Source organism: Streptomyces sp. NPDC039480, from assembly GCF_055597165.1.
The window spans coordinates 109764-222619 of the sequence record NZ_JBVITX010000002.1 but is presented as its reverse complement, the minus strand read 5'-3'; the positions used below and the strand labels follow the sequence as shown (position 1 = coordinate 222619).

Here is a 112856-nt window from a genome sequence, read left to right as displayed (position 1 = left end):
GCCGTTGTGCACCGCGATCGTGTGACCCAGCATGCTGGGAATGATCATCGAGCGACGGGACCAGGTCTTGATGACGTTCTTGGTGCCGGCTTCGTTCTGGACGTCCACCTTCTTTACGAGGTGGTCGTCGACGAAGGGCCCCTTCTTGAGACTGCGCGGCATCTAAACCCGCTCCTAGCGCTTCTTGTTCGACTTGCGGCGACGGACGATGTACTTGTTGCTCGCCTTGTTGCGATCACGAGTACGACCCTCCTTCTTGCCCCACGGCGAGACCGGGTGACGACCACCGGAGGTCTTGCCTTCACCACCACCGTGCGGGTGGTCGACCGGGTTCATCACGACACCACGCACGGTCGGGCGGACGCCCTTCCAGCGCATGCGGCCGGCCTTGCCCCAGTTGATGTTCGACTGCTCGGCGTTGCCGACCTCGCCAATGGTGGCGCGGCAGCGGACGTCGACCAGACGGATCTCACCGGACGGCATGCGAAGGTGCGCCATGGCGCCTTCCTTCGCGAGCAGCTGCACGGAGGCACCCGCGGAGCGGGCGAACTTCGCGCCGCCGCCGGGCCGCAGCTCGATGGCGTGGATGGTCGTACCGACCGGGATGTTGCGCAGCGCCATGTTGTTGCCGGGCTTGATGTCGGCGCCGGCGCCACTCTCGATCCGGTCACCCTGCTGCGTGCCGCGCGGGGCGAGGATGTAGCGCTTCTCGCCGTCCGCGTAGTGCAGCAGCGCGATGCGCGCGGTGCGGTTGGGGTCGTACTCGATGTGCGCGACCTTGGCCGGCACGCCGTCCTTGTCGTGGCGACGGAAGTCGATCACGCGGTAGGCGCGCTTGTGGCCACCACCCTGGTGGCGAACGGTCACACGACCGGAATTGTTACGGCCGCCCTTGCTGTGCAGCGGGCGAACCAGCGACTTCTCCGGCGTGGACCGCGTTACCTCGACGAAGTCGGCTACGGAGGAGCCACGGCGGCCCGGCGTAGTCGGCTTGTACTTGCGGATTCCCATTTCTCAGTCCTCGTCCGATATTCGGACCAGGGCGCTCCGTTAGGAGGCCTGGCCGAAGATGTCGATACGGTCGCCCTCAGCAAGGGTCACGATGGCGCGCTTGGTGTCGGCACGCTTGCCGAAACCGGTGCGCGTACGCTTCCGCTTGCCCTGACGGTTGATCGTGTTGACGCCGGTGACCTTGACCGAGAAGACCGCCTCGACGGCCTGCTTGATCTGGGTCTTGTTGGCGCCCGGAGCCACGATGAACGTGTACTTGCCCTCGTCGAGCAGCGCGTACGACTTCTCGGAGACGACCGGCTTGACGAGGACGTCGCGCGGGTCCGAGAAGGACTTGCTCAGCGGGGTGGGCTCAACGGCGATCTTGCCCTCGGTCGCGATGCGCTTCGCCTTGGCGACGCGCGCGGCCTTGGCGGCCTTCGCAGCCTTGGACGCGATGCTCTGGTGACGGATGGCCATCAGGCTTCGCTCCCTTCGGTGTCGGTGGCCTTCGGGCCGGACACGAAGGACTCGAACGCGGCCTTGGTGAAGACCACGTCGTCCGAGACGAGCACGTCGTACGTGTTCAGCTGGCCCGGCTCCAGGATGTGGACCTGGGGCAGGTTGCGGGCGGAGAGCAGCGACAGCTCGTCCGAGCGCTCGATGACCAGGAGCACGTTCTTGCGCTCGCTGACCTTGCCGAGCAGGCTCTTCGCGGCCTTCGTCGAGATCTCGCCCTCGACCACGCCGGAGACGACGTGGATGCGGGAGTTGCGCGCCCGGTCGGTGAGGGCGTGACGCAGGGCGGCAGCCTTCATCTTCTTGGGGGTGCGCTGGGAGTAGTCACGCGGCACGGGGCCGTGGACGACGCCACCGCCGGCGAACTGCGGCGCACGGGTCGAACCCTGGCGCGCGCGGCCGGTGCCCTTCTGGCGGTAAGGCTTCTTGCCACCACCACGGACTTCACCGCGGGTCTTGGTCTTGTGCGTGCCCTGACGGGCCGCGGCCAGCTGCGCGACGACGACCTGGTGGATCAGCGGGATGCTGATCTTCTCGACGTCGAAGATCTCCGCGGGGAGCTCGACCGTCCCGGTCTTGTCGCCTGCCGGCGAAAGGATGTCAATGGTGCTCATGGGTTACCTCAGGCCCCCTTGGCCGCGGTACGGACCAGGACGAGGCCGCCGTTCGGACCGGGGACCGCGCCCTTGATGAGCAGCAGACCCTTCTCCGCGTCAACGGCGTGGACGGTCAGGTTCTGGGTGGTGACCCGCTCGTTGCCCATGCGACCCGCCATGCGCATGCCCTTGAAGACACGGCCGGGGGTGGCACAGCCACCGATGGAACCGGGCTTGCGGTGCACGCGGTGGGCACCGTGGGAGGCCTTGCCGCCGTGGAAGTTGTGACGCTTCATCACACCGGCGAAGCCCTTGCCCTTGCTCTTGCCGGTGACGTCGACCTTGATACCGGCCTCGAACGTCTCGGCAGTCAGCTCCTGGCCGAGGGTGTACTCGCTGGCACCAGCGGTACGGATCTCGACGAGGTGGCGACGGGGGGTCACGTCGGCCTTGGCGAAGTGGCCCTTGAGGGGCTTGTTCACCTTGCGCGGGTCGATCTCGCCGAAGGCGATCTGGACCGACTCGTAGCCGTCGCTGTCATTCGTACGGACCTGGGTAACGACGCAGGGCCCGGCCTTGACCACGGTCACCGGGACGACACGGTTGTTCTCGTCCCAGACCTGGGTCATGCCGAGCTTCTCGCCCAGGATGCCCTTGATCTGCTTGGTCATCTTCTTCGCGCCCTTCAGAGCTTGATCTCGATGTCAACGCCGGCCGGAAGGTCCAGGCGCATCAGCGAGTCAACGGTCTTGGGGGTCGGGTCGAGGATGTCGATCAGGCGCTTGTGCGTGCGCATCTCGAAGTGCTCGCGAGAGTCCTTGTACTTGTGCGGCGACTTGATGACGCAGTACACGTTCTTCTCAGTGGGCAGCGGCACCGGGCCCGCGACCGACGCACCAGTGCGAGTCACCGTCTCGACGATCTTCTTCGCCGAGGAGTCGATGACCTCGTGGTCGTAGGCCTTGAGCCGGATGCGGATCTTCTGTCCCGCCATGGCTACTTAGTAGTCCTTTGTCTCGAACGCTCTGGCTCCCGATAGGCCCTTTTTTCTACTTCCTCCGACCCACGCGGTCGGGCGTGTCGCAGTCCCGCTCACACAGTTCTCCCGAAGGAGAATCCCTGCTAGGGGCTGCGGCCCTGATGACCGCGGGTCCGGGGGAAGAAACCCACCGGGCGCCTGGCTGAACCACCGCGCTGCACTTCCCGAAAGATTCCCGTACGTCCGCCCCAGCGCTGCCTGCGGGCCTTTACGGGCCCTGCGACAGATAAGGCGACGAGTACTGTGGGACTCGCTTCCGGTCCTCCCGGCGGGAGGCGCGCAGCATCGGCACTCAACCGAGCAACCATGACAGTCTGCCATACGGGGCACGTCTGGTGCCAATCGAGCCGAAGAGCGTACCCCTTGAGTGACGCAGATCAAACCCGGGACGCGCCGCCACAGCACGCGTCACGCGCACAGAAGGGCCCGTACGACCGAAGTCGTACGGGCCCTTCCGCTACTGCGAGGTACTGCTGTGCGCTCAGTTCAGAGCGACCGGGCGACCCCGATCAACGCGCAAGCGGGAAGCTTACTTGTTGATCTTGGTGACCTGGCCGGCGCCGACGGTCCGGCCACCCTCACGGATGGCGAACTTCAGGCCCTCTTCCATGGCGACGGGCTGGATGAGCTCCACGGACATCTCCGTGTTGTCACCCGGCATGACCATCTCGGTGCCCTCGGGGAGGGTCACGACGCCGGTCACGTCCGTCGTACGGAAGTAGAACTGCGGGCGGTAGTTGTTGAAGAACGGGGTGTGACGGCCACCCTCGTCCTTCGACAGGATGTAGGCCTGGGCCTCGAACTCGGTGTGCGGCGTGACCGAACCGGGCTTGATGATGACCTGGCCGCGCTCGACGTCCTCGCGCTTGATGCCACGGAGGAGCAGACCGACGTTCTCACCGGCCTGGCCCTCGTCGAGCAGCTTGCGGAACATCTCGATGCCGGTGACCGTGGTGGTGGTCTTCTCGGTCTTGATGCCGATGATGTCGACGGTCTCGTTGACCTTGAGGACACCACGCTCGATGCGGCCGGTGACGACGGTGCCACGACCGGTGATCGTGAAGACGTCCTCGATCGGCATCAGGAACGGCTTGTCGACGTCGCGCTCGGGCTCCGGGATGGACTCGTCCACGGCCTTCATGAGCTCGAGGACGGTGTTGCCCCACTCCTTGTCGCCCTCGAGGGCCTTCAGAGCGGACACCTTGACGACCGGCAGGTCGTCGCCCGGGAACTCGTACTCGGAGAGGAGCTCACGGACCTCGAGCTCGACGAGCTCCAGGATCTCCTCGTCGTCCACCATGTCGGCCTTGTTCAGGGCGACAACGATGTACGGAACGCCGACCTGGCGGGCCAGGAGCACGTGCTCCTTGGTCTGCGGCATCGGGCCGTCGGTGGCGGCGACCACGAGGATGGCGCCGTCCATCTGCGCGGCACCCGTGATCATGTTCTTGATGTAGTCCGCGTGACCGGGGCAGTCGACGTGGGCGTAGTGACGCGCCTCGGTCTGGTACTCGACGTGCGCGATCGAGATCGTGATACCGCGCTGGCGCTCCTCGGGAGCCTTGTCGATCTGGTCGAAGGCCGAGGCCTCGTTCAGGTCGGGGTACGCGTCGTGCAGCACCTTGGTAATGGCGGCCGTGAGGGTCGTCTTACCGTGGTCAATGTGACCGATGGTGCCGATGTTGACGTGCGGCTTAGTCCGCTCGAACTTCGCCTTCGCCACTGGGTCCTCCTGGGAGTGGTTCTGTACGCCTTGCTTCATCGGCGCCAGGTGATCTTTGCTGGGAAGCCAGCCGCCGGGGTTCTCGCCCTGCTGGGGTCGAACCCCGGCGGATGGTGTCAAGCCTAAAGCGTTAACTCGGGTGAGTTACTCGCCCTTGGCCTTCGCGATGATCTCCTCGGCGACGTTCCGCGGAACCTCGGCGTAGGAGTCGAACTGCATTGAGTAGCTTGCGCGACCCGACGTCTTGCTGCGGAGGTCTCCGACGTAGCCGAACATCTCCGAGAGGGGCACGAGGCCCTTCACGACGCGAGCGCCGCTGCGCTCCTCCATGGCCTGGATCTGGCCACGGCGGGAGTTGATGTCACCGATGACATCGCCCATGTAGTCCTCGGGCGTGGTGACCTCGACGGCCATCATCGGCTCGAGCAGCACGGGGCTGGCCTTGCGCGCGGCCTCCTTGAAGGCCTGCGAACCGGCGATCTTGAAGGCGAGCTCGGAGGAGTCGACCTCGTGGTAGGCGCCGTCGATGAGCGTGACGCGAACGCCCGTCATCTCGTAGCCCGCCAGGATGCCGAACTGCATGGCCTCCTGAGCACCCGCGTCCACCGAAGGGATGTACTCCTTGGGGATGCGGCCACCCGTGACCTTGTTCACGAACTCGTACGACGCGTCGCCGCCCTCGATGGGCTCGATCGCGATCTGCACCTTCGCGAACTGACCGGTACCACCGGTCTGCTTCTTGTGGGTGAAGTCGACGCGCTCGACGGCCTTGCGGATCGTCTCGCGGTACGCCACCTGCGGCTTGCCGACGTTCGCCTCGACGCGGAATTCGCGCTTCATGCGGTCGACGAGCACCTCGAGGTGAAGCTCGCCCATACCACCGATGATGGTCTGGCCGGTCTCCTCGTCCGAGTGAACGCGGAAGGAGGGGTCCTCCTCCGAGAGACGCTGGATGGCGACACCCAGCTTCTCCTGGTCACCCTTGGACTTCGGCTCGATGGCGACCTCGATGACCGGCGCCGGGAAGTCCATGGACTCCAGGATCACCGGCTGCTTGTCGTCGGAGAGCGTCTCACCCGTGGTGGTCTGCTTCAGGCCCATCACGGCGACGATGTCGCCGGCGCCCACCGAGTCGATCTCCTCACGCTTGTTCGCGTGCATGCGGTAGATCTTGCCGATGCGCTCCTTCTTGCCCTTGACGGAGTTCAGCACCGCGGTGCCGGAGTCCAGGCGACCGGAGTAGATCCGGACGAAGGTGAGCTTGCCGAGGTGCGGGTCGCTCGCGATCTTGAACGCGAGGGCCGACAGCGGCTCGTCGTCGGACGGCTTGCGCTTGACGACCTGCTCCGGGTCCTTGACGTCGTGGCCCTCGATGGCCTCGACGTCCAGGGGGGAGGGCAGGTAGCGCACGACCGCGTCGAGCAGGGGCTGGACGCCCTTGTTCTTGAACGCGGTACCGCAGAAGACGGGGGTGACGGTGGTGTCGCCGCCCTTGCCGGAGGCGATGGTGATGCGACGGATCGCCGCGTACAGCTGGTCCACCGAGGGCTCCTGGCCCTCGAGGTACAGCTCCATCATCTCTTCGTCGTTCTCCGCGACGGCCTCGAGGAGCTTGCCGCGGTACTCCTCGGCAGCCTCGGTGTGCGTGTCGGGGATGTCGACGATGTCGTAGGCCTCGCCCATCTTGGTCTCGGCGGACCAGACGAAGGCCTTCATGGTGACGAGGTCGACGACGCCCTTGAAGTCAGCCTCTGCGCCGATGGGCAGCTGCATGACCAGCGGGGTCGCACCGAGGCGGTCGACGATCATGTCGACGCAGCGGTGGAACTCGGCACCCGTGCGGTCGAGCTTGTTGACGAAGCAGATACGCGGGACGCCGTAGCGGTCCGCCTGACGCCACACGGTCTCGGACTGGGGCTCAACGCCGGCGACACCGTCGAACACCGTCACGGCACCGTCGAGCACGCGGAGCGAACGCTCCACCTCGACGGTGAAGTCGACGTGGCCCGGGGTGTCGATGATGTTGATGGTGTGATCGACGTCGTTCAGCGGCCAGTGACAGGTGGTGGCAGCAGAGGTGATCGTGATGCCACGCTCCTGCTCCTGCTCCATCCAGTCCATCGTCGCGGCGCCGTCGTGGACCTCACCGATCTTGTACGAGACACCGGTGTAGAACAGGATCCGCTCGGTGGTCGTCGTCTTGCCCGCGTCGATGTGGGCCATGATGCCGATGTTGCGCACCTTGGCCAGGTCAAGTGAAGTGGTAGCCATGTCGGCTCAGTCTTCTCTCGGTCTCGATGTGGGTAGCGACTACCAGCGGTAGTGCGCGAAGGCCTTGTTGGACTCGGCCATCTTGTGGGTGTCCTCGCGCTTCTTCACAGCGGCACCGAGGCCGTTGGAGGCGTCGAGGAGCTCGTTGAGCAGACGCTCGGTCATGGTCTTCTCGCGACGGGCGCGGGAGTAACCGACCAGCCAGCGCAGGGCGAGCGTGTTCGCACGGCCCGGCTTGACCTCGATCGGGACCTGGTAGGTCGCGCCACCGACACGGCGGGACTTGACCTCGAGGGTCGGCTTGATGTTCTCGAGCGCGCGCTTCAGCGTGATGACCGGGTCGTTGCCGGTCTTCTCGCGCAGGCCCTCCATGGCGCCGTACACGATGCGCTCGGCGGTGGAGCGCTTGCCGTTCAGCAGCACCTTGTTGATGAGGGAGGTCACCAGAGGAGAACCGTAGACCGGGTCGATGATGACCGGGCGCTTCGGGGCGGGGCCCTTACGAGGCATTCTTACTTCTCCTTCTTGGCGCCGTAGCGGCTGCGGGCCTGCTTGCGGTTCTTGACACCCTGGGTGTCGAGGGAACCGCGGATGATCTTGTAACGAACACCAGGCAGGTCCTTCACACGGCCACCACGCACGAGCACGATGGAGTGCTCCTGCAGGTTGTGTCCCTCACCCGGAATGTAGGCCGTAACCTCGATCCCGGAGGTCAGACGCACACGCGCGACCTTACGGAGGGCCGAGTTCGGCTTCTTCGGGGTGGTCGTGAACACACGCGTGCAGACGCCACGGCGCTGGGGCGAACCCTCGAGTGCGGGCGTCTTGTTCTTCTCGACCTTGTCCTGCCGGCCCTTACGGACCAGCTGCTGGATCGTAGGCACTACTTCTCCGGTTTCTGTGTGCCGAATAGTAAAGCTAACCCGGAACATCGCCGACCCACGCGGTCGGGTGTGTCGAATCCTGCAGACTCCCGCCGCAAGGCGGAAAGGGGCGCAGATCACGGTGGCCTTGTTGACGGACTCGCGATGCGGTTGAAGACACGCGCACGAGCCCAGGCACACCCCAGGCACAAGGTCTGAGCGTACCTACCTCATCGAGTCTGGTCAAAACAAATGCGATGGGGGGCGACACGCCGGACATCTGGATGAATCAGGAGCACCGCAGAAAGTCCTTGATCAATTGCGCGTCCGCCTGATCCTTGGGCCGGATCGAGCGCTCTTTCCACAGAAGGATCTGGGGCAGGGGGCAGAAGGGAATGCCGGACACCCACTCGGCGCCCTCGATCAACACATCCGGCTCCGGCGTACCCGGCAGCCACCGGTCGAAGACCTCGATGTCACCCCCGAAGAGCAGCACCATACGACCGTGCCAGGACGGCGCCGGGACCGGATCGGCCAACGCCTCGGCGGTCTTCCAGGCGGCCCCGCGAGCGACGATGTCCAGGTCACCGATCCGGTCACGGATGCCGTGCGCCAGCAGGGGCCCGCTCCCCGCCACCACGTAATCGGTGGCCGGCAGATGCAGGGGCAGCAGCTTCACGACCAAGGGGTGCCTTCGCAGCTCCAAGGCGGCGCCTCCTAGAGGATGGGCAGCCCGACCGCTGTGCGAGCGGCCATGCTCATCACCAGCGAGGCGATGACACTGGCCAGCGTACCGATGAGGAAGTACTCGGACGCGTGCTTGCCGTGTTCGCTCGTCGGCACCCGGGCCAGCGATTTGGCGGCGAGCACCAGCGCCGCCGCCTCCGGCTGGCCCGCGGCGAGGAACGCGAAGAGCAAACCCCGCTCCAGTAGGCCGATCGTCCGCCCCGCACTCATGAACTCGACCGCGGCCCGTCGCTCCGGGCTGTCCGGCAGAGCCAGAATCTCCCGGCGTACGGGGCCGGTCGCGGTCTTGGCGAGAGCCCCACCCCCGAACACGGAGATGAGCACCGCCGAAAGGAACACCGCCACCTCGTCGCTCAGCAACAGCTGCCGCCCGAGCGGTACCACCGTGGAGCCGGCGGACCATGCGGCGAGGACGACGGCGCCCAGAAGGGCCACGGCGCTCACCCAGCGGTTGCGAGCCACTCGCCCCACCATCAGGGGCAGCGTGACCGAGACGCCGGGCTCCGGCATGCCCGCGGGGTGCTTCCACAGGACGAAGCCCGGGGACAGCAGGGCAGCCACACAGAGCACGATCCAGGGCTTGCCCTCATCGCCGTACGGGGCGACCGCGTAAGCCCCGTAAACGGCAGTGAAGGCAACCATCCGCCAGGGGCGCGGACCGTGCCACGCCAGGCCCAGCGGGACCAGGACCGCGGCCGCCAGACCGAACGCGAGCCGGGCCGTCTCCACTCCCCCGCCCCTCCAACTCCCTTACGTTCCAAGGCACTTCGACCCTTGGCCACCCGCATCCTAGACGGCGGCCGACAACGCCGAAGGGCGGCCACCCCAAAAGGTGACCGCCCTTCAACAGACCTGGGTCCTACTGGTTGTACGGCCCGTAGTCGTAGTCCTCCAGCGGCACAGCCTGGCCCGAACCCGTCCCGAAGGGCGAGTAGTCGATGTCGTCGTAGCCGACGGCCGAGTACATCGCGGCCTTGGCCTCCTCGGTCGGCTCGACCCGGATGTTGCGGTAGCGGGAAAGACCCGTACCGGCCGGGATGAGCTTACCGATGATGACGTTCTCCTTGAGGCCGATGAGGCTGTCGGACTTGGCGTTGATCGCCGCGTCCGTCAGAACTCGGGTCGTCTCCTGGAAGGAGGCGGCCGACAGCCAGGATTCCGTCGCCAGCGAGGCCTTGGTGATACCCATCAGCTGCGGACGGCCGGAGGCCGGGTGGCCACCCTCCGTCACGACCCGACGGTTCTCGGTCTCGAACTTCGAGCGCTCGACGAGCTCGCCCGGCAGCAGCTCCGCGTCGCCGGACTCGATGATCGTCACGCGGCGCAGCATCTGCCGGATGATGATCTCGATGTGCTTGTCGTGGATCGACACGCCCTGGCTGTTGTAGACCTTCTGGACTTCGCCGACCAGGTGGACCTGGACCGCGCGCTGACCGAGGATCCGCAGCACGTCGTGCGGGTTGGTGGCACCGAAGGTGAGCTTCTGGCCCACCTCGACGTGGTCACCCTCACGCACGAGGACCTTGGCGCGCTTCGAGATCGGGAAGGGAGTCTCGTCGCTGCCGTCGTCCGGCGTGACGACGATCTTCTTGGTCTTCTCGGTCTCCTCGATGCGGACACGGCCCGCGGCCTCGGAGATCGGGGCGACACCCTTCGGCGTACGAGCCTCGAAGAGCTCGACGACACGGGGCAGACCCTGGGTGATGTCGTCACCGGCCACACCACCGGTGTGGAAGGTACGCATGGTGAGCTGCGTACCCGGCTCACCGATGGACTGGGCGGCGATGATGCCGACCGCCTCACCGATGTCGACCAGCTTGCCGGTGGCGAGCGAACGGCCGTAGCAGAAGGCACAGGTGCCGACCGCGGACTCACAGGTCAGGACCGAGCGGGTCTTGACCTCCTCGACGCCGTTGGCGACCAGGGCGTCGATGAGGACGTCACCGAGGTCGACGTTGGCCGGCGCGATGACCTTGCCGTCGATGACGACGTCCTCGGCCAGCATGCGGGCGTACACCGAGGTCTCGACGTTCTCCGTCTTGCGGAGGACACCGTCCTCGCCCTTGACCGCGATCTTCAGCTTCAGACCGCGCTCGGTGCCACAGTCCTCCTCGCGAATGATGACGTCCTGGGAGACGTCGACCAGACGACGGGTGAGGTAACCGGAGTCGGCGGTACGGAGAGCCGTGTCCGCCAGACCCTTACGGGCACCGTGAGTCGAGATGAAGTACTCGAGGACGGAGAGGCCCTCACGGAACGAGGCCTTGATCGGACGCGGGATGGTCTCGTTCTTCGCGTTCGACACCAGACCACGCATACCGGCGATCTGCCGCATCTGCATCATGTTTCCTCGGGCACCCGAGTCAACCATCATGAAGATGGGGTTGGTCTTGGGGAAGTTCGCGTTCATCGCCTCGGCAACCTCGTTGGTCGCCTTGGTCCAGATCGCGATGAGCTCCTGCGTGCGCTCGTCCTTGGTGATCAGACCGCGCTCGTACTGCTTCTGGACCTTCTCGTCCTGCTCCTCGTAGCCCTTGACGATGGCCTTCTTGGCCTCGGGCACGACGACGTCGGAGATGGCCACGGTGACACCGGAACGGGTCGCCCAGTAGAAGCCCGCCGCCTTCAGGTTGTCGAGCGTCGCCGCCACGATGACCTTGGGGTAGCGCTCGGCGAGGTCGTTGACGATCTCGGAGAGCTGCTTCTTGCCGACGGAGTAGTCGACGAAGGGGTAGTCCTCGGGCAGCAGCTCGTTGAAGAGCGCGCGGCCCAGGGTCGTACGCAGCCGGAAGCTGTCGCCCTGCTGGTACGCCCGCTCGCCCTCGAAGTCGTCGCCCTCGGCGCTGACCGGCGGGGTCCAGCCGCGCGGCGGGATGGTGCCCACCGGGAAGCGGATGTCGACCTTCGCCTGCAGCGAGAGCTCACGCGCGTCGAACGCCATGATCGCCTCGGCCGTGGAGCCGAAGGACCGGCCCTCGCCGATGACCTTGCGCTCTTCCTCGTCCGTGGTGAGGAAGAAGAGACCGAGCACCATGTCCTGGGTCGGCATGGTGACGGGACGACCGTCGGCCGGCTTCAGGATGTTGTTCGAGGACAGCATCAGGATGCGGGCCTCGGCCTGCGCCTCCGCGGAGAGCGGCAGGTGGACGGCCATCTGGTCACCGTCGAAGTCCGCGTTGAACGCGGTGCAGACGAGCGGGTGGATCTGGATGGCCTTGCCCTCGACCAGCTGCGGCTCGAAGGCCTGGATGCCGAGGCGGTGCAGCGTGGGCGCACGGTTCAGCAGAACCGGGTGCTCGGCGATGACCTCTTCGAGGACGTCGTACACGACCGTGCGGCCGCGCTCGACCATCCGCTTGGCGCTCTTGATGTTCTGCGCGTGGTTCAGGTCGACCAGGCGCTTCATCACGAACGGCTTGAAGAGCTCCAGCGCCATGGCCTTCGGCAGACCACACTGGTGCAGCTTCAGCTGCGGACCGACGACGATCACGGAACGCGCGGAGTAGTCCACACGCTTACCGAGCAGGTTCTGACGGAAACGACCCTGCTTACCCTTCAGCATGTCGCTGAGGGACTTCAGCGGACGGTTGCCTGGGCCCGTCACCGGGCGACCACGACGGCCGTTGTCGAAGAGGGCGTCGACCGCCTCCTGGAGCATGCGCTTCTCGTTGTTCACGATGATCTCGGGCGCACCGAGGTCGAGAAGGCGCTTCAGGCGGTTGTTGCGGTTGATCACGCGGCGGTACAGGTCGTTCAGGTCGGAGGTCGCGAAGCGGCCACCGTCCAGCTGCACCATCGGACGCAGGTCCGGCGGGATGACCGGCACGCAGTCCAGCACCATGCCCTTGGGGCTGTTGCTGGTCTGCAGGAACGCGGAGACGACCTTGAGGCGCTTGAGCGCACGGGTCTTCTTCTGGCCCTTGCCGGTACGGATGATCTCGCGGAGGCGCTCGGCCTCCTCGTCGAGGTCGAAGGACTCCAGGCGCTTCTGCAGGGCAGCGGCACCCATGGAGCCGTCGAAGTACGTGCCGAAGCGGTCACGCAGCTCGCGGTAGAGCAGCTCGTCGCCCTCGAGGTCCTGGACCTTGAGGTTCTTGAAGCGGTTCCACACCTCATCGAGACGGTCGATCTCGCGCTGGGCGCGGTCGCGCAGCTGCTTCATCTCACGCTCGGCACCCTCGCGCACCTTGCGGCGCACGTCGGCCTTGGCACCCTCGGCCTCGAGCTCGGCCAGGTCGGTCTCGAGCTTCTTGGCGCGGGCCTCCAGGTCGGAGTCGCGACGGTTCTCGATCTGCTGACGCTCTACGGAGACGTGCGCCTCCAGGGACGGCAGGTCGCGGGTACGACGCTCCTCGTCCACGAACGTGATCATGTACGCCGCGAAGTAGATGACCTTCTCGAGGTCCTTCGGGGCGAGGTCGAGGAGGTAACCCAGGCGCGACGGGACGCCCTTGAAGTACCAGATGTGCGTGACGGGCGCGGCCAGCTCAATGTGGCCCATCCGCTCACGGCGCACCTTGGCGCGAGTGACCTCGACGCCGCAGCGCTCGCAGATGATGCCCTTGAAGCGGACACGCTTGTACTTACCGCAGTAGCACTCCCAGTCCCGGGTCGGACCGAAGATCTTCTCGCAGAAGAGTCCGTCCTTCTCGGGCTTGAGGGTGCGGTAGTTGATGGTCTCCGGCTTCTTGACCTCGCCGTGGGACCACTGTCGGATGTCGTCCGCGGTGGCAAGGCCGATCCGCAGCTCGTCGAAGAAGTTGACGTCGAGCACTTTGTCGTCAATCCCTCTTTCGGGGTCGAGTCTCAATCATGGTCTGTACGGGTCCGGGGCAGGGCCGGGGCCTCACGAGGAGGCCCCGGCCAGACCCGTCAGACCTCTTCGACGCTGCTCGGCTCGCGCCGGGACAGGTCGATGCCGAGCTCCTCCGCCGCGCGGAAGACGTCCTCGTCGGTGTCGCGCATCTCGATGGACATGCCGTCCGAGGACAGCACCTCCACGTTGAGGCAGAGCGACTGCATTTCCTTGATGAGCACCTTGAAGGACTCGGGAATGCCGGGCTCGGGGATGTTCTCGCCCTTGACGATGGCCTCGTAGACCTTCACGCGGCCGGTCACGTCGTCGGACTTGATCGTCAGCAGCTCCTGGAGGGCGTACGCGGCGCCGTATGCCTCCAGCGCCCACACCTCCATCTCACCGAAGCGCTGGCCACCGAACTGAGCCTTACCACCCAGCGGCTGCTGGGTGATCATCGAGTACGGGCCGGTCGAACGCGCGTGCAGCTTGTCGTCGACCAGGTGGTGCAGCTTGAGGATGTACATGTACCCGACCGAGATCGGGTCCGGGAACGGCTCACCGGAGCGGCCGTCGAACAGCTGCGCCTTGCCGGACGGGAGCACCATGCGCTCGCCGTCGCGGTTCGGGATCGTGTGCTGGAGCAGACCGGCGAGCTCGTCCTCACGCGCACCGTCGAAGACGGGGGTGGCGACGTTCGTACCGGGCTCGACCTGGTCGGCGCCGATGGCCTGCAGGCGCTGCGCCCACTCGTCCGCGAGACCGGAGACGTCCCAGCCGCGGCTGGCGAGCCAGCCGAGGTGGATCTCCAGGACCTGTCCCGGGTTCATTCGGGACGGCACACCCAGCGGGTTCAGGATGATGTCGACCGGAGTTCCGTCCTCGAGGAACGGCATGTCCTCGATCGGAAGGATCTTCGAGATGACACCCTTGTTGCCGTGGCGGCCGGCGAGCTTGTCACCGTCCGTGATCTTGCGCTTCTGCGCCACGTAGACACGAACCAGCTGGTTCACGCCCGGCGGCAGCTCGTCGCCCTCTTCACGGTCGAAGACGCGGACGCCGATGACCTTGCCGATCTCACCGTGCGGCACCTTCAGCGAGGTGTCGCGCACCTCGCGCGCCTTCTCACCGAAGATCGCGCGGAGCAGGCGCTCCTCGGGCGTCAGCTCGGTCTCACCCTTGGGCGTGACCTTGCCGACGAGGATGTCACCGGCGACGACCTCGGCACCGATACGGATGATGCCGCGCTCGTCGAGGTCGGCGAGGACCTCCTCGGAGACGTTCGGGATGTCCCGGGTGATCTCCTCCGGGCCGAGCTTGGTGTCACGGGCGTCGACCTCGTGCTCCTCGATGTGGATCGAGGAGAGGACGTCGTCCTGCACGAGGCGCTGCGACAGGATGATCGCGTCCTCGTAGTTGTGACCCTCCCAGGGCATGAACGCCACGAGCAGGTTCTTGCCGAGGGCCATCTCGCCCTCTTCGGTCGCGGGACCGTCGGCCAGGACCTGGCCCTCGATCACGCGGGCGCCCTCGTCGACGACAACCTTCTGGTTGACGGAGGTGCCCTGGTTCGACCGGGAGAACTTGGCGATGCGGTACGTGGTGTACGTGCCGTCGTCGTTGGTGACGGTGACGTAGTCCGCGGAGACCTCCTGGACCACACCCGCCTTCTCGGCCTTGATCACGTCACCGGCGTCGACCGCGCAGCGGTACTCCATGCCGGTGCCGACGAGGGGAGCCTCGGCGGTGATCAGCGGCACGGCCTGACGCATCATGTTCGCGCCCATGAGGGCACGGTTGGCGTCGTCGTGCTCGAGGAACGGGATCATGGCGGTCGCGACCGACACCATCTGGCGCGGCGAGACGTCCATGTAGTCGACGTCCGTGCCGGGCACGTAGTCGATCTCTCCGCCACGGCGGCGGATCAGGACGCGGGCCTCGGCGAAGTGGAGGTCGTCCGTCAGCGGCGCGTTGGCCTGCGCGATGACGAAGCGGTCCTCCTCGTCGGCCGTCAGGTAGTCGACGTCGTCGGTGACCTGGCCCTCGACGACCTTGCGGTACGGCGTCTCGACGAAGCCGAACGCGTTGACGCGGCCGTACGAGGCGAGCGAACCGATCAGACCGATGTTCGGGCCTTCGGGCGTCTCAATGGGGCACATGCGGCCGTAGTGAGACGGGTGCACGTCACGGACCTCGAAGCCGGCCCGCTCACGGGAGAGACCACCCGGGCCAAGCGCCGACAGACGGCGCTTGTGGGTGAGACCCGACAGCGGGTTGTTCTGGTCCATGAACTGCGACAGCTGCGAGGTGCCGAAGAATTCCTTGATCGACGCCACGACCGGGCGAATGTTGATCAGGGTCTGCGGCGTGATCGCCTCGACGTCCTGGGTCGTCATGCGCTCGCGGACGACGCGCTCCATACGAGCCAGACCCGTGCGGACCTGGTTCTGGATGAGCTCGCCGACGTTGCGCAGACGACGGTTGCCGAAGTGGTCGATGTCGTCGGTCTCGACGACGATCGACGTACCGCTGTCGCCAACGGTCTCGGTCTCACCGGCGTGCAGCTTCACCAGGTACTTGATCGAGGCGATGATGTCCTCGACCGTGAGGATGCCCGCGTCGAGCGGAGCGTCCGCACCCAGCTTCTTGTTGACCTTGTAGCGGCCGACCTTCGCGAGGTCGTAGCGCTTGGGGTTGAAGTAGAGGTTCTCAAGCAGCGTCTGAGCGGCCTCACGGGTCGGCGGCTCGCCCGGACGGAGCTTGCGGTAGATGTCGAGCAGCGCGTCGTCCTGGCCCTGGGTGTGGTCCTTCTCCAGGGTGGCGCGCATGGACTCGTACTCGCCGAACTCCTCGAGGATCTGCTCGGTCGTCCAACCGAGAGCCTTGAGCAGAACGGTGACCGACTGCTTGCGCTTGCGGTCGATGCGCACACCGACCATGTCGCGCTTGTCGATTTCCATCTCCAGCCAGGCACCCCGGGACGGGATGATCTTGGCGGAGAAGATGTCCTTGTCGGACGTCTTGTCGATCGAGGAATCGAAGTAGACACCCGGCGAACGGACCAGCTGCGACACGACGACACGCTCGGTGCCGTTGATGACGAAGGTGCCCTTGTTGGTCATGAGCGGGAAGTCGCCCATGAAGACCGTCTGGGACTTGATCTCGCCGGTCTCGTTGTTGGTGAACTCGGCGGTGACGAAGAGCGGGGCGGCGAACGTGAAGTCGCGCTCCTTGCACTCGTCGATCGAGTTCTTGGGGGGCTCGAAGCGGTGGTCGCGGAACGTCAGGGACATCGACCCGGAGAAGTCCTCGATCGGGGAGATCTCCTCGAAGATCTCCTCCAGACCGGACTTGGTGGGGACGTCCTGTCCGCTTTCCAGAGCCGCCTCGACACGAGCCTTCCACGCGTCATTGCCGAGCAGCCAGTCAAAGCTCTCGGTCTGCAGCGCAAGAAGGTTCGGAACCTCGAGGGGCTCCTTGATCTTTGCAAAGGAGATGCGCAGCGGGGCGGTGCTGGCGCCGTTGTTCGTATTCGCGGTCGAGGCAGTGCGCGAGGCGGCCAAGAGGGGGTCCTTCCGAGGGCTCGGACTCACTACGCGCGTACCGGTCCCAGGCTGGACACGGAGACAGACCCTCCTGATCTGGCTGTTTGGCCAGGTCAGGGAAGATTCGGTCCACAGTGCTCAAGCATGGGCATGCCCCTGGTGACGGGCAGGAGGCAGCTAACAGGCAGCGCAAAGGGTCAGTGTAGCCAGTTGGCCCACTGATGTCCAGTGCGGGTTCTGGGAGACCCTCGTTGTTCTCAACCCCTGCTGCAAGCCACGCCCTCGATGCACATCGATACTGCCCTCTTTGCCGCCGATCCATGCCTCGGATCCGGATCGTTGTGACGACGCGTCCTGAGAATTGCGCGCTGCGTGCGGTTCGTCAAGGCCCCCCTGCCCAGACGTCGCCCTGGGACACTCACCGTCACGGGCTGTCCCGAGGCACAACGAAGATCACCATACTCGCCGGGACCGACATCGCAAGGCGCCCTCACGCGCGTGCCCGGGAACGCCGAAAGGCGACCACCCACATGGGTGATCGCCTTAGGCGTCCCGCGCGTTACAGCGTTTCCGCCGTACGTGCGGTGAAGAGAGTCAGACGACTCGTGAGGTCACTTGACCTCGACGGAGGCGCCGGCGCCCTTGAGGGCCTCGGCGGCCTTCTCAGCGGCGTCCTTGGCGACCTTCTCGAGGACCGGCTTCGGGGTGCCGTCGACGAGGTCCTTGGCCTCCTTGAGACCCAGCGAGGTCAGCTCACGCACGACCTTGATGACCTGGATCTTCTTCTCGCCGGCGCCGGTGAGGATGACGTCGAACTCGTCCTGCTCGGCCTCGGCCTCGGCCGGGGCGGCAGCGGCGCCACCAGCGGCAACGGCGACCGGGGCGGCGGCGGTGACGTCGAACTTCTCCTCGAAGGCCTTCACGAACTCGGAGAGCTCGATGAGGGTCATCTCTTCGAACTGCGCGAGCAGGTCGTCCTGGGACAGCTTCGCCATGATGGCGTCCTTCCACTAATTCGGCTGGTGCCGGGTGTACATGGAGGCGGGCGTACGTTGGGCCCGCTGTGACCGTCGCCTCAGGCGGCGGTCAATGTGCGAGCCGAATTACTCGGCACCGCCCTGCTCGGCCTGCTTGGCACGAAGCGCCTCCGCGGTGCGGACGAACTTCGAGGGAAGCGCCTGGAAGAGCGCGGCAGCCTGGGACTGCTTGCCCTTCATGGCGCCCGCCAGCTTGGCGAGCAGAACCTCGCGGGACTCGAGGTCCGCGAGCTTCTTGAACTCATCGGCGGACAGCGCCTTGCCATCAAGGACACCGCCCTTGATGACGAGGTTCGGGTTGTCCTTGGCGAAGTCACGAAGACCCTTCGCCGACTCCACCGGGTCACCGGTGACGAAGGCAACCGCCGTCGGACCCGTGAACAGGTCGTCGAGCGTGTTGATCCCGGCCTCGTTGGCCGCAATCTTGGTCAGCGTGTTCTTCACCACGGCGTACTCGGAGTTTTCACCGAGGGAACGGCGCAGCTGCTTGAGCTGGGCCACGGTGAGACCCCGGTACTCGGTCAGCACGGCGGCGTTCGAGCTGCGGAACTTGTCCGTGAGCTCGGCTACCGCGGCAGCCTTGTCGGGCGTCGGCATAGAGCGTCGGCCTCCTTCCGGGTGATGAGGACCGCTCAGAAGGGGCCGACAAAACGAAACGCCCCGGCGCAGGCGCACGGGGCGTGAGCTCAACCGAATCGCATGCGATTCAGGAGCACATCCACGGTCACCTGCGCGGGTCGTCCGCCGTTTCAGCGGATCCTTCGGCCGCCGCCCCCTCTTGCGAGAGAACGGCAACGACCAGCGGTCTTTGGCTTCTGGGGAAGACTACGCGAACGGGTCCGCGTCAGGCAAATCCGGCGGTAACCGTCAGCCCTCGAGGCCCTTCATCTCCTTGGAGAGGTCCATGACCTGCGCCTTCGGCGGGGCCTCGACGCTCACCGGCTTGTTGTAGTCGAGGAAGGTGATGGTCATGTCGAGGCGGCCCTTGTCGCCCTTGCCACGGGCGCGGAACTGCTTGGTGTGGTCCTCGCCGTCGACCCACATGTCCATCGTGAGCTTCTCGACGCCCATGTCCTCGTACTGCTTGATGCTCTTCTCGCGGCGCTTCTTGGTGGCCGCGTCCTCGTCCTCGATGAGCTTGCGCATCTGGTCGAGGGTGACCGTGCCCGTGTAGCGGGTGGTCTCGACGCCGCCGACGGACTCGCTGCCGACCTTCTTCAGGTCCTTCGAGCCGGTCAGGAGCGTGGACTGGTCGGCCGGGTTGTTGTCGGCCTGGGCCGAGGCCGAGGTGGCGGCGGACTTGCCGCCCGCCTTCTCCATGGCCTTGGCGTCGAACTTGATCCAGCTCTTGCCGTCCATCTCCTTGGCGGCCGCCTTGCCGCCGCCGAGGTAGATCCCGCCGTCGACGTAGCGCAGCTCCATCTTGTCCGGGCCCTGGTCGGGCGCGGACATCTTCATCTGCATGGCGAGCGGCTTGGTGCTCATCGCCGCGTCGGCCTGGACGCGCCCGTCACCCGGGACGGTGCCCTTCATCCGGAACGTGAACGAGGTGAGGTCCTCGGTCTTGTCCGCGGCCTTCTTCACGGCCGCCGCGGGCGCCATGTCCTCCCCCGCCTTGTCGGACTTCTCCGACCCGCAGCTGACCGCGCCGCCGGCGAGCAGCAAGGCCGCCAGCGCGGTGCTCGCGGTTCTCTTGCTGCCCATACGTACGGAAATGCTCATGACCCCACCCCTAGGAACACATGATCGACTTATTTGCTGATTGCAGAGAGTACCCGAGGGCGGGGGGCCGAGCTCACGGGTTATGCCGTGGGCTGCCTGTTCAGGAGGTCCTTGAAGCTCATGGTGTCCGAGGCCGGGGGCTTCTCGACGGAGAGCGGGGTGCCGTAGTCGCTGTAGTAGGCCGTCTGCTCGAAGGGGCCGTTCTTCGTGTCGGCCTTCTCGATCTTCTTGACCAGCAGGTCGTCCTCGTTGACCCAGATGTCGATGGTCTCCGTGCTGATGCCGGCCTGCTCGAACTGCTTCTCCAGCTCGGACAGCTGGTTCTTGTCCAGGTCCGCGCTCTTGGCGGTGAAGTCGGCGATGTCGACCTTGCCGGAGTAGTGGGTCGTCTGCGTCCCGCGGACCTTCTCCTCGCCGACGCGCTTCACGTCTCCGGAGGCGAGCAGCATCTTCACCGACTGGTTCGGCGTGCTGTTCTGCATCTGGTCCTGGAAGGCCTGGCCGGCGGCGCCGCTCATCTCGGCGAGCGCGTCGTAGTCGTACTCGAGCCAGTGCTTGCCTCCGCCCGCCTGGGCCGCGAACTTGTCGCCCATGTTCGCGTAGAAGCCGTTCTTCAAGTAGCGGTAGTCGAGCTTCGTCTGGCCCAGCTGCCGCATCTGCTGGGCCTGCGTGCCGCCCGTGAAGGTCACCGTGACATTGCCGGTGATCCCGTCGGACCAGCCCATGACGCCCTTCATGTCCATGGACGTGAGCGTGCCCATGGTGGTCGAGCCGTCGATCCGGGCGGTGTCCGCCTTGTCGGTCGACTTCTCGACCGTGCGCAGGGCGGCTATCGGGCTGAGGTTGATGCCGCCCTTGTCCTTGGCGCCGCCGTCGGCCTTGTCCGAGGAATCCCCGGAGCCGCAGGCCGAGAGGCCGGTCAGCGCGGCGACGACCGCGATCGAGAGACCCGTACGACGCATGATCGTGCTGTTCATGTTGTCCCACCCCTTGGCGTTCATGGTGTCTGCACGCTAACGCAGGCCTCTGACAGACGTATCCGAAAGGCCCGTACACAAACAGGACGGGCCCCGCACCTCGAAAGGTTGCGGGGCCCGTCCACAGAACGCGTACGCGACGCGGCTGCCGTCAGTTTCAGACGGCGGCCGGGTCCTCCTCGGTGAGGAGGTTGCGGGTGCGGTTCGAGTCGAGCGGAATGCCGGGGCCCATCGTGGTGGTGATGGCGGCCTTCTTGATGTAGCGACCCTTGGCGGCCGACGGCTTCAGACGGAGGATCTCCTCCAGGGCCGCGGCGTAGTTCTCCACCAGCTTGGTGTCGTCGAAGGACACCTTGCCGATGATGAAGTGCAGGTTCGAGTGCTTGTCGACGCGGAACTCGATCTTGCCGCCCTTGATGTCGTTGACAGCCTTCACGACATCGGGGGTCACGGTGCCGGTCTTCGGGTTCGGCATCAGACCACGCGGACCGAGCACGCGGCCGAGGCGGCCGACCTTACCCATGAGGTCCGGGGTGGCGACGACGGCGTCGAAGTCCAGGCGGCCCTTCGCGACCTCGTCGATGAGCTCGTCGGAGCCGACGATGTCGGCGCCAGCGGCTTCCGCGGCCGCAGCACGGTCACCGGTCGCGAAGACCAGGACCCGGGCGGTCTTGCCGGTGCCGTGCGGGAGGTTCACGGTGCCACGGACCATCTGGTCGGCCTTGCGCGGGTCGACGCCCAGACGCATGGCGACCTCGACGGTGCCGTCGAACTTGGTCGCGGAGGTCTCCTTGGCGAGACGGACGGCCTCGAGCGGGGCGTACAGCTTCTCCCGGTCGATCTTGGCGTCCGCAGCGCGGAGAGTCTTGCTGCGCTTCACTTCTGCTCCTGGTGTGTTCAGGTATGGAGTCGTGGTGCGGGCCAGCGCTTGGCCCTACCACTGGAGAAAGGTCAGACGGGGGGAGGAGTCTCAGCCCTCGACCGTGATGCCCATGGAACGGGCGGTGCCGGCGATGATCTTCGACGCGGCGTCCAGGTCGTTGGCGTTGAGGTCTTCCATCTTGGTCTGCGCGATCTCACGGATCTGCGCCTCGGTGACCTTGGCGACCTTGGTCTTGTGGGGCTCGCCGGAGCCCTTCTCGACACCAGCGGCCTTGAGGATCATCTTGGCGGCCGGCGGCGTCTTGGTGATGAAGGTGAAGGAACGGTCTTCGTAGACCGTGATCTCCACCGGGATCACCCAGCCACGCTGCGACTCGGTCGCGGCGTTGTAGGCCTTGCAGAACTCCATGATGTTGACGCCGTGCTGGCCCAGCGCGGGGCCGACCGGCGGGGCCGGGTTGGCGGCACCAGCCTGGATCTGGAGCTTGATAAGCCCCGTGACCTTCTTCTTCTTGGGAGGCATAGCTCTCTCCGGGTCCTAGTGAGAGTTTTCAGCCGACCACCCGGTCATCCGGATGGAGGCATACCGCACAACGATAACGGGTATAGTCGCGCGGCTAAAAACCGAGCAGGTCAGACCGGCTTTGGCAGCCCGTCTGACCTGGTCGGAGGTGTGTGTTCCAGAGGAAGCTCAGGAAGCCGCGAGGGCCGCCTGGTTAGTTCTTCTGGATCTGGTCGAAGCTGAGCTCGACCGGGGTCTCGCGGCCGAAGATCTCGACGAGGCCCTTGACCTTCTTCGAGTCGGCGTTGATCTCGTTGATCGTCGCCTGCAGCGTCGCGAACGGGCCGTCGGTGACGGTGACCGAGTCGCCCACCTCGAAGTCCAGGACCTGGACCTCGACCTTGCGGGCGGGAGCCGGCTTGCCCTCGGCCTCGGCGGCCTCGCGGGCGGCCTTCTCCTCGGCCTCCGGGGCGAGCATCTTGACGATCTCGTCCAGGGTCAGCGGGTACGGGTCGTAGGCGTTGCCCACGAAGCCGGTGACACCGGGGGTGTTGCGGACGACGCCCCACGACTCGTTCGTCAGGTCCATGCGCACCAGCACGTAGCCGGGGAGCTTGTTCTGGCGGATCGTCTTGCGCTCGCCGTTCTTGATCTGGGCGACCTCTTCCTGCGGCACCTCGGCCTGGAAGATGAAGTCCTCGACGTTGAGCGAGACGGCGCGCTGCTCGAGATTGGTCTTCACGCGGTTCTCGTAACCGGCGTAGGTGTGGATGACGTACCACTCGCCGGGGAGGGTGCGGAGCTCCTCGCGGAGGGCCACGATCGGGTCGACCGGCTCGGCCTCCTCCTCGGGCTCGTCGGCGGCGAGCTCCTCGTCGGCGGGCTCTTCGTCGGCGACCTCGGCGACGGCGGCCTCGTCCTCGTCGGACTCGGCTACGGCCTCGGCGTCGCCCTCCAGGTGGATGGCGGCCTCTTCGGCGGGCTCGCCCGCGGCGGCGTCGGCAGCGTCGGCCTGGTCCGGGTCCTCGGCGTCCGCCGCCTCGACGATGTCGAGCTGGTCCTCCACGGACTCCGCGTTCTCTCCGCGAGGCTCAACGGCATCGTTCAGGTTCGGGTCAGACACGGTGGCTGCTTCTTCCTGGATACAGAGGGGTGGAACGCGCGAAATGGGCGCCACGAACAGCGCCCTTCGCTTTCGGCTCAGCCGAAGATGTACTTGACAGCGTGGCTGAAGCCATAGTCAATCACGGTCACAAGGCCGATCATGATGACGACGAAGACAATCACCACTGTGGTGTAGGTCGTGAGCTGGCTGCGAGTCGGCCAGACGACCTTGCGGAGCTCCGCGACGATCTGGCGGTAGAAGAGCGCGAGACGGCCGAAGGGGCCCTTCTTGCCGCGCTTACCGCCCTTGCGGGACTTCTTGGACTCCGGCGCCTCGTCCTGGGCATCAGGCATGTCGATGGAGCCCACGGCGTCCGTCACTCGTCCTCACCTGATTCCGGGTCGTGGCCGTGCCGCGCCCGGTTGAGCCGCACGGCGGTGCAATGCAGTACGTACATGCGCACACATCCTGGCGAAGGAGTGTGTAGCAGGGCCGGAGGGACTTGAACCCCCAACCGCTGGTTTTGGAGACCAGTGCTCTACCAATTGAGCTACGACCCTTTGATTTCCCCAACCTACCGCATCCGCCCAAGTGCACGGAGTGCGTCGGGAGACGGCGGCCGGTGAGGGCCAACGAGCAGTGAGTGTACGTGCTCAGCGGCGCCCCGTCGAACAGAAAGGGTTCCGATGCTCTTGGAAACCCGCGCACCGGGCCCGTTCGGGGTCTGGAACGATGGGGTGATGAGCGCTGCAACTTCTCCGACCGAGCGCCGGGTGTCCGCGCGCATCGGCGCGATCTCCGAGTCCGCGACCCTCGCAGTCGACGCCAAGGCCAAGGCCCTCAAGGCCGCGGGCCGTCCGGTGATCGGCTTCGGTGCCGGCGAGCCCGACTTCCCGACGCCGGACTACATCGTCGAAGCGGCCGTCGAGGCCTGCAAGAACCCGAAGTTCCACCGCTACACGCCGGCCGGGGGCCTCCCCGAGCTCAAGGCGGCGATCGCCACGAAGACCCTGCGCGATTCGGGGTACGAGGTCGACGCGTCCCAGATCCTGGTGACCAACGGCGGCAAGCAGGCCATCTACGAGGCGTTCGCCGCGATCCTCGACCCGGGCGACGAGGTCATCGTGCCCGCGCCCTACTGGACGACGTATCCGGAGTCGATCCGTCTCGCCGGCGGTGTGCCGGTCCCGGTCGTCGCCGACGAGACCACCGGTTACCGCGTCTCCGTGGAGCAGCTGGAGGCCGCGCGCACGGAGCGCACGAAGGTCGTCCTCTTCGTGTCGCCGTCGAACCCGACGGGTGCCGTCTACAGCGAGGCCGACGCCGAGGCGATCGGCCGCTGGGCCGTCGAGCACGGCCTGTGGGTCATGACCGACGAGATCTACGAACACCTCGTCTACGGAGACGCGAAGTTCACCTCGCTCCCCGCGATCCTCCCCGAGCTGCGCGACAAGTGCATCGTGGTCAACGGCGTCGCCAAGACGTACGCGATGACCGGCTGGCGGGTGGGCTGGATCATCGGCCCGAAGGACGTCGTGAAGGCCGCGACGAACCTCCAGTCGCACGCCACGTCCAACGTCTCCAATGTCGCGCAGGCCGCCGCCCTCGCGGCCGTCTCCGGTGACCTGGTCGCCGTCGAGAAGATGCGGGAGGCCTTCGACCGGCGCCGCAGGACCATCGTCCGGATGCTCAACGACATCCAGGGCGTCGTCTGCCCCGAGCCCGAGGGTGCCTTCTACGCGTATCCCTCGGTGAAGGGCCTCATCGGCAAGGAGATCCGCGGCAAGCGCCCGCAGGACTCCGTGGAGCTGGCCGCGCTCATCCTGGAGGAGGCCGAGGTCGCGGTCGTTCCTGGCGAGGCTTTCGGGACGCCGGGTTACCTCCGCCTTTCGTACGCGCTCGGCGACGAGGACCTCGTCGAGGGTGTCTCGCGGATCCAGAAGCTGCTCGCCGAGGCCCGCGACTGACGTCTCGCTGACATCTCGGTGCGTTTTCGCGCTCCACGCGCGCGTGCGGGCCGTCTCCCCTCTTCGGGGAGGCGGCCCGTTTCTTCGTTCGGGGAGACCACGAAGGTGGAAAGCGGCTACCGGCACGCCGGCTGCGTACGGCAAGATCCTCCAATGGAGCGCGTACGAGACGTAAGAGAGCTGCCCAAGGCCCATCTGCACCTGCACTTCACCGGGTCGATGCGGCCCGCCACCCTGCTGGAGCTCGCCGACAAGTACGGCGTGCGGCTCCCGGAGGCGCTGACCGGCGCCGAGCCGCCGAAGCTGCGCGCCACGGACGAGCGGGGCTGGTTCCGCTTCCAGCGGCTCTACGACGCCGCGCGCTCCTGTCTGCGTGAGCCGGAGGACATCCGGCGCCTGGTGCGCGAGGCCGCGGAGGAGGATCTGCGGGACGGGTCGGGGTGGCTGGAGATCCAGGTCGACCCGACGTCGTACGCGCCGCGCCTCGGCGGTCTGATCCCGGCCCTGGAAATCATCCTGGACGCCGTCGACAGCGCCTCTCGGGAGACCGGCCTCGGCATGCGCGTCCTGGTCGCCGCGAACCGCATGAAGCACCCGCTGGACGCCCGCACGCTGGCGCGGCTGGCGGTGCGGTACGCGGACCGGGGCATCGTCGGCTTCGGGCTCTCCAACGACGAGCGGCGCGGCATGGCGCGGGACTTCGACAGGGCCTTCGCGATCGCGCGGGACGGCGGTCTCCTGGCGGCGCCGCACGGCGGTGAGCTGACGGGGCCCGCGTCGGTGCGGGACTGTCTGGACGACCTGGACGCGACGCGGATCGGGCACGGGGTGCGGGCCGCCGAGGACCCGCGGCTCCTGAAGCGGCTCGCGGACCGCGGAGTGACATGCGAGGTGTGCCCGGCGTCCAACGTGGCCCTGGGCGTCTACGAGAAGCCGGACGACATTCCGCTGCGCACGCTGTTCGAGGCCGGGGTGCCGATAGCGCTCGGCGCCGACGACCCGCTGCTCTTCGGGTCGCGGCTGGCCGCGCAGTACGAGATCGCGCGGCGGTACCACGCGTTCACCGACGCCGAACTGGCCGAGCTGGCACGGCAGTCGGTCCGCGGTTCGGCCGCGCCCGCCGACGTGCGGGACAAGCTGCTGGCCGGGATCGACGACTGGCTGACCGCTCCTACAGGCTGACGCCCACCGTCACCGGTTCGTTGACCAGCGTGACCCCGAAGGCCGCGTGCACCCCGGCAACGACCTCGCGGGCCAGTGCGAGGAGGTCCTCGGTGGTCGCGCCGCCGCGGTTGGTGAGCGCGAGGGTGTGCTTGGTGGAGATCCGGGCGCGGCCCTCTCCGTAGCCCTTGGTGAAGCCCGCCTTGTCGATGAGCCAGGCGGCGGAGGTCTTCACGCGGCCGTCGCCCGTCGGGAAGGCGGGCGGCGTGACGTCCGGGCCGAGGCGGTCCTCCACGCGCGCGTGGAAGGCGGCGAACTCCTCCTCGGTGAGGATCGGGTTGGTGAAGAAGGACCCGGCCGACCAGCTGTCGTGGTCCCCGGGGTCGAGCACCATGCCCTTGCCCGCGCGGAGCTTCAGGACGGTCTCCCTGGCCACCGCGGCCGGGACCCGGTCGCCCGCCTCGACACCGAGGGTGCGCGCCGTCTCCGGGTACTTGATGGGGGCGCTCATCCCCTGTGCGTCCTCGAGCTCGAAGCGGACCCGCAGCACCACGAACCGGTCGGGATCGGCCTTGAAACGACTGTGACGGTACGAGAAGTCGCACTCGGCGTTCGTCATCGTGACCGTTTCCCGCGTCTCCCGGTCGTACGCGATCACTTCGGTGATGGTCGACGAGACCTCCTGGCCGTACGCCCCCACATTCTGGATCGGCGTCGCGCCCGCGGAGCCGGGGATCCCTGCGAGGCACTCGATGCCCGCGAGACCGGCTTCGACGGTGCGCGCGACCGCGTCGGTCCAGATCTCGCCGGCGGCCAGCTCCAGCTTCGTACCGTCGAGTGCGAAGCCCTGGGTGGCGATGCGCAGGGCGGTGCCGTCGAAGCCCTTGTCGCCGATGACGAGGTTCGAGCCGCCGCCGATCAGCAGCAGCGGCGTTCCGGAGTCGTCGGCCTCCCGGACGGCGGCGATCACCTCGGCGTCGGTCGTCGCGGTGATCAGACGGGTCGCGGGACCGCCGAGCCGGAAGGTGGTCAGCGGGGCGAGCGGGGCATCGTGAAGTTCCTGCACGTGCTCAAGAGTACGAGAGCGGCCCCGCCGGTCAGGGCGGGGCCGCTCTCGCGCGCCGGGCGGGCGGGGGCTCAGGCGGCGACGAGGTCGCCGTCCGGCTCCTTCGACGTCCCCGGGGCGGGCGCGTCGGTCTTCCCGCGGGAAGGGATGACCAGCGCGGCCACCGCCGCGAGGGCCACCACCGCGGCGCCGACCCAGAGCGCAGGCGCCAGGCCGTCCACGAAGTCCTGGCCGGAGCCGTAGCCGCCCCGCGCCGAGAAGATCGAGGACATCACGGCGATGCCGAGGGCGCCGCCGACCTCGCGCAGCGCGTTGTTGGCTCCGGAGGCGATGCCCTGCTCCTGCGGGCGGACGCTGGACATGACCAGGTTGGAGGCCGGGGCGAAGTACAGGGACATGCCGATACCGCTGATGATCAGCGCCGGCAGCTGGGCGCTGTACGTGGCGTCGACCGCCACCACGGTGGCGTACCAGGCCAGCCCCGTGGCCTGCAGGAAGAGCCCTGTGGCCACGACCGGGCGGCCGCCCACCCGGTCGGACAGATAGCCGGCGAGCGGTGAGACGAGCATCGGCATGCCGGTCCAGGGCAGCATCCGCAGCCCGGCTTCGGTCGGCGAGTAGCCGAGGACGTTCTGCATGTACTGGCTGAGCAGGAAGATCGAGCCGAACATCCCGAGAAACATCAGCAGGCTCGCGGCGTTGATCCCGGAAAACGCACGACTACGGAAGAGGCGCATCGGGAGCATCGGCGCCTTGTGGTTGATCCCGTGGTGGACGAAGCCGCCGAGCAGCGCGATGCCCGCACCGAGGCTGACGAGGACGGTGGCGCTGGACCAGCCGTCGATGGGGCCGCGCACCAGGGCGTACACGATGCCGAAGAGTCCACCGCTGGCGAGCAGGGTGCCCGTGATGTCGAGACGGGCGCCGCGGGCGTACGACTCGGCGAGGCGGAGGCGCGCGAGGGGCAGCAGGATCAGGCCAAGCGGGACGTTCAGCCAGAAGATCCACTGCCAGGAGACGTGCTCCGTGAGGCTGCCGCCGATCAGCGGGCCGCCGGCGACCGCGAGGCCGTTGACAGCGCCCCAGATGCCGTACGCCATGCCGCGCTTGGCCGGGGGTACCGCCGCGGTCAGCAGGGTCAGCGTGAGCGGCATCATGATCGCGGCGCCGACGCCCTGCACCGCGCGGGCGGCGATCAGCGCGTCGAGACCCGGCGCGAGCGCCGCGGCGGCGGACGCCCCCGTGAAGATCGAGAGGCCGACCATGAAGAGCCGGCGGCGGCCGAACCGGTCGCCCAGGGCCGCGCCGAACATCAGCAGCACGGCGAAGGTGAGGGTGTAGGCGCTCACCGTCCATTCGAGGTCGTGCAGCGCTCCCCCGAGGTCCTCGCGGATGGAGGGCAGGGCGGTGGTGACGACGAGGTTGTCGAGTGCCGCCATGAATCCGGCGACGCTGGTGATGACGAGGGCCCAGACCGCTCCCCCGCGCTGCGCTGGCTGTTGTGACATTGCTTTCTCCCCCTGAGGTTAGTTATTGATGACTAACTTTCTTGGTCATGGAAAAACGCGTCCCTTCGACCCCGCACGACTCACGTCTTGGGCTGCGCCGAGTCGTAGAAGCCGGCCCACACCCGGTGATCGGGCTTGAACCCCATCGACACCAGGACGTTGATCAGCATTCCGTACGCCAGGAACTGCGTCGCCTCCGCGACGTCCGCGCCCAGCGCGAGGCGGACCGTGTCGTACATCTCCATCCAGGCGGCCCGCAGCGCGTCGCCGAACTCCCGGTCGCCCGACGCCTCCGCGGAGGCCACGGCGACGTACATCTGCATCTGCATGAGGAGCTTGTCCGGGTCGTCGGCGATGAGTGCCTGATAGGCCTCACCCATGGCGTGCAGCGCCGCCTCCCCCTCCAGCCCTTCGGACGCCTTGCGGAAGACCTCGGTGACCTCCTGGCAGCAGCGCCCGGACGCGGCGAGGAAGATGGCCTGCTTCCCCGGAAAGAGCCGGAAGAGGTACGGCTGCGACACACCCACCCGCTTGGCGATCACTTCGGTGGACGTGCCGTTGTAGCCCCCGCGGGCGAACTCGACCATCGCCGCGCGGACGACGCTTTCACGTCGCTCTTCTGCGCTCATCCTGACCATACGGCTAAGTTAGTGGCCAATCACTAAGCGGTCAAGTGCGCTGTCGATGCCTCGGCGGACATGCGTAAGGGGCACCCCTCATTGCGGGGTGCCCCTTACCTGCGTCTACGTAGACCCTCAACAGCCGTGCAGACTCTTTACGGCCGTCAGGCCAGCTGTACGACCGCTCGCGACATGCCGAGGACCTTCTGGTCGCCGCTCTTCGCGAGAAGGTCGACCCGCACGCGGTTGTCCTCCAGCTTGGCCGCGACCTTGGCGCTGACGTCGATGGTGGCGCCCTTGTCGTCGTTCGGGACGACGACCGGCTTGGTGAAGCGGACTCCGTACTCGACGACCGCCCCGGGGTCGCCCAGCCAGTCGGTCACGACGCGGATCGCCTCGGCCATGGTGAACATGCCGTGGGCGATGACGTCGGGAAGGCCGACCTCGACCGCGAACTTCTCGTTCCAGTGGATCGGGTTGAAGTCACCGGAGGCGCCCGCGTACTGCACGAGCGTGGCGCGGGTCACCGGGAAGGTCTGGGCAGGCAGCTCGGTGCCGACCTCGACGTCGTCGTAGGAAATCTTCGCCGTCATCGCTTCACGCCTCCTCTGCCGCGGGCTCCGCCGCACGCGCGACGAGCTTGATCGAGGCGGTCACGACGTGCTCGCCGGCCTCGTCGTGGACCTCGCCGCGGATGTCCAGGATGTCGTTGCCCGCGAGCGACTTGATCCCCTCGATGGTCGAGCTGACCGTGAGCCGGTCGCCCGCGCGCACCGGGCGGCTGTAGGCGAACTTCTGGTCGCCGTGCACCACGCGGCTGTAGTCGAGGCCCAGCTGCGGGTCCTCGATGACCTGACCCGCCGCCTTGAATGTGATCGCAAACACAAAAGTCGGCGGAGCGATCACATCGGGGTAACCGAGCGCTTTGGCTGTCTCCGTGTCCGTGTAGGCGGGATTGGCGTCTCCCACCGCTTCGGCGAACTCACGGATCTTCTCCCGGCCGACCTCATAAGGATCAGTGGGGGGATAGGACCGCCCCACGAAGGACTGGTCGAGCGCCATGGACTCGGCACCTCCTGCGGTTGGTTTCGTAAACGACGCGAGGCCGCCCCCGAACAACGGGGACGGCCTCGTGTACGAGCCTGTGTTTAGCGCGTTTCGCGGTGCGCAGTGTGCGCGTTGCAGCGCGGGCAGTGCTTCTTCATCTCCAGTCGGTCCGGGTCGTTACGCCGGTTCTTCTTGGTGATGTAGTTCCGCTCCTTGCACTCCACGCAGGCCAGCGTGATCTTCGGGCGGACGTCGGTGGCAGCCACGTGAGTGCTCCTTGGACGGACGATGGACGGATGAACGCATAAAAGAGTAGCCGATCGAAGGACCGACCCCACAATCGGCTACCAGGAGTAGCGGTGACCGGACTTGAACCGGTGACACAGCGATTATGAGCCGCTTGCTCTACCGACTGAGCTACACCGCTGCGATGCCGTGATCTCCCCGCCCGAAAGCGAGGATCACTCGACATCAGAGCCCCAATGCGGAATCGAACCGCAGACCTTCTCCTTACCATGGAGACGCTCTACCGACTGAGCTATTGGGGCGAGCGATGAAGACATTACACGGTTGGTCGCCGATCGCCCAAATCCGTTTCGCCGGGGCTGCCCCGGGACGTCGGCCGGCCCGCCACAGGGGTCTGTGAACGCCCCGTACGCCTACTCGAACCACACCGGTACGACTATTCCGCTCCTCCTCGAAGCGTGCCTTTCGCCGTCCTAGGCTCGACGCGCGCTGCGTGATCTTGACGCCTCGAAAACGACAGCAGCCGCCCCCGAGCCCCCAGGAGTGCGATGCCCGACAGCCAGCCGCAGCAGCCCCACTCCTCCGGCGCCCACGGACCGTCCGGTTCCGGCCCCGCGGACGATCCCGGGGCCCTGCTGCTCTGCGGTGCCCGGCTCACCGACGGCCGGACCGTCGACGTCCGGCTGGGCGGCGGGCGCATCGAGGCGGTCGGCACAGCCGGCAGCCTGACCTCGCACGCCGCGCGCGTGGATCTCGACGGCTACCTCCTGCTGCCGGCGCCCGCGGAACCGCACGCACACGGCGACACGGCGCTGTCGGCGGACACGGTGGGCCCGGTCTCGTACGACGTCCCCGACGTGCAGCGCAGGGCCACCGAGGCGGCGCTGCTGCAGCTCGGGCACGGCGCCACGGCGGTGCGTTCGCACGTGCGGATCGGTGACGTGCAGGGGCTCGGCCCGATGGAGGCGGTGCTCCAGGCGCGGCGCTCGCTCCGGGGCCTGGTCGACATGACGACCGTCGCGGTGCCGCGGCTGCTGACCGGCGTCGCGGGCGCCGACGGGCTCGCGATGCTGCGGGACGCGGTGAAAATGGGCGCCTCCGTAGTGGGCGGTTGTCCTGATCTCGATCCCGATCCGACGGGCTACACGGAGGCGGTCCTTGAGCTCGCCGCGGAGCACGGCTGCCCGGTCGACCTGCACACGGACGGTGACGATCCGGCCAGGCTCGGACGGCTCGCGGCGATGGCGGCCGGTCTGCGGGCCGGGGTGACGGTCGGGCCGTGCGGTGGTCTCGGACGGCTGCCGGCGGACGTGGCCTCGCGCACGGCCGAGCAGCTCGCGGCGGCCGGGGTGACGGTGGTGTGCCTGCCTCAGGGCGGGTGCGGGAGCGCGGAACGGCGCAGGACGGCTCCCGTGCGGCTGCTCCGTGCGGCCGGGGTGCGGGTCGCCGCGGGCAGCGGGGCGATGCGGGACGTGTCGAACCCGGTGGGGCGCGGGGATCCGCTGGAGGCCGCGTATCTGCTGGCCACGGGGTTCGGGCTGCGGCCCGAGGACGCCTACGGGGCGGTGAGCGGGGCCGCGCGGTCGGCCATGGGGCTGCCCGAGGTGCGGGTCGAGGCGGGTTTCCCCGCCGAACTGCTCGCCGTGCGCGGCGACCGGCTCGCGGGGGCGCTGTCGCTCGCGTACAGCCGGATCGTGGTGCATGGAGGGCGCGTCGTGGCGCGGACCAGTGCGGTACGCGAGTACTGCGACTCGGCTGTGGCGGTGGCGTTGGATCTGCCGCGGCAGGGGCGGTCGACGGGGGCGGCGCCGGGGCGTCCGAAGGGCGATGAGCCGTCCTCCTGAGGGAGGACCGACCTCCGCGCGTGCCGGTACCTCACTGTCGTGTTCCCGGGGGTTCCCAGGCGCGTGTTCCCGCACCCCCACGCGCGCGTTGAGCGCTCGCGTCCACCCTGCCGTACGGTCGGGAGTATGCGCATTGTCATCGCTGGGGGTCATGGTCAGATCGCGCTGCGGCTGGAGCGTCTGCTCGCCGCGCGCGGTGACGAAGTCGCCGGGGTGATCCGCAACGCCGATCAGGAAGCTGATCTGCGCGCGGCGGGTGCCGAACCGGTGTTGTGCGACCTGGAGTCGGCGTCGGTCGACGAGGTGGCCGAGCGGCTGCGCGGGGCCGACGCGGCGGTCTTCGCGGCGGGCGCGGGGCCTGGCAGCGGCGTCGACCGCAAGAACACCGTGGACCGTGGCGCGGCCGTGCTCTTCGCGGACGCGGCGGAGCGGGCCGGGGTACGGCGCTACATCGTGGTGTCGTCGATGGGCGCCGATCCCGAGCACCGGGGCGACGAGGTCTTCGACGCCTATCTGCGGGCCAAGGGCGAGGCGGACGCGAACGTACGCGCGCGTGCCGCCCTGGACTGGACGATCCTGCGTCCCGGGATGCTGACGGACGACGCGGGCACCGGTCTCGTACGCCTGGAGGCGTCGACCGGACGGGGGCCGGTCCCGCGGGACGACGTCGCCGCGGTGCTCGCGGAGCTCCTGGAGACACCGGCGACGGCCGGGCTGACGCTGGAGCTGGTCGGCGGGTCCGTGCCGGTGTCGGTGGCGGTCAAGTCGGTCGCGGGCAACTGAGGTCGGCGGGGCAGCCGTTCAGCCGGTCCGAGAACCGCTTCTGAGGCCCGCTCAGAACAGCGGGAGCTGTCCGGGGTGGTCCGGGACCACATAGCCGTCCAGAGCCGCCTGTGCGGCTCCCAGCGGGGCCTGCCTGCGGGACCCCGGACAGGAGATCAGGTCACCGGTGCCGCGCGGGCCCGGCGGATCGTGGCGGGCGAACCGGCCGCCGACGACAGCGATCTCGCGGCGGCACTCCGGGCAGTTTCTGCGACGGGACAACATGTGATCAGTGTGCCGTGGGGGCGGCATGGCTGCGCCGCGCCGTGACCCGACACTCCGAAAGTATGTACGGATACTCGCCCGTCCGGCATTCCCACAGGTCAGAGAATCCCCCCCCAACTGGGGGACGCATCACCGAAGTTGGGCATGCCTTCCCGCGTTCAGCCCTACTCTGCCGCGAGGGCGGTCGGCGGCTCAGGCCGCGCACACCGCGCGGAACGCCTCGGAGGGCTGGGCTGATGGAACCCGCGGTGATCGGAGCCCGGCTCGCCTCGAGCATCGTGGGACCGCTGATCAGGAAGCTGTTCGTGTCCGAAGGCGCCGGGGCCGAGCTGGTCGACAGACCTGTCCGGGTGTCGCGGCTCGTCTCGTTCCGCGGCGAGAAGCGGACGCTGTCCGACAAGGATCTGCACAAGATCGCGGAGGAGCTGGTCAAGCGAGCCGCCCACTCGACCGGCGTGGAGGAGCTGCTGCCCTCCTTCGAGAAACAGGCCGTGATCCATGCCGTCACCGACTCCCTGCGCACCCTCGGCACCCTCGACATGGACGACGTGCAGGCCGTACGGCTCGGCCATCTGGAGCTCTCCCGGCACCTGCGCGCCCAGAACCGGACGGCGACGCTCGGCCTGTCCCACGACGCGGTCACGCTGCACGCCGGCGTGTTGGACACCGCGTGCCTGCACATCCTGAACTTCTTCACCCAGCGGTCCACCTTCGTCCCCCGCACCCTGCTCGAACAGAGGCGCGGCATCGAGGAGTTGACGCGCAAGATCGACTCCCTGATCACCCGGTCGCCCTCCCCGGCGGACGGACCGTTCGAGGAGCGGTACGCGCACTACATCGCGACCAAGCACGGCAAGCTGAGCATCTTCGGCCTCGACCTGTCCGGAGCGCCGGAGAGCTGGCGGCTCGACGTGGCCTACCTCAGGCTGGACGCGGCCGCCGACGCGTTGAGCGCCACTCCCAGTGTGGTCTCGGCCGACCACGTCCTTGCAGGCCGTAACCGCGTACTCCTACGGGGTGTGGCCGGCTCCGGAAAGACCACTCTCATCCAGTGGCTGGCGGTGACCACGGCGAAGAAGTCGCTGGATGAACAGCTGCTCTACCTCTACGGAGTCGTGCCCTTCGTCCTCCCTCTGCGCACCCTTACCCGCAGCGGCGCTCCTCTGCCCGCTCCCGACGGCTTCCTGGCCGCGGTGGACTGCCCGATCGCCGGCAGCCAGCCGCACGGCTGGATCGACCGGGTGCTGCAGGAAGGTCGCGGGCTCATCCTCATCGACGGCATCGACGAGGTGCCCGAGGACGACCGCAACGACGCCCGTCGCTGGCTCCGGGAGCTGCTCAGCGCCTACCCCGACAACCGCTGGCTCGTCACCTCCCGGCCGTCGGCCGTACGGGAACGCTGGCTGACGGACGATGACTTCGCCGAGCTGGACCTCGCCCCCATGAACCGGGCCAACATCGCGGAGTTCATCCAGCGGTGGCACAAGGCGGCCGGCATCAGCGACCAGTACGCCACCGAACTGCTGCGCGCGGTCCGCGCGCAGGAAGACCTGAGCAGGCTCGCGATCAACCCGCTGATGTGCGGCCTGATCTGCGCACTGCACCAGGACCGCCGCGGCTTTCTGCCCGAGGGCCGCAAGGAGATCTACGACGCGGCCCTGTCCATGCTGCTCTTCCGGCGCGACCGTGAGCGCGGGGTGCACAAATCCGGGCCCATCCACATCAGCGAGGCCGAGCACATCCAGCTGATCCAGAAACTGGCCTACTGGATGATCCGCAACGGCCGCTCCGAGATGAACCGCACCGACGCGGTGGAGCTCCTGGGCCAGGTCCTGCCGGCCATGCCGAAGGTCGCCGAACAGGGCACTCCGGAGGAGGTCTACAGGCATCTGCTCGTCCGCAGCGGCCTGCTCAGGGAGCCGAGTGCGGACTCCATGGATTTCGTCCACCGGACCTTCCAGGACTACCTGGGGGCCAAGGCGGCGGTCGAAGGGCTCGACTTCGACTTCCTCATCGCCAACGCGCACCTGGACCAGTGGGAGGACGTCATCCGCATGGCCGTCGCCCATGCCCGGCCCACCGAGCGGACGTATCTCCTCACCGGCCTCATCAGGCGCAAGGACACCTCACGTCAGGGCCGGGACCGGCTCCACCTCCTCGCGGCCGCCTGCCTGGAGCACGCGACCGAGCTCGCCCCTTCGGTACGGGCGGAAGTGCAGGAGCGGGCGGCGGCCCTCATCCCACCGCGTTCGCCGGACCAGGCACGTGCCCTGGCGGCCATCGGCCCCGTGGTCATCGAACTGCTGTCCGGCCCCAGGGAGCTGCCCACGCGCCCGAACACCCCGGGCCCGTTCGCCACGGAAGAGCAGAAGGCGGCGGCCGCGGCGGCGGAGGCCGCCTACCGCGTCGTGGCCGATGAGGCGTACTTCACCGTGCTGACGGCCACGCCTATCGCCACATACGCGGCGATCGAGGTGCTAGCCCTGTATCGCAACCACCCCGACCTGCGGGTACGCAACGAGCTCGCCCAGGCGTGGGATCGGTACGACACCGAGCTGTACGGCCAGGAGGTGGTCGCGCACCTCGCCGAGGACGGGCTCTACTTCCCCGTGTCGAACCTGAACGAGCTGCGCGCGCTGCGCAGCTTCGGCGGCCGCTCCCGCATCAGGATCGCGGGCGAGTTCACCGTCGAGGAGTTCGTCGCCACGTGCCCGGGGCAGCGCCTCACCCATCTGTGGGTCGAGGCGGACATGGGACCCACGTGGGACTGGCTGGACCTCTTCCCCAAACTGTGCGAGCTCACCATCGATACGCTCCAGCCGAGCATCGACCTCAGCACCCTGGAGAGGGTGCGCTCCCTGCTCACGCTGCGTGTCCCCGAGGAGACGGCCCTCGTCGGCGCCGGACTGCTGCCGGAGTCCACGAAGGTCGTACGGGGGCGTCTCAGCACGGTCTGAACGCCCGCACCGCCGCATACGAAGAAACCCCCTCCGATCTGCGTTTCCGCAGATCGGAGGGGGTTTACCTTCATGTGGCGGCGCCAGGATTCGAACCTGGGAAGGCTGAGCCGGCAGATTTACAGTCTGCTCCCTTTGGCCGCTCGGGCACACCGCCGGGTTTGTCGCCAAGCTCCGCTTTCGCGGCGCTCCGTGGCAACGACGTAAACGATACCTGATGCACAGGGGTGCTTCGCCACCCGATTGAGCGGCACCCCGTGCGGGGGCGGTGGCTAGGCTTTGCGGATGCGGCCAGCGTCAGTCGGCCGTGTAACCGCTGAGTACGCATACCCCGATACAAGGAGCCACAGGACATGGCCGACTCCAGTTTCGACATCGTCTCGAAGGTCGAGCGGCAAGAGGTCGACAACGCCCTCAACCAGGCCGCCAAGGAGATCTCGCAGCGTTACGACTTCAAGGGCACGGGCGCCTCGATCTCGTGGTCCGGCGAGAAGATCCTGATGGAGGCGAGCGGCGAGGAGCGGGTCAAGGCGATCCTCGATGTCTTCCAGTCCAAGCTGGTCAAGCGCGGCATCTCGCTGAAGGCGCTGGAGGTGGGCGAGCCGCAGCTGTCCGGCAAGGAGTACAAGATCTTCGCGTCCATCGAGGAGGGCATCTCCCAGGAGAACGCGAAGAAGGTCGCCAAGATCATCCGCGACGAGGGCCCCAAGGGCGTCAAGGCGCAGGTCCAGGGCGACGAGCTGCGGGTCAGCTCGAAGAGCCGCGACGACCTGCAGGCCGTACAGGCGCTGCTCAAGGGGCAGGACTTCGATTTCGCGCTGCAGTTCGTGAACTACCGGTAGCACTGCCGGGCGTACGGCCGGTCGTACGGCCGGTGGTCCGCTGCCGTACGGACGACGGAGGGCGGGCACCCCGGGTGGGGTGCCCGCCCTTGCTGCTGGCCGCAGATCGGGGAACGGCGCCTCAGCGTCGTGAGTGGCCGAAGAGGATGCGGTACGCGACCAGCAGGACCAGTGAGCCGCCGATGGCCGCCGCCCAGGTGGCGCCGTCGTAGAAGTCGTCGGCGATGGGGTGGTCGAGGTAGCGGGCGGAGATCCAGCCGCCGATGAAGGCACCGGCGATGCCGATGACGGTCGTCCCGATGAAGCCGCCCGGGTCGCGGCCGGGCAGCAGCAGTTTGGCGACGGCTCCCGCCAGCAGTCCCAGAACGATCCAGCTGATGATGCCCATGCGGTGACCCGGCCTTTCTCGCGCGGTGAGCTTTTGTGCGCTGTTGTCCTGAAGGACGTCTCTACGGAGAGTCGCGGTTGCGGTGATCCGTAGGGTGCGGCGTATGACACAGCAGCCGGAGCTCCGGCGGACGCTCGGCGTCTTCGACGCGGTGGTGATCGGCCTTGGCTCGATGATGGGCGCAGGGATCTTCGCGGCGCTCGGTCCTGCCGCGGAAGCCGCCGGGTCGGGGCTGCTGATCGGCCTCGCTGTCGCCGCCGTGGTGGCGTACTGCAACGCGATGTCGTCGGCGCGGCTCGCCGCCCGCTACCCCGCGTCGGGCGGGACCTACGTCTACGGGCGGGAGCGGCTCGGAGCGTTCTGGGGCTACTTGGCGGGCTGGGCGTTCGTCGTCGGCAAGACCGCTTCGTGTGCGGCGATGGCGCTCACCGTGGGGGCGTACCTGTGGCCGGAGCAGGCGCACGCGGTGGCCGTCGGGGCCGTAGTGCTGCTGACCGCCGTCAACTATGTGGGTGTGCAGAAGTCGGCGTGGCTGACCCGCGGGATCGTCGCTGTGGTGCTCGCCGTGCTCGCAGCCGTCGTGGCCGCTTGCGCGGGCTCGGGGGCGTCCGACGCGGGGCGCTTGGACGTAGGGCTCTCGGACGGGTTCGGTGGGGTGCTGCAGGCGGCCGGGCTGCTGTTCTTCGCCTTCGCCGGGTACGCGCGGATCGCGACGCTCGGCGAGGAGGTACGGGACCCCGCGCGGACCATTCCGCGGGCGATCCCGCTGGCCCTGGGCATCACGCTGTGTGTGTACGCGGCCGTGGCGGTGGCCGCGCTGACCGTACTGGGTTCCGACGGGCTCGCCGGCGCGCCGGCGCCGCTGGTGGAGGCGGCGCGTGCGGCGGGGGCGCCGGGGCTCGTGCCGGTGGTGCGGGCGGGCGCGGCGGTGGCGGCGCTCGGCTCGCTGCTCGCGCTGGTCCTTGGCGTGTCGCGGACCACGCTGGCCATGGCGCGGGACAGGCACCTGCCGGGGGCGCTCGCGGCCGTGCATCCGCGCTTCCGGGTGCCCCACCGCGCGGAGCTCGCCGTCGGGGCCGTGGTCGCGGTGGTGGCGGCGACGGCGGATGTGCGTGGGGCGATCGGCTTCTCCTCCTTCGGGGTGCTCGTCTACTACGGGGTCGCCAACGCGTCGGCCTGGACGCTGAGTTCGGAGCCGACAGCGCGTGTCGTGCCGCTGGTGGGCGCGATCGGCTGCGCCACGCTGGCGTTCGCCCTGCCGGCGTCCTCGGTGGTGACCGGGGCGCTGGTGCTGGCGGTGGGTGTTGTCGCGTACGGAGTGCGGGGGCGTGTGCGGGGCGGTGGCGCTGACGGTTGAGGGGGGCGCCTTGACCGAGGACGTGGGACTGGCGGGGCCCGCGGGACGGGTGTCCTACGCGCGCGTGCGGGCGTCCTGCCAGGCCGGCAGGTCGAGGTCGTCGTTGTCCTCCTCGTACCATCCCGTGCCGTCGAGCCACGCGGTGAGCCACGTCGTGAGGTCCGGGGAGTCGACGAACCAGGCGTGCCACGGGTCGCCGCCGTTGGGCTCGAAGAGCAGGACCTGCGCCTCGTCGGTGTGGCAGTCCACGCACGCGTACATCGCGCAGCCCCAGTGGGATATCGGCAGGACGCCTTCGGGCCAGCCCCACTCGGAGTCGCGCATCGAGAAGTACTCCTCGACGACGGCCGGCTCGCCTCCTGACGACTTGCCTTCGAGCAGGGGCAACAAGCCGTACTCCGGGCCCCAACCGCCGTCACCTATGCGGGTGTAGAGCGCGGCGAGCAGGGGCGGCAGGGTGAAGCCCAAGGAGGCCTCCGCCCGGGCCAGGGTCGCCGCGTCCACGGGGGTGGGGAGGGTGTCCCAGCCCCAGGGACGGGTGACGCGCGCCTCGGCGGCGACACGGGCCAGCAACTGCTCGCTGTCGTTCATGAGTTCATGGTGGACCACGGCACTGACAATCGGGCCCGGGCCGAGGTCTGCTTTGCCGGACTCCAGCGCGTCTTCCAGGGCACCGCGCCTCAGTAGCGCGCGGCGAACGGCTGGTCGGTGCGGACGATGTCGCGGCCGAGGGGCAGCAGCGAAACCGGGATCAGCTTGAAGTTGGCGACGCCCAGGGGGATGCCGATGATCGTGACGCACAGGAGGAGGCCGGTGAAGATGTGGCCGAGGGCGAGCCACCAGCCCGCGAGGAGCAGCCACAGCACATTGCCCACGCAGGAGGGCGCGCCCGCGTCGCGGCGCTCGACCGTGGTGTAGCCGAACGGCCACAGGGCATAGCGGCCGATGCGGAAGCTGGCCAGGCCGAACGGGATGCCGATGATCGTGACACAGAGAATCGCACCCGCGACCAAGTAGGCCAGGAACATCCAGAAGCCGCAGAGGACGAGCCATATGACGTTCAGGATTGTCTTCACTGGTGGCGACCTGCCATCTGCTCGAGTCGGGCGATGCGCTCCGCCATCGGCGGGTGCGTGGAGAACATCTTGGACATGCCCTGTCCCGGACGGAAGGGGTTCGCGATCATCATGTGACTCGCCGTCTCGAGGCGGGGCTCGGGAGGCAGCGGCAACTGCTTCGTCCCCGCGTCGAGTTTACGCAGGGCGCTCGCGAGGGCGAGGGGGTCGCCGGTGAGCTGCGCACCGGACGCGTCGGCCTCGTACTCCCTGGAGCGGCTGATCGCGAGCTGGATGACGGAGGCCGCAAGCGGGCCGAGCAGCATGATCAGGAGCATGCCGAAGATGCCGGGGCCTTCGTTGTCGTTCGACCGGCCGACGGGGATCAGCCAGGCGAAGTTGACCAGGAACATGATCACGGAGGCGAGGGCGCCGGCGACCGACGAGATCAGGATGTCGCGGTTGTAGACGTGGCTGAGCTCGTGGCCGATGACGCCGCGCAATTCGCGCTCGTCGAGGAGGCGGAGGATGCCGTCGGTGCAGCACACCGCCGCGTTCCGGGGGTTGCGGCCCGTCGCGAACGCGTTCGGCGCCTCCGTGGGCGAGATGTACAGACGGGGCATGGGCTGGCGGGCCTGGGTGGAGAGCTCGCGGACCATGCGGTACAGCTCGGGGGCCTCGAATTCGCTGACCGGGCGGGCCCGCATGGCGCGCAGGGCTAGCTTGTCGCTGTTCCAGTACGCGTACGCGTTGGTGCCGAGCGCTACGAAGAGCGCGACGATCAGGCCTGTACGCCCGAAGAAACTGCCGATGACAAGGATGAGCGCGGACAGTCCCCCGAGGAGTACGGCGGTCTTCAACCCGTTGTGCCGGCGGTGCACGGTACGCCCTCCTGGTGGTGCGTGGGGGAACCCTCTGCTGACTGGTGCTTCCACTGTTCAGTGGACCCTCCCGTACTGGTCAACGCCAGGCGGGGAGCACTAGTTCCCTTGTGCACGCATGAGCGGTGTAGGCCGCGCGGGTGACGGGCTGTGCCCGGGGGCGCGGCCGTGGAGTGCCCTGTCGGAGCGGGCCGGTCAGAACAGGCCGGTGTCCGAGAACCTCAGGACCAGCTGGGGCGCTCCGGAGAGCGCGATGCCGAGGACCGCCGTCAGCGCGATGGCCGCGGTGAGCGGGGCGGGGACGCGGTGCTTGACCGGCTCACCCTCGGGGGCGCGGAACAGGAGCGCCGTCCACTGGAGGTAGTAGAAGAGCGCGATCACCACGTTCACGGCCATGACCACGGCGAGCCAGCCGAGGCCCGCGTCTACGGCGGCCGAGAAGACGGTGACCTTCGCGAAGAGACCGATGATGCCGGGCGGCAGCCCCGCAAGGCAGAGCAGGAAGAAGCCGAGGACGAGGGCGGCGAGGGGGCTGCGCGCGTACAGGCCGCGGTAGTCGCTGACGCGGTTCAGGCGCTGGGTACGGCCGACGAGGGCGGCCACGGCGAAGGCGCCGAGGTTCACGGCGGCGTACATCAGGGCGTACGCGACGGTGGAGCCGATGGCCTTCTCGGCGGCGGCTTCGTTGTCGGCGTATCCGGCGGCGGCGATCGGGACCAGGAGGTACCCGGCCTGGCCGACCGAGGACCAGGCGAGGAGGCGGACCGCGCTGTACGCGCGCGTGGACTGCTGGCGCAGGGCCGCCACGTTGCCCGCGGTCATGGTGAGCGCGGCGAGGACGGCGAGCGCGGGGCCCCACACATCCGCGTACGACGGGAAGGCGACGACGGTGACGAGGATGAGGCCGGTGAAGCCGACAGCCTTCCCGACGACGGAGAGGTAGGCGGCGACGGGCAGGGGCGCGCCTACGTAGGTGTCCGGTACCCAGAAGTGGAAGGGCACGGCGGCCACCTTGAAGGCGAAGCCGACGAGGGTGAGCGCGACACCGGTCTGGGCGAGCGTGTGGAGCTGCCCGTCGACTTCCTGGAGCTTGGTGGCGACCTCCGTGAGGTGCAGGGTGCCGGTCGCCGCGTACACGAAGCTCACACCCATGAGGCTCACCGCGGTCGCGGTGACCGAGGAGAGGAAGAACTTCAGGGCCGCTTCGGAGGAGCGCTTGTCGCCGCGCCTGAGGCCGACGAGGGCGAACGCCGGAAGGGACGCGACTTCGAGGGCGACGATGAGCGTCGCGAGGTCGCGCGAGGCGGGCAGCAGGGCGGCGCCCGCCGCGGAGGAGAGCAGCAGGAACCAGAACTCCCCTGCGGGGAGTTCGTCGCCCGAGTCCTTGAGGGTGCTCATGGAGAGCAGGGCGGCGAGCAGGGCGCCGCCGAGGACGAGGAGCTGGATGACGAGGGTGAAGCGGTCGGCGGTGTAGCTGCACGCGTGCGTGCCCCCGCCGGTCAGGCAGAAGGTCGAGCGGTCGTCGTCCAGGAGGGGCAGCAGGGAGAGCGCGGCCGCGGCCAGGCCCGCCACGGAGAGCCAGCCGAGGAGCGCCTTCTTGTCGTCCTTCACGAAGAGGTCGGCCACGAGCACGACGAGGCCGACGACCGCGGCGATGGTCGGCGGCGCGATCGCGAGCCAGTCGACGGACTGGACGAGGCTGGCGGCGCTTTCGGCGGCCACGGTCACGACTTGCCTCCAGTGAGGAGCTTCTGCACGGCCGGGTCGGTCAGGCCGAGGAGAGCCGCGGGCCAGAGTCCGGCGAGGACGGTGAGGGCGACGAGCGGGGTCCAGGCGGCGAATTCGTAACCGTGGACGTCGGCGAGTGCCTTGGGGGCCGGCTCGTCGGCCGTGGCGGTCTGCGGCATCGGGCCCATGCAGACACGGCGTACGACGATGAGCATGTACGCGGCGGTGAGCAGGGTGCCGAAGGCGGCGATGGCCATGAAGGTGAGGAAGGCCGGGCGGCTCAGGTCGGCGGCGGGCTCGAACGCGCCGAACAGGGCGAGCATTTCGCCCCAGAACCCGGCGAGGCCCGGCAGTCCGAGAGAGGCGACGGCACCGAAGGCCAGGAGGCCGCCGAGGCGGGGTGCCTTGCCGTAGAGCGCGGCGCCGGACTCCTGTGCGAGGGCGTCGAGGTCGGTGGTGCCGGTGCGGTCCTTCAGCGCGCCGACGAGGAAGAAGAGCAGGCCGGTGATGAGGCCGTGGGCGATGTTGGCGAAGAGTGCGCCGTTCACGCCGGTCGGGCTCATCGTCGCGATGCCGAGCAGGACGAAGCCCATGTGGCCGACGGACGAGTAGGCGATGAGGCGCTTGAGGTCGCCCTTCGCGCCCTGCTTGGCGAGCGCGAGGCAGGCCAGGGATCCGTAGATGATCCCGACGACCGCGAAGGCCGCGAGGTACGGCGCGAACTCCCGCATTCCGTCGGGGGCGATGGGCAGAATGATCCGGACGAACCCGTACGTACCCATCTTCAGCAGTACGCCGGCCAGCAGGACCGAGCCGACGGTCGGCGCGGCGGTGTGGGCGTCGGGCAGCCAGCTGTGCAACGGCCACATCGGCGTCTTCACCGCGAGCCCGATCCCGATCGCCAGAACGGCGATGACCTGCACGGATGTGGTCAGGCCCCGGCCGTTGTCAGTGGCGAGTGCCACCATGTCGAATGTGCCGGACTTGAGCCCGATGAGGAGCAGGCCCAGCAGCATCACGACGGATCCGAGCAGGGTGTACAGGATGAACTTCCAGGCGGCCTGCGTGCGTTGCTCACCGCCCCAGCGGGCGATGAGGAAGTACATCGGGATGAGCACCATCTCGAACGCCAGGAAGAACAGCAGCAGATCGAGGACGGCGAAGGTCGCGAGGGTGCCGGACTCGAGCATGAGCATCAGTGCGACGAATGCCTTGGGGGACGGGCCCGCAGGCATTTTGAAGTAGGAGTACAGCGCACAGAGGAACGTGAGCAGCGCGGTCAGGACCAGAAGGGGGAGCGAGATGCCGTCGATGCCGAGATGGATGCGCACGTCGAGTGCGGGGATCCAGCTGATATCGGTCGTGGCCTGCATCTTCGACGGCTGGTCATGGTCGAAGCCGAGCGCGAGGACGATCGCGGCGAGCAGGATCACGCCGGTCACGGTCACGCCGTGGCGCAGCACGGCCTGGTCGGGCGACTTTCCCTTCAGCCCGGGCGGGACCGGCAGAAGGGCGGCCACGGCGCCGATGAGCGGGCCGACGACGATCAACGCGAGAAGAAACTGCATCACGGACTCACTGATACCGATCACGGCTGCTCACGCTCCGGCGGTGGCGACGAGGACGGCGGCGACGGCCAGGACGACCGTGCCTGCGAGCAGCGCGCTCAGGTAGGTCTGCACGTTGCCGGTCTGTGCGCGGCGGACGGCCGCGCCGAGCCAGCGGGGTGCGGCGCCCGCACCGCGCACGTACGTCTCGACGACCTCGCGGTCGAGGAAGCGGACGAGTCCCGCGGCGGCCCGGACGGGGCGCACGAACAGGGCGGTGTAGACGGCGTCGAGGTGGAAGCCCGCGGCGGCGTGCCGGTGCAGCGGCCCGAGCAGCAGGCGGCCGGGGTCGGCCGGGTCCGGTGCCGAGGCCACATCTCCGTACGCGGGGGTGTGGGAGGCGATGGCCTCCGCCTCGACCAGGCCGCCGTCGCCGTCCGGGCTCGCGGCGACCGCGCCCATCGGGAAGCGGGCGGTGAGCGCCGTCGTGTGCCGCCACGCGCCGTACGTGACCACACCGCCGACGAGCGCCAGACCCGTGCCCAGGACGGAGGTGGTGAGCGTCGGGGCGAGCGAGTGGCCGTCGAACCAGTCCGGCAGGACGCCGACGGTCAGACCGAAGGCGAGGGAGGGGACGGCGAGCACCCAGAGCACGGCGGTCATGGCGACGGGCTGCCTCCCGTGCCGGGGGGCTTCGGCTCCCCTGCCGTTGAAGGCGAGCAGCCAGAGCCGCGTCGCGTACGCGGCGGTGAGGAGGGCGGTGAGGAGACCGGCGACGAGGACGATCCAGCCCGCCGCGGTGGGCGCGGTCGCGGCGTGGCCCGTGGCCGTGTGCTCGGCGGCGCCGAGCACGGCCTCCTTGGAGAAGAAGCCGCTGAACGGCGGGATCGCGACGAGCGCGAGGAGCGCCACGGTCATCGTCCAGTAGGCGTCGGGGACGCGGTCGCGCAGGCCCTTCATACGGGACATGGCGGCCAGCGAGTTGGTGCCGGCGGCGTGGATGATCACGCCTGCGGTGAGGAACAGCAGCGCCTTGAAGGCGCCGTGGGACAGGAGGTGGAAGACGGCGGCGCCGCGGTCGCCGACGGCGAGGGCGCCGGTCATGTAGCCGAGCTGGCCGATCGTCGAGTACGCGAGGACGCGCTTGATGTCGTCCTGGGCGAGCGCGGCGAGGGCCGAACCGGCCATGGTGACGGCGGCCATGACGGCGAGGACGACCAGGGCCGCGTCGGAGGTGGCGAAGACGGGGAGGAGCCGGGCCACGAAGTAGACGCCGGCGGCGACCATCGTCGCGGCGTGGATCAGCGCGGAGACGGGCGTGGGGCCTGCCATCGCGTCGGGCAGCCAGGTGTGCAGCGGGAACTGCGCCGACTTGCCCGCCACGCCCGCGAGGAGCAGCAGGGCGATGAGCGTGGGGTGGTCAAGGCCGCCGTCCGTGACCGTCGCGACGATCGTCGTGATGCGGAAGGAGCCCGTGTCGGCGGCGAGCGCGAACAGACCGATCAGGAAGGGGACATCACCGAGCTTGGTGACGAGGAAGGCCTTCAGGGAGGCGGCGCGCGCCTCGGGGGTCTCCCAGTAGTGGCCCACCAGGAAGTACGAGCAGATGCCCATGATCTCCCAGCCGACCAGGAGCACCATCAGGTCGCCGGAGTAGACGACGAGCAGCATCGCGGAGGTGAAGAGGGAGACGAGAGCGGCGTACGAGGGGTAGCGCCGGTCGTCGCGGAGGTAGCCCGTCGAGTAGATCTGCACGCAGGAGGCGACGACGCCGACCAGCACGGCGACGAGGGCGGCGAAGCCGTCGATGTGCAGGGCGAGCTCGATGGGGACCGAGCCGGTCGGGGTGAGCTCGGTCGCGGCGTCGACCGGGGCCTTGCCGCCGCCGGTGCCGCCGCCCTGCCGGACCGCCACGAGCACGGCGAGCACGAGGGCCGTCAGGGTGGGCAGTACCGCGAGGGGCCGGACGAGACCGGGGGCACGGCGGCCGAGGAGCAGGCCCGCGGCCGCGCCCAGGAACGGAAGGAGGGGGACGAGGACGGCGAGGGTGGTCGTGGTCACGCGGTGGCCTCAGCCTTCTTCGACGTCTGCGCCGACGGCGGCTGCTGTGCGGGGTCGGGCTCTTCGGCGGCGGCCTCGGCGGTTCCGGCGGCCTCGGCGGTGTCGCGGAGTTCGTCGACGGCGGAGCTGCCGCGGTTGCGGTAGACCGCCAGGACGATCGCGAGGCCGATGCCGATCTCGGCGGCGGCGATGGCGATGACGAAGAGGGTCAGGGCCTGGCCGGCGTGGAGGGAGTCGCGGAGCCAGACGTCGAAGGCGACGAGGTTGAGGTTGACGGCGTTGAGCATCAGCTCGACGGACATCAGGACCAGGATCGCGTTGCGCCGGGCGAGCACTCCGTACAGGCCGACGCAGAAGAGGAGGACGGCGAGGACGGCGGGATAGGCGAGGTGGAGGTGCATCAGCGGTCTCCCTCCGGGGCGGACGTGCCCTTGGCCGTCTTGCGGGACAGGACGATCGCGCCGACGAGGGCGGCGAGGAGGAGGACGGAGAGCGCCTCGAAGGGGAGCACCCAGTGCCGGAAGAGGACCGAGCCGGTCACGTCGGTGGAGCCCTGGGCGGCGCCGTCCAGGTCGATCACCGTGGTGCGGAACGCGTCCACGACGACCCAGACCAGGGCGGCGGCAGCGGTCAGGGCCACCGCGAGCGCGACCGGGCGGTTGCCCGAGTCGGCGTCCGGGGAGCGGCCGATGGGCGCCCTGGTGAGCATCAGTCCGAAGAGGAGGAGGACGACCACGGAACCGACGTAGATGAGGACCTGCACCCAGGCGATGAACTCGGCGGTCAGCAGGAGGTACTCGACGGCGAGTCCGCCGAGCGCGACCACGAGCCACAGGGCGGCGTGCACCAGCTGCTTGGTCGTGACCGTGATGACCGCCGCGCCGAGCGTGACGAGGCCGACCAGGAGGAAGGCGATCTCGACGCCCGTCGGGGAGAGGAAGCCGTGTGTTTCGGCGGCGATGTGCACGACCTCGTTCACGACTCCTCGCCCTTCGTCTCGGGACGCGTGGCCGGCGGTGCGGCTTCGGCGGCTTCGGCGGCTTCGGCGGCTTCGGCGGCGGCCAGTTTCTCCGCGGTCTTGCGGGCGGCGGCGAGCTCCTTCGGCTCCTCGGCGCCGGGGTCCAGGGCGGGCGGGGCCGGGACCGTCCACATCCACTCGCGCAGCTTGTCGCGCTCGTGGGTGAGTTCGTGGATGTCGGTCTCGGCGTACTCGAACTCCGGCGACCAGAAGAGCGCGTCGAAGGGGCAGACCTCGATGCAGATGCCGCAGTACATGCAGAGGGCGAAGTCGATGGCGAAGCGGTCGAGGACGTTGCGGCTGCGCTCACGGCCGCCGGGGGCGGCGGGCGGGACCGTCTCCTTGTGGGAGTCGATGTAGATGCACCAGTCGGGGCACTCGCGGGCGCACAGCATGCAGACCGTGCAGTTCTCCTCGAACAGGCCGATGACGCCCCGGGTGCGGGGCGGCAGTTCGGGCTGGTGCTCGGGGTACTGCTCGGTGACGGTCTTCTTCGTCATCGTGCGGAGGGTGACGGCGAGGCCCTTGGCGAGGCCTGACCCGGGGATCGGAGGCATCAGTTGATCGCCACCTTCACGATGCCGGTGAGCGCGATCTGCGCGAGGGCGAGCGGGACGAGGAGGGTCCAGGCGAGCTTCTGGAGCTGGTCCTCGCGGAGACGGGGGTAGCTGACACGCAGCCAGATGACGACGAAGGCGAGCACCGCCGTCTTCAGCAGGGTCCAGACCCAGCCGAGCCCGTCGGCACCCCACGGGCCGTGCCAGCCGCCCAGGAAGAGGACGGTGGTCAGACCGCACAGGACGACGATTCCGGCGTACTCGGCGAGGAGGAAGAGGGCGAAGCGCAGGCCGGTGTACTCGGTGTAGGCGCCGAAGATGATCTCGGAGTCGGCGACCGGCATGTCGAAGGGCGGGCGCTGGAGTTCGGCGAGGCCCGCGACGAAGAAGACGAGGGCGCCGACGATCTGCCAGGGCAGCCACCACCACTCGAACGCGTCGACGATGCCGGGCAGCGAGACCGTGCCGGCGGCCATCGCGACCGAGGCGGCGGCGAGCAGCATCGGCAGTTCGTACGCGAGGAGCTGGGCGGCGGTGCGGAGGCCGCCGAGGAGGGAGAACTTGTTGGCGCTGGCCCAGCCCGCCATGAGCGAGCCGAGTACGCCGACGCCCATGACCGCGAGCACGAAGAAGATGCCCGCGTCGACGACCTCGCCGACCGCGCCCTCGCCGGGGCCGATCGGGATCGCGACCAGGACGAGGAGGTACGGGAGGAGGGCGACGGCGGGGGCCAGTTGGAAGACGCGGCGGTCGGCCTTGGCCGGGACGACGTCTTCCTTCTGGGCGAACTTCACGCCGTCGGCGACCAGTTGGGCCCAGCCGTGGAAACCGCCCGCGTGCATGGGGCCGAGGCGGCCCTGCATGTGGGCCATCACCTTGTGTTCGGTCTGGCCGACGACGAGGGGCAGGACCAGGAACGCCGCGAAGACGATGACGAGGCGCAGGGCGACGTCGAGGGCGTCGTTCACTCGTTCCCTCCAGTGTCCTCGGTACGGGGCTTCTCTGGCTCGGGCGTGGGGTCGGACCCGGCCGTGGGGTCGGGCTGGGGCTCGGGCTCGGGCTGCTTCGTGGTGTCGAACGCCGGGCGGGCGTGGTGCCAGGGAGCGTCGGAGCTGCGCGGAGCCTGGGGTTCCGCCTCGGCCGGAGCTGCGGCCGGAGTTTCGACCGGAGCTGCGGCCGGAGTTTCGGTCGGAGCTACAGCCGGAGCTTCGGCCGGCACCGCGGCTTCGGGCGGCGTCTGCGCCCGCTGCGACGCCGATCCCTGGCTCGCGCTGCGCGCGCGCCTCGGGGGGCGGGCCGGCGTCTCCCTCTCGGCGGGCGTCGCCGAGGGGCTCGCCGCCGGAGGCGTCGGCGCGGCCTGGCTGGCGGAGCCCTCGCTCACGCTGCGGGACCGCCGCACGGGGCGTTCGCCGGCGGCGCGGCCCGCCGCCCCGGCAGCACCTGCCCCAGCAGCCCCGGCGCGCCCCGCCCCGCGCGCCGGACGCGCCGGTGCCGGAGGGAGCTGGCCCTTCAGAGGGCCCCATTCGTTCGGGTCGGGCACGCCGGGAGGCAGCATCTGGCGGCGCTTGGGGCCACCGTGCTCGGACTCCCCCGGCTCCTTGGCGCCCGGCCAGGCCTTCGCGACGCGGGCCGCGAGCACGAAGTCCTTGCGGAGGGGGTGGCCCTCGAAGCTGTCGGGCAGGAGCAGCGGGGTCAGTCCGGGGTGGCCCTCGAAGGTCACGCCGAACATCTCGTGCGTCTCGCGCTCGTGCCAGGCCGCGCCCGCGTAGACGTCGACGGCGGAGGCGAGCACGGGGGCGTCGTGCGCGACTGTCGTACGGAGCAGAAGGCGGCGTACGGGAGAGAGCGCCACGACGTGGGCGGCCACCCTGAAGCCGGTGCCCGGTTCGTCGACCGCGCTCAGCCAGTCGAAATAGGTGCAGGTGAGGGTGGTGCGGGCGGTTTCCAGGGCGGTGGTCCAGGCGGCGGGAGGTACGTCGACGGTGAGTACGTCGTACGACTCGTCGGCCGTCGCCTCCGCGCCGAACAGCTCCTCGACGGGGCTCGGCAGCCAGCCGGTCATGCCTGGTCCTCCCCCGGCGCGGGCGCCTTCACCAGGCCGCTCCGGAGCGCGGCCGCCGAGGGACGCGCACCGGACCCGTTCCCGGGACCGACCCCCGTGCCCGGACCGACCCCGGTGCCGGACCCGTTTCCATGCCCGTACCGCTCCCCCAGCGACTCCCGTGCGATCTTCTCCTGGAGTTTGAGGATGCCCTGGAGGAGCGCCTCGGGGCGGGGCGGGCAGCCGGGGACGTACACGTCGACCGGGATGATCTGGTCGACGCCCTTCGTCACGGAGTAGGAGTCCCAGTAGGGGCCGCCGCAGTTGGAGCAGGCGCCGAAGGAGATGACGTACTTCGGTTCGGGCATCTGCTCGTACAGGCGCTTCACCGCGGGTGCCATCTTGTCCGTGACCGTGCCGGAGACGACCATCAGGTCGGCCTGGCGCGGGCCGGGCGCGAAGGGGATGACGCCGAGCCGGATGAAGTCGTGGCGCGCCATGGACGCGGCGATGAACTCGATGGCGCAGCAGGCGAGGCCGAAGTTGAAGACCCAGAGGGAGTACCGGCGGCCCCAGTTGAGGACCACCTTCATCGGCTCGGGGGCGAGGCGGGCGAGCGCGCCCAGCCTCTTCGGCTCGGGGAGCAGCACGGGCCGCGGCCGCCCTTCGGTCTCCGGGGTCACGTCCACGTCAGGACGCCCTTCTTGTATGCGTACAGCAGGCCCACGGCCAGGAAGCCGAGGAAGATGAACATCTCCACGAGTGTCGTCGCGCCGTAGCCGGGCGCGGCGAAGACCGTCGCCCAGGGGAAGAGGAAGATCGAGTCGACGGCGAAGATCACGTAGAGGAACGCGTAGACGTAGTAGCGGACCTGGGTGTGGGCCCAGCCCTCGCCGACGGGGTCGACGCCGCACTCGTACGTCAGGAGTTTCTCCGGGGTCGGCACCACCGGGCGCAGCAGCCGCCCCGCGCCGAAGGCCACGGCGACGAACAGCACGCCCACGACGGCGAGCAGTCCGACGACGGAGTACGACTGGTAGTAGCTTGCCGCGACGTTCGTCACGTGCACGTCACTCCCTCACTCCTTGACCGCTTGTCACTCCCTGACCGCCTGTCACTACTGACCCTGACCCTTTTCGACGACCCTTTTCGACGATCTGTACGCACGGGAGTCTAGGGCCTGCTAAAGGTTCAGTAAGCAGAGCGTCACGCAATGATCCGGCCGGGGTGGGGTTATCCCCCGGCTGCCCCGGCGGCCGCCCTCATGGCGTCGCGGCGGCGGGCCGGGCACCCTAGCGCGTATGACCGCACGCACCACGCCTCCGCAGGACGACCGGCCGCCGCCCGCGCGCTTCGCGTACGACCGGCACACCTGGAAGGAGATCGCGCACCTCCTGGTGAACCTGCCGACGGGCATCGCCGGCTTCCTGTACGCGGTCACCGTGCTGGCCGTGGGCACCGGCCTGACGGTGACGGTGATCGGTCTGCCGCTGCTCGCGCTGGGGCTGCTCGGCGCGCGCCTCATCGGCCGGGCCGAACGGGGGCGGGCCAGGAAACTGCTCGGCGTCCGGGTCGACGAGCCGAGCCCGATGCCGGGGCACCGCGGGCAGAACTTCTTCAGCCGGCTGTGGGTGAACCTCAAGGATCCGGTGGGCTGGCGCACCATGCTGTACGCGTTCATCCGGCTGCCGTGGGGCGTGGTGACCTTCACGGTCACCCTCACCGGGCTCTTCGTGCTCTGGCCCGTGCTGCCCTTCATCGCGCGCGGCCTCACCAACGCCGACCGGGCGATGGTGCGCGGACTGCTGTCGCCGTCCGACGAGTTGGAGCGGCGCATCGCCGAACTGGAGTCCGACCGGGGCGTGGTGGTGGACACCGCCGCCGCCGACCTGCGCCGCATCGAGCGCGATCTGCACGACGGCGCACAGGCCCGCCTGGTCGCCCTCGCCATGGGGCTCGGCCTCGCCAAGGAGAAGCTCCTGGAGGACCCGGACGCCGCGGCCTCCATGGTCGACGAGGCGCACGGCGAGGTGAAGCTTGCCTTGCAGGAACTGCGCGATCTGGCCCGCGGCATCCACCCCGCCGTCCTCACCGACCGCGGCCTCAACGCCGCGCTCTCCTCGGTGGCATCGCGCTGCACGGTCCCGGTGAAGGTGACCGCCGACCTTCCGGCGCGCCCGGCTGCCGCCATCGAGGGCATCGCGTACTTCACGGTCTCCGAGCTCTTGCAGAACGTCAGCAAGCACAGCGGGGCGAGGTCCGCGAGCGTCGACGTCTGGCGTTCCGAGGAGCGGCTGCTCATCCAGGTGTGGGACGACGGGCGCGGCGGGGCGCGGCTCGACGGCGGGACGGGCATGGCGGGGCTCGCGGACCGGCTCGGCGCCGTGGACGGGCTCTTCGTGATCGATTCCCCGGAGGGCGGGCCCACGACGATCACGGCGGAGCTGCCGTGGCGGGACCGCGTGGGGTAGGGAAAACCCCCGGTGGAAGACCCCGACCCGCTCCATGGCCGCGAGCGGCCGCGCCGACGAGTCTGTAACCAGGGCACCCACAGCAGACACACCAAGCAGCACAGAGCCATAGGGCCACAGGGCCACAGAGCCATAGGGCCACAGAGCCACAGGGCTTCAGAGCCACAGACGCAGAAACGGACGGCAGCGATGGCCACGGAATACGGACAGGGGTACGCGCGGATGGACCGGCCGGATCTCCGGGGCACCGACGTCGAGGAGCGGCGCCGGCACCGCCTGCCGGCCGGGCTGCGCGCGCCCGTCGAGGCGCGCACCTGGCGGGAGTTCGGCTACACTCTGCTGAGCCTCCCCATCGGCATCACGTCCTTCGTCTTCGCCATCACGATGCTCTCGCTCGGCGCGGGCCTCCTGATCACCTTCATCGGCATCCCGGTGCTCGCGGCGGGTCTGGCCGGCTGCCGCGGCATCGGCGCCCTGGAACGGACCCGGGCGCGCGGGCTGCTCGGACTGGAGATCGCGCCGCCGGAGCCGCTGCGGCCCAAGGGCGGCGGCCTGCTCGCGCTCATGGGCGCGGTCCTGAAGAGCGGCGCGTCCTGGCGGCACGTGCTGTATTCGCTGCTGATGCTGCCGTGGTCGCTCTTCTCGTTCACGGTGGCGGTGCTGTTCTGGTCGTACGGCTGGCTGATGCTGACGTATCCGCTCTGGTTCTGGCTCTTCCCGATGTACGGAGGGCAGGACGGCATCCAGCTCTACGGGGGCGACGACGGCCACCGCATCTACCTCGACAACCCGTTCGAGCTCGGCATCACCGCCGCGACCGGTCTCCTCGTCACGCTGGCCACTCCGTGGATCCTGCGGGCCCTGACGACCGTGGACCGCGTCATGGTGTTCGGGCTGCTCGGCCCCTCGCGGCTCGCGACCCGCGTCGTCGAACTGGAGTCGGACCGCGGTGTCGTCGTGGACACCGCCGCCGCCGATCTGCGCCGCATCGAGCGCGATCTGCACGACGGCGCGCAGGCCCGCCTGGTCGCCCTCGCCATGGATCTGGGGCTCGCCAAGGAGAAGCTGGCCGAGGACCCGGAGGCCGCGGCGCGCATGGTGGACGAGGCGCACGGCGAGGTGAAGGTCGCGCTGCAGGAGCTGCGTGATCTGGCCCGGGGCATCCACCCGGCCGTCCTCACCGACCGCGGCCTGGACGCCGCGCTCTCCTCGCTGGCCGCCCGGTGCACGGTGCCGGTCCAGGTGGAGGTGGACCTGACGAGCCGCCCGGCGGCGGCCATCGAGGGCATCGCGTACTTCACGGTCTCCGAGCTGCTGCAGAACATCAGCAAGCACAGCGGGGCCGACGCCGCGAGCGTCGACGTCTGGCGGGCCGAGGACCGGCTGATGCTCCAGGTGACCGACAACGGAGCGGGCGGCGCCGACGTGTCGGCGGGCTCCGGTCTGGCGGGCCTCGCGGAGCGGCTCGACGCGGTCGACGGAATCCTGGTCGTCGACTCGCCGGCGGGCGGCCCGACGACGGTCACGGCGGAACTGCCGTGGCGCAAGGCCTGACCCGACACCAACCCTGACCCTGACCCTGACACCCACCCCCGACACCCATCCCGCCCCCGACGCCAACCCGCGCGCGGCCCCGGCTCCCCCAGAGCCGGGGCCGCCCGCTGTCCTGCGGTCCCGGCCGCACCGGCCGCACCGGTCCGGCCACCGGCCCGGTGGCCGGCGGCGGATCGCGCGATACTGAGGAGCCGAGTGTTCGGCCTACGCGACCGCTGTCGGACCGACGCCGGCCAGACAAGCGCGCCGGGGGGCCAAAAGTGCCGGGGGGCCAAAAAATGGAGGACAAAGTGCGGGTCGTCATCGCCGAGGATTCAGTGTTGCTTCGGGAGGGCCTGACCCGCCTGCTCACCGACCGGGGGCACGATGTGGTCGCCGGTGTGGGTGATGCCGAGGCGCTGATCAAGACGATCACCGACCTGGCCGGGCAGGACGCCCTGCCGGACGTGGTCGTCGCCGATGTGCGGATGCCTCCGACCCACACCGACGAGGGCGTGCGCGCGGCGGTGTATCTGCGGAGTCAGTACCCCGATCTGGGGGTCCTGGTCCTTTCGCAGTACGTGGAGGAGCAGTACGCCACCGAGTTGCTCGCCGGGTCGAGCCGCGGCGTGGGCTATCTGCTCAAGGACCGGGTCGCCGAGGTTCGGGAGTTCGTCGACGCGGTGGTGCGGGTCGCGGAGGGCGGCACGGCGCTCGACCCGGAGGTCGTGGCGCAACTGCTGGGCCGCAGCCGCAAGCAGGACGTGCTCGCGGGGCTTACACCGCGGGAACGCGAGGTACTCGGCCTGATGGCCGAAGGACGGACGAACTCGGCGGTGGCCCGGCAGCTCGTGGTGAGCGACGGTGCCGTCGAGAAGCACGTGAGCAACATCTTCCTGAAGCTCGGCCTGTCGCAGAGTGACGGGGATCACCGCCGCGTGCTCGCGGTCCTCACCTATCTCAACTCGTGAACGGCTGACAGCCTGGCGGATGGCGTCGGAAGGCACCGGGAATCGAGTGCCCCTCCGGCCCGAGCAGGTATGAACAGGTGTGAACACAGAGAGTCACGAGCGCGACGGAGTCGGTCAAGGCAAGTCCTAGAACCAAAGGATGAGCGGGGAGCGTCATCCAGAAGGACCGGGGGGCAAGGCAAACCATGGCAAACCATGGCAACACGGCGTCTCAGAAATGCATCCAGAATGCGAACAAGCCCAGGAAGGCGACCCTTACAGACGTAGGGTGGACCTTGGGAGCGCCGGTCGTCCCGGCGATTCCGCACAGTCGCCTCGAGGGAGGTCCAGTTCAGTGACCAGCCAGGTCAGTAGCCAAGCCGAGCAGGCCGACGGGGCAGTCGTCGGAGGACAACGCAAGCCCGCGGGTGACAAGGATGTGCGCCGTCTGGACCGGGTCATCATCCGCTTCGCGGGTGACTCGGGCGACGGAATGCAGCTCACGGGCGACCGGTTCACTTCGGAGACCGCTTCTTTCGGCAACGACCTGTCGACGCTGCCGAACTTCCCCGCCGAGATCCGCGCACCCGCAGGAACCCTGCCGGGTGTCTCGTCCTTCCAGCTGCACTTCGCCGACCACGACATCCTGACGCCGGGCGACGCGCCGAACGTCCTTGTGGCGATGAACCCGGCGGCACTGAAGGCGAACATCGGTGACGTGCCGCGCGGCGCCGAGGTCATCGTCAACACCGACGAGTTCTCCAAGCGCGCGATGCAGAAGGTCGGTTACGCCACGTCCCCGCTGGAGGACGGCTCCCTCGACGGCTACAGCGTGCACCCGGTGCCGCTGACCACGCTGACGGTGGAGGCCCTGAAGGACTTCGACCTGTCCCGCAAGGACGCGGGGCGCTCGAAGAACATGTTCGCGCTGGGGCTGTTGTCGTGGATGTACCACCGGCCGACCGAGGGCACCGAGAAGTTCCTGCGGACGAAGTTCGCGAAGAAGCCGGAGATCGCCGAGGCGAACATCGCGGCGTTCCACGCGGGCTGGAACTTCGGCGAGACCACCGAGGACTTCGCCGTCTCCTACGAAGTCGCCCCCGCCGCCCAGGCGTTCGCGACCGGCACCTACCGCAACATCTCGGGGAACCTGGCGCTGTCGTACGGTCTGATCGCGGCCGGCCGGCAGGCGGACTTGCCGCTTTACCTGGGCAGTTACCCGATCACTCCGGCCTCGGACATCCTGCACGAGCTGTCGAAGCACAAGAACTTCGGCGTACGCACCTTCCAGGCCGAGGACGAGATCGCGGGCATCGGCGCGGCGCTCGGCGCGGCGTTCGGCGGGTCGCTCGCGGTGACGACGACGTCCGGGCCCGGTGTGGCGCTGAAGTCGGAGACCATCGGTCTGGCCGTCTCGCTCGAACTGCCGCTGCTGATCGTCGACATCCAGCGCGGCGGCCCGAGCACGGGCCTGCCGACCAAGACCGAGCAGGCCGACCTGCTCCAGGCGATGTACGGGCGCAACGGCGAGGCGCCGGTGCCGATCGTGGCGCCGAGGACCCCGGCGGACTGCTTCGACGCGGCGCTGGAGGCGGCCCGCATCGCGGTCACCTACCGCACGCCGGTCTTCCTGCTGAGCGACGGCTATCTGGCCAACGGCAGCGAGCCGTGGCGCATCCCCGAGATCGACGAACTGCCCGACCTGCGCGTGCAGCTCGCCTCCGGGCCGAACCACGCCGAGCCCGACGGCACCGAGACCTTCTGGCCCTACAAGCGCGACCCGCAGACCCTCGCGCGCCCGTGGGCGATCCCGGGCACGCCGGGCCTGGAGCACCGCATCGGCGGCATCGAGAAGCAGGACGGCACGGGCAACATCTCGTACGACCCGGCCAACCACGACTTCATGGTCCGCACCCGGCAGGCCAAGGTCGACGGCATCGCCGTGCCCGACCTGGAGGTCGACGACACCGGCGGGGACGCCGACACGCTGGTCCTCGGCTGGGGCTCGACCTACGGACCGATCACCGCGGCCGTCCGCCGGCTGCGCGCCGCCGGTGTCCCCATCGCGCAGGCCCATCTGCGCCACCTCAATCCGCTGCCGCGGAATCTGGGCGACGTCCTCGCGCGTTACGACAAGGTGGTGATCCCCGAGATGAACCTCGGTCAGCTCGCCACCCTGATCCGCGCGAAGTACCTGGTGGACGCGGTCTCGTACAACCAGGTCAACGGAATGCCCTTCAAGGCCGAGCAGCTCGCCACGGCTCTCAAGGAGACCATCGATGGCTGACACGAAGACGGCCGGGCCGGAGGGGACCGGGAGCACGATCGAAGCGCTTTCCCTGGTGCCCAAGGCCGACGCCCAGCAGTCCATGAAGGACTTCAAGTCCGACCAGGAGGTGCGCTGGTGCCCCGGCTGCGGTGACTACGCCGTGCTGGCCGCCGTGCAGAGCTTCATGCCCGAGCTCGGTCTGGCGAAGGAGAACATCGTCTTCGTCTCGGGCATCGGCTGCTCCTCCCGCTTCCCGTACTACATGAACACCTACGGGATGCACTCCATCCACGGCCGCGCCCCGGCCATCGCCACCGGCCTGGCCTCCTCGCGCCGCGACCTGTCCGTGTGGGTGGTGACCGGCGACGGCGACGCGCTGTCCATCGGCGGCAACCACCTGATCCACGCCCTCCGGCGCAACGTGAACCTGAAGATCCTGCTGTTCAACAACCGGATCTACGGCCTCACCAAGGGCCAGTACTCCCCGACCTCCGAGGTCGGGAAGATCACCAAGTCGACGCCCATGGGGTCGCTCGACGCGCCCTTCAACCCGGTCTCCCTCGCGATCGGCGCCGAGGCGTCCTTCGTCGCCCGCACCGTGGACTCCGACCGCAAGCACCTCACGTCGGTGCTGCGCGAGGCCGCCGCGCACCCCGGCACCGCGCTGGTGGAGATCTACCAGAACTGCAACATCTTCAACGACGGCGCCTTCGAGGTCCTCAAGGACAAGCAGCAGGCCGAGGAGGCGGTGATCCGCCTGGAGCACGGGCAGCCGATCCGCTTCGGCGCCGACGGGGCGAAGGGCGTCGTGCGCGACGCGGTGACCGGCGACCTCAAGGTCGTCGCCGTCACCCCGGACAACGAAGCCGACATCCTGGTCCACGACGCGCACGCCACGTCGCCGACCACGGCCTTCGCGCTCTCCCGGCTCGCCGACCCCGACACCCTGCACCACACCCCGATCGGCGTCCTGCGCAACGTCGAACGGCCGGTCTACGACACGCTCATGGCCGACCAGCTCGACACCGCCATCGAGCGGGACGGCAAGGGCGACCTCGCCGCGCTGCTCGCGGGCGGCGACACATGGACGGTCGTCGGCTAGCCCGACCCGCTCGGTGCGAGGCCCGGTCCTGATCCGTCAGGACCGGGCCTCGTCGTATGCCGTGCGCGCCTTCTGCACGTCGGCCATGCGCCGGTCCGTCCAGGCCGCGAGGGCCCGCACCTGCTCGGCGGCCTCGCGGCCGAGCTCCGTGAGGGAGTAGTCGACGCGGGGCGGGATGACCGGCTTGGCGTCGCGGTGCACCAGGCCGTCGCGCTCCAGGGTCTGGAGGGTCTGGGCCAGCATCTTCTCGCTGACGCGGCCGATCTCGCGGCGCAGCTCGCTGAACCGGAACGACCGCTCCTCAAGGGCGAGCAGGACGAGGACGCCCCAGCGGCTCGTCACATGCTCCAGGACGAGGCGGTGGGGGCACATCTCCTCGCCCGTGACACTCCAGGTACTTACGTCCATGCCAGTACCTTACTTCAAAGTGGGTACTTACGGAAAGTTAGCGCTGCTCCTAGGGTGGGTGTCATACCGACTTCCACCGGACCTAACAGGAGCAACCAGACATGAGCATCGTCGTCACCGGAGCCACCGGACACCTCGGCCGTCTCGTCATCGAGGGGCTGCTCGCCGCCCGGGTCCCCGCCGGGGACATCGCGGCCGTCGTACGCGACAAGGACAGGGCCGCCGACCTCGCCGCACGCGGTGTCGAGCTGCGGGTCGCCGACTACAGCGCCCCCGAGACCCTGCGCGGCGCCTTCGCCGCCGGCGACCGCGTCCTGCTGATCTCCGGCAGCGAGATCGGGCGGCGCGTGCCGCAGCACCGCGCGGTGGTCGACGCCGCGCGCGAGGCGGGCGTCGCGCTCCTCGCCTACACGAGCGTCCTCGGCGGCCCCGACGCCGACTTCGACCTGGCGGCCGAGCACAAGGCGACCGAGCAGCTGATCCTCGAATCCGGCCTGCCGCACACCCTCCTGCGCAACGGCTGGTACCACGAGAACTACACCGAGCACCTCGCCCCGGTCCTGGAGCACGGCGCCGTCGTGGCCTCCGCGGGCGACGGCCGCGTCGCCTCCGCCTCCCGCGCCGACTACGCCGCGGCCGCCGTCGCCGTCCTGACCGGCGAGGGTCACGAGGGCAAGGTCTACGAGCTCAGCGGCGACGTCGCGTGGAGCTTCGCCGAGTACGCCGCCGAGATCGCGGCGCAGACCGGCAAGGACATCTCGTACGCGAACGTGCCCGCCGAGCAGCACCTCGCCGTGCTGACCGGCGCCGGGGTGCCCGAGCCGATGGCGGCGATCCTCGTCGACGTGGACGCGGCCGTCGCGCGCGGGCGCCTGGCCGGGACCAGCGGGGAGCTGGCGAAGCTGATCGGCCGGCCCACGACCCCGCTCGCGGACGCGGTGGCGGCGGCGCTGCGGGGCTGAACCCCGCCGGTTCTCAGGAGCGGCCCGGGGCGCTCACCGGCGTCACGAGCGTCACGAGCGTCACCGCGGAACAGGCATGACAGCCGAGGGTTCCCGGCGCTACCTTCAGTGGGGCAGCGCGGGCTGCCGCGCACGAAGGAGGGGCCGTGGACAGCGGAGCAGCCGGGAAGCCGGGGAACGAGCAGCGCGTCGGGCTGCTGAACGGCTTCGCCGCCTACGGGATGTGGGGCCTGGTCCCGCTCTTCTGGCCGCTCCTGAAACCCGCAGGGGCCGTCGAGATCCTCGCCCACCGGATGGCCTGGTCGCTCGTGGTCGTCGGTGTCGCGCTGCTGTTCGTACGGCGCTGGGGCTGGGCCCGCGAGCTGCTGCGCCAGCCGCGCAGGCTCGGCCTGGTGGCGATCGCCGCGGCGGTCATCACCGTCAACTGGGGCGTCTACATCTGGTCCGTGAACTCGGGCCACGTCGTCGAGGCGTCCCTCGGCTACTTCATCAACCCGCTGGTCACCATCGCCATGGGCGTCCTGCTGCTCGGCGAGCGGCTGCGGCCGGTGCAGTGGACGGCGGTCGGCATCGGGTTCGCGGCGGTCCTCGTGCTCGCGTTCGGATACGGCAGGCCGCCGTGGATCTCGCTCTGTCTCGCCTTCACCTTCGCTACGTACGGCCTGGTGAAGAAGAAGGTCAACCTCGGCGGCCTGGAGTCGCTCGCCGCGGAGACCGCCGTGCAGTTCCTGCCCGCCGTCGGCTATCTGGCGTGGCTCGCCACGCAGGGCGACATCGTGTTCGGCACGGAGGGTGCCGGGCACGCGGCGCTGCTCGCGGCCACCGGTGTGGTGACCGCCGCGCCGCTGGTCTGCTTCGGGGCTGCGGCGATCCGGGTGCCGCTCTCCACGCTGGGCCTCCTTCAGTACCTCGCGCCGGTCTTCCAGTTCGTGCTCGGCGTCCTGTACTTCCATGAGGCGATGCCGCCCGAGCGGTGGGCGGGCTTCGGCCTCGTCTGGCTGGCGCTCACCCTGCTGACCTGGGACGCGCTGCGCACGGCCCGGCGGAACGCGGTGCGGGTGGCGGCCGCGAGGGCGGCGGCCGTGGTGCCGGCCGCGACCCCCGCCCGCGAGGAGCGGGAGCCCGTCGTCTGAGACCCGCGGCGCCTAACCGGTATAACTGGTTACCATGACAACCCTGCACTGGAAGCTGGTCATCGACGCCGCCGACCCGCACGCCCAAGCGGCCTTCTGGGCCGAGACGTTGGGGTACGAGGTCGAGGACAACAGCGCCCTCATCGACCGTCTGCTCGGCCTCGGCGCGGCCCCCGAAGCCGCGACCGTCGAGTTCCGCGGGCGCCGCGCCTGGCGCGACCTCATCGCCGTCCGGCACCCCGACGACCCGTACGACGAGGCCAGCGGCACCGGCCTGGGCCGCCGGATCCTCTTCCAGCGCGTGCCCGAGCCCAAGACCGGCAAGAACCGGCTGCACCTCGACGTGCACACCGAGCCGGGCCGCCGCGACGCGGAGGTGCACCGGCTGGAGGCGCTGGGCGCCGCCGTGGCGCGGCACGTCAAGGAGCCCGGCGGCGAGTGGGTGCTCATGACGGACCCGGAGGGGAACGAGTTCTGCGTCCACTAGGCGGGCCCCGGTCGCCCGGAGTGGTCGAGGTCGTCTGGCCGGTCGCCGTCGTCTAGACGGTTCCCGTCGCCGGTTTCCGCAGCATCTCGACCAGTGCCGAGATGCTGTGGTCGCGATGCCCCTCGGCGACCGCCCGCCGCACCAGGTCGTTCATCGGGGCGAGCCAGGAGGCGTCGAGTCCGGCCTCCTCGGCCGTCTCCTGGTCGTGCCCGGCCGCGTCGTGGAAGAGCCCGACGGTCGACGCGGGCCGGGTGTAGTCGCCGGAGTCGATCTCCTGGGCCAGCGTGGGCAGGATCGAGGCGATCATCTCCAGCCACTTGACCTCGTACCGCACGAGGGAGTCCGCGGTCAGACCGCGCGACCGCACCAGCGCCGCGCCCTGGAAGAAGCCGATCAGGGCGGGGAGCAGCGTGCTGCCCACCGCCATCTCGTAGAGGGCGGCCAGGTCCGGGTCGGTGCCGAGGTGGACGGTGTCGCCGCCGAGCACCCTCAGCGTCTCCTCGTACTCGTCGAACGTCGCCCGTTCGCCCGCGTAGTAGAGCAGCGTGTCCGGCTTCCCCACGGCCCCCGGCACGTTCTTGACGGCGCCGTCGAGGAACCGCGCGCCCTGTCCGGCCGCCCAGTCGGCCATTTCCCGTGCGCCGGACGGGGTGCCGGAGTTGAGGGTGACCAGGGTGCGCCCGGCCAGCGCGGCGGCCGCCGGTTCCAGTGCGGCGCGTGTCGCCTCGTACGTCGAGAGGCAGGCGATGACGAGGGGGCTCGCGGCGACCGCGTCCTCGACCGCCGCCAGGTGCGACGCGCCCTCGGCGACGAGGGGTGCCGCCTTCTCCGGGCTGCGATTCCACACCGTCGTCGGGTGCCCGGCCCCGAGGAAGGCCTCGGCCAGCGCGGTGCCCATCAGGCCGAGCCCGATGAGCGTGACGGGTGTCGCGGGTGTCGCGGGTGTACCGGTGCCCTGGTCGTACGTCATGTTCTGCCCCCATCGCCGTAACTGCCCGCGCCGAGTGTGTTGATCGCTTCCTCATGCTGGGCGCACACTGCGCTCACCTCAAGTACCTACTGAAAAGTGCGTACTTACCTTTAGGTAAGCCACGGGGTCGCCGCGTGGCCGACCCGGGGCGGCAGGCCGGTCTTTGGCAAGCTGGGACGATGGCACAGCAGCCGCGCGCCCACCGTCTCCTCCTCGCCGTCTGCGGTGCCTTCGCCGTGCTGTCCCTCGTTCTGGTCCCGCTCACCCTGCCGCTCGGCTGGGACGAGATCGTCTACGCCAGCCGCTACTCCCCGCACGGCCCCGCCACACCGTTCAGCGCGCCCCGCACCCGCGGTGTGCCGTTCCTCATCGCGCCGGTGGCGGCCTGGAGCGACTCCGTCGTGCTGCTCAGGGTGTGGCTGACGCTGCTCGCGACCGCCGCGCTCTATCTGGGGTTCCGGCCCTGGCTGCGCGTCCTGCAGCACCGGCCGTCGGCGGTCGCCGTCGCCGCCGCGCTGTACGGCGGCCTGTGGTTCGCGCTGTTCTACGCGAGCGCCGCGATGCCCAACCACTACACCGCCATGGGTGCCGTCGGGGCGGTCGGCCTCTTCCTGTGGCCGCGGCAGTCCGCCGCCACCCGCGCCGGGATCGCGTGCGGCCTCGCCCTCGCCACGCTGATGCGCCCCAACGACGGCGTCGCCCTGGGTGTGCCCTTGCTGGTCGCCGCTCTCGTCGTCCCGGGGTGGCGGGGGTGGGGCCGCGTTCTCGCCGTGCTCAGCGGGCTCGCGGCGGGTGCGCTGCCGTGGATCGTCGAGGCGTACGTCCGTTTCGGCGGCGTCCGCGAACGGCTGACGGAGGCGAGCGAGGTGCAGGGCGACCTGCGCCCCCTGCTCTCCCTGACCCACCACCTCACCGTCATGGACGGCCCCCTGCTCTGCCGCCCCTGCGCCGGCGACGCCATCCGCCCGATCGCAACGGAGTGGTGGCTGCTGCTGCCGATCCTGGTGGGGGTGGGGTTGTGGAGTGTGTGGGGGGTGAGGGGGCTGCGGGGCCTGCGCGATGCAGAAGCCGCGCGCGGCGCACCTGCCGGAGCTGCAGAGGGTCGCACCCTCACCTCCGCCGTCCTCCCCAGCTGCCTGCTCGCCGTTGTCGCTGCGCTTGCCGTTGCCCTTCCCTATCTCCTCCTCGTCCCCTACGCCGCCCCCCGCTTCCTTCTCCCCACCCACGCCCTGCTCGCCCCGGCCGCCGCCCTCGGAGTGCTTGCCCTTGCGGGGGCCGCCCGTGCGTCCCGGCGGCCGCGGGTCTGGCTTGCCGTGCTGGGGGGCGTCCTCGCCGGGCACCTCGCCGTCCAGCTCCCCCTCGTCCACGGGAACGCCGGGATCCAGGCGGGCGCCCGCGGCGACTGGGCGCGGATCGCCGGCGTCCTGCACGACCACGGGGTCGGAACGAGGTCGGGTGGCACTCCTTGTGTCCTGCGCGGCAACGCCTCCGTGATTCCCATCGCGTATGTGGCCGGCTGCGCGCCCGCCGAGCCGGACGACCCGCGCCGCCCCGCCGCCCTCGTCCTGCGCGGGGCGGGTCCCCCGCACTGGGCCCGCTCCTGGTCCCACCACCCCGTGCCCGACACCTACGCCCCGGGGTGGGCCGTCCACGTACACCCGTAACCGAGTAACCGAGAAGCCGAGCAACCCTGGACGGGGTTGGTTGCGCGTGCATATAGTGCACGTGCAAGCAACCACCGCGTGCAAGCAACCCAGGGGGATCCCATGACCCGCAAGTTCCTCTTCGTCCTCGGCAGCGCCCGCCCCGAGGGCAACAGCGAGATCCTGGCCCGCAAGGCCGCCGAGCAGCTGCCCCCGGACGTCGAGCAGCGCTGGGTGAACCTCGCCGACGTACCGCTCCCCGACTTCGAGGACCAGCGGCACGACGACACCCGCCCGCGCGCCCGCCCCCGGCCCGTCGGCGACAACGAAGCGCTGCTCCTGGACGCCACCCTGGAGGCCACGGACATCGTCATCGTGTCGCCGCTGTACTGGTACTCCGTGTCGGCCACCGTCAAGCGCTACCTCGACTACTGGGACGCCTGGCTGGAGACCCCGGAGATCAACTTCAAGGACACCCTCGAAGGCCGCACCCTGTGGGGCGTGACGGCGCTCGCGCACCGCGAGGAGGAGGTGGCGCAGCCGCTGATCGGCACGCTGAACCACACCGCCGCCTTCTTCCCCATGCGCTTCGGCGGCGTCCTGCTGGGCAACGGCACCCGGCCCGGCCACGTCCTGGAGGACACCGAGGCCCTGGCGCGCGCCAAGACGTTCTTCGCCCAGGAGCCCCCGCTGGCCCGCTACCCGTACGACAGCTGACCACCCGGCCGGCCACCCGCCGCACGGCCTACGCCATGACGTCCTTCGCCCCGAACCGCGCCCACGCCGCCGAGCCGAACACGGCCGCGTACAAGCCCTGCATCTGCAGGTTCTTGACGATGTCGTCCCAGTAGACCGGCTCGCGCATCAGGTCGGCGAAGGACAGCCAGTAGTGCGAGAAGAAGTACGGGTGGAGGGCGTGCAGCTGCGGGATCTGGTCGAGGATCTGGACCGTGATCAACAGCCCCACGGTCGTCGCCATCGCCGCGATGCCGCTGCTGGTGAGCGTCGAGACGAACAGCCCGAGCGCCGCCACGCCGATCAGCGACACGGCGACGACCAGCGCGATCAGCAGGGCCCGCAGCAGCCCCTCGCCGAAGCCCATGCGGGTGCCTGAGATCGTCGTGACCTCGCCGAGCGGGAAGAGCAGCGCGCCGGTCGCGAGCGCGGACGCGGCGACGACCAGGGTCGCGACCAGGCAGAACGTCAGCGTGGTCGCGTACTTGACGAGGAGCAGCCGGGTCCGTCCCGCGGGCGCGACCAGCAGATAGCGCAGCGTGCCCGCGCTCGCCTCGCCCGCGATGGCGTCCCCCGCGACGACGCCGATCGCCATCGGCAGGAAGAACGGCAGGGTCGCGGCGAGCGCGGTGAAGACCAGGAACAGGCCGTTGTTGGTGATCTGCGCGATGAAGGCGGGTCCGCCCTCGTCGCCGCCCCCGCCGATCGTGGAGCCGTCGCTCGTCTCGATCTTGACCGCGATGCCCACCAGGATCGGCACGGCGGCGAGGACCGCGAGCAGCGCGATGGTCCGCCAGCGGCGGAACGTGATGCCCAGCTCGCTGCGGAAGAGACCGAGCGTCCAGATCCAGCGCTGCTCCCTCGGGACGTCCGCCCTGGACGCGTCCGTGGTCTCGGCGACCTCAGCCCGCGACATCGAAGCCCTCCCCCGTCAGCGCCACGAACGCGTCCTCCAGAGAGGCACGTTCGAGCCCGAAGCCGCGGACGCGGACGCCCGCCCCGACCAGCGCGGCGTTCAGATCGGCCAGTTCCACACCGTCCTGAACTGGTGGTTCGCCGGTAACGCGGTCCTCCGTAGAGACGAGATCCGTCACGCCCTGCTCCTTCAGGACGCGGGCCGCCTCGCCCGGGTCCGGTGTCGTCACGACCAGCCTGCCCCGCGCGCCCGCCGCCAGCTCGGCGACGGACCCCTGGGTGATCAGCCGGCCCTGGGTCATCACGGCCGCGTGCGTGCAGACCTGCTCGATCTCGTCGAGCAGGTGCGAGGAGAGGAAGACGGTCGTGCCCTCCGCGGCCAGCTCCCGCACCAGGGTGCGGATCTCGCGCATGCCCTGCGGGTCGAGGCCGTTCGTCGGCTCGTCCAGGACGAGGAGCTTGCGCGGCTGGAGCAGCGCGGCCGCGAGCCCGAGCCGCTGTTTCATGCCGAGGGAGTACGCCTTCGCCTTCTTCCCGGCGGCCGCGGTGAGCCCGACCCGGTCGAGCGCCGCCTCGGCCCGCGCCTTCCGGGTGCGCGGGTCGGCGGTCGGGTCCGCGGAGTCGTACCGCAGGAGGTTGTCGCGGCCCGACAGGAAGCCGTAGAGGGCGGGGCCCTCGATCAGCGCGCCCACGTGCGGGAGGACGGTGCGCGTGGCGCGCGGCATGGGGCGGCCGAGGACCTGGGCGCGGCCGGAGGTCGGCTCGATGAGGCCCATCAGCATGCGGATCGTCGTCGTCTTGCCCGAGCCGTTCGGCCCGAGGAAGCCGAAGACGCTGCCTTCCGGGACGGTGAGGTCGAGCCGGTCGACGGCGAGGTGTTTTCCGTAGCGCTTGGTGAGGCCGTGCGTCTCGATGACGTGCCCCACCGGGGCCGTCGGCGCTGCCGGGCCCTCCGAACTGCCGCTGTTGCCCGGCACGCTGTCCTCCCGTTCTCCGAAGAGACGGATGGAAGGTGCCCGGCCGGCACCTCCCATCCGCCGTTCCCCTATGCCGTACGCACCGCTGGTGCGCGTCGTGTCGTACGCGTGGCTAGTGCGCCTCGTTCGCCGCCTTCACCAGCGCGTCCTTCGTGACCGCGCCCACGTAGACCGTGCCGTCGTCGGTGACGAGGGCGTTGATCAGGCGGGTCGAGAAGACCGTGCCGGACCCGAACTTGCCGTTGACCTGGTCGCCCAGCGAGTCGATCAGCTTCTGCGCGTCCTGCGGGACGTCGCCGGAACCGGCCGTCGGCAGGCCCTGGCCGCCGGGCAGCTTCAGCTCGGCGATGGAGCTCCAGCCCTTCCCGATGACCTTCGGTTCGTTGAGGTCGCCCTCGTCGAACTTCTTGCCGTCCTTGTCCTTGAAGTCGCGGCTCCGCTCGCTCTGCTCGTCGGCCTCGGTGACCTTCGTGCCCTTGGGGGGCGTGAAGTCGAAGGTGGACGCGGACGGCTTGCCGAAGTCGACCTTCGTGAAGCCCGCGTCGACGACGGCCGCGCCGCCGGAGGCCGGGGTCAGGGTGAACTTGAGCGGTGTGCCGGTCTTCTCGTCCACCGCGACGGTGATCTGGCCGACCGTCGAACCGGCCTGCTTCGGCTTGATCACCAGGCGGTACGCGTCGCGGCCCGCGACCTGCGCGGTGCCGTCGACCTTGACGGACGTGGTGTCGTCGACGGCCTTCAGGGCCTGGTCGGCGAACTCCTTCGGAGTGCTGGGCAGCTCACCCTTCGGCACCGCGCCGTGGTTTTCGCCCTTCTCCGGAGAGGCGCCCTCGTCCTTCGCGTGGTAGGCCTCGTTCGACGCGCTGTCGTACGCCCACACGTCGTCGCCGTTGTGGATCAGGCTGTACTCGGAGGCGTCGCCGAGGACGGACACCTTCTGCTTGTCGGGGCCGTCGGCCGCGACGCGCAGCGTGTGCGTGCCGGACGCCAGCTCCATGAGCTTGCTCTTGGGGTCGGCCGCCGAGCCCTTCTCGTCGCCGTCGTCCTCGCCCCGGTCCGCGCCGCCCCCGCCGCCGAAGCCGCCCGCCATGCCGCCGAACGACGGCAGGCCCAGGTCGGTGCTGATCTTGACGTGGCCGGAGAGCTGCTGCGTGTCCGACGCGGCGATCTTCTCGATGAGTTCCTGTGCGGTGACCTTCGGGAGGTCCGGGTCGCCCGATGTGGCGAGCGCCGGGACGAGCCCGATCGTCGCCGCCGCCACCCCCGCCACCGCGATCGGGACCGCGTAACGGGCCGCCTTGCGGCGGCCGGCGCGCAGGTCCGCGGCCTCGCTGGTGTCCTTCGCCGATTCGTACGGTGCCATTGTCTGCCTTACCTCCGTGGTCGGCGGCGGCCTTCCCTGTACGTGCCTTCGTCCACCCTGTGCCGCCATTCTCACCCGAATAGGTCAGGAGTGGTTGTTCTCGCTGGACTCCATCCGACCAAATCGGCCACCAAGAAGCGTCAGACCCCGGAAGCAACTCCATGTACTGCTCTGGGATGACATGAAACGGCGGTGCCTCCCCCGTCCCGTAGGGGGTGGCACCGCCGATCGACAAGTCCGGGCTCCGGTGGCGGCCCGGGACAGAGAGTGGGCGCTCAGCCCGCCCGGTGCACCACGAGGTCGCAGAGCTCGATCAGCGACGCCTTCGCGTCGCCCTCGGGCAGCGGGCCGAGCGCGGCCCGCGCGCTCTCCGCGTAGCAGACCGTGTCCCTGCGCGCGTGCTCCAGGGCGGGGTGCGCGCGCAGCCTGGTGAGGGCCTCCGCGTGCCGTGCATCGTCGGTGAGGTCCGAGTCGAGGAGCTCGCACAGGGCGATGTCCTCGGCGAGGCCGAGCCGCGCGGCCCGCTCGCGCAGCCGGAGGACCGGCAGCGTGGGGATGCCCTCGCGCAGGTCCGTGCCCGGCGTCTTGCCGGACTCGTGCGAGTCGGACGCGATGTCGAGCACGTCGTCGGCGAGCTGGAAGGCGACGCCGAGCCGCTCGCCGTACTGCGTGAGGACGTCCACGACGGTCTCGTCCGCGCCGGACATCATCGCGCCGAACCGGCAGGCCACGGCGACCAGCGAGCCGGTCTTGCCCCGGAGCACGTCGAGGTAGTGGTCGACCGGGTCGCGGCCCTCGGTCGGTCCCGCGGTCTCCAGGATCTGGCCGGTGACCAGCCGCTCGAAGGCCTCCGCCTGGATGCGGACGGCCTCCGGGCCGAGGTCGGCCAGGATGTACGAGGCGCGGGCGAAGAGGAAGTCGCCGGTCAGCACGGCGACGGAGTTCCCCCAGCGCTGGTTGGCGCTCTCGACGCCGCGGCGCACGTCGGCCTCGTCCATGACGTCGTCGTGGTACAGCGTCGCGAGGTGGGTCAGCTCGACGACGACCGCGGAGGGCACGACACCCTGCGCGTAGGGGTCGCCGAACTGGGCAGCGAGCATCACGAGCAGCGGCCGGAAACGCTTGCCCCCGGCATGGACCAGGTGCTGGGCGGCCTCGGTGATGAAGGGCACCTCGCTCTTGGTGGCCTCGAGCAGTCCCTCCTCGACAGCCGCCAATCCGACCTGGACATCGGCTTCGAGAGCCTGGTCCCGCACGCTCAGCCCAAAAGGCCCGACGACGGTCACGAGAGGTTCTCCTGTCTGCTGACGATCACATGGCCAACTCGGTCGATCATTGGATCTCGTTCGATGACACGGGTTTGTCGATGTGTCGCTGCCATCACTCAAGTCAGCGTATCCGGTCGACTTTCGATCACGGCGAGCACCTGCCCGCCCGTCGCACGCCGCCGCGCTGGTCGGAGCGGACGCGGGGGCCTCCCGCACCCGCTTCGCACACCAGGCCGAGCGGTGTGCGACGCTCACCGGTATGTTCTTGATCAGCCCAAAAGGCCGAGAAGACCGTCCTGCACCGCAAGACCCGTAACGACCGGGAGAAGACTCTTTGTCCCGTACTACGGCCGAGTACGAGCCGCCAGCCGAGCCGACCGGCGATCCGCCGCCGGGCGACGACCGCGCCTTCTTCGGCCAGCCGCGCGGCCTGCTCACCCTCTCCGGTCTGGAGGTCTGGGAGCGCTTCTCGTTCCTCGGCATGCAGGCCATCCTGGTCCTCTACTTCGCCGACTCCGTCGCGAACGACGGCATGGGGATGGACGCCGGCACGGCCGCGTCGGTCTCGGCGGCGTACGGCACGCTGGTTTACCTCGTCTCCGTGGCGGGCGGCTGGCTCGCCGACCGCATCCTCGGCTCGTACCGCGCGGTGCTGTGGGGCGGCATCCTCATCGCCTGCGGCCACTACTCGATGGCCGTGCCGACGGCGACGATGACCTGGGTGGGGCTCGGCCTGATCAGCGCGGGCACCGGCCTCCTCAAGCCCAACGTCGCCTCGATGGTCGGCAAGCTCTACCGCACCGAGGACGAGCGCCGCGACGCGGGCTTCGCGCTGTACTACATGGCGATCAACGTGGGCGCCTTCGCGGGCCCGCTGATCACCGGCTGGCTCGGCGACCACAAGGGCTGGCACTGGGGCTTCTCGGCGGCCGCGATCGGCATGACCTTCGGTCTCGTCCAGTACGTCCTGGGGCGGCGCCATCTCGCGGGCCGGAAGGCGTCCGCCGAGTTCGCGCTGCCGAGGGACGCGATGCGCCGGGCCGTCCTGCTGATCGTCGCCGGCCTGCTCGTGGCCGCCGCCGTCGCCGGACTCCTTGCCGCCGTCGGCTGGCTCACCATGGACCGCTTCGTCGACCTGCTCACCCTCGTCTCGGTGATCGCGCCGGTCGTCTACTTCGCGGTGATGTTCCGCAGCCCGCGCGTGAGCGCCGAGGAGCGCGGCCGCCTCAGGCCGTACGTGGTCCTCTTCCTGGCCTCCGTGGTCTTCAACTTCATCCTCTTCCAGGCGTACTCGACGATGATCCTCCTCGCGTCGACGAACGCCGAGACGTCGATCTTCGGCTTCACCTTCCCCGCGAGCTGGTACGCCTCCGCGCTCGGCGCCTTCGAGGTCGGCCTCGCGCCCGTCGTCGCCGCCGTCTGGGCGCGGATGGGCAGGCGCCAGCCGCACGCCTCCAACAAGATCGCCTTCGGAGTGATCCTGGGCGGTCTGTCGTTCCTCCTGATGACGCTGCCCACCTCGGGGCACGCCGACGACACGTACAAGATGGCGGTCTGGTGGATCGTCGGCTCGTACCTGCTGCTCGGGCTCGGCGACATCCTCGTGGAGACCTCGGGCATGTCCGCGACGACCAAGCTCGCCCCGAAGGCCTTCGCCAGCCAGACCATGGCCCTGTGGTTCCTCTCCCTCGCGCTCGCCAACGGCATCCAGGCACAGGTCGTGAAGGTCTACGGAGAGGTCTCCAACCCGGCGTACTTCGGCGTGAACGGCGGGATCGCCGTGCTCGCGGGCATCGCCGTCATCGCGCTCGCACCGTGGCTGCGCCGCACCATGCACCCCGTCCACTAGGACACCCCGCCCACCGGCAACGCCCCGTCCACCGGAGACACCCCGTCCACTGAGGTTCCACTCATGCAGATCCGCGACTCCTTCCCGTACGAGACCACCCGCGAGGACTTCCACGTAACCCTGTCCGACGGGACCAGGCTCTACGCGCGCGTGTGGCGCCCGGTCACCGACGAGCCGGTCCCCGTGCTCCTCGAATACCTCCCCTACCGCCTCAGCGACTGGACGGCGCCCCGCGACTGGCAGCGCCACCCCTGGTACGCGGGCCACGGCTACGCCTCCGTGCGCGTCGACGTCCGCGGCCACGGCAACAGCGAGGGCCTGCCCACCGACGAGTACTCGCCGCAGGAGCTGGCCGACGGCGTCGAGGTGGTGAACTGGCTGGCCGCGCAGGCCTGGTCGACCGGCAAGGTCGGCATGTTCGGCATCTCCTGGGGCGGCTTCAACTCCCTCCAGATCGCGGCGCTCGCACCCGAGCCGCTCAAGGCGATCGTCACGGTCTGCTCGGCGGACGACCGCTACGACAACGACGTGCACTACATGGGCGGTTCCGTCCTCGCGGTGGACATGCACGCGTGGGCGTCGACGATGCTCGCCTTCGCGTCGCGCCCGCCGGACCCGTACTTCGTGGGCGACGCCTGGCGCGAGATGTGGCAGACGCGCCTCGAAGCCGTCGAACCCCTCATCCACACCTGGCTGGACCACCAGACCCGCGACGACTACTGGCGGCACGGCAGCGTCTGCGAGGACTACTCCGCGATCGGCGCCGCGGTGCTCGCGGTCGGCGGCTGGCACGACCCGTACCGCGACACGGTCCTGCGCCTGGTCGAGCACCTCCCCGACGACCAGGTGCGCGGCCTGATCGGCCCCTGGTCGCACCAGTACCCGGACCGCGGCCTGCCGCCGGGCCCCGCGATCGGCTTCCTCCAGGAGACCCTGCGCTGGTGGGACCACCACCTCAAGGGCGTCGACACCGGCGTCATGGCCGAGCCGAAGCTCCGCTCCTGGATCAGCGACTCGCACCCGCCGGCGACGGTCTACCCGGAGCTGTCCGGCGGCTGGGTCGGCGACCCGTCCTGGCCGTCCCCGAACGTCACCCCCGTCTCGTACGCGCTCCAGGGCAACCCCGTCCTCGTCGACTCCCCGCAGCACACGGGCCTGGACGCGGGCCGCTTCTTTCCCTTCGGCAATGACGCGGACCTGCCGCCCGACCAGCGGGACGAGGACGCGAAGTCGGCATGCTTCGAATTCGAGGTTCCTTCGGAGGTACGGGTCCTCGGGCGCCCCAAGGTGACGCTGCGGCTGCGGATGGACGTGCCGTTCGGCCAGGCCGTCGCCCGCCTCTGCGACATCGCGCCCGACGGCTCGTCGACCCTGGTCACCCGGGGCGTGCTCAACCTCTCGGCTCGGCACGGCAGGGACCGCGCGGACGCCTGGCCCCTCGGCGCCACCGAGGACGTGACGTTCGAGCTCAACGGCATCGGCCACACCTTCCCGCCGGGCCACCGCATCCGCCTCGCGGTCTCCTCCGCGTACTGGCCCTGGATCTGGCCGCAGGCGGACTCGGTGGGCTTCACCCTGGAGCCGGTGGGCAGCTCCCTGGAACTGCCGGTACGCGAAGGCGACTTCGACCCGGCGATCACCTTCGGGCCCCCGGAGCAGTCGGAGCCGCTCGGCGTGGCGTACCCGGCGACCCTGGACGAACAGCGGCCCGAGCGCCTGGTCGTACGCGACGTGGCCAAGGGCGAGTGGCGCCTGGAGGTCGACCCGCGCTACGGCGGCACGCGCGTGTACCCCGACGGTCTCGAATTCACCGAGGACGCGCTGGAGACGTACACGATCCAGGAGGGCGACCCGCTGAGCGCCCGCACCCGCTCGGACTGGACGATCCGCCTGCACCGCCCCGAACTCGGCTGGGACACGCGCGTCGAGACCCGCTCGGAGATCACGTGTGACGCGGCGGACTTCATCACCTCGAACGAGGTGGTGTGCAAGGCCGGCGACGAGGTCGTCTTCCACCGGACGTGGGAGAGGCGGATCCGGCGGACCGCGGGCTAGGTCCTGTCGGCCCGGGACCTGGCCCGGAGGTCACCCCGCAGCAGACGGTCGAGGACGACGGCGATGCCGTCGTCCTCGTTCGAGAGGGTCAACTCGTCGGCCACCGCCTTGAGTTCCCCATGGGCGTTGGCCATGGCCACCCCGTGTGCGGCCCACAGGAACATGGGGATGTCGTTGGGCATGTCCCCGAAGGCGATCGTGTCCTCGGCCGTGAGGCCGAGCCGCTCGGCGGCCAGCGCGAGCCCCGTCGCCTTGGTCACCCCGCACGGCTGGAGCTCCACCGTGCCCGGCCCCGACATGGTGACCGTCGCGAGGGAACCCACCGCGTCGCGCGCCACCGCCGCCAACTCGTCGTCCGGCAGCCACGGATGGCGCAGGAGCACCTTGCTGATGGGCTCCTCCCACAGCACGTCCCGCCCGGGCACCCGCATCGCGGGGAGCGTGGGATGGGGCATCTCGTACCCCGGCTCGATGAGCGTGAGGCCGTGCACCCCGTCCTGGTCCACGGCCGCGTAGACCTGTCCGACCTCCGCCTCGATCTTGCCGAGCGCGGCCTCGGCGAGCTCGCGGTCGAGCTTCACCGACCACTCCATCCGGTTCGCCCCCGCGTCGTACAGCTGCGCTCCCTGGCCGCAGACGGCCAGGCCCGCATAGCCGAGTTCGTCCAGGAGGGGCCGCACCCTCGGCGCCGGGCGGCCTGTCACCACGAGGTGCCGGGCGCCCGCCTCGCTCGCGGCGGCCAGTGCCCGCCGCGACCGGTCCGAGACCGTGTCGTCGCCGCGCAGCAGCGTCCCGTCCAGGTCAGTGGCGATGAGTGCATATGCGAGGGGAGCGGCCATGATCCAGAGAATACGGATCCTGCGCTCCACCGGAAGCTGCTTGGCAAGGTGCGCATACGGCCGGGTGAGGACGGGCAGTTCCTCCCTCACAGGAAAGCGGAAGGTGATATTCCACCTCGCGCGACGCGAGTTATCCGGACATTGCGCACTCTTCAGGCACTGCCGCAACAGGCCCTCCACACGTAACGTGTGGCACACCCCTATGGAAAGCGAGGCAGGTACGCATGTCCGAGCAGACCCCGCTCGACCCGGCCGCCGGTGACTCCGCCGACCTCTCCGGAGGCCCCACCGGCCACCCCGAGGGCGGCTCCACCGGTCTTCCCGAGGGCGATCCCTTCGGCCTCCCCGAGGGCGACCCCTTCGGACCGCACAACCTCCCCTACGGCGTGTTCTCCATGGCCGGGGAGGCGACCGGCCGGCGCAGGGTCGGCGTGCGGCTCGGCTCGTACGTCCTGGACGCGGGCGCCGCGGCCGCCGCACTCGGCTCCCCCTACGTCTCGCTCCTCGCGCGCCCCACCCTGAACGCGCTGCTCGCCGCGGGCCGCACCGCCTGGTCCGACGTGCGGCGCGCCCTGACGGCGTGGGTGACGGTGCCCGCCCACCGCGAAGCCGTACGCCCCCTGCTGCACCCTCTCTCCGAAGTGACCCTGCACCTGCCGTTCGAGGTCGCGGACTACGTCGACTTCTACGCGTCGGAGAACCACGCGACGAACCTGGGCAAGATGTTCCGCCCGGACTCGCCGACCCCGCTGACGCCCAACTGGAAGCACCTGCCCATCGGTTACCACGGCCGGTCCGGCACGGTCGTCGTCTCCGGGACGGACGTCGTCCGCCCGACGGGCCAGCGCAAGGCGCCCGCCGACACGGCTCCCGTCTTCGGCCCCTCGGTCCGGCTCGACATCGAGGCGGAGGTCGGCTTCGTGGTCGGCACCTCCTCGACGCACGGCACCCCCGTCCCCCTTGCGGACTTCCGGGAGCACGTCTTCGGGCTCACCCTCCTCAACGACTGGTCCGCGCGCGACATCCAGGCCTGGGAGTACGTCCCCCTCGGCCCGTTCCTCGGGAAGTCCTTCGCCACCTCCGTCTCCGCGTGGATCACCCCGCTGGAGGCGCTGGACTCGGCACGGGTCGCACCCCCGGAGCGCACGCACCCCCTCCTGCCCTACCTGGACGACTCCGCCGAGTCGTCGGCGGACGAGCCCGGCGGCTACGACCTGCGCATGACCGTCACCCTGAACGGCCAGGTCATCTCCGAGCCGCCGTTCTCCACCGTGTACTGGACGGCCGCGCAGCAGCTGGCCCACATGACGGTCAACGGCGCCTCACTCCGCACCGGCGACCTCTACGGCTCGGGCACGGTCAGCGGCCCCGATCCCAGCCAGTACGGCTCCCTGATCGAGCTCACCTGGAACGGCCGCGACCCCCTCGAACTCCCCGACGGCAAGCGCACCTTCCTGGAGGACGGCGACGAGGTCACCCTCTCCGCCTGGGCCCCGGGCCCCGACGGCACAAAGGTGGGCCTCGGCGAGGTGACGGGCCGGATCGTGGCGGCGCGGTGACGCGCGGCGGGACGGTGACGACGAGATAAGACGCGGCGGGGTGGAGCGACGACGGCGACCCACCCGACCACAGCCACGCGTCAGGGCGCCCGGCCCGGCACGCGTCAGGACGTCCAGTCCGGCTCCTCCTCGTCGCCCCAGCCCAGCTCCGCCTCATCGGCCGGAGCCGGGGCGCCTCCGCCGGCCGGCCCGCCGGTGGCGGCACCACCAGGTGCCTCCACCGGCCGGGTGGCTCCGTCAGGCGCCCCGCCAGCACCCGTGGTGCCGCCCGCGAACTCCGCCACGACGCCGACCACACCCTCGCCGTACGTCGTCCGCTTCTTCTCGCCCACTCCGCTGATGCCTTCGAGGTCCGCCACGGACGTGGGCCGCAGTGTGGCGATCTCCCGGAGCGTGGCGTCGTGGAAGATCACATACGCGGGGACGCCCTGCTCCTTCGCCTGGGCCGCGCGCCAGGCGCGCAGCGCCTCGAAGACCGGCACCGCCTCCTGGGGCAGCTCGGCGACCGCCGCCGCCGACTTCGCCTTGCGCTCACCCTTGGCCGCCCGCGCCGCCGGAGCCCGCTTCGGCTCCTTGCGCAGCCGCACCTCGCGCTCCCGGCCCAGGACGGAGCCGCTCGTCTCGGTGAGCACCAGCGTGCCGTACTCCCCCTCGACCGCGAGGAGGCCCTGCGCCAGCAACTGCCGCACCACGCCCCGCCATTCGGCCTCCGCCAGCTCCTCGCCGATGCCGAAGACCGACAGCTGGTCGTGGTCGAACTGGATGACCTTCGCGGTCTTCTTGCCGAGCAGGATGTCGATGATCTGGCCCGCGCCGAACTTCTGCCCGCGCTCGCGCTGCAGCCGCACCACCGTGGACAGCACCTTCTGCGCCGCCACCGTGCCGTCCCAGGTCTCGGGCGGGGTGAGGCATGTGTCGCAGTTCCCGCAGGACTCCGCCGCCGCTTCCTGGCCGAAGTAGGTGAGGAGCTGGGTGCGGCGGCACTGCGCGGTCTCGCAGAGCGCCAGCATCGAGTCGAGGTGGGAGGCCGCCCGGCGACGGAACGCCTCGTCACCCTCGCTGCCCTGGATCATCTTGCGCTGCTGGACGACGTCCTGGAGGCCGTACGCCATCCAGGCCGTGGAGGGCAGGCCGTCGCGGCCCGCGCGGCCCGTCTCCTGGTAGTACCCCTCGACCGACTTGGGCAGGTCGAGGTGGGCGACGAAGCGGACGTCCGGCTTGTCGATGCCCATGCCGAAGGCGATCGTGGCGCAGACGACGAGGCCCTCCTCCCGGAGGAAGCGGGACTGGTGGGCCGCGCGGGTGCCGCCGTCCAGGCCCGCGTGGTACGGGACGGCCTCGATGCCGTTCCTGCACAGGAACTCGGCGGTCTTCTCCACCGAATTGCGCGACAGGCAGTAGACGATCCCGGCGTCGCCCGCGTGCTCCTCCTTCAGGAAGGACAGGAGCTGCTTCTTCGGCTCGGCCTTCGGCACGATGCGGTACTGGATGTTGGGCCGGTCGAAGCTCGCCACGAAGTGCTTGGCGTCCGGCATGCCGAGCCGCTCGGTGATCTCCCGGTGCGTGGCGTGCGTGGCCGTCGCGGTCAGGGCGATCCGCGGCACGTCGGGCCAGCGCTGCCCGAGCACGGAGAGCGCGAGATAGTCGGGCCGGAAGTCGTGGCCCCACTGGGCGACGCAGTGCGCCTCGTCGATCGCGAAGACGGAGATCCGGCCCCGCGAGAGGAGGTCCAGCGTGGCGTCCAGGCGCAGCCGCTCCGGTGCGAGATACAGCACATCGAGCTCGCCCGCGAGGAACTCCGCCTCCATCACGCGCCGCTCGTCGAAGTCCTGCGTGGAGTTGATGAACCCGGCGCGCACGCCGGCCGCCCGCAGCGCGTCCACCTGGTCCTGCATGAGCGCGATGAGCGGGGAGATCACCACGCCCGTGCCCGGTCTGACCAGGGCCGGGATCTGATAGCAGAGGGACTTTCCGCCGCCGGTGGGCATGAGGACGACGGCGTCGCCGCCGGCCACCACGTGGTCGATGATCGCTTCCTGCTCGCCGCGGAACGCGTCGTACCCGAAGACGCGGTGGAGCGTCCGCAGGGCGTCGCTCTCCGTCACGGAGCCGGTCGCCGCGCCCGGCGCCGCTACCGCCGCCGTCACCTCGCTCATGCCTTTGGTCCCATCCATCGCCCTGTCCCCCGCCGTGCTTCCTGCCTCGGCCACTACCTCGACCACTGCCTCCACGATAGGGCTCCCCACCGACACCCCGGACAGTTATCCACAGGCCGCCGCCCGGCACCCCCTCTCGGGATGCCGGGCGGCGACACCTGTACGAAAGATGCGATGGGCCGGGCTACCGGACGAAGACCCCCGCCTGGTTCGCCAGATCCAGGAAGTACTGCGGAGCCACGCCGAGCACCAGCGTCACCGCGACGCCCACGCCGATCGCCGTCATCGTCAGCGGCGAGGGCACGGCGACCGTGGGGCCGTCCGCCTTCGGCTCGCTGAAGAACATCAGGACGATCACGCGGATGTAGAAGAACGCGGCGATCGCCGACGACAGGACACCGACCACGACCAGCGCGCCCGCGCCGCCCTCCGCGGCCGCCTTGAAGACCGCGAACTTCCCGGCGAACCCGGAGGTCAGCGGGATGCCGGCGAAGGCGAGCAGGAAGACCGCGAAGACCGCGGCGACCAGGGGCGACCTGCGGCCGAGCCCCGCCCACTTCGACAGGTGCGTCGCCTCGCCGCCCGCGTCCCGCACCAGCGTGACGACGGCGAAGGCGCCGATGGTCACGAAGGAGTAGGCGCCCAGATAGAAGAGGACGGAGGAGATGCCGTCCGGGGTGGTGGCGATCACACCGGCGAGGATGAAGCCGGCGTGCGCGATCGACGAGTACGCCAGGAGCCGCTTGATGTCGGTCTGCGTGATCGCGATGATCGCGCCGCCCAGCATCGTGATGATCGCGACGCCCCACATGACCGGCCGCCAGTCCCAGCGCAGGCCGGGAAGCACCACGTAGAGGAGACGGAGGAGGGCGCCGAACGCGGCCACCTTCGTCGCCGCCGCCATGAAGCCGGTGACCGGCGTCGGAGCGCCCTGGTACACATCCGGGGTCCACATGTGGAACGGCACCGCGCCCACCTTGAAGAGCAGCCCCATCACCACCATCGCGACGCCGATCAGGAGCAGTGCGTCATTGCCCATGGTGTCGGCGAGCGCCGGGTTCACGCTCTTGACGTTGCCCTCGACGACGTTCGCGATCGTCGCGTACGACACGGAGCCCGCGTAGCCGTAGAGGAGCGCGATGCCGAAGAGCGTGAACGCCGAGGCGAACGCGCCGAGCAGGAAGTACTTGACGGCGGATTCCTGCGACATCAGGCGCTTGCGCCGGGCGAGCGCGCAGAGCAGATACAGCGGCAGGGAGAAGACTTCCAGCGCGATGAAGAGCGTCAGGAGGTCGTTGGCCGCGGGGAAGACGAGCATGCCGCCGATGGCGAAGAGAGCCAGCGGGAACACCTCGGTGGTGGTGAACCCGGCCTTGGTGGCGGCCTGTTCGGCCTCGCTGCCCGGCACGGCGCCGGCCTGCGCCACGAACGAGTCGACGCGGTTGCCGTGCGCCGCCGGGTCGAGGCGCCGCTCCGCGAAGGTGAAGATCGCGACGATACCGGTGAGCAGGATGGTGCCCTGCAGGAAGAGTGCAGGACCGTCGACCGCGATCGCGCCCATCGCCGCGATCTGGGCCTTGGTGGTGCCGAAGCCGCGGGCCGCGAGTCCGACGACCGCGGCGAAGGCGGCGGCCAGGGCGACCACGGACACGAACAACTGGACGTAGTAACGGGACTTGCGCGGGACGAAGGCCTCGATGAGCACTCCGAGGACGGCCGCGCCGATGACGATCAACGTCGGCGAGAGCTGTCCGTACTCGATGTCGGGGGCGTCGATCTTGCCGATCGGTTCCGCCGCCGTTGTCCACAGGCTGTGGACGGCTGTTGCGCTCACTTGGCCGCCTCCACCTCGGGCTTGGGGTCTTTCTTCTGTACGTCGGACATCGTGTGCTCGACCGCCGGGTTGACCACCTCGGTGAGCGGCTTCGGGTAGACCCCGAGGCCGATCAGGAGCGCGATCAGCGGTGCCACGACGACCAGTTCACGCACCCGCAGGTCGGGCATGGTCGCGACCTCCGCCTTCACGGGGCCCGTCATCGTCCGTTGGTAGAGGACGAGTGTGTACAGCGCGGCGAGCACGATGCCGACGGTCGCGATGATGCCGACCACCGGATAGCGCGCGAACGCGCCGACCAGGACGAGGAACTCACTCACGAAGGGCGCGAGCCCGGGGAGCGAGAGCGTCGCGAGGCCGCCGATCAGGAAGGTGCCCGCGAGCACCGGGGCGACTTTCTGCACCCCTCCGTAGTCGGCGATCAGGCGCGAGCCGCGGCGCGAGATCAGGAAGCCGGCCACCAGCATCAGCGCGGCGGTAGAGAGGCCGTGGTTGACCATGTAGAGCGTCGCGCCGGACTGGCCCTGCGACGTCATCGCGAAGATGCCGAGCACGATGAAGCCGAAGTGCGAAATGGACGCGTACGCCACGAGGCGCTTGATGTCGCGCTGGCCGACCGCGAGCAGCGCTCCGTAGATGATGCTGATCAGGGCGAGGACGAGGATGACGGGGGTCGCCCACTCGCTCGCCTCCGGGAAGAGCCCGAGGCAGAACCGCAGCATCGCGAACGTGCCGACCTTGTCGACGACGGCCGTGATCAGTACGGCGACCGGGGCGGTGGACTCTCCCATCGCGTTCGGCAGCCAGGTGTGCAGCGGCCACAGCGGGGCCTTCACCGCGAAGGCGAAGAAGAAGCCGAGGAAGAGCCACCGCTCGGTGTTGGTCGCCATGTCGAGCGAGCCGTCCGCGCGGGCGGCGGCGATCTCCTGGAGCGAGAAGTTCCCCGCGACCACATAGAGCCCGATCACGGCGGCCAGCATGATGAGGCCGCCGACGAGGTTGTAGAGGAGGAACTTCACCGCGGCGTACGAGCGCTGGGCCGAGGCGTTCTCGTCGGTGCCCGCGTGGGCGCGGTCTCCGAAGCCGCCGATGAGGAAGTACATCGGGATGAGCATGGCTTCGAAGAAGATGTAGAAGAGGAAGACGTCGGTGGCCTCGAAGGAGATGATCACCATCGCTTCGACGGCGAGGATCAGGGCGAAGAAGCCCTGAGTCGGGCGCCAGCGCGACGACTTCGTTTCCAGAGGATCCGCGTCGTGCCAGCCCGCCAGGATGATGAAGGGGATCAGGAGGGCGGTGAGCGCGATGAGTGCGACGGCGATGCCGTCGACCCCCAGCTCGTACCGCACTCCGAAGTCCTTGATCCAGGCGTGCGATTCGGTCAGTTGATAGCGGTCGCCGTCCGGGTCGAACCGGACGAGCACGGTCACGGCGAGGCCGAGCGTGGCGAGCGAGACGAGCAGCGCGAGCCACTTGGCGGCGGTCCGCCGGGCGGCCGGGACGGCTGCCGTGACGATCGCGCCGACCGCGGGCAGGACCGCCGTCGCTGTCAGGAGGGGAAAGGACATCGGTATCAGACCGCCCTCATCAGCAGGGTCGCGGCGATGAGCACCGCAGCGCCGCCGAACATCGAGACCGCGTAGGAGCGGGCGTAGCCGTTCTGCAGTTTGCGCAGGCGGCCGGAGAGGCCGCCCATCGAGGCCGCCGTGCCGTTGACGACCCCGTCGACCAGGGTGTGGTCGACGTAGACGAGGGAGCGCGTGAGGTGCTCGCCGCCGCGGACCAGGACGACGTGGTTGAAGTCGTCCTGGAGGAGGTCGCGGCGGGCGGCGCGGGTGAGCACCGAGCCGCGCGGGGCGGTCACCGGGACGGGCCTGCGGCCGTACTGGACGTAGGCGAGGGCGACGCCGATGAGCAGGACCACCATGGTGGCGCCGGTGACCGTGGCCGCGCTCAGCGGCGAGTCGCCGTGGTCGTGGTGGGTGACCGGCTCCAGCCAGTGCATGAAGCGGTCGCCGATGCTGAAGAAGCCACCCGCGAACACCGACCCGAAGGCGAGCACGATCATCGGGATCGTCATGGACTTCGGGGACTCGTGCGGATGCGGTTCGTTGCCCTCCGCGTCGGGCTGCCAGCGCTTCTCTCCGAAGAACGTCAGGAGCATCACGCGCGTCATGTAGTACGCGGTGATCGCGGCGCCGAGCAGCGCGACCGAGCCGAGGATCCAGCCCTCCGTGCCGCCCTTGGCGAACGCCGCTTCGATGATCTTGTCCTTGGAGAAGAAGCCGGACAGACCGGGGAAGCCGATGATCGCCAGATAGCCGAGGCCGAAGGTCACGAAGGTGACCGGCATGTACTTCCTGAGGCCGCCGTACTTCCGCATGTCGACCTCGTCGTTCATGCCGTGCATGACCGAGCCGGCGCCGAGGAAGAGACCGGCCTTGAAGAAGCCGTGCGTGACCAGGTGCATGATCGCGAAGACATAGCCGATGGGGCCGAGGCCCGCGGCGAGGATCATGTAGCCGATCTGGGACATCGTCGAGCCGGCGAGGGCCTTCTTGATGTCGTCCTTCGCGCAACCGACGATCGCACCGAACAGCAGCGTGACCGCTCCGACGATGGTCACGACCAGCTGGGCGTCCGGGGCGGCGTTGAAGATCTCGCCGGAGCGGACGATCAAGTACACGCCCGCGGTCACCATCGTCGCCGCGTGGATCAGGGCCGAGACCGGGGTCGGGCCCTCCATCGCGTCGCCCAGCCAGGACTGCAGCGGCACCTGCGCGGACTTGCCGCACGCGGCGAGCAGCAGCATCAGGCCGATGGCGGTGAGCTTGCCCTCCGACGCCCCGTCCGTCGCCTCCAGGACCGGCCCGAAGGCGAAGGTCCCGAAGGTGGTGAACATCAGCATGATGGCGATCGAAAGGCCCACGTCACCGACGCGGTTGACCAGGAAGGCCTTCTTCGCGGCGGTGGCCGCGCTGGGCTTGTGCTGCCAGAAACCGATCAGGAGGTACGAGGCGAGGCCGACGCCCTCCCATCCGACGTACAGGAGCAGGTAGTTGTCGGCGAGGACCAGGAGGAGCATCGCCGCGAGGAAGAGGTTCAGGTAGCCGAAGAAGCGGCGGCGCCGCTCGTCGTGCTCCATGTACCCGATGGAGTAGATGTGGATGAGCGTGCCCACACCGGAGATCAGCAGGACGAACGTCATCGACAGCTGGTCGAGCTGGAAGGCGACGTCCGCCTGGAAGCCCTCGACGGGGATCCAGCTGAACAGGTGCTGCGACAGCGAGCGCTCCTCGGCGCCCTTGCCCAGCATGTCGGTGAACAGCACGACGGCGACGACGAAGGAGGCGGCCGCGAGCAGCGTGCCGAGCCAGTGGCCCGCGCGGTCCAGTGCCCGGCCGCCGCACAGCAGTACGGCCGCTCCGAGCAGCGGCGCCGCGACGAGCAGCGCAATCAAGTTCTCCACGATTCAGCGACCCCTCAGAGCTTCATCAGGCTGGCGTCGTCGACCGAGGCCGAGTGGCGGGAACGGAACAGCGACACGATGATCGCGAGCCCGACCACGACCTCCGCGGCGGCGACGACCATCGTGAAGAACGCGATGATCTGGCCGTCGAGGTTGCCGTGCATCCGGGAGAAGGCCACGAACGCGAGGTTGCAGGCGTTGAGCATGAGCTCGATGCACATGAACACCACGATCGCGTTCCGCCTGATGAGCACGCCGGTCGCGCCGATCGTGAACAACAGGGCGGCCAGATACAGGTAGTTGACGGGGTTCACTTCGACGCCTCCTCGGTCCGCCCGATGTCGTCGCTCCGCAGGTCGGGCCGCTCCAGGCGATCGGTGGAGCGCTGCTCGAGGGCGCGCAGGTCGTCCAGTGCCTCGCTCGACACGTCGCGGATCTGGCCGCGCTCGCGCAGCGTCTTGTTGACCGTGAGCTCCGACGGGGTGCCGTCGGGGAGCAGGCCCGCGATGTCCACGGCGTTGTGCCGGGCGTAGACACCCGGGGCGGGCAGTGGCGGCAGGTGCTTGCCCTCGCGCACGCGCTCCTCGGAGAGCTCGCGCTGGGTCTTGGCGCGCTCCGTGCGCTCGCGGTGGGTGAGCACCATCGCGCCGACCGTCGCCGTGATGAGCAGGGCGCCGGTGATCTCGAAGGCGAAGACGTACTTGGTGAAGATGAGCCCGGCGAGGCCCTCCACATTGCCTCCGGAGTTCGCCTTGGTGAGGCCGTTGAACTCCTTCACCGAGGCGTTCCCGATGCCCGCGAAGAGCAGCACCGCGAAGCCGAGCCCGCAGAGCAGGGCCAGCCAGCGCTGTCCCTTGATGGTCTCCGTCAGGGAGTCGGCGGCGGTGACGCCGACGAGCATGACCACGAAGAGGAAGAGCATCATGATCGCGCCGGTGTAGACGACGATCTGGACGATGCCCAGGAAGTACGCGCCGTTGGCCAGGTAGAACACCGCGAGGATGATCATGGTCCCGGCCAGGCAGAGCGCGCTGTGCACGGCCTTCTTCATGAGGATGGTGCACAGGGCGCCGATCACCGCGACCGTGCCGAGCACCCAGAACTGGAAGGCCTCGCCGGTGGAGGTCGAATAGGCGGCGAGCTGCGTCATCGGCCGACCACCTTCTCCGACGCCGGCTCGCCGTCCCCGAAGTCCGCGGCGGCCTCCTGCGGCGTCTCGCCCTTGGAGAGCGCGACCTGGGGCACCGTCCCCGGCGCCGCCTCGGTCACGAGGCCGCGGTAGTAGTCCTGCTCGTCCATGCCCGGGAAGATCGCGTGCGGCGAGTCGACCATGCCCTCTTCCAGACCGGCGAGCAGCTGCTCCTTGGTGTAGATGAGGTTCTCGCGGCTGCTGTCGGCCAGCTCGAACTGATTCGTCATCGTCAACGCGCGCGTGGGGCACGCCTCGATGCACAGGCCGCACAGGATGCAGCGGGCGTAGTTGATCTGGTAGACGCGGCCGTACCTCTCGCCGGGCGAATACCTTTCCTCGTCCGTGTTGTCCGCGCCCTCCACATAGATGGCGTCCGCGGGACAGGCCCAGGCGCAGAGCTCACAGCCGACGCACTTCTCCAGGCCGTCCGGATGGCGGTTCAGCTGGTGCCTGCCGTGGAAGCGGGGAGCGGTGGTCTTCTGCTGCTCCGGATACTGCTCGGTCAGCCGCTTCTTGAACATGGCCTTGAAGGTCACGCCGAAGCCCGCGACAGGGTTCTGGAACCCCTGCTTCGATTGATTCGGGTCGTGCGACTCCTGGTTCGACTCAGCCATCGGACGCCTCCTTTCCATCACTTCGGGTTCCGTCACTTTGAGTATCCGGGCCACCACTGACAATCAGCTCCCGCTCATGGCGCGGGCGGCGGCGCGGGACGGGTGGCAGGCTCTGGCCGGGCAGCGGCGGAACAGGGAATCCGCCCGCCATCGGGTCGAAGGCGGCCGGCTTGTCCTCCTCGGCGGCGGCTTCCTTCTCCCGCCTGTCGCGGAAGATGTCGACGACGACGGAGAGCAACAGCAGGGCGATGACCCCGCCGCCCACATAGAGCGCGATCGAGGTGAATTCGTAGTCCTCGTTCCGCATCGCCCTGACCGTGGCGACGAGCATCAGCCAGACGACCGAGACCGGGATCAGGACCTTCCAGCCGAGCTTCATCAGCTGGTCGTAGCGGACGCGGGGCAGCGAGCCGCGCAGCCAGATGAAGAAGAACAGCAGCAGCTGGACCTTGATCACGAACCAGAGCATCGGCCACCAGCCGTGGTTCGCGCCCTCCCAGAACGTGCTGATCGGATACGGCGCCCGCCAGCCTCCAAGGAAGAGCGTGACCGACACCGCCGAGACGGTGACCATGTTGATGTACTCGGCGAGCATGAACATCGCGAACTTGATGGAGGAGTACTCGGTGTTGAAGCCACCGACGAGGTCGCCCTCGGACTCCGGCATGTCGAACGGCGCGCGGTTGGTCTCGCCGATCATCGTCACGATGTAGATCAGGAACGACACCGGCAGGAGCAGCACGTACCAGCGGTCGGCCTGCGCCTCGACGATCGTCGACGTCGACATCGACCCCGAGTAGAGGAAGACGGAGGCGAAGGCCGCGCCCATTGCGATCTCGTAGGAGATCATCTGCGCGCAGGAGCGCAGACCACCGAGGAGCGGGTACGTCGAGCCGGAGCTCCAGCCCGCGAGCACGATGCCGTAGATGCCGACCGAGGCGACCGCGAGGATGTACAGCATCGCGATCGGCAGGTCGGTGAGCTGCATCGTGGTGCGCTGGCCGAAGATCGAGACTTCGTTGCCCGCGGGCCCGAAGGGGATCACCGCGATCGCCATGAAGGCCGGGATCGCGGCGACGACCGGGGCAAGGACGTAGACCACCTTGTCCGCGCGCTTGACGATCACGTCTTCCTTGAGCATCAGCTTGACGCCGTCCGCGAGGGACTGCAGCAGACCCCAGGGGCCGTTCCTGTTGGGGCCGATGCGCAGCTGCATCCAGGCGACGACCTTGCGCTCCCACACGATGGCGAAGAGCACGGTCACCATCAGGAACGCGAAGCAGAAGACCGCCTTGAAGGCGACCAGCCACCAGGGGTCGCGGCCGAACATGGACAGGTCTTCCGCCGCAAGCGGCACCAGAGTGTGCGTCACGACGTCACCTCCGGGGCCTCAGTGGGCTCCGGCAGGACCGCCGGGCCGATGCGGACGAGGTCGCCGGGGCGGGCGCCGGTGTCCGACAGGACGCCTCCCCCGGTCGAGTTCAGCGGCAGCCAGACCACGCGGTCGGGCATCTCCGTGATCTGCAGCGGGAGTTCGGTCCTGCCCGCGGGCCCGGAGACGGCCAGCGTGTCGCCGTCCTTCACCCCCGCCTCCGCGGCGGTGGCGGGTGACACGCGCGCGTGGGCGGCGTGCCGCGTCCCGGCCAGCGCCTCGTCGCCGTCCTGGAGGCGGCCCTGGTCGAGCAGCAGCCGGTGCCCCGCGAGGACGGCCTCGCCGGCGGCGGGCCGCGGCGGCTGGACGCCGGTCTCCAGGGGCTCCGTCGCGTGCGGCCCGTCCCAGCCGCCGAGCCGCTCCAGCTCGCGGCGCAGGGTCACCAGGTCGGGCAGGCCGAGGTGGATGTCCCCGGCGTCGGCGAGCATGTGCAGCACGCGCGCGTCGGTGGGCGCCACCCTGCGCGTCATCTGGTCCGGCTTGAGCGCGGCGTCGAACATCCGCACCCGGCCCTCCCAGTTGAGGAAGGTGCCCGGCTTCTCCGCGACGGCGGCCACGGGCAGCACCACGTCGGCCCGCTCCGTCACCTCGCTGGGCCGCAGCTCCAGCGAGACCAGGAAGCCGACCTCGTCGAGCGCCGCACGCGCGCGTGCCGGGTCGGGCAGGTCGGCGACCTCGACACCCGCCACCAGGAGGGCGCCGAGCTCGCCGGTCGCGGCGGCCTCGACGATCTGGCCGGTGTCGCGGCCGTAGCGGTGCGGGAGTTCGGCGACGCCCCAGGCGGCCGCGACCTCGTCCCGCGCGCGCGGGTCGGTGGCCGGCCGGCCGCCGGGCAGCAGCGACGGCAGCGCGCCCGCCTCGACGGCGGCGCGCTCCCCGGCCCTGCGCGGAATCCAGACGAGCCGGGCGCCGGTCGCGGTGGCGGCCCGCACGGCGGCGGTGAGCCCGCCGGGCACGGCCGCGAGCCGCTCACCGACGACGATGACGGCACCCTCGGCGCGCAGCGCCTCGGAGGCCTCGGTGCCGGGCGCCTCCAGGCCCACCCCCGCGGCGAGCGCGTCCAGCCACTCGGTCTCGGTGCCGGGCGCGGCGGGCAGCAGGGTGCCGCCCGCCTTCTCCAGGCCGCGGGTCACGAACGGCGCGAGGGAGAAGGTGCGCTGGCCGTGCTTGCGCCAGGCCTTGCGCAGCCGCAGGAAGACGCCGGGCGCCTCCTCCTCGGACTCGAACCCGGCGAGCAGGACGGCGGGCGCCTTCTCCAGGAGGGCGTACGTGACACCGCTCCCGTCGAGGTCCCGGCCCCGGCCCGCCACCCGCGCCGCGAGGAAGTCGGCCTCCTCGCTGCTGTGCACGCGCGCGCGGAAGTCGATGTCGTTCGTGTCGAGGGCCACGCGCGCGTACTTGCTGTACGCGTAGGCGTCCTCCACGGTGAGGCGGCCGCCGACGAGCACTCCGGCGCGGCCGCGCGCGGCGGCGAGACCGCGGGCGGCGATCTCCAGGGCCTCGGGCCAGCTGGCGGGTTCGAGCTCACCCGTCGAGGCGTTGCGCACCAGGGGGGTGGTCAGCCGGTCAGGACGCTGTGCGTACCGGAAGCCGAAGCGGCCCTTGTCGCACATCCACTCTTCGTTGACCTCGGGGTCGTCCGCCGCGAGCCTGCGCATGACCTTGCCGCGCCGGTGATCCGTGCGCGTGGCACAGCCGCCCGAGCAGTGCTCGCACACCGAGGGCGACGACACGAGGTCGAAGGGCCGGGAGCGGAAGCGATACGCCGCCGAGGTCAGCGCGCCGACCGGGCAGATCTGGATGGTGTTCCCGGAGAAGTACGACTCGAAGGGGTCGCCCTCGCCGGTGCCGACCTGCTGGAGGGCGCCCCGCTCGATGAGCTCGATCATCGGGTCGCCGGCGATCTGGTTGCTGAACCGGGTGCAGCGCGCGCAGAGCACGCACCGCTCGCGGTCGAGCAGCACCTGGGTGGAGATCGGCACCGGCTTCTCGTACGTCCGCTTCTTGCCCTCGAAGCGGGTGTCGGTGTCGCCGACCTGCATCGCCTGGTTCTGCAGCGGGCACTCGCCGCCCTTGTCGCAGACGGGGCAGTCCAGCGGGTGGTTGATGAGGAGCAGCTCCATCACGCCGCGCTGGGACTTCTCCGCGACGGGCGAGGTCAGCTGCGACTTCACGACCATGCCGTCGGTGCAGGTGATGGTGCAGGACGCCATCGGCTTGCGCTGGCCCTCCACCTCGACGATGCACTGGCGGCAGGCGCCCGCCGGGTCGAGCAGCGGGTGGTCGCAGAACCGCGGGATCTCGATGCCGAGCAGTTCGGCGGCGCGGATCACCAGCGTCCCCTTGGGGACGCTGATCTCGATGCCGTCGATGGTCAGCGAGACGAGATCCTCGGGCGGGACCGCCGCCTCCCCGCCCCCGGAGGGAGCGTTGTTGGTGGTCACTGTCATGCGTTCACCTGCGCGTTTTCAGCGGGCCTGTCGGCCCAGAGAGTCGACTTGGCCGGGTCGAAGGGGCATCCCCTGCCGGTGATGTGCTGCTCGTACTCCGCGCGGAAGTACTTCAGTGAGGAGAAGATCGGCGAGGCGGCGCCGTCGCCCAGGGCGCAGAAGGACTTGCCGTTGATGTTGTCGGCGATGTCGTTCAGCTTGTCGAGGTCGGCCATGACGCCCTTGCCGGCCTCGATGTCGCGGAGCAACTGCACCAGCCAGTACGTCCCTTCGCGGCAGGGCGTGCACTTGCCGCAGGACTCGTGGGCGTAGAACTCGGTCCAGCGGGTGACGGCCCGCACGACGCACGTCGTCTCGTCGAAGCACTGGAGCGCCTTGGTGCCGAGCATCGATCCGGCGGCGCCGACGCCCTCGTAGTCGAGGGGGACGTCGAGGTGCTCGTCGGTGAACATCGGGGTCGAGGAGCCGCCCGGTGTCCAGAACTTGAGCCGGTGCCCGGCGCGCATGCCGCCGCTCATGTCGAGCAGCTGGCGCAGCGTGATGCCGAGCGGGGCCTCGTACTGACCGGGGTTGGTGACGTGGCCGCTCAGCGAGTAGAGCGTGAAGCCCGGGGACTTCTCGCTGCCCATCGACTTGAACCAGTCTTTTCCGCGGTGGAGGATCGCGGGAACGGATGCGATGGACTCGACGTTGTTCACCACAGTGGGGCATGCGTAGAGGCCCGCGACCGCTGGGAAGGGGGGACGCAGTCGCGGCTGGCCACGGCGGCCTTCGAGCGAGTCGAGCAGCGCGGTCTCCTCACCACAGATGTACGCGCCCGCGCCCGCGTGCACGGTGAGTTCCAGATCGAGCCCGCTGCCCAGCACGTTCTTCCCGAGGTAGCCCGCCGCGTAGGCCTCGCGGACGGCCTCGTGCAACCGCCGGAGTACGGGGACGACTTCACCCCGCAGATAGATGAAGGCATGCGACGACCTGATCGCGTAGCACGCGATCACGATTCCCTCGATGAGGGAGTGCGGGTTGGCGAAGAGGAGCGGGATGTCCTTGCAGGTCCCGGGCTCCGACTCGTCGGCGTTGACAACCAGATAGTGCGGCTTGCCGTCGCCCTGCGGAATGAACTGCCACTTCATCCCGGTGGGGAATCCCGCGCCGCCCCTGCCGCGCAGGCCGGAGTCCTTCACATAGGCGATGAGGTCGTCCGGGTCCATGGCGAGGGCCTTGCGCAGGCCTTCGTACCCTTCGTGCCGCCGGTAGGTCTCCAGCGTCCAGGACTTGTCCTCGTCCCAGAAGGCCGAAAGGACCGGGGCGAGCAGCTTCTCAGGGCTGGTCTCGTTGTTGATCTCGGCTGCCAAGGTCATCACTCCCCCTCCTCGGCGGTCGGTCCTGCCGGGTGGGCCGGGTCGGATGCCGAGGTCTGCTGTGGTGCGTCGTGCGAGCTGAGGTGCTCGGCCGGCGCTTCGTCCTGGGGGCCTCCCGCGCGCGGGTGGACCACGCGCGGCTGCGGCACCTCGCCCTTGGCCAGGCGCAGGCCGATCAGTGAGGCAGGGCCCGCGCCGCCGGTCGCCTCGACGGCGCCGGGCCGCTCGTCGGGGAAGCCGGCCAGGATCCGGGCCGTCTCCTTGTACGTGCACAGGGGCGCCCCGCGGGTGGGCTCGACCGGTACACCCGCGCGCAGGTCGTCGACGAGCCGCTTGGCGGACTCGGGGGTCTGGTTGTCGAAGAACTCCCAGTTGACCATCACCACGGGGGCGAAGTCGCAGGCGGCGTTGCACTCGATGTGCTCGAGGGTGATCTTGCCGTCCTCGGTCGTCTCGTCGTTGCCGACGCCGAGGTGCTGCTTGAGCTCGTCGAAGATCGCGTCGCCGCCCATGACGGCGCACAGCGTGTTGGTGCAGACGCCGACCTGGTAGTCGCCGGAGGGCTTGCGCCGGTACATGGTGTAGAAGGTCGCGACGGCCGTGACCTCGGCCGTGGTCAGACCCAGCATCTCGGCGCAGAACCGCATGCCCGTGCGGGTGACGTGGCCTTCCTCGGACTGCACCAGGTGGAGCAGCGGGAGGAGCGCCGACCGGGATCCGGGGTAGCGGGCGATGACCTCCTTGGCGTCCGTCTCGAGGCGGGCGCGCACGTCGGCCGGGTAGTCGGGGGCGGGGAGTTGGGGCATGCCCAGGCTGACGCCCGCGCCCTTCTCCGAAGGAGTGGTGGTCACCGGTCGACGCCTCCCATCACGGGGTCGATGGACGCGACGGCGACGATGACGTCGGCGACCTGGCCGCCCTCGCACATCGCCGCCATGGCCTGGAGGTTGGTGAAGGACGGGTCGCGGAAGTGGACCCGGTAGGGGCGGGTGCCCCCGTCGGAGACGACGTGCACGCCGAGTTCGCCCTTGGGCGACTCCACCGCGGTGTACGTCTGTCCCGGCGGCACCCGGAAGCCCTCGGTCACCAGCTTGAAGTGGTGGATGAGGGACTCCATGGAGGTGCCCATGATCTTCTTGATGTGGTCGAGCGAGTTGCCCAGGCCGTCGGGGCCGAGGGCCAGTTGGGCGGGCCAGGCGATCTTCTTGTCCTCGACCATGACGGGGCCGGGGGCGAGCCGGTCGATGCACTGCTCGATGATGCGCAGCGACTGCCGCATCTCTTCGAGGCGGATCAGGAAGCGGCCGTAGGAGTCGCAGGTGTCGGCGGTCGGGATGTCGAACTCGTAGTTCTCGTAGCCGCAGTAGGGCTGGGTCTTGCGCAGGTCGTGCGGGAGGCCCGCCGAGCGCAGGACCGGGCCCGTGGCGCCGAGCGCCATGCAGCCGGCGAGGTCCAGATAGCCGACGTCCTGCATGCGGGCCTTGAAGATGGGGTTCCCGGTGGCGAGCTTGTCGTACTCGGGGATGTTCTTCTTCATCTTCTTCACGAACTCGCGCAGCTGGTCGACCGCGCCGGGCGGCAGGTCCTGGGCGAGTCCGCCGGGCCGGATGTACGCGTGGTTCATCCGCAGGCCGGTGATGAGCTCGAAGAGGTCGAGAACGAGTTCACGATCGCGGAATCCGTAGATCATGATCGTCGTCGCGCCGAGCTCCATGCCGCCGGTGGCGATGCACACCAGGTGGGAGGAGAGGCGGTTGAGCTCCATGAGGAGGACGCGGATGACCGAGGCGCGGTCCGGGATCCGGTCCTCGATGCCGAGCAGCTTCTCGACGCCGAGGCAGTACGCCGTCTCGTTGAAGAACGGTGTCAGGTAATCCATGCGCGTGACGAAGGTCGTGCCCTGCGTCCACGTCCGGTATTCGAGGTTCTTCTCGATGCCGGTGTGCAGATAGCCGATGCCGCAGCGGGCCTCGGTGACCGTCTCGCCCTCGATCTCCAGGATGAGACGGAGCACGCCGTGCGTGGACGGGTGCTGCGGCCCCATGTTGACGATGATGCGCTCGTCGTCGGCCTTGGCCGCGGACTGGACGACCTCGTCCCAGTCGCCGCCGGTGACTGTATATACAGTCCCCTCGGTCGTCTCCCGGGCATCGGAAAGGTGCGTCCCGGAGGGACTCGGTGAGGGGCGGTGGCCGGGAGACGGGTGGGCGTGTGAAGTGCTCATCAGGTGTACGACCTCCGCTGGTCCGGAGCCGGGATCTGGGCGCCCTTGTACTCGACGGGGATGCCGCCGAGGGGGTAGTCCTTGCGCTGCGGGAAGCCCTGCCAGTCGTCCGGCATCATGATCCGCGTGAGCGCCGGGTGGCCGTCGAAGACGAGGCCGAAGAAGTCGTACGCCTCGCGCTCGTGCCAGTCGTTGGTCGGATAGACCGGGACCAGTGAGGGCAGGTGCGGGTCGGCGTCGGGCACGGCGACTTCGAGCCGGATCAGCCGGTTGTGGGTGATCGAGCGCAGGTGGTAGACGGCGTGCAGCTCGCGGCCCTTGTCGCCGGGGAAGTGCACCCCGCTCACGCCGGTGCAGAGCTCGAAGCGCAGGGCGGGGTCGTCGCGCAGGGTCTGGGCGACGCGGACGAGGTGCTCGCGCGCGATGTGGAAGGTGATCTCGTCGCGGTCGACGACGGTCTTCTCGATCGCGTTCTCCGGGAGGAGGCCCTGTTCCTCCAGGGCTCCCTCCAGTTCGTCCGCCGTCTCGTCGAACCAGCCGCCGTAGGGACGGGCGGAGGCGCCGGGCAGCGCGATGGTCCGCACCAGCCCGCCGTAACCGGACGTGTCGCCGCCGTCTCCGGCGCCGAACATGCCTCTGCGGACGCCGATGACCTCGCCGGTCTCGTCGCGCGGCGCGGGGACGCCGCTGCCGCTCAGGTGCTCGTGGTGCGGGTCGGGTGCGTCGCTCACCGCAGCAGCCCCTTCATCTCGATGGTGGGGAGCGCCTTGAGGGCCGCCTCCTCCGCCTCACGGGCCGCTTCTTCCGCGTTCACGCCGAGCTTGGTGTTCTGGATCTTCTCGTGGAGCTTGAGAATCGCGTCCAGCAGCATCTCGGGGCGCGGCGGGCAGCCGGGCAAATAGATGTCGACCGGGACGACGTGGTCCACGCCCTGCACAATCGCGTAATTGTTGAACATTCCACCCGATGATGCGCAAACCCCCATGGAAATGACCCACTTGGGATTGGGCATCTGGTCGTAGACCTGCCGCAGCACCGGCGCCATCTTCTGGCTCACCCGGCCCGCCACGATCATCAGGTCGGCCTGGCGCGGTGAGCCGCGGAAGACCTCCATGCCGAAGCGCGCCATGTCGTACCGCCCGGCGCCGGTCGTCATCATCTCGATGGCGCAGCAGGCGAGGCCGAACGTGGCGGGGAAGACGGACGACTTCCGCATCCAGCCCGCGGCCTGCTCGACGGTGGTCAGCAGAAATCCGCTCGGCAGTTTCTCTTCGAGTCCCATGCTCTTTGACCCCTCAGACCCTTAGTCCCATTCCAGGCCGCCGCGCCGCCATACGTACGCGTAGGCGACAAAGACGGTGAGCACGAAGAGCAGCATCTCCACGAGCCCGAAAATCCCCAGCGCGTCGAAGGTGACGGCCCAGGGATAGAGGAAGACGATCTCGATGTCGAAGACGATGAAGAGCATCGCCGTCAGGTAGTACTTGATGGGGAATCGCCCGCCGCCTGCCGGCGTCGGCGTCGGCTCGATGCCGCACTCATAGGCCTCTAGCTTCGCGCGGTTGTACCGCTTTGGACCGATAAGCGTGGCCATGACCACGGAGAAGATCGCAAAGCCTGCCCCGAGGGCTCCCAGCACGAGGATGGGCGCATAGGCGTTCACGCTCCTCGCTCCTCTCAGTCGGCACTGACTGTTGGCGGTTGCGTCGGACCGGCGCCCCGATTCCCATCACCGAGCCCCGATTCCCATCGAAGATCGCTTACATGTGAAGCAGGTCACAAGCCCAACTGCCCCGCATCCTATGCCTGCCGGTCTGTGATCTGCGACACGGGGTGCGACAACGGCTTTGTGATCTCCACCACCTGACGAAGGATCATGAAGTCGGATGAGCGGTGATCTTCGTACGCGAAGCGCCTGAGTGATCACTAGAGGTGACATCTCAGCGCGTCACCCCTGGTCGAAGGGGTGTTGCCCTATCAAGAGATGGCCACTGCAAGCAAATTGGCGCTGGACGCGATCACTTGGTAGAGGAGCCGCGTTCACACTTTGGCGGCAGAGATGCGGACGGATGTGGACGCGTGCACCGATTCACGAGCGGTCGGTGCTTCGTGGAGTCGGTGCCGCGTGAAGCCGGCGGTCCGTTCCCCGGTCCGGGGGTGCCGAAAACCGCGGGAGATCTCAGGGTGGTATCAGCGAGATCTCAGGGAGATCCCCGAGAGGCCGCTGTGTGACCTGCGCCACAGAGGCGACTTCCCCGAATAAGCCGGGCTTGGCCAACGGACTCAACGGGTGGTAGACCGTGGGCAATTCGGGCGTATCGCAGAAAACCCATGATCACAGGCGTGATCACCGCTGTCCGCATTGCCCGTTACGGCGTCAATAAGAAGCGACACGCCCGGGATTCAGGGCCGAAATCCACAACTGTGGCGCAGCACACGTTTCTTGAAGGGAACCGTGTGTCCCTGATAGCGGTTGTTCTCATGTCCCACACCGCTCACATACCCAGCCACCGGAAGCCCCGTCGCAGCGCCTCCAAGATTGCGCTGCGCGCCGGAGTTGCCGGTGGCGTCCTCAGCACCCTGGCAGTGGCCGCGGCGGCCGGTACGGCGAACGCGGCCGAGCCGGTGTCCGAGACCATCGAAATGCCCACGCTCACCACCGATCTGTCCGCCCAGATCGCCCAGTCGGCGGACGCCACCCAGCAGGCCGCCGACAGCTACGAGTCGCGCGCCGAGCAGGACGCGGCCGCCTCCAAGGCCGCCAAGCAGGCCAAGGAAGACCTGGCCAAGGCCGAGAAGAAGGCCGAGGCCGAGCGCAAGGCCGCGGCCGCCGCGAAGAAGAAGGCCGACGAGGAGCGGGCCTCCCGCTCCACCGAGCGCACCACGCTCTCGACGCAGTCCTCCTCCGGTTCGGGTTCCGGTTCCGCCTCCACCGCCTCGGACTCGGTCGCCCCGGCCAGCGGCAGCGTCGGCGCTGTCATCGGCTTCCTCAAGGCGCAGCTCGGTGACGCGTACGTGATGGGTGCCTCGGGCCCGAACGCCTGGGACTGCTCCAGCCTCGTGCAGGCCGCGTTCAAGCAGGCGGGCGTGGACCTGCCGCGCGTCTCGCAGGACCAGTCGACGATGGGCACCGAGGTCGGCACCTCGAACCTCCAGGTCGGCGACATCCTGTACTGGGGCGGCAAGGGCTCCGCGTACCACGTGGGTGTGTACATCGGGAACGGCCAGTACCTGGACGCCGCCAACCCCAGCAAGGGCGTTGTCATCCAGGATCTGTCGGGCTACCCGGCCTCGGGCGCTGTGCGCGTCCTCTGACGGCCTCTTAGAGCCACGAACAAGGGCCGGAACCCCCCTGGTGGGGTTCCGGCCCTCAGTGCGCCCTGAAACGGCTCCTGGGCCGTTCTTCACACCATCGGCACGCGTTCGTCACGCGTCCTTGGGCGTCAGCTCCGCCATCGCGGACCAACCTGAGCCCTCGATCTCGGTGTTCACGATCTGCGGCACGGTGGCGATGAGTTCGCCCATCGTCTCCAGGCCGGCCTTGAAGTGGTCGGAATTGACGTGCGCGGCGCCCGCGTCCCCGTCGGCGAAGGCCTCCAGGAGCACGAACTGGTTCGGGTCCTCGACCGAGCGGGACCACTCGAAGAAGAGGTTGCCCGGCTCCGCGCGCGTGGCGGCGGTGAATGCGGCGGTCCGCTCGATCCAGCTGTCGCTGTGCTCGGGGCGGACGGTGAACTTGACGGCGATGAAAATCATGCGGCCAGCGTCCGTCCGTCCGGCGTGTCCGGCAAGCCGGGCCGCCCGCTATTCCGACGCTGCCGGAATCCCGTGCCGCGCCGCCCGGGACAGCACCCGCGTCAACTCGCCCCGCCGCCCGCGGAACCGCTCGGTCGGCAGCGACACCGACAGCGCCCGCGCGCCGTCCGCCAGCGGTACGGCCACGCAGGTGTACGCCGGGTCCGTCTCCCCCACCGACACCGCGACGCCCGCCGTGCGCACCCTGCGCAGCTCGGCCTCGAAGCGGTCCGGGTGGGTGATGGTGTGCTCGGTGAGCCGCGGCAGCCCGTGCTCGTCGAGATAGCGGCGCCGGGCCGCCCGGTCCAGCGAGGCCAGCAGCACCTTGCCGTGTGCCGTGGCGTGCGCGCCCCGGTCGACGCCGACCTCGAAGGGATCGCCGTCGCACGCGGACGCCGTGGAGTCGACGACCGCGATCCGTCCGCCCCTGCGGGCGCTCAGATACGCGTGGGCGCCCGCGAGCCGGCGTACCGCGTGCAGCATCCCGTACGTCTCCTCGTCCAGGCCCGTGTGCCGGCGGAAGGAGCGGTACAGGGCGGGGACCCGCGGGCCGAGCACATAGCCCTGCGGGGTGCGGTCGACGTGGCCGCGCGCGACGAGCGGGCCCATCAGGTGGTACACGGTCGACAGGGCACAGCCCGCCTCCCGGGCGAGGGACTTGGCGGACACGGGACGTGCCGACCGGGCGACGGCCTCCAGGAGGTCGAGCGCCCGGTCCACCGAATGGGGCGTGCTCACGCCTTCGGTGCCACCTTGCTCAGGCCGTTGATGATGCGGTCCATCGCGTCGCCGCCCATCGGGTCCGTGAGGTTCGCCAGCATCTTCAGGGTGAACCGCATCAGGATCGGGTGGGTCAGGCCGCGCTGGGTCGCGATCTTCATGACCTTCGGGTTGCCGATGAGCTTCACGAAGGCGCGGCCCAGCGTGTAGTAGCCGCCGTAGACCTCCTTGAGGGTCTTCGGGTAGTTCTGCAGTGCCAGTTCGCGCTGGGCTGGGGTGGCACGCGCGTGTGCCTGTGCGATGACGTCCGCCGCGATCTGGCCGGACTCCATGGCGTACGCGATGCCCTCGCCGTTGAAGGGGTTCACCAGGCCGCCCGCGTCGCCGACGAGCAGCAGGCCCTTCGTGTAGTGCGGCTGGCGGTTGAAGGCCATCGGCAGGGCGGCGCCGCGGATCGGCGTGGTCATGTTCTCCGGGGTGTAGCCCCAGTCCTCCGGCATCGAGGCGCACCAGGCCTTGAGGACCTCGCGCCAGTCGAGCTCGCGGAACGACTTGGAGGAGTTGAGGATGCCCAGGCCGACGTTGGACGTGCCGTCGCCCATGCCGAAGACCCAGCCGTAGCCGGGCAGGAGCCGGTCCTCGCCGGGGCCGCGGCGGTCCCACAGCTCCAGCCAGGACTCCAGGTAGTCGTCGTCGTGGCGGGGCGAGGTGAAGTACGTGCGGACGGCGACGCCCATCGGGCGGTCCTCGCGGCGGTGCAGCCCCATGGCCAGCGAGATCCGCGAGGAGTTGCCGTCGGCGGCGACGACGAGGGGGGCGTGGAAGGTGACCGGGGTCTTCTCCTCGCCCATCTTGGCGTGCACGCCGGTGATGTGGCCGGTCCGGTCGTCGATGATCGGCTCGCCCACGTTGCAGCGCTCGTACAGGCGTGCGCCCGCCTTCTGTGCCTGCCGGGCGAGCTGCTCGTCGAAGTCGTCGCGCTTCCGTACGAGGCCGTAGTCGGGGTAAGAGGCGAGTTCCGGCCAGTCCAGCTGGAGCCGCACCCCGCCGCCGATGATGCGCAGGCCCTTGTTCCGCAGCCAGCCCGCCTCTTCGGAGATGTCGATTCCCATGGACACCAGCTGCTTGGTGGCGCGGGGCGTGAGCCCGTCACCGCAGACCTTCTCCCGCGGGAACGCGGTCTTCTCCAGAAGGAGTACGTCGAGTCCGGCCTTTGCCAGGTAGTACGCCGTCGTCGAACCGGCGGGGCCGGCTCCGACGACGATCACGTCCGCGGAGTGTTCGGAGAGGGGCTCGGTCACGGCGGGTTCTCCCCAAGGCTCGAAATCTGTGTGCCGACCGGCACGGTATATGGGCAGTCTATGAGGCGGTACTGATCAGCCAGCCGAAGGGCCACACGTGACCGAGCAGACCGCTACCCAGCCCGCACCGCACCTCCCCGCCGTGCAGCTGCGCGTCCCCACCCACGAGGACGCTTTTGTCTGGCACCGGCTCTTCGACGACCCCGAGGTCATGGAGTTCTTCGGCGGTACGTCGGCGGAGCTCTCCATGTACGAGGAGCTGACCGCGCGGCAGCGCAGACACGACGCCGAACTGGGCTACTGCCTGTGGACGATGCTCGACGCGGCCGGCGAGCCGATCGGCTTCACAGGCGCCCAGCCCTGGCCCAGGGACTGGGGCCCTGCAGGTGAGATAGAGATCGGCTGGAGGCTCGGTCGAGCGGCCTGGGGCAAGGGGTACGCCACCGCGGCCGCCGTCGCGACGGTCGAGCGGCTGCGCGCGGTGGGCGTACCGAGGGTGATGGCGATGATCGTCGAGGGGAACGAACGTTCCATTGCGGTGACCCGGCGGATCGGCATGGAGCCCGCCGAGACGTACACCACTCCCCCGCTGATCCCGGGCGTCGAGGCGTCGCGCCGCACGTCCCGCTGTTACCGGCTCACCCTGTAGCCGCCGGCGTCAGCCGGTGGCCTCCCAGGTGTCCAGGGCCGTCGCGTGCGTCTTCGCGCCCTCTCCCGCGGGCCAGAAGTCCTCGCGCCACGAGAGCTGGATCGCGTACTCCGTGCCGTTCTCCGCGACGTAGCTCTGGTTGAGGGCGTGGATCGTGCGGCCCGCCTCGTCGGTGTACGTGTACTCCCAGAGGGCGCCGTCCCGGCCCTGGAAGGTGTTCTTCTCCATCCGGATGCGCTCGTAGTCTGACTTGTCCGGAGCCGACTTGGTATGCCGCTCGATGTCCGTGAAGTTCTCGTACGAGGTGTACGGCGCGTCCGTGACGACACCGACGAGGAACTCCTCACGTCCGGTCGACCCCGCATAGGTGATCTGTCCGGGGCGCTCGGGGTTGACGGACTGCCGGGTCCAGCCCTCGGGCACCGCGAAGGAGAAGCCCTCGGGGTCGGTGACGCGCTCGGTCCCCGCGGGGGCATCGGAACTCGGCGACACGAGCGGGTCCGGGGTGGCACTCGGGGTCTCGCTCGGGAGCGCGCTCGGGCTCCCGCCCGGCTCCTCCGACCGGCTGACCGAGGGCTTGTCGTCCTTGCCCGCACCGTCCGCCTTGTCGTCGCCGGTGTCCTTCCAGAGGAGGACACCGGCGGTCACCCCGCCGCCGACGACGAGGGCTCCGACCAGCGTGGCCACCCAGACCCCGGCTCCGCCGCGCGGCTTGGCCGGGGAAGGCTGCTGTCCGATGTGGACGGTGTGCGGGGCGTACGCGGGGGGTCCGGTGGGAGCCGCGGTCGGCGCCGCCGGTGCCTGCGGCGTGGCGAGCGGTGCCTGTGGCGTGGCGAGCGGTGCGTACGCCGGCGGGGTGGGCGGCTCGCCGTGGCCCGTCATCCGCAGCAGGTACGGGCCGAGCAGCGCGGCCGGGAAGATCCAGAGCAGCCCGAACAGGAGCATCTCCGGGACGCTCAGCCCGAGCTCCACGTTCCCGCTACCGCTGCTGCCACCGGTGGAGCCGCCGAACCCGGACCCGCCCTCGAAGGCCTGTCCGGACAGCTCGACGCCGACGCCGCTGAACCCGGCGAGCAGCAGGAGGAACCCGAAGAAGACGGCGGCGGCCAGGAGTTGCTCGCCGCGGCCCACGCAGCGCCGCGCGGCGAGCACGCCGAGCGTCAGCGCGCAGACCAGGCCGAGCGCCAGCGCGCCGACGATCGCCCAGTCGTTGGTGACGTCGCCCAGTTCGGCGAGGCCGAAGGACTCGCTCTCGCGCCCGCTCCCGTACATCGAGGTGCTGCCGCGCACCGAGGCCTCGGCGCCCGCGCCCCAGCCGATGCCGAGCGCCGTGACCGCGAGGTTCGGCAGGACGAGCAGCGCGACCAGGAGCGGTGAGATCCCGGCGTCCTCGAGGTCGGTGAGGTCGGCCAGGTCGTCGACCTGGGCGAGGCTGACGAAGGCGACGAGCGAGCAGAGCACGAGGACGACGGCGAGGGCGCGCAGCGCGGTGCCGGTGGCGCGGATGGCGGACTGCGCGCCGGGGCGCGCGGTCAGCCTCGCCCAGGCCGACGGCTGACCCTGTCCGGTGAACCCTCCTTCGGCCGCCGCGACCGCGTCCACGCGGTGCAACACCCCGCAGGAGACGGCCAGTCCGAGCAGCAGCGCGCCCAGCGCGGCGAGGGCAGGGGACGACGACAGCTCGACGCCCTCGATCTCGGGCTGCGCGAAGAGCGAGAGCGCGAGCACTCCCACGGTGACCGACAGCGCGACGCGGACGGCCGCTTCGAGGCCGGCGGTGCCGCCACCGCCCTGGCCGACGCCACGGGCCACCAGGCGGTTGCGCAGGACGCGTACGCCGATGACGAGGGCCACGATCCACAGCGCGGTCATGGTGAGCGGGACGAGGTGCAGGGCCGCGGTGCCCTCGACCGCGGTCTCCGACGCGTCCGATCCCATTCCCAGGCCGCCGGAGCCGTCGGAGCCGCCGAAGCCGTCGGAGCCCGGCCGCTCCTCACGGCCCGTGAACTCGAAGCCGCCGCCGACGGATTGGAGCAGCAGCGCGAGGGCGACCCGCAGCCGGTCGGTGAAGTCGAAGACGGCCTCGTCGTCCTGGCCGTACGACGGGAGTGCCAGCGAGACGGCCCCGATCAGCAGCAGCGCGACCGGCCACAGGGCGGCCTGCACGGAGCCGGCCCAGTCCCCGCGGAACGTACGCCCGAAGAAGGCGCCCACGGGTGAGGGGGCGAGGGCGGGGCCCGGTGTGTAGGCGGGTGGCGGGGGTGAGGCGGGCGGGGCGGGGGGTGGCGAGGAGGAGGGCTGTGCGGGGGGTGGTGAAGATTCGGGCTGTGCGGGAGGCGGTGAGGCGGGCTGCTTCGGCTCGGGAAGGCGTTCGCGCCCGCACTTCATGCAGAAGCGGGCCTCGTCGGGGCTGGGCGCCCCGCAGTGTGGGCAGTACGACGCCATCAAGTCGCTCCGTGACTCAGGAGTTCAGCAAGGAATGCGGACCGGCCCATAAGCGCCGCATAAGTAAACGGCAGGGTCGTATCAACGGACACATCTTGCCCGGTGACCGGTTCCCTGAGGGTCGGGGAGCCTGAGTCTCAACTGGAGCGTTACGAAGCGGGCTTGGTCAGCGGTGTGACGTCAGCCCTTTTTGAAGCCGCGGTGCAGTGCCACGACGCCGCCCGTCAGGTTCCGCCAGGCCACCTTCGACCAGCCCGCGTCCTGCAGCAGCGCGGCGAGCGCGGGCTGGTCGGGCCAGGAGCGGATCGACTCGGCGAGATAGACGTACGCGTCCGGGTTCGAGGACACCGCGCGGGCGACCGGCGGCAGCGCGCGCATCAGGTACTCCTCGTAGACCGTGCGGAACGGTCCCCACGTCGCGTGGGAGAACTCGCAGATCACGACCCGGCCGCCGGGCTTCGTCACGCGGTACAGCTCGCGGAGCGCGGCGCCCGTGTCCTGGATGTTGCGCAGCCCGAAGGAGATCGTGACGGCGTCGAAGGTGTCGTCCTTGAACGGCAGCTTCGTCCCGTCGCCCGCCGTGAACGGCATCCAGGGGTGGCGCCGCTTGCCGACGCGCAGCATGCCGAGGGAGAAGTCGCAGGGCACGACGTACGCGCCGGCCTGCGCGAAGGGCTGCGAGGAGGTGGCGGTGCCGGCCGCGAGGTCGAGGACCTTCTGCGCCGGGCGCGCGTCGACTGCCTTGGCGACCTCCTTGCGCCAGAGGCGGGCCTGGCCGAGGGAGAGCACGTCGTTCGTGACGTCGTACCGTTCGGCTACGTCGTCGAACATCGTGGCGACTTCGTGCGGCTGCTTGTCCAAGGAGGCTCGGGTCACCCGGCCATTGTGTCAGGCCGGTCTTCTCTCTTGACGCCGCCCTCGTGGGCCTGCGTCGCCTCCCCCTTCGCCTGCGGCGGGCTCCCCTCGCGGGAGCGTCTGCCATGGGCGGTCTTCTGGCGGGTGCGGGCCGTCTCGGGCTGGCCGCGCAGTTCCCCGCGCCCCTGGAAGCGCCTTCGGCGCCTCGCGCGGGAGCGTCTGCCGGGAGCGGGTTCCTGGCGGGTGCGGGTCGTCTTGTGGCTGGCCGCGCAGTTCCCCGCGCCCCTTAGAGGCGCCTCCGGCGCCGCGTCAGGGGCGCCCCTTCAGGGGCGCGGGGAACTGCGCGAGCGGGCACATCGTGCCCGCAGGCGCCGGGCGGCCGGTGTAGGCAGACGGGCTGGCGGGAGCAGACGGGCTAGCGGGCTCGGTAGAGGAGTTTGCCTGACAGCACTGTTGCCACGCAGGTTTGCGCGCCCTGGCGCACCAGCTCCCCGCGGTCCCGTACGTCGAAGGCGGCGAAGCGGGCCGGGGCGCCGGGGGTCAGGGGCGGGAGCAGGATCAGGGGGGTCGGGGAGAGGGAGGGTGGGCCGGAGAGGTGCGGGGGGCGGTGGGCCATTGCCAGGCCCGATCTGCGGAGTGCGTCGAGGGCGGGGCGAGCGCGCAGGTCGCCCGCCACCGCCACCGTCCCGTGCGCCAGCATCCGCTGCACCCCGCGCCGCGCACTCGCGCCCAGCAGCGACGGGTCGGCGCGGAAGATCGCCCGGGCCCGCTCCCCGCCGATGGGCTCCGTGCCGAGGCGGTCGGCCTCACGGGGATCCGGGTGGTAGGTGGCTTCGAGGAGTTCGGGCGCGTACGGGTTGAGCAGGCCCGGCGTGAGGATGCCGGGCCAGCGGCGGACGCGGGCGGCCGGCTGCGCGGCGGCCAGCTCCTCGTACGGGCCGACGGCGGCGATGGTCCCGCCGTCGACCAGGACCGCCGCCTCCGGTGAGTGTTCGGCGACGTGGAGGGTGAGCAACAGGGCCTCAGTTCGTGGCGAGGAGCTTCAGCTCGGGGTGCGCCGTGCCGCCCTCGATCGCCGTGGACGAGATGTGCGAGGCGACGCGGTCGTCGACCGGGTCGTTCGCCGGGTCGTCGTGCACGACCAGGTGCTCGTAGGTCGTGGCGCGCTGCGCCGGGACACGGTCCGCCGTGCGGATCATGTCGATCATCTCGCGGAGGTTCGAGCGGTGCTTGGCGCCCGCCGAGGAGACGACGTTCTCCTCCAGCATCACCGAGCCCAGATCGTCCGCTCCGTAGTGGAGGGTGAGCTGGCCGGCCTCCTTGCCCGTCGTCAGCCAGGAGCCCTGGATGTGCGCGACGTTGTCGAGGAAGATCCGGGCGATCGCGATCATGCGGATGTACTCGAAGATCGTCGCCTGCGTACGGCCCTTGAGGTGGTTGTTCTCGGGCTGGTACGTGTACGGGATGAAGGCGCGGAAGCCGCCTGTGCGGTCCTGCACGTCGCGGATCATCCGCAGGTGCTCGATGCGCTCGGCGTTGGTCTCGCCCGTGCCCATGAGCATGGTGGAGGTGGACTCCACGCCCAGGTTGTGGGAGATCTCCATGATCTCCAGCCAGCGCTCGCCGCTCTCCTTGAGGGGGGCGATCGCCTTGCGGGGGCGGGCGGGGAGCAGCTCGGCGCCGGCGCCCGCGAAGGAGTCGAGGCCCGCCGCGTTGATGCGCTGGATGGCCTCCTCCACGGAGACCTTGGAGATGCGGGCCATGTGCTCGACCTCGGACGCGCCGAGGGAGTGGATGACCAGCTGCGGGAAGTTCTGCTTGATCGCGGAGAAGTGCTTCTCGTAGTACTCGACGCCGTAGTCCGGGTGGTGGCCGCCCTGGAACATGATCTGGGTGCCACCGAGCTCGACGGTCTCCGCGCAGCGGCGCAGGATGTCGTCGAGGTCGCGGCTCCAGCCCTTCTTGGTGTCCTTCGGAGCGGCGTAGAAGGCGCAGAACTTGCACGCCGTCACGCAGACGTTCGTGTAGTTGATGTTGCGCTCGATGATGTACGTCGCGATGTGCTCCGTACCGGCGTACCGGCGGCGGCGCACGGCGTCGGCGGCGGCTCCCAGCGCGTGCAGCGGGGCGTCCCGGTAGAGGTCGAGCGCCTCTTCCGGAGTGATCCGCCCACCTGCGGCGGCGCGGTCGAGGACGGACTGAAGGTCGGCCTTCTCGGTCACCGGGGCGTCCCTTTCGTAAGCTTCGTAAGGGTTGTGGACGGACCAAGCCAGCGTACGCCAGCACCCTCCGGCGCCCGACGCGGGCTCGGAGGCCGGGGCCGTGGGACAGGCTCTCAGGCCGCGTACGACCCGAGGAGCAGTCCCACGAACGCGCCGCCGATCAGGAACGGCCCGAAGGGGATCGCCGTCTTGCGCCCGGCCCTGCGGGCGACGACGAGCGCGGTCCCGTACAGCGAGGCGAGCAGGAACCCGGCGAAGGTGCCGAGCAGCAGCACGCCCCACCCGTACCAGCCGAGCACCGCCCCCAGGGAGAGGGCCAGCTTCACGTCGCCGAAGCCCATGCCGTTGGGGTTGATGAGGAACAGTACGAAGTAGGCGCCGGCCAGCGCGAGCGCTCCGTACAGCGCGCCCGGCCAGGAGCCGCCCTGCTCGGGGAGGAGCGCCGCGGCCCCGAGCAGCGCGGGCGCGGCGCCCGCGAGCGGCAGCGTGAGCACGTCCGGCAGCCGGTGCACGGTGAAGTCGACGAGCGCGAGCAGCACGCCGAAGGGCGCGAGCAGCAGCCAGACGGCCAGCTCGGGCCGCGCGCCGGTGGTCGCGGCGAGCGCGGCGCAGACGAGGGCGGTGGTGGTCGCGACGGCCGAGGTCCGGGGCCCGTACCAGCCGCTCTGGGAACAGTGGGCAAGCCCGGCCCAGGAACCTATGGGCCGCCCCTCGGGGGTCTCGGCGCGCCAGCGCTCGTCGGGCGGTACGGACAGCCGGTAGGCGGCTCGCGGCACGAAGAGGCCCGCGAAGGCGCCCCAGAGGGCGCCGACGAGGATGAGGATCAGCAACAAGAGCGCGGCCCTCAGCCCGCCGACGCCGTCAGCCCGCTGCGCCAGGCCGGCAGGAGTTCGTCGAGCAGCGCCTCGGTGCGCGGGGGCAGCCCGCGCGCACCGCTCCGGGCGACCAGGTCGGCCGCCACCTGCTGGAGCCGGGCCGGGTCCTCCGTGGCGTGCGTGGCGCGGAGCAGCTCGTTCCAGAGCCGCTCGTCGCCGGGCGCCGAGCCCAGCGCCGCGTTGAGCGCCTCGATCGCCTTCTCGGCGCGCTGCTTCTCCAGGTGGAACTCGGAGAGCGCGAGCCCGATGTCGGCGACGAGCAGCGGCAGCTGGGCGTCGATGATCTCGTGCGTGAGCCAGCCGTACCGCCCCTGCGGGCGGTCGGCGAGCAGCGGTCCGCGGACCAGGACCAGCGCGTCGGTGAGCATCCGGCCGCGCACGGCACGGTTGCCGGCGCCGCGCCCCTGCGTGGCCTCGTGGTACAGCGACCGCAGCACGTCCAGGTCGGACACGACGGACTTGGCGAGCGTGAGCCGCCCGGTCCGGTCGGCGCGCAGCCGGGGCGCCCCGTCGGGGTCGGTGCCGAGCCAGTCGCGGAGCCGCTCGACGAGCGCGTCCCGCACGTCCTCGGTGACGCCGCGCGGCCACAGCGCGGAGGCGAGCACGCGCGGGTGCACCCCTTCGCGGTGCAGCAGCAGGAGCGCGAGCGCCTCGTGCATGAGCGCGCTGCGCTCCCCGTCGGGGGTCTCCAGGCCGATGATCTCGTACGTACCGACGAGGCGGGCGTAGACCGCGGGCCGCCCCTGCTCGGTGACGTCGACGAGGAACGGCGGAGCGGCGCCCGTGGGGCCGTCGTCCGGTCCCGTGGGGTTGCCGGAGCCCTCCGGGTCGGCGTCCGTGAAGAGCCGCACGACGGCGCGCTGCTGGGTCTCGGGCAGTGTCTGCGCGGCCAGTTCGAGCCCGAGGAGCGGCGCGAGGAGCTTGCCGTCGCGGGTGATCTCCATCTCCCAGGCGGCGCCGGGCAGGTCCCCGGACTCCGTGCCGACCAGGTAGCCGATGCCCAGGCGGGAGGCGTCCGCGGCGAGTTCGGCGAGCTTGACCGCGTCCTCGGCGCTCGGCTCCGCGGCGAGCAGCACGAGGTGCGGGGCCCAACGAGTGTGCTGGGCGGGGCCTGTGCGGCCGGTGAGCACGGAGTCGTGTCCTGCGGCGCCGAGCGCGCCGCGCCGCTGCCGCGTCTCGGCCTCCATCGTCTCGATGAGGGCCTCGACGTCCTCCAGGTGCCGCAGCCGGTTGGGCGCGAGCGGGGTGAGGTCCTGGCCGAAGCCGACGACGGTGATGGTCATGCGGTCCGACCAGCCGTTGGTGGCGAGTTCGGCGGCGACGGAGGCGAAGACGGCGGCGCGGTCGGCCCGGCTGCCGCTCAGCGAGACGATGCCGGGCACGGCCTCCAGGTTGAGGAGCAGCCGCGAGTCGTCCAGGGTGCCCAGGCAGACGAGGCCGGGGTAGGGCGCCGCGGTGTCCACGGGCTCGTACCGCTCGGCGTCGGCGCGCGACAGCACCCAGAACGTCTGGTCCTGCCCCAACTGCCAGGGGGCGGGCGGCCGTCCGGCGGGCTGGGCGAGCTGCAGGTGCAGGTCGCCGTTGGTCAGCCAGGCCGCGTACACGGTCGGCAGGGCGCGGTTCTCCTCGGCGAGCGACGCGGCGAGCCCGCGCAGCGACAGATCGAGCAGTCGTACGCCCTCGGGGTCGGCGCCCACGAGCAGCGCGTCCTGCACGTCGGCGGCGTCACCGGTCGGCGTCGGCGGCTGCATGCCGCCGCGCCCGCCGACCGCGCCCATGGCCGACTGCCACAGGGCGTGCCGGCGACGGCGGCCGAGCGCGCCGAGCAGGCCGGCGGCGAGGAGGGGCGCGCCGAGGAGTGCCTCGGGCAGCCCGAAGTCGAAGCCGTCGGACTGGCTGCCGTCGGTGGCGGCGGGCGCCTCCGGGGTGGCGGGGGCCTCCGGCATGGCGGGCTTCTCGGGGGCGGCGGGCCGCTGCTCGGGGAGGGCGATGTGCGCGGTGTCGCGGTCGACGGAGGAGCCGCCGCCCTGCTGCCCGCCGCCCTGCTCCTGTGCGCCGCCGCCCTGCTGGTCCCGGCCGCCGGTCTTGGAGTAGTCGGAGATCTGCTCCTTGACGTCCTCGGAGACCTTGGGCGCCTCGTCGGGCATCTCGACGAGCTCGCCGCCGTACGCGTCCGCGGGCATCTCCATGATCCAGCCGGGCCTGATGAGGCTGGCCTCGGAGAGCTTCGAACCGTCGGGCTGCTCACGGTCCTTGTTGAGCTGGTAGATCTCCTTGTACCGGCGGCCGTCGCCCAGGTGCCGCTCCGCGACCTCCCACAGGGAGTCGTGGTGGCGCCCCTCGGGCGGCTGGATCCGGTAGTACTTCGTGTCGCCGTCCTTGGCGGTGCTGCCGCCGTCGGCGCGCGCGGCGGCCTGGTCGGCCTGCGCGGCGAGCGCGTCGGCGGTGGACGCCGCGGCCTGCCGCTCCTGCCCGAAGAGGCCGGGGGTCTGCTGGGCGCTCGCGGCGGACGCGGGCTTCTGGTTGCCCTCGAGGGACTGCCCGAACTGCGAGAGCCCCGGCGCGAAGCTGGCGGCGGTGGCGCCCACGAGCAGCACGGTGGCGACCAGCTGCCGCGCGAGCATCTGACTGCCGCCGGCGCCCGGCACCCGGCCCGGAATGCCGACTCCGGAGAGCGCGGCCTTTATCTCGACGAGGACGCAGGCGGTGAACTGGGCCCAGGCGAACCAGACGACGACCGTCAGGACGTTGATGAACGTACTGACCGTGATCTCCTGCTGCAGCCAGCTCAGCGACGGCGCACCGCCCGGCAGCGGCCACCCCACGAAGACGGCGAGGGCCCCGGGCACACCGACGAGCAGCACGAGCAGCGCGACGAACGCGAGGAAGGCCTTGACGAAGTCCCCGAGGCTGCGCCGGCGCCGCGGCAGCGGCTGCGGCGTCCGGTTCCGCGGAGACTGCGGGTTCGGCGGGCTCGTCGAGCGTGAAGTGGTGCGCGCCATGGCAGGTGTCCTGGTGTCCTGTGGGGAGGAGTGGGTGGGCAGAGGGATCGCGGAAAGCTATGAGGTGATGGTACGGAAGGGACCGGAGGTCAGTCAGTGCCGGAGGCCTTGCCCTTTCCTTCGCCCTTGCCACCGCCCTTGCCGGCCTTCCCTTCCTTCACCGCGTCGTTGACCTTCTTGGTCAGGTCGTCGTCCAGCTTCTTGAACTCGCGGACGACCGCGTCGGACAGGTCGGCGAGCTGGTCCAGTTGCTGGCCGATGTCTTCGCGGCCGTCCTCCCAGTTGGACTCGAAGTCCTCCAGGGAGTCGTAGACGCCGCCGTCGCCGATGTCGTCCTTGTAGGACTCGAAGGTCTTCTTCGTGCGGTTCATCCGCGTCTTGATGGAGCGCAGCCGGCTGCCGTAGTCCTCCAGGTCGGTGAGTGGGATCGAGAGGTCGCTCTTGCCCTTGCCGCCCATTTCCGTTGTCCCCCTGAGTTGTTCTGCTGTCGGCCGCCGATGCGTCAGCCGACCTCGTTCTCCGCCACCGCGCGGCCCTTCACCGTGACGTCCCCGCCGTAGAACATGCCGGTGAACACCGGGCTGTACGTCATCTGGACCTCGACCTCGACCTGTTGGGTGTTGGCGGTGACGCAGTAGGTGTTGGCCACGTCGGCGCCCTTGAGGCCCGCCTCCGCCACGTAGGCCTTGACCCGGGCGCCGCAGTTCTCGAAGTTGATGGGCGCGCCCTTGGCGCCCTCGTAGATGTCCTCGAGCTGGAGGTCCTGTGCGGCGTAGCGCGCGGCCTGTTCCGCGATGTCCGCGGCGCGCTCCCGTTTGGAGATGGAGAGCCCGCCGTCGATGACGAACGCCGCGAGCGCGAGGAAGACGAGGCCGAAGATGATGACGGCGCCGGCCCCCGAGCCCCGGTCGTCGAGGCGGGCGCGCCGGGACGTGGCCCAGTCGCACACGGCGGTACGGACAAGAGCGGCGGTTGTCGCGGATCGAGGTGTCACGCCGACCTCCGGTAGGGGTCCAGCGGTGAGCTGAAGGTGGCCTCCAGCGTCGTCGGGATGTCCAGGCCCAGCATGGCGAGACCCCTGACCTCGCAGCTGACTTCCACCGTGAAGAACGGGTCGACCTTTTCGTCGAAGCCGGTGCTCTTCTGCACGACGGAGACCGGGCCCGAGCAGACGTCCGCGAGGTTCGCCCGTGCCGCCTTGCGCGCCTCGGCCAGCGCGGTGCCGTGCTCCTTCTGGATCGATCCCGCGCGTGCCGCGTCGCGGGCCGCGCTGTCGATGGCGCCGCGGCCGTCGACGAGCTGGCCGAAGGCGACCAGGACGAGGATGAAGAGAATCATCACCGGGGCGAGGATCACGACCTCGACGGTCGACAGGCCCCGGTCGTCGCGGAGGCGGCGGACCGCCGCCGCGGGGCGGAAGTTCCGCATCAGCCGTTCTCCTCCACGAACCGCTCCACGGGCCCCGCCGACCGCGCGTGCACGTCAAGGTCGAGCCCGGGGAAGACCGTGGGGACCCGGGCCGTGATCTCCACGCCGACCGTGTTCTGCTCCGGCTGGATCGTCTTCACGTCGGGGCCGAGCACCAGCTTCGGGCCGAGCTGGCGGATGTAGGCGTCGGCCGCGTCCCGCGCCTCGCCCCGCCATCCGCCGGGGTTCTCGTCGGCCATCGCGCGGGCCTTGCGGGCGCCCGCCTGCGCCGCCGCCTGGGCGACGTGGTCCGCGAAGAAGTACAGCGCGAACTGCACCGTCGCGAAGATCATGAAGAACAGCACCGGGGTGAGCAGCACGAACTCGATCGCGGTCATGCCGGACTCGCCGCGGGCGGAGGCGGCCTCCACCCTGCGGCGTATGAATCCCCGCAATCCCCGGGGCCCCTGCGACCCCCGCGATCCCCGCACCCGGACCCCGTCGCCTTTCACGATGTGATGCCGCGTACGGCCCGTCAGCAGGTGCTGCCGGCGTCGGCGCCCTCGATGCAGTCGCTCACCTTGTCGGCGCCGCCCTTGAGTGCGGCGTTGATGACCGCGGCCACCACGCCGACGATCGCCACGACGACCGCCGAGATGATGACCCACTCGACCGCGGACGCGCCCCGGTCCAGCTCCCCGGAGCGGGCGCGCTGGACGCGCCCCTGGAGGAAGGTGATCATGAAGTCGAGCCCCGGGACACCGGTGCTGAAGTTACGTCCGTTCTGGCTGTCCATGGTGAGTTGTCCTCTCAGATGTGGTGGGGGGAAGAAGCGCCGGCCCCCGTTGTCGCCGACGCCGTCTAGACCTGGAACACGCGCATCGCCGCCGGGAAGATGAGGAAGACCAGGAAACCCGCGCACAGAAGCAGCTGCGCGACCAGCATCGACTGGGATTTCTCGCCCGCGCTGCCCTCGATCTCGGCCAGTTCGCGGTGTCGCATCGTCTCCGCGCGGGAGGCCAGCGACTCGCGCACCTTCGCGCCGTCGTCCGCCACCAGCGCCAGGGACGCCGACAGGTCCTTCAGCTCCTCCACGCCCAGTTCCTCACCGAGCGAGCCGAGGGCCTGCCACTGGCTGACGCCGGTGATGCGGGCGTCGGCCAGCGCGCTTCGGATACGTTGCGTCGCCCATCCGTCGGAGACTTCCGCCGCCGCCATGAGCGCCTCGGGGAGGCCGCGGCCGCCCGCGAGGCTCATCGACACCAGGTCCAGATAGGCGCCGATGACGCGGCGCAGGTCGCGCCGCTTTTCTGCCGCGTCCCTGCGTACTTCGAGGTCCGGCAGGAAGAAGAAGAGCGCGCCGAACATCAGCGCAAGCCAGACCGGGATGATCGGGCTGCGGCCGACGCCGAGGGTGTAGACGACGGCGAAGAGGAACGGGCCGAAGAACACACCGGCCGCGGCGAGCAGCACCTTCGTCGCGAGGAACTTCTCCCAGCTGCGGTCGAGGACCGCCAGGTCGGCCCGCAGCGACCGCTGCTCCCAGCCCTGCTGGAGGTAGAACTCGGCGACCCGCGCGCCCACCCGGCCGCGCATCGTGCCGAAGCGGCCGGGGCTCTCCGTGTCGGAGGTGGCCCGGTGCGACTCGTACGCCGCGCCGCGCGCCCGCATCGCGTCGATCCGGGCGACCGTCGCGACGGCGCTGCGCTTCGACGGCATCAGGGCGCGGACGAGGGCGAAGACGCCGAGGCCGAGGACCGCGCCGATCACCACCGGCATCGTCAGGCTCATCGACGTACCCCCTCGGACGGGTTGGTGTAACCGGGCACGACCTGCGGGGCCGCGCCCGGCCGGCCGAACTGCGGGGCCTGCTCGGGGCCGCCGGGCACGGGCGTGCCGCCGGGACCCCGGGGACGTACGAACTGCACGCCCGGCTCGTCCCTGACCAGGAAGCGGTCCGGCGTCTCCACCGTCGACAGCTTCCGCAGCCACCAGAAGCCCAGCGCGAACAGCGCGCAGACCATGGCGAGCACGAGCTGGCCGACGGGCGTGCCGTACGGCTCGACGAACTCGCGGTTGAAGATGGACAGGCCGAGGACGAACGCGATCGAGACGGCGACCACGATCTGCACCGAGCGGCGGGTCGAGGCGCGCTGCGCCATGACGCGCTGGCGCATGTCGACCTCTTCGCGCGCCGACTTGGCGAGCGCGCCGAGGACCTGGCGCAGGCCGGGGCCGCGCAGCTTGGCGTTGAGGATGAGGGCCGCGACGATGATGTCCGCGGACGCGTCGTCGATCTCGTCGGCCAGTACCTGCAGCGCCTCCGGGAGCGGGGTGCGGGCGCGGAGGCGGTCCACCAGGGCGTCCAGGTGGGGGCGGAGCACCGGGGCGGCGGCCCGCGCGGAGGCGGGGATCGCCTGCTCCAGGCCGACCGCTCCCGCGATGGTGTCGCGCAGCGACTCCGTCCAGGCGGCGAGGGCCTCGACGCGCTTCATCTGGGCGCGCTCCTCGGCGGCGCCGCCGAACAGCTTGTCCCAGAAGAAGACGAGGATGCCGGACGCGATGCCCGCCACGGCCCAGCGGGTGAGGAGGAGGACGACCAGGCCCACGCCGATCGCCGCCGAGCCGCGCCGGCCCACGAACCGGACCAGTTCGCTGGCGCGTTCGCTGGCGCGGTGCTTCTCGTGCGCGGGCTTGGGCGGCAGGCCGCGGAGGGCGACGGCGAGCAGCGCGATGCCGCCGCCGGCGGCGATGCCGCAGCCGAGCGCGTACAGGACGGGCAGCGAGAACAGCCCGCCCATGGAGCCGAGGCCGCCCTGAGCGGCAAGTGTGTTCATGTCGTGCTCACCCCCACTGCCCGGCGGGGCGGTAGCCGAACGCGGCCAGGTCGTCCATGCAGGCGATCGGCGCGTGCGCGACGACCCGTCCGTCGGGGGCCTCCGCGAAGACCTCGCTGGACAGGACGCGGCCGTCGACGCCGTTGACCTCGCGGACCGAGGTCACCATGCGCTGGAGCTTGCCGCCGGACTGGTAGTTGTTGCGCCGCTGGATGAAGACGACGAAGTTGACCGCTCCCGCGACGAGCATCTGGCTCGCCTCGATGGGCAGCCGCTCGGA

At 69.8% G+C, this 112856-nt stretch carries 104 protein-coding genes and 4 tRNA genes (2 of these 108 cut by a window edge); 22 read left to right on the top strand and 86 right to left on the bottom strand.

Annotation, left to right across the window (positions count from 1 at the left end):
• From rpsS to ACZ56E_RS06865, 23 genes are all read right to left on the bottom strand, one after another.
• On the bottom strand, positions 1-162 hold the 5' portion of the coding sequence (rpsS, locus tag ACZ56E_RS06975; RefSeq protein ID WP_125514475.1) for a 30S ribosomal protein S19. Its footprint begins 120 nt before the window's first position; the window shows 162 of its 282 coding nt (coding positions 1-162); it begins with the start codon at positions 160-162; its stop codon lies off the left edge, out of view.
• Between the two features lie 12 nt (positions 163-174).
• A complete protein-coding gene (rplB, locus tag ACZ56E_RS06970; RefSeq protein WP_268772968.1) occupies positions 175-1011 on the bottom strand; it encodes a 50S ribosomal protein L2 in 837 nt (278 codons plus the stop codon).
• A 39-nt stretch (positions 1012-1050) separates the two neighbouring features.
• On the bottom strand, positions 1051-1470 hold the full coding sequence (gene rplW / locus ACZ56E_RS06965) for a 50S ribosomal protein L23 (RefSeq protein ID WP_055564827.1): 420 nt from the start codon (positions 1468-1470) through the stop codon (positions 1051-1053).
• Positions 1470-2123: a 50S ribosomal protein L4 gene (gene rplD / locus ACZ56E_RS06960; RefSeq protein ID WP_150171088.1), complete on the bottom strand. Its 654-nt coding sequence runs from the start codon at positions 2121-2123 to the stop codon at positions 1470-1472. The genes rplW and rplD overlap by 1 nt, the downstream gene beginning before the upstream one ends.
• A gap of 8 nt (positions 2124-2131) precedes the next feature.
• Positions 2132-2776 carry a 50S ribosomal protein L3 gene (rplC, locus tag ACZ56E_RS06955; protein WP_030782583.1) on the bottom strand — a complete coding sequence of 215 codons (645 nt, stop codon included), beginning with the start codon at positions 2774-2776 and terminating at the stop codon, positions 2132-2134.
• A 14-nt stretch (positions 2777-2790) separates the two neighbouring features.
• Positions 2791-3099 carry a 30S ribosomal protein S10 gene (gene rpsJ / locus ACZ56E_RS06950; protein WP_003948644.1) on the bottom strand — a complete coding sequence of 103 codons (309 nt, stop codon included), beginning with the start codon at positions 3097-3099 and terminating at the stop codon, positions 2791-2793.
• 574 nt (positions 3100-3673) lie between these two features.
• A complete protein-coding gene (gene tuf / locus ACZ56E_RS06945) occupies positions 3674-4867 on the bottom strand; it encodes an elongation factor Tu (protein ID WP_150171078.1) in 1194 nt (397 codons plus the stop codon).
• A 144-nt stretch (positions 4868-5011) separates the two neighbouring features.
• Positions 5012-7138, bottom strand: a complete 2127-nt coding sequence (gene fusA / locus ACZ56E_RS06940; protein ID WP_468604495.1) for an elongation factor G — start codon at positions 7136-7138, stop codon at positions 5012-5014.
• A 39-nt stretch (positions 7139-7177) separates the two neighbouring features.
• Positions 7178-7648, bottom strand: a complete 471-nt coding sequence (gene rpsG, locus ACZ56E_RS06935; protein WP_003974303.1) for a 30S ribosomal protein S7 — start codon at positions 7646-7648, stop codon at positions 7178-7180.
• A gap of 2 nt (positions 7649-7650) precedes the next feature.
• On the bottom strand, positions 7651-8022 hold the full coding sequence (gene rpsL, locus ACZ56E_RS06930) for a 30S ribosomal protein S12 (protein WP_003948652.1): 372 nt from the start codon (positions 8020-8022) through the stop codon (positions 7651-7653).
• A gap of 268 nt (positions 8023-8290) precedes the next feature.
• The gene (locus ACZ56E_RS06925; RefSeq protein ID WP_471211941.1) at positions 8291-8680 is read right to left on the bottom strand and encodes a hypothetical protein; all 390 of its coding nucleotides are present in this window, start codon (positions 8678-8680) and stop codon (positions 8291-8293) included.
• A 38-nt stretch (positions 8681-8718) separates the two neighbouring features.
• Positions 8719-9477, bottom strand: a complete 759-nt coding sequence (locus ACZ56E_RS06920; protein WP_471211938.1) for a hypothetical protein — start codon at positions 9475-9477, stop codon at positions 8719-8721.
• A gap of 130 nt (positions 9478-9607) precedes the next feature.
• A complete protein-coding gene (locus tag ACZ56E_RS06915) occupies positions 9608-13522 on the bottom strand; it encodes a DNA-directed RNA polymerase subunit beta' (RefSeq protein ID WP_471211935.1) in 3915 nt (1304 codons plus the stop codon).
• 98 nt (positions 13523-13620) lie between these two features.
• Positions 13621-17106, bottom strand: coding sequence for a DNA-directed RNA polymerase subunit beta (gene rpoB / locus ACZ56E_RS06910; protein ID WP_468604481.1), 3486 nt, complete (start codon positions 17104-17106; stop codon positions 13621-13623).
• A gap of 593 nt (positions 17107-17699) precedes the next feature.
• Entirely contained in the window at positions 17700-18083 is a 384-nt protein-coding gene (gene rplL / locus ACZ56E_RS06905) for a 50S ribosomal protein L7/L12 (RefSeq protein WP_030782597.1), read from the bottom strand.
• A 108-nt stretch (positions 18084-18191) separates the two neighbouring features.
• Entirely contained in the window at positions 18192-18722 is a 531-nt protein-coding gene (gene rplJ / locus ACZ56E_RS06900) for a 50S ribosomal protein L10 (protein ID WP_468604479.1), read from the bottom strand.
• 270 nt (positions 18723-18992) lie between these two features.
• Positions 18993-19847, bottom strand: a complete 855-nt coding sequence (locus ACZ56E_RS06895; RefSeq protein WP_471211929.1) for an SCO4651 family lipoprotein — start codon at positions 19845-19847, stop codon at positions 18993-18995.
• Positions 19848-19927: 80 nt separating this feature from the next.
• A complete protein-coding gene (locus ACZ56E_RS06890; protein ID WP_471211926.1) occupies positions 19928-20824 on the bottom strand; it encodes an SCO4651 family lipoprotein in 897 nt (298 codons plus the stop codon).
• A gap of 157 nt (positions 20825-20981) precedes the next feature.
• Positions 20982-21704, bottom strand: a complete 723-nt coding sequence (rplA, locus tag ACZ56E_RS06885; RefSeq protein ID WP_362994399.1) for a 50S ribosomal protein L1 — start codon at positions 21702-21704, stop codon at positions 20982-20984.
• Positions 21705-21794: 90 nt separating this feature from the next.
• Positions 21795-22229 (bottom strand): 50S ribosomal protein L11, encoded by a 435-nt coding sequence (gene rplK, locus ACZ56E_RS06880; protein ID WP_030782612.1) that lies wholly within the window; start codon positions 22227-22229, stop codon positions 21795-21797.
• 193 nt (positions 22230-22422) lie between these two features.
• Positions 22423-23331 (bottom strand): transcription termination/antitermination protein NusG, encoded by a 909-nt coding sequence (nusG, locus tag ACZ56E_RS06875; protein ID WP_468604472.1) that lies wholly within the window; start codon positions 23329-23331, stop codon positions 22423-22425.
• 77 nt (positions 23332-23408) lie between these two features.
• Positions 23409-23693, bottom strand: a complete 285-nt coding sequence (gene secE, locus ACZ56E_RS06870; protein ID WP_471211924.1) for a preprotein translocase subunit SecE — start codon at positions 23691-23693, stop codon at positions 23409-23411.
• A gap of 107 nt (positions 23694-23800) precedes the next feature.
• A tRNA-Trp gene (locus ACZ56E_RS06865) sits at positions 23801-23873 on the bottom strand.
• A gap of 180 nt (positions 23874-24053) precedes the next feature.
• On the opposite strand from ACZ56E_RS06865, the gene ACZ56E_RS06860 reads away from it, so the two are divergent.
• Together ACZ56E_RS06860 and ACZ56E_RS06855 are read left to right on the top strand one after the other, a co-directional pair.
• Positions 24054-25280: a pyridoxal phosphate-dependent aminotransferase gene (locus tag ACZ56E_RS06860; RefSeq protein ID WP_362994392.1), complete on the top strand. Its 1227-nt coding sequence runs from the start codon at positions 24054-24056 to the stop codon at positions 25278-25280.
• A gap of 153 nt (positions 25281-25433) precedes the next feature.
• The gene (locus ACZ56E_RS06855; RefSeq protein ID WP_471211921.1) at positions 25434-26462 is read left to right on the top strand and encodes an adenosine deaminase; all 1029 of its coding nucleotides are present in this window, start codon (positions 25434-25436) and stop codon (positions 26460-26462) included.
• On the opposite strand, the gene ACZ56E_RS06850 is transcribed toward ACZ56E_RS06855, so the two are convergent.
• From ACZ56E_RS06850 to ACZ56E_RS06815, 8 genes are all read right to left on the bottom strand, one after another.
• Complete coding sequence (locus ACZ56E_RS06850; RefSeq protein ID WP_471213081.1) at positions 26452-27582, bottom strand: UDP-N-acetylmuramate dehydrogenase; 1131 nt, start codon at positions 27580-27582, stop codon at positions 26452-26454. The genes ACZ56E_RS06855 and ACZ56E_RS06850 overlap by 11 nt on opposite strands.
• Complete coding sequence (locus tag ACZ56E_RS06845) at positions 27579-29015, bottom strand: MFS transporter (protein WP_471211918.1); 1437 nt, start codon at positions 29013-29015, stop codon at positions 27579-27581. The genes ACZ56E_RS06850 and ACZ56E_RS06845 overlap by 4 nt, the downstream gene beginning before the upstream one ends.
• Positions 29016-29095: 80 nt before the next feature.
• The gene (locus ACZ56E_RS06840; RefSeq protein WP_471211916.1) at positions 29096-29653 is read right to left on the bottom strand and encodes a TetR/AcrR family transcriptional regulator; all 558 of its coding nucleotides are present in this window, start codon (positions 29651-29653) and stop codon (positions 29096-29098) included.
• Positions 29654-29799: 146 nt separating this feature from the next.
• Positions 29800-30228, bottom strand: coding sequence for a MaoC family dehydratase (locus tag ACZ56E_RS06835; protein ID WP_471211913.1), 429 nt, complete (start codon positions 30226-30228; stop codon positions 29800-29802).
• Positions 30229-30232: 4 nt separating this feature from the next.
• Complete coding sequence (locus tag ACZ56E_RS06830; RefSeq protein WP_471211911.1) at positions 30233-30697, bottom strand: FAS1-like dehydratase domain-containing protein; 465 nt, start codon at positions 30695-30697, stop codon at positions 30233-30235.
• Between the two features lie 86 nt (positions 30698-30783).
• Positions 30784-30948, bottom strand: coding sequence for a 50S ribosomal protein L33 (gene rpmG, locus ACZ56E_RS06825; RefSeq protein ID WP_004571794.1), 165 nt, complete (start codon positions 30946-30948; stop codon positions 30784-30786).
• Positions 30949-31036: 88 nt separating this feature from the next.
• Positions 31037-31109 (bottom strand) — tRNA-Met (locus ACZ56E_RS06820).
• A 48-nt stretch (positions 31110-31157) separates the two neighbouring features.
• Positions 31158-31230, bottom strand: a tRNA-Thr gene (locus ACZ56E_RS06815).
• A gap of 246 nt (positions 31231-31476) precedes the next feature.
• Here ACZ56E_RS06815 and ACZ56E_RS06810 point away from each other — a divergent pair.
• Entirely contained in the window at positions 31477-32772 is a 1296-nt protein-coding gene (locus tag ACZ56E_RS06810) for an amidohydrolase family protein (RefSeq protein ID WP_471211909.1), read from the top strand.
• Between the two features lie 126 nt (positions 32773-32898).
• Positions 32899-33555 carry an SDR family oxidoreductase gene (locus tag ACZ56E_RS06805; protein WP_468604457.1) on the top strand — a complete coding sequence of 219 codons (657 nt, stop codon included), beginning with the start codon at positions 32899-32901 and terminating at the stop codon, positions 33553-33555.
• Between the two features lie 51 nt (positions 33556-33606).
• Here the strand turns inward: ACZ56E_RS06805 and ACZ56E_RS06800 are convergent, their stop codons facing one another.
• Entirely contained in the window at positions 33607-33819 is a 213-nt protein-coding gene (locus tag ACZ56E_RS06800; RefSeq protein ID WP_471211907.1) for a hypothetical protein, read from the bottom strand.
• 236 nt (positions 33820-34055) lie between these two features.
• On the opposite strand from ACZ56E_RS06800, the gene ACZ56E_RS06795 reads away from it, so the two are divergent.
• Positions 34056-36776: an NACHT domain-containing protein gene (locus ACZ56E_RS06795; protein WP_471211905.1), complete on the top strand. Its 2721-nt coding sequence runs from the start codon at positions 34056-34058 to the stop codon at positions 36774-36776.
• A gap of 75 nt (positions 36777-36851) precedes the next feature.
• Here ACZ56E_RS06795 and ACZ56E_RS06790 read toward each other — a convergent pair.
• A tRNA-Tyr gene (locus tag ACZ56E_RS06790) sits at positions 36852-36933 on the bottom strand.
• Between the two features lie 196 nt (positions 36934-37129).
• On the opposite strand from ACZ56E_RS06790, the gene ACZ56E_RS06785 reads away from it, so the two are divergent.
• Positions 37130-37618 (top strand): YajQ family cyclic di-GMP-binding protein, encoded by a 489-nt coding sequence (locus tag ACZ56E_RS06785; protein ID WP_362994368.1) that lies wholly within the window; start codon positions 37130-37132, stop codon positions 37616-37618.
• A gap of 121 nt (positions 37619-37739) precedes the next feature.
• On the opposite strand, the gene ACZ56E_RS06780 is transcribed toward ACZ56E_RS06785, so the two are convergent.
• Positions 37740-38006: a GlsB/YeaQ/YmgE family stress response membrane protein gene (locus tag ACZ56E_RS06780; protein WP_362994366.1), complete on the bottom strand. Its 267-nt coding sequence runs from the start codon at positions 38004-38006 to the stop codon at positions 37740-37742.
• Between the two features lie 103 nt (positions 38007-38109).
• Between ACZ56E_RS06780 and ACZ56E_RS06775 the strand changes: the two genes are divergently transcribed.
• The gene (locus tag ACZ56E_RS06775; RefSeq protein WP_471211902.1) at positions 38110-39363 is read left to right on the top strand and encodes an APC family permease; all 1254 of its coding nucleotides are present in this window, start codon (positions 38110-38112) and stop codon (positions 39361-39363) included.
• Between the two features lie 54 nt (positions 39364-39417).
• Here ACZ56E_RS06775 and ACZ56E_RS06770 read toward each other — a convergent pair whose 3' ends face one another.
• The 13 genes from ACZ56E_RS06770 to ACZ56E_RS06710 all read right to left on the bottom strand — a co-directional run bounded on the left by ACZ56E_RS06770 (position 39418) and on the right by ACZ56E_RS06710 (position 51320).
• Positions 39418-39954, bottom strand: coding sequence for an SMI1/KNR4 family protein (locus tag ACZ56E_RS06770; RefSeq protein WP_471211900.1), 537 nt, complete (start codon positions 39952-39954; stop codon positions 39418-39420).
• Between the two features lie 89 nt (positions 39955-40043).
• Positions 40044-40439 carry a YccF domain-containing protein gene (locus ACZ56E_RS06765; protein ID WP_468604449.1) on the bottom strand — a complete coding sequence of 132 codons (396 nt, stop codon included), beginning with the start codon at positions 40437-40439 and terminating at the stop codon, positions 40044-40046.
• Entirely contained in the window at positions 40436-41299 is an 864-nt protein-coding gene (htpX, locus tag ACZ56E_RS06760; RefSeq protein ID WP_393473013.1) for a zinc metalloprotease HtpX, read from the bottom strand. The genes ACZ56E_RS06765 and htpX overlap by 4 nt, the downstream gene beginning before the upstream one ends.
• A gap of 195 nt (positions 41300-41494) precedes the next feature.
• The gene (locus tag ACZ56E_RS06755; protein ID WP_471211897.1) at positions 41495-43027 is read right to left on the bottom strand and encodes an NADH-quinone oxidoreductase subunit N; all 1533 of its coding nucleotides are present in this window, start codon (positions 43025-43027) and stop codon (positions 41495-41497) included.
• Complete coding sequence (locus ACZ56E_RS06750) at positions 43024-44619, bottom strand: NADH-quinone oxidoreductase subunit M (protein ID WP_471211895.1); 1596 nt, start codon at positions 44617-44619, stop codon at positions 43024-43026. Before ACZ56E_RS06750 ends, ACZ56E_RS06755 begins: the two co-directional genes overlap by 4 nt.
• Before the next feature lie 6 nt (positions 44620-44625).
• Positions 44626-46635: an NADH-quinone oxidoreductase subunit 5 family protein gene (locus tag ACZ56E_RS06745; protein WP_471211893.1), complete on the bottom strand. Its 2010-nt coding sequence runs from the start codon at positions 46633-46635 to the stop codon at positions 44626-44628.
• Entirely contained in the window at positions 46632-47036 is a 405-nt protein-coding gene (nuoK, locus tag ACZ56E_RS06740) for an NADH-quinone oxidoreductase subunit NuoK (protein WP_471211892.1), read from the bottom strand. Before nuoK (ACZ56E_RS06740) ends, ACZ56E_RS06745 begins: the two co-directional genes overlap by 4 nt.
• Complete coding sequence (locus tag ACZ56E_RS06735) at positions 47036-47614, bottom strand: NADH-quinone oxidoreductase subunit J family protein (protein ID WP_468314200.1); 579 nt, start codon at positions 47612-47614, stop codon at positions 47036-47038. Before ACZ56E_RS06735 ends, nuoK (ACZ56E_RS06740) begins: the two co-directional genes overlap by 1 nt.
• Entirely contained in the window at positions 47611-48210 is a 600-nt protein-coding gene (locus ACZ56E_RS06730) for a NuoI/complex I 23 kDa subunit family protein (protein WP_471211890.1), read from the bottom strand. Before ACZ56E_RS06730 ends, ACZ56E_RS06735 begins: the two co-directional genes overlap by 4 nt.
• Positions 48210-49178: a complex I subunit 1/NuoH family protein gene (locus ACZ56E_RS06725; protein WP_471211887.1), complete on the bottom strand. Its 969-nt coding sequence runs from the start codon at positions 49176-49178 to the stop codon at positions 48210-48212. The genes ACZ56E_RS06730 and ACZ56E_RS06725 overlap by 1 nt, the downstream gene beginning before the upstream one ends.
• Complete coding sequence (locus ACZ56E_RS06720) at positions 49175-50272, bottom strand: NADH-quinone oxidoreductase subunit C (protein WP_471211886.1); 1098 nt, start codon at positions 50270-50272, stop codon at positions 49175-49177. Before ACZ56E_RS06720 ends, ACZ56E_RS06725 begins: the two co-directional genes overlap by 4 nt.
• A complete protein-coding gene (locus tag ACZ56E_RS06715; RefSeq protein ID WP_471211884.1) occupies positions 50269-50940 on the bottom strand; it encodes an NADH-quinone oxidoreductase subunit B in 672 nt (223 codons plus the stop codon). The genes ACZ56E_RS06720 and ACZ56E_RS06715 overlap by 4 nt, the downstream gene beginning before the upstream one ends.
• Positions 50931-51320, bottom strand: coding sequence for an NADH-quinone oxidoreductase subunit A (locus tag ACZ56E_RS06710; RefSeq protein ID WP_055547887.1), 390 nt, complete (start codon positions 51318-51320; stop codon positions 50931-50933). Before ACZ56E_RS06710 ends, ACZ56E_RS06715 begins: the two co-directional genes overlap by 10 nt.
• Before the next feature lie 232 nt (positions 51321-51552).
• Between ACZ56E_RS06710 and ACZ56E_RS06705 the strand changes: the two genes are divergently transcribed.
• The 5 genes from ACZ56E_RS06705 to ACZ56E_RS06685 all read left to right on the top strand — a co-directional run bounded on the left by ACZ56E_RS06705 (position 51553) and on the right by ACZ56E_RS06685 (position 58576).
• On the top strand, positions 51553-52722 hold the full coding sequence (locus tag ACZ56E_RS06705; protein WP_471211881.1) for a sensor histidine kinase: 1170 nt from the start codon (positions 51553-51555) through the stop codon (positions 52720-52722).
• 189 nt (positions 52723-52911) lie between these two features.
• Positions 52912-54276: a sensor histidine kinase gene (locus ACZ56E_RS06700; protein ID WP_471211879.1), complete on the top strand. Its 1365-nt coding sequence runs from the start codon at positions 52912-52914 to the stop codon at positions 54274-54276.
• A 278-nt stretch (positions 54277-54554) separates the two neighbouring features.
• Entirely contained in the window at positions 54555-55226 is a 672-nt protein-coding gene (locus ACZ56E_RS06695; RefSeq protein ID WP_398300122.1) for a LuxR C-terminal-related transcriptional regulator, read from the top strand.
• Between the two features lie 334 nt (positions 55227-55560).
• Positions 55561-57492: a 2-oxoacid:acceptor oxidoreductase subunit alpha gene (locus ACZ56E_RS06690; protein ID WP_471211876.1), complete on the top strand. Its 1932-nt coding sequence runs from the start codon at positions 55561-55563 to the stop codon at positions 57490-57492.
• Positions 57485-58576 (top strand): 2-oxoacid:ferredoxin oxidoreductase subunit beta, encoded by a 1092-nt coding sequence (locus ACZ56E_RS06685; RefSeq protein ID WP_468604424.1) that lies wholly within the window; start codon positions 57485-57487, stop codon positions 58574-58576. The genes ACZ56E_RS06690 and ACZ56E_RS06685 overlap by 8 nt, the downstream gene beginning before the upstream one ends.
• Positions 58577-58612: 36 nt before the next feature.
• Here ACZ56E_RS06685 and ACZ56E_RS06680 read toward each other — a convergent pair whose 3' ends face one another.
• Complete coding sequence (locus tag ACZ56E_RS06680; protein WP_468604422.1) at positions 58613-58984, bottom strand: winged helix-turn-helix transcriptional regulator; 372 nt, start codon at positions 58982-58984, stop codon at positions 58613-58615.
• A gap of 101 nt (positions 58985-59085) precedes the next feature.
• On the opposite strand from ACZ56E_RS06680, the gene ACZ56E_RS06675 reads away from it, so the two are divergent.
• From ACZ56E_RS06675 to ACZ56E_RS06665, 3 genes are all read left to right on the top strand, one after another.
• Positions 59086-59946, top strand: coding sequence for an SDR family oxidoreductase (locus tag ACZ56E_RS06675; protein WP_471211872.1), 861 nt, complete (start codon positions 59086-59088; stop codon positions 59944-59946).
• 146 nt (positions 59947-60092) lie between these two features.
• On the top strand, positions 60093-61079 hold the full coding sequence (rarD, locus tag ACZ56E_RS06670) for an EamA family transporter RarD (RefSeq protein ID WP_471211869.1): 987 nt from the start codon (positions 60093-60095) through the stop codon (positions 61077-61079).
• A gap of 34 nt (positions 61080-61113) precedes the next feature.
• The gene (locus ACZ56E_RS06665; protein WP_471211868.1) at positions 61114-61566 is read left to right on the top strand and encodes a VOC family protein; all 453 of its coding nucleotides are present in this window, start codon (positions 61114-61116) and stop codon (positions 61564-61566) included.
• A 52-nt stretch (positions 61567-61618) separates the two neighbouring features.
• Here the strand turns inward: ACZ56E_RS06665 and ACZ56E_RS06660 are convergent, their stop codons facing one another.
• Positions 61619-62536, bottom strand: coding sequence for an NAD(P)-dependent oxidoreductase (locus ACZ56E_RS06660; protein ID WP_471211865.1), 918 nt, complete (start codon positions 62534-62536; stop codon positions 61619-61621).
• A gap of 179 nt (positions 62537-62715) precedes the next feature.
• Here ACZ56E_RS06660 and ACZ56E_RS06655 point away from each other — a divergent pair, with 179 nt between their 5' ends.
• Positions 62716-64200, top strand: a complete 1485-nt coding sequence (locus ACZ56E_RS06655) for a hypothetical protein (RefSeq protein ID WP_471211863.1) — start codon at positions 62716-62718, stop codon at positions 64198-64200.
• Between the two features lie 102 nt (positions 64201-64302).
• Positions 64303-64896: a flavodoxin family protein gene (locus ACZ56E_RS06650; RefSeq protein WP_471211861.1), complete on the top strand. Its 594-nt coding sequence runs from the start codon at positions 64303-64305 to the stop codon at positions 64894-64896.
• Between the two features lie 28 nt (positions 64897-64924).
• On the opposite strand, the gene ACZ56E_RS06645 is transcribed toward ACZ56E_RS06650, so the two are convergent.
• The 4 genes from ACZ56E_RS06645 to ACZ56E_RS06630 all read right to left on the bottom strand — a co-directional run bounded on the left by ACZ56E_RS06645 (position 64925) and on the right by ACZ56E_RS06630 (position 69455).
• The gene (locus tag ACZ56E_RS06645; protein ID WP_471211859.1) at positions 64925-65830 is read right to left on the bottom strand and encodes an ABC transporter permease; all 906 of its coding nucleotides are present in this window, start codon (positions 65828-65830) and stop codon (positions 64925-64927) included.
• Entirely contained in the window at positions 65817-66863 is a 1047-nt protein-coding gene (locus ACZ56E_RS06640; RefSeq protein WP_471211857.1) for an ABC transporter ATP-binding protein, read from the bottom strand. The genes ACZ56E_RS06645 and ACZ56E_RS06640 overlap by 14 nt, the downstream gene beginning before the upstream one ends.
• Positions 66864-66918: 55 nt before the next feature.
• Positions 66919-68169 carry a LolA family protein gene (locus ACZ56E_RS06635; RefSeq protein WP_471211854.1) on the bottom strand — a complete coding sequence of 417 codons (1251 nt, stop codon included), beginning with the start codon at positions 68167-68169 and terminating at the stop codon, positions 66919-66921.
• Between the two features lie 275 nt (positions 68170-68444).
• The gene (locus ACZ56E_RS06630; protein WP_471211851.1) at positions 68445-69455 is read right to left on the bottom strand and encodes a polyprenyl synthetase family protein; all 1011 of its coding nucleotides are present in this window, start codon (positions 69453-69455) and stop codon (positions 68445-68447) included.
• Between the two features lie 316 nt (positions 69456-69771).
• On the opposite strand from ACZ56E_RS06630, the gene ACZ56E_RS06625 reads away from it, so the two are divergent.
• On the top strand, positions 69772-71286 hold the full coding sequence (locus tag ACZ56E_RS06625; protein ID WP_471211849.1) for a peptide MFS transporter: 1515 nt from the start codon (positions 69772-69774) through the stop codon (positions 71284-71286).
• Between the two features lie 63 nt (positions 71287-71349).
• Positions 71350-73341: a CocE/NonD family hydrolase gene (locus tag ACZ56E_RS06620; RefSeq protein ID WP_471211846.1), complete on the top strand. Its 1992-nt coding sequence runs from the start codon at positions 71350-71352 to the stop codon at positions 73339-73341.
• Here ACZ56E_RS06620 and ACZ56E_RS06615 read toward each other — a convergent pair.
• Positions 73338-74180 carry an HAD family hydrolase gene (locus ACZ56E_RS06615; RefSeq protein WP_471211843.1) on the bottom strand — a complete coding sequence of 281 codons (843 nt, stop codon included), beginning with the start codon at positions 74178-74180 and terminating at the stop codon, positions 73338-73340. The genes ACZ56E_RS06620 and ACZ56E_RS06615 overlap by 4 nt on opposite strands.
• Positions 74181-74404: 224 nt before the next feature.
• Here ACZ56E_RS06615 and fahA point away from each other — a divergent pair, with 224 nt between their 5' ends.
• Positions 74405-75739, top strand: a complete 1335-nt coding sequence (fahA, locus tag ACZ56E_RS06610) for a fumarylacetoacetase (RefSeq protein ID WP_471211841.1) — start codon at positions 74405-74407, stop codon at positions 75737-75739.
• Positions 75740-75843: 104 nt separating this feature from the next.
• Here fahA and recQ read toward each other — a convergent pair whose 3' ends face one another.
• The 15 genes from recQ to ACZ56E_RS06535 form a co-directional block, all read right to left on the bottom strand.
• Positions 75844-77895 carry a DNA helicase RecQ gene (gene recQ / locus ACZ56E_RS06605; RefSeq protein WP_471213079.1) on the bottom strand — a complete coding sequence of 684 codons (2052 nt, stop codon included), beginning with the start codon at positions 77893-77895 and terminating at the stop codon, positions 75844-75846.
• Between the two features lie 184 nt (positions 77896-78079).
• On the bottom strand, positions 78080-79729 hold the full coding sequence (gene nuoN, locus ACZ56E_RS06600; RefSeq protein WP_468604395.1) for an NADH-quinone oxidoreductase subunit NuoN: 1650 nt from the start codon (positions 79727-79729) through the stop codon (positions 78080-78082).
• Positions 79726-81297, bottom strand: a complete 1572-nt coding sequence (locus ACZ56E_RS06595) for an NADH-quinone oxidoreductase subunit M (protein WP_468604393.1) — start codon at positions 81295-81297, stop codon at positions 79726-79728. The genes nuoN and ACZ56E_RS06595 overlap by 4 nt, the downstream gene beginning before the upstream one ends.
• A gap of 5 nt (positions 81298-81302) precedes the next feature.
• A complete protein-coding gene (gene nuoL, locus ACZ56E_RS06590) occupies positions 81303-83198 on the bottom strand; it encodes an NADH-quinone oxidoreductase subunit L (RefSeq protein ID WP_471211837.1) in 1896 nt (631 codons plus the stop codon).
• A 14-nt stretch (positions 83199-83212) separates the two neighbouring features.
• Positions 83213-83512 (bottom strand): NADH-quinone oxidoreductase subunit NuoK, encoded by a 300-nt coding sequence (nuoK, locus tag ACZ56E_RS06585; protein WP_003974374.1) that lies wholly within the window; start codon positions 83510-83512, stop codon positions 83213-83215.
• Complete coding sequence (locus ACZ56E_RS06580; protein ID WP_471211836.1) at positions 83509-84348, bottom strand: NADH-quinone oxidoreductase subunit J; 840 nt, start codon at positions 84346-84348, stop codon at positions 83509-83511. The genes nuoK (ACZ56E_RS06585) and ACZ56E_RS06580 overlap by 4 nt, the downstream gene beginning before the upstream one ends.
• Complete coding sequence (nuoI, locus tag ACZ56E_RS06575) at positions 84345-85004, bottom strand: NADH-quinone oxidoreductase subunit NuoI (protein ID WP_468604387.1); 660 nt, start codon at positions 85002-85004, stop codon at positions 84345-84347. The genes ACZ56E_RS06580 and nuoI overlap by 4 nt, the downstream gene beginning before the upstream one ends.
• Positions 84997-86334 (bottom strand): NADH-quinone oxidoreductase subunit NuoH, encoded by a 1338-nt coding sequence (gene nuoH, locus ACZ56E_RS06570; protein ID WP_471213077.1) that lies wholly within the window; start codon positions 86332-86334, stop codon positions 84997-84999. The genes nuoI and nuoH overlap by 8 nt, the downstream gene beginning before the upstream one ends.
• 38 nt (positions 86335-86372) lie before the next feature.
• Positions 86373-88886: an NADH-quinone oxidoreductase subunit G gene (locus ACZ56E_RS06565; RefSeq protein WP_471211832.1), complete on the bottom strand. Its 2514-nt coding sequence runs from the start codon at positions 88884-88886 to the stop codon at positions 86373-86375.
• Positions 88883-90244 carry an NADH-quinone oxidoreductase subunit NuoF gene (gene nuoF, locus ACZ56E_RS06560; protein WP_398300075.1) on the bottom strand — a complete coding sequence of 454 codons (1362 nt, stop codon included), beginning with the start codon at positions 90242-90244 and terminating at the stop codon, positions 88883-88885. The genes ACZ56E_RS06565 and nuoF overlap by 4 nt, the downstream gene beginning before the upstream one ends.
• Positions 90244-91095 carry an NADH-quinone oxidoreductase subunit NuoE gene (gene nuoE / locus ACZ56E_RS06555; RefSeq protein WP_471211830.1) on the bottom strand — a complete coding sequence of 284 codons (852 nt, stop codon included), beginning with the start codon at positions 91093-91095 and terminating at the stop codon, positions 90244-90246. The genes nuoF and nuoE overlap by 1 nt, the downstream gene beginning before the upstream one ends.
• Positions 91092-92468 carry an NADH-quinone oxidoreductase subunit D gene (locus tag ACZ56E_RS06550; protein ID WP_468604383.1) on the bottom strand — a complete coding sequence of 459 codons (1377 nt, stop codon included), beginning with the start codon at positions 92466-92468 and terminating at the stop codon, positions 91092-91094. Before ACZ56E_RS06550 ends, nuoE begins: the two co-directional genes overlap by 4 nt.
• Positions 92468-93199 carry an NADH-quinone oxidoreductase subunit C gene (locus tag ACZ56E_RS06545; RefSeq protein WP_471211828.1) on the bottom strand — a complete coding sequence of 244 codons (732 nt, stop codon included), beginning with the start codon at positions 93197-93199 and terminating at the stop codon, positions 92468-92470. The genes ACZ56E_RS06550 and ACZ56E_RS06545 overlap by 1 nt, the downstream gene beginning before the upstream one ends.
• On the bottom strand, positions 93196-93750 hold the full coding sequence (locus ACZ56E_RS06540; RefSeq protein ID WP_355803993.1) for a NuoB/complex I 20 kDa subunit family protein: 555 nt from the start codon (positions 93748-93750) through the stop codon (positions 93196-93198). Before ACZ56E_RS06540 ends, ACZ56E_RS06545 begins: the two co-directional genes overlap by 4 nt.
• Before the next feature lie 21 nt (positions 93751-93771).
• Positions 93772-94131: an NADH-quinone oxidoreductase subunit A gene (locus ACZ56E_RS06535; protein ID WP_003992243.1), complete on the bottom strand. Its 360-nt coding sequence runs from the start codon at positions 94129-94131 to the stop codon at positions 93772-93774.
• A gap of 818 nt (positions 94132-94949) precedes the next feature.
• Here ACZ56E_RS06535 and ACZ56E_RS06530 point away from each other — a divergent pair.
• Complete coding sequence (locus ACZ56E_RS06530) at positions 94950-95783, top strand: C40 family peptidase (RefSeq protein WP_471211825.1); 834 nt, start codon at positions 94950-94952, stop codon at positions 95781-95783.
• Between the two features lie 111 nt (positions 95784-95894).
• Here ACZ56E_RS06530 and ACZ56E_RS06525 read toward each other — a convergent pair whose 3' ends face one another.
• From ACZ56E_RS06525 to ACZ56E_RS06515, 3 genes are read right to left on the bottom strand one after another with little or no spacing between them, the layout of a single operon-like run.
• Complete coding sequence (locus ACZ56E_RS06525) at positions 95895-96224, bottom strand: putative quinol monooxygenase (RefSeq protein WP_471211822.1); 330 nt, start codon at positions 96222-96224, stop codon at positions 95895-95897.
• Between the two features lie 48 nt (positions 96225-96272).
• Complete coding sequence (locus ACZ56E_RS06520; protein WP_471211820.1) at positions 96273-97001, bottom strand: IclR family transcriptional regulator; 729 nt, start codon at positions 96999-97001, stop codon at positions 96273-96275.
• Positions 96998-98284: a geranylgeranyl reductase family protein gene (locus ACZ56E_RS06515; RefSeq protein WP_468604373.1), complete on the bottom strand. Its 1287-nt coding sequence runs from the start codon at positions 98282-98284 to the stop codon at positions 96998-97000. Before ACZ56E_RS06515 ends, ACZ56E_RS06520 begins: the two co-directional genes overlap by 4 nt.
• Positions 98285-98381: 97 nt before the next feature.
• Between ACZ56E_RS06515 and ACZ56E_RS06510 the strand changes: the two genes are divergently transcribed.
• A complete protein-coding gene (locus ACZ56E_RS06510; RefSeq protein ID WP_471211816.1) occupies positions 98382-98933 on the top strand; it encodes a GNAT family N-acetyltransferase in 552 nt (183 codons plus the stop codon).
• Positions 98934-98942: 9 nt separating this feature from the next.
• Here ACZ56E_RS06510 and ACZ56E_RS06505 read toward each other — a convergent pair whose 3' ends face one another.
• The 14 genes from ACZ56E_RS06505 to ACZ56E_RS06440 form a co-directional block, all read right to left on the bottom strand.
• A complete protein-coding gene (locus ACZ56E_RS06505) occupies positions 98943-101378 on the bottom strand; it encodes a zinc ribbon domain-containing protein (RefSeq protein WP_471211813.1) in 2436 nt (811 codons plus the stop codon).
• A gap of 180 nt (positions 101379-101558) precedes the next feature.
• Complete coding sequence (locus tag ACZ56E_RS06500; RefSeq protein WP_468604369.1) at positions 101559-102254, bottom strand: demethylmenaquinone methyltransferase; 696 nt, start codon at positions 102252-102254, stop codon at positions 101559-101561.
• Between the two features lie 394 nt (positions 102255-102648).
• Positions 102649-103248, bottom strand: a complete 600-nt coding sequence (locus ACZ56E_RS06495; protein ID WP_471211809.1) for an imidazolonepropionase-like domain-containing protein — start codon at positions 103246-103248, stop codon at positions 102649-102651.
• A gap of 7 nt (positions 103249-103255) precedes the next feature.
• Positions 103256-104455 carry a cyclic dehypoxanthinyl futalosine synthase gene (mqnC, locus tag ACZ56E_RS06490; RefSeq protein WP_468604362.1) on the bottom strand — a complete coding sequence of 400 codons (1200 nt, stop codon included), beginning with the start codon at positions 104453-104455 and terminating at the stop codon, positions 103256-103258.
• A gap of 113 nt (positions 104456-104568) precedes the next feature.
• On the bottom strand, positions 104569-105288 hold the full coding sequence (locus tag ACZ56E_RS06485) for a prepilin peptidase (RefSeq protein ID WP_471211807.1): 720 nt from the start codon (positions 105286-105288) through the stop codon (positions 104569-104571).
• An 11-nt stretch (positions 105289-105299) separates the two neighbouring features.
• Positions 105300-108332, bottom strand: coding sequence for a BTAD domain-containing putative transcriptional regulator (locus ACZ56E_RS06480; protein WP_471211804.1), 3033 nt, complete (start codon positions 108330-108332; stop codon positions 105300-105302).
• An 89-nt stretch (positions 108333-108421) separates the two neighbouring features.
• Positions 108422-108790: a hypothetical protein gene (locus ACZ56E_RS06475; RefSeq protein ID WP_468604357.1), complete on the bottom strand. Its 369-nt coding sequence runs from the start codon at positions 108788-108790 to the stop codon at positions 108422-108424.
• A 44-nt stretch (positions 108791-108834) separates the two neighbouring features.
• Positions 108835-109326 (bottom strand): TadE/TadG family type IV pilus assembly protein, encoded by a 492-nt coding sequence (locus tag ACZ56E_RS06470; RefSeq protein ID WP_471211802.1) that lies wholly within the window; start codon positions 109324-109326, stop codon positions 108835-108837.
• Entirely contained in the window at positions 109323-109760 is a 438-nt protein-coding gene (locus ACZ56E_RS06465) for a TadE/TadG family type IV pilus assembly protein (RefSeq protein WP_468088080.1), read from the bottom strand. Before ACZ56E_RS06465 ends, ACZ56E_RS06470 begins: the two co-directional genes overlap by 4 nt.
• Positions 109760-110137, bottom strand: a complete 378-nt coding sequence (locus ACZ56E_RS06460; RefSeq protein WP_471213074.1) for a TadE family protein — start codon at positions 110135-110137, stop codon at positions 109760-109762. Before ACZ56E_RS06460 ends, ACZ56E_RS06465 begins: the two co-directional genes overlap by 1 nt.
• A gap of 137 nt (positions 110138-110274) precedes the next feature.
• Positions 110275-110535: a hypothetical protein gene (locus ACZ56E_RS06455; RefSeq protein ID WP_362996635.1), complete on the bottom strand. Its 261-nt coding sequence runs from the start codon at positions 110533-110535 to the stop codon at positions 110275-110277.
• 65 nt (positions 110536-110600) lie between these two features.
• Entirely contained in the window at positions 110601-111530 is a 930-nt protein-coding gene (locus tag ACZ56E_RS06450; protein WP_468604352.1) for a type II secretion system F family protein, read from the bottom strand.
• Entirely contained in the window at positions 111527-112576 is a 1050-nt protein-coding gene (locus tag ACZ56E_RS06445; protein ID WP_468604350.1) for a type II secretion system F family protein, read from the bottom strand. The genes ACZ56E_RS06450 and ACZ56E_RS06445 overlap by 4 nt, the downstream gene beginning before the upstream one ends.
• A 7-nt stretch (positions 112577-112583) precedes the next feature.
• Positions 112584-112856 carry the 3' end of a CpaF family protein gene (locus tag ACZ56E_RS06440; RefSeq protein ID WP_471211798.1) on the bottom strand. 1038 nt of this gene lie beyond the right edge of the window, so 273 of the gene's 1311 nt are visible here — the last part of the coding sequence; the start codon falls outside the window, past its right edge — the gene reads right to left on this strand; it ends in the stop codon at positions 112584-112586.

Bases quoted from the DNA above. Each gene is read 5' to 3' on its own strand.
- ACZ56E_RS06445 (WP_468604350.1), bottom strand. From the start codon at position 112,576: ATGAACACACTTGCCGCTCAGGGCGGCCTCGGCTCCATGGGCGGGCTG.
- rplD (WP_150171088.1), bottom strand. From the start codon at position 2,123: ATGAGCACCATTGACATCCTTTCGCCGGCAGGCGACAAGACCGGGACG.
- nuoI (WP_468604387.1), bottom strand. From the start codon at position 85,004: ATGGCTGAGTCGAACCAGGAGTCGCACGACCCGAATCAATCGAAGCAG.
- ACZ56E_RS06475 (WP_468604357.1), bottom strand. From the start codon at position 108,790: ATGGGCGGCAAGGGCAAGAGCGACCTCTCGATCCCACTCACCGACCTG.
- ACZ56E_RS06830 (WP_471211911.1), bottom strand. From the start codon at position 30,697: ATGGCGCTCGACCAGTCCTTCGTGGGGCGGTCCTATCCCCCCACTGAT.
- ACZ56E_RS06860 (WP_362994392.1), top strand. From the start codon at position 24,054: ATGAGCGCTGCAACTTCTCCGACCGAGCGCCGGGTGTCCGCGCGCATC.
- rplK (WP_030782612.1), bottom strand. From the start codon at position 22,229: ATGCCTCCCAAGAAGAAGAAGGTCACGGGGCTTATCAAGCTCCAGATC.
- ACZ56E_RS06460 (WP_471213074.1), bottom strand. From the start codon at position 110,137: ATGACCGCGATCGAGTTCGTGCTGCTCACCCCGGTGCTGTTCTTCATG.
- ACZ56E_RS06645 (WP_471211859.1), bottom strand. From the start codon at position 65,830: ATGTCGCGGGCTGAGGTCGCCGAGACCACGGACGCGTCCAGGGCGGAC.
- ACZ56E_RS06540 (WP_355803993.1), bottom strand. From the start codon at position 93,750: ATGGGACTCGAAGAGAAACTGCCGAGCGGATTTCTGCTGACCACCGTC.
- ACZ56E_RS06480 (WP_471211804.1), bottom strand. From the start codon at position 108,332: ATGGCGCGCACCACTTCACGCTCGACGAGCCCGCCGAACCCGCAGTCT.
- ACZ56E_RS06650 (WP_471211861.1), top strand. From the start codon at position 64,303: ATGACCCGCAAGTTCCTCTTCGTCCTCGGCAGCGCCCGCCCCGAGGGC.
- ACZ56E_RS06895 (WP_471211929.1), bottom strand. From the start codon at position 19,847: ATGAGCATTTCCGTACGTATGGGCAGCAAGAGAACCGCGAGCACCGCG.
- ACZ56E_RS06465 (WP_468088080.1), bottom strand. From the start codon at position 109,760: ATGCGGAACTTCCGCCCCGCGGCGGCGGTCCGCCGCCTCCGCGACGAC.
- ACZ56E_RS06550 (WP_468604383.1), bottom strand. From the start codon at position 92,468: ATGAGCACTTCACACGCCCACCCGTCTCCCGGCCACCGCCCCTCACCG.
- recQ (WP_471213079.1), bottom strand. From the start codon at position 77,895: ATGAGCGAGGTGACGGCGGCGGTAGCGGCGCCGGGCGCGGCGACCGGC.
- nuoH (WP_471213077.1), bottom strand. From the start codon at position 86,334: ATGTTCGGCCGCGACCCCTGGTGGCTGGTCGCCTTCAAGGCGGTCTTC.
- ACZ56E_RS06730 (WP_471211890.1), bottom strand. From the start codon at position 48,210: ATGCCTCCGATCCCCGGGTCAGGCCTCGCCAAGGGCCTCGCCGTCACC.
- ACZ56E_RS06835 (WP_471211913.1), bottom strand. From the start codon at position 30,228: ATGACGGCGAAGATTTCCTACGACGACGTCGAGGTCGGCACCGAGCTG.
- rplW (WP_055564827.1), bottom strand. From the start codon at position 1,470: ATGGCCATCCGTCACCAGAGCATCGCGTCCAAGGCTGCGAAGGCCGCC.
- ACZ56E_RS06580 (WP_471211836.1), bottom strand. From the start codon at position 84,348: ATGACGCAGCTCGCCGCCTATTCGACCTCCACCGGCGAGGCCTTCCAG.
- ACZ56E_RS06680 (WP_468604422.1), bottom strand. From the start codon at position 58,984: ATGGACGTAAGTACCTGGAGTGTCACGGGCGAGGAGATGTGCCCCCAC.
- rplC (WP_030782583.1), bottom strand. From the start codon at position 2,776: ATGACCAAGCAGATCAAGGGCATCCTGGGCGAGAAGCTCGGCATGACC.
- ACZ56E_RS06695 (WP_398300122.1), top strand. From the start codon at position 54,555: ATGGAGGACAAAGTGCGGGTCGTCATCGCCGAGGATTCAGTGTTGCTT.
- nuoK (WP_471211892.1), bottom strand. From the start codon at position 47,036: ATGCACCTCCACCTCGCCTATCCCGCCGTCCTCGCCGTCCTCCTCTTC.
- fusA (WP_468604495.1), bottom strand. From the start codon at position 7,138: ATGGCTACCACTTCACTTGACCTGGCCAAGGTGCGCAACATCGGCATC.
- nuoF (WP_398300075.1), bottom strand. From the start codon at position 90,244: ATGACCTTGGCAGCCGAGATCAACAACGAGACCAGCCCTGAGAAGCTG.
- ACZ56E_RS06785 (WP_362994368.1), top strand. From the start codon at position 37,130: ATGGCCGACTCCAGTTTCGACATCGTCTCGAAGGTCGAGCGGCAAGAG.
- ACZ56E_RS06505 (WP_471211813.1), bottom strand. From the start codon at position 101,378: ATGGCGTCGTACTGCCCACACTGCGGGGCGCCCAGCCCCGACGAGGCC.
- ACZ56E_RS06665 (WP_471211868.1), top strand. From the start codon at position 61,114: ATGACAACCCTGCACTGGAAGCTGGTCATCGACGCCGCCGACCCGCAC.
- ACZ56E_RS06455 (WP_362996635.1), bottom strand. From the start codon at position 110,535: ATGGACAGCCAGAACGGACGTAACTTCAGCACCGGTGTCCCGGGGCTC.
- ACZ56E_RS06620 (WP_471211846.1), top strand. From the start codon at position 71,350: ATGCAGATCCGCGACTCCTTCCCGTACGAGACCACCCGCGAGGACTTC.
- ACZ56E_RS06675 (WP_471211872.1), top strand. From the start codon at position 59,086: ATGAGCATCGTCGTCACCGGAGCCACCGGACACCTCGGCCGTCTCGTC.
- rpsG (WP_003974303.1), bottom strand. From the start codon at position 7,648: ATGCCTCGTAAGGGCCCCGCCCCGAAGCGCCCGGTCATCATCGACCCG.
- ACZ56E_RS06780 (WP_362994366.1), bottom strand. From the start codon at position 38,006: ATGGGCATCATCAGCTGGATCGTTCTGGGACTGCTGGCGGGAGCCGTC.
- ACZ56E_RS06655 (WP_471211863.1), top strand. From the start codon at position 62,716: ATGGCACAGCAGCCGCGCGCCCACCGTCTCCTCCTCGCCGTCTGCGGT.
- rplJ (WP_468604479.1), bottom strand. From the start codon at position 18,722: ATGCCGACGCCCGACAAGGCTGCCGCGGTAGCCGAGCTCACGGACAAG.
- ACZ56E_RS06565 (WP_471211832.1), bottom strand. From the start codon at position 88,886: ATGACAGTGACCACCAACAACGCTCCCTCCGGGGGCGGGGAGGCGGCG.
- ACZ56E_RS06795 (WP_471211905.1), top strand. From the start codon at position 34,056: ATGGAACCCGCGGTGATCGGAGCCCGGCTCGCCTCGAGCATCGTGGGA.
- rplL (WP_030782597.1), bottom strand. From the start codon at position 18,083: ATGGCGAAGCTGTCCCAGGACGACCTGCTCGCGCAGTTCGAAGAGATG.
- ACZ56E_RS06810 (WP_471211909.1), top strand. From the start codon at position 31,477: ATGCCCGACAGCCAGCCGCAGCAGCCCCACTCCTCCGGCGCCCACGGA.
- ACZ56E_RS06615 (WP_471211843.1), bottom strand. From the start codon at position 74,180: ATGGCCGCTCCCCTCGCATATGCACTCATCGCCACTGACCTGGACGGG.
- ACZ56E_RS06450 (WP_468604352.1), bottom strand. From the start codon at position 111,530: ATGAGCCTGACGATGCCGGTGGTGATCGGCGCGGTCCTCGGCCTCGGC.
- ACZ56E_RS06595 (WP_468604393.1), bottom strand. From the start codon at position 81,297: ATGTCCTTTCCCCTCCTGACAGCGACGGCGGTCCTGCCCGCGGTCGGC.
- ACZ56E_RS06640 (WP_471211857.1), bottom strand. From the start codon at position 66,863: ATGGGAGGTGCCGGCCGGGCACCTTCCATCCGTCTCTTCGGAGAACGG.
- ACZ56E_RS06720 (WP_471211886.1), bottom strand. From the start codon at position 50,272: ATGACCGGCTGGCTGCCGAGCCCCGTCGAGGAGCTGTTCGGCGCGGAG.
- ACZ56E_RS06775 (WP_471211902.1), top strand. From the start codon at position 38,110: ATGACACAGCAGCCGGAGCTCCGGCGGACGCTCGGCGTCTTCGACGCG.
- ACZ56E_RS06700 (WP_471211879.1), top strand. From the start codon at position 52,912: ATGGCCACGGAATACGGACAGGGGTACGCGCGGATGGACCGGCCGGAT.
- ACZ56E_RS06660 (WP_471211865.1), bottom strand. From the start codon at position 62,536: ATGACGTACGACCAGGGCACCGGTACACCCGCGACACCCGCGACACCC.
- rpsJ (WP_003948644.1), bottom strand. From the start codon at position 3,099: ATGGCGGGACAGAAGATCCGCATCCGGCTCAAGGCCTACGACCACGAG.
- ACZ56E_RS06685 (WP_468604424.1), top strand. From the start codon at position 57,485: ATGGCTGACACGAAGACGGCCGGGCCGGAGGGGACCGGGAGCACGATC.
- ACZ56E_RS06525 (WP_471211822.1), bottom strand. From the start codon at position 96,224: ATGATTTTCATCGCCGTCAAGTTCACCGTCCGCCCCGAGCACAGCGAC.
- ACZ56E_RS06805 (WP_468604457.1), top strand. From the start codon at position 32,899: ATGCGCATTGTCATCGCTGGGGGTCATGGTCAGATCGCGCTGCGGCTG.
- ACZ56E_RS06840 (WP_471211916.1), bottom strand. From the start codon at position 29,653: ATGGTCAGGATGAGCGCAGAAGAGCGACGTGAAAGCGTCGTCCGCGCG.
- ACZ56E_RS06530 (WP_471211825.1), top strand. From the start codon at position 94,950: ATGTCCCACACCGCTCACATACCCAGCCACCGGAAGCCCCGTCGCAGC.
- rplB (WP_268772968.1), bottom strand. From the start codon at position 1,011: ATGGGAATCCGCAAGTACAAGCCGACTACGCCGGGCCGCCGTGGCTCC.
- ACZ56E_RS06770 (WP_471211900.1), bottom strand. From the start codon at position 39,954: ATGAACGACAGCGAGCAGTTGCTGGCCCGTGTCGCCGCCGAGGCGCGC.
- ACZ56E_RS06705 (WP_471211881.1), top strand. From the start codon at position 51,553: ATGACCGCACGCACCACGCCTCCGCAGGACGACCGGCCGCCGCCCGCG.
- ACZ56E_RS06635 (WP_471211854.1), bottom strand. From the start codon at position 68,169: ATGGCACCGTACGAATCGGCGAAGGACACCAGCGAGGCCGCGGACCTG.
- ACZ56E_RS06855 (WP_471211921.1), top strand. From the start codon at position 25,434: ATGGAGCGCGTACGAGACGTAAGAGAGCTGCCCAAGGCCCATCTGCAC.
- ACZ56E_RS06845 (WP_471211918.1), bottom strand. From the start codon at position 29,015: ATGTCACAACAGCCAGCGCAGCGCGGGGGAGCGGTCTGGGCCCTCGTC.
- fahA (WP_471211841.1), top strand. From the start codon at position 74,405: ATGTCCGAGCAGACCCCGCTCGACCCGGCCGCCGGTGACTCCGCCGAC.
- ACZ56E_RS06890 (WP_471211926.1), bottom strand. From the start codon at position 20,824: ATGAACAGCACGATCATGCGTCGTACGGGTCTCTCGATCGCGGTCGTC.
- ACZ56E_RS06800 (WP_471211907.1), bottom strand. From the start codon at position 33,819: ATGTTGTCCCGTCGCAGAAACTGCCCGGAGTGCCGCCGCGAGATCGCT.